Below are 96,925 nucleotides of genomic sequence, written 5' to 3'. Positions count from 1 at the left end.
TCGTCCTGAGCCAGGATCAAACTCTCCAACAAAAACCTATTGGAAAAGCAAACCCCAGCAACAAAATGTTGTTGCCAAAGGAATCCCCACCAACCCGAAAGTTGGCACGGGGCATCATAAAACAATTTGGCACTGGCTTATCAAGCACCCTGTTGAGTTCTCAAAGAACAACCACACACCATCAGAACACCCACACCAGCAGGCACCCCTCCGGGGCCTTACCCGCACCCACCTCGCGGCGGGCACTTTTACTACGTTACCTTACCGTCTGGTCCGTGTCAACCGGTGTGTCCCGGTACGTCACGCTTCTGGCGGTTCGGCATCCGTGATCAGGCGCAGCGGTGACCGCTTCGCTCGATCGTCGGATTTGGCAGGCCGGCCGCTTGCGGTTTCCCGCTAGCTCGCCCGGTTCCCTGCCGGTCGTGAACATTACCCGGTCGTTTCCGCTCCGCCAAATCCGCCCCTCGGCGTCTTCGTCGGGCCCCGCCCGGACCGCGTCCACTGAGGATCACTCCGCACTGAACTCGGTACCGCCTGGTCCGGACCTCGTGGCTTTCGCCCCGTTTGCCCGTTCCGCAGCGGCAGAGAGAAAGTTACGCGTCCGCAGGTTTGATCGTCAAATCCGGGGGAAGCGGTCCCCGTCACACTTCGGTGCCCGTGAACGCTTCGCCGGTCCGAAGTGGCCTGTTCCACCAGGTCAACACGCAGCGACGCCTGGGGAACCGGACCGCAGCACGACCCCCGTAATTCACCCGGGTGCCCAGCTCAGCGGGTACCCCGGCGGGACATCCGCCAGGCGCGTACGCCGAGCAGTCCCACTGTCGTGCCGATCGCCAGCGACGCACCGATCAGCAGCGCGTGCACCCAGAGGAAGCCGGTCGCCGGCCAGTCACCGACCGTGCCGCTGGACCAGGACCGCTCGTCGTTCCAGATCGCCACCGCGAACCTCGGCCAGATCACCCAGGTCCAGACGCCCACACCGGCGAGGAACACGGCCCAGCCACGCGACACCACCATGGTCGGCGAGTATGCCAGCGGGCGGCGGGGACGGTGCCCGGACAGCTCGATCGGTACGGTAGGCCGATGACCCCGCCGCTGAGCCGCACCAATGCGGAGGCGCACCTCTACATGGACCTGCGTCCCTGCTCGTGCGGGGACGTCGGCTTCCCTCGGCAGAGCGCGGTCGTCGCGTTGGCCGACGGCGAGCTGGCGAGTCGGTACACCGGCGCCTGCGCCGGCTGCGGGCGGGAGAGGGAGTTCGTCTTCCGGCTGCCCCCGGGTCTCGGCGCGGCAGGCACCGGGTTCCGCTACGGCGGCGACGAGCCGTCGGAGCTGCTCGACCCGGGCGAATGGCTGCTCGTCGCCGACGCGTACGCCGGACAGGTGTCGGTGAACGCGGACGGCGACTCCCGGCAGCGGGCCCGGGCAGCGTTGACCCGGGCCGTCGCCGCGCTCGACGAGGTCGGCAAGTTCATCCCGGCCGACGGCGACGCGGTCCCCCCGGAGACCTTCGCCAGCGACCGGGGGCGTCACCTGCACCAGCGCGAGCCCGGTCGGTTCCGGCGGGAGCGGCTGCGGGCAGTGCGCGACACGTACGCCGGGATGCTGGCGCAGCTCGACTGAGTCGGACCCGCCGGCGGCGACGCGGTCAGAGGCCGCGGGCCTCGTCCAGGCAGGCGGCGTTGGTGGCCAGCAGCATCGGCAGCGCCGCGAGGAACTCACGCAACACGTGGCGGGGATCGTGCTCCCGCTCGTCGACGAAGTCGACCCGGGCGCCGGCCTCGGCGAACACCTCGCAGACCTCCCACAGGCTGTCGCCGACGCTGCTCCACTGCCAGACGTCGTGCACGAGGGTGGGCACCCGGACTACCGGCTCCATGCCGAACAGGCCGATGCCGTAGTTCAACGGGTCGTCCGGGCTGTTGCCGAGCGACACCATCAGCGGCAACACCCGGTGCGCGCGGGCGAACCCCTCCAGGTCGGGATCGTCGGGACTCACCTCGACCAGCAGCCCGTCCTCCAGGAACCCGTCGACGATCCGCTCCGGGTCGGTGACCCCGACGGCGGTGGCGGACTCCTCCAGGGCGCTCCTGGTCCACGGCCGGGTCGGCGCGTCGGTCGGGGGATGCGCGGCAGCCCAGACGGCGAACGCCTGCGGATCCTCCATCGTCACCACGAGGCGACCGATGCCCAACGAGTAGTAGGCGACCGGCGCGCCCGCCTCGGGATGGAACTCGCCGGTGTATCGGCCGACCGGCAGGATCAACGGCTGGGTCATCGGCGGTGTCCTCGTCTCGGTCACGGCTGCGGCTCCAGATAGACCACGCTGGCCAGCAAGAGCGGGTGCAGTGCCCGGAGGAGCGCGGTGAGCAGCAACTCCGGCTCGGTCAACTCCGTGTCGGTGCCTCCGCTGTCGCGCTCGTCGGCGGCCAGCGACTCGCAGACGTCCCAGAGGCTCTCGCCGGAGCGCCCGCTCTCCCAGAGGTTGTAGATCGTACGGGTGACCTTCACGATCGGCCGTTCGAAGAAGCCGATCGACCACAGCCAGGGCTCGTCGGCGCTGTTGCCCAGCCCCACCATCCGCGAGCCGAGCCGGTGGCGCTGGGCGAAGTCGACCGCCGCCGGGTCGTCGGGCGTCACCTCGACGAGCAGGCCCTCGGTGAGCAGGCCGTCGAGCAGCGGCTCGACGTCCACACCCGGAAGGTGTACGCCCGCCGCCCGCCGCACCGAGGTGAGCGACCAGAGTTGTTCCTCCTCCCGGTCAGCCGTGCTGTGCGCGAGCGCCCACAACGCGAAACGCGGGTCGTCCAGGTCCCACACGTCCGGGCCGAGCCGGACCCGCTGGTAGCGCTCCGAGGCGCCGACCTTGGGGTGGAAGGTGCCGAAGTACTGCCCAAGTGGCAGCAGCAGGGCCTCTGGGGTCGGCGTACTCATGGCTGCCCGTCCTGGTGGTCGCGGGGATCGGTGAAGGTGCTGGGCGGCACCATCTGCACCGGCGGGAGGTGGTCGACCTCCACGGGGGTGAGCCGGCCGAGGAGATAGCCCATGGACCTGGCCACTCCGCGTAGCTTCCTCTCCCGGGCGACGGAAGCAGGTGGACCGGGCGGGCCGACCAGGTCCAGTTCGTGAACGAAGTACACGATCGAGTCGCCCGACTGCGTCGAGACGACCAGCAGGCCGCCGGAGGGGTTCGCGATCACCAGCCAGGCCGGCGACAGCCACGGGTCGCGGTGTCGGCGCTGGGCCTGCACCAGATCGAAGAGCGGATAGTCGGGGTGCACACCGAACAGCGGGCGTTCCGGCGTCAGGGCGAACGGCACTCCGGGTACGTGGTGCGGCACCTCGGGCTGCGCGCCGTTGTTGCGGCGCAACCAATCGCGGTAATCCGCGGGCAGGCGGAGCCCTAGTGCGGACTCGACCGATTGGAGTTGTGCCTCGTCGACCTGGCCGTAGGGTCGCAGCCGAGAGGGTTTCCACAGGCGCCCGGTGGGTGGATCCATCACCTCGTTCGCGTCCACCCGGCGAACCGTGACCTCCCACTGGTCCTCGCTGGCCATGTCCAGGTCGGCGAACCGCCAGGTCTCGTCACCCACCGGGAACGTCTCGCCCAGCCGCATCTCGTGATGCGTGGACTCCTCGGCCCAGTGCGGCATGACCACCACCTCGGCGCGCACCGGCGGCCCCGCGTCGACCCATCGCACCGCTAGTCGGGCGTGCCCGATGTCGACTGGGACGTTGTTCGGTATGGAGGTGATCTCCGTGAAGGAGCGCAACGGCCGTTCTCCCTGTCCTGTCGTCGGCATCGTCAGCCGTTCACCATGTCGTGCAGCACGGACTCCTCAGGGAGCCTGAACCCGAGCACGTCCTGCGCGATCTGTTCGGCCGCCTCCCGACTGACGGGCATCGATCCTCCGACGCCTGGTTGCCCACCGTCGGCGCTCCAGTGGGCCGTGCGCTGCCCATGCTCGGAGGAGACGACCACGAGCAGACCATTCACCGTACCGTCGGCACCGAGCAGGGCGAAGTAGCCGACCGTCGTCGGGTGCTCGTCGAGAAACGTGCGACCGAGCGAATGACGGTGCGAGCGTTCCGGCTCGCTCTGAGCGGGCACCTTCGGTGCCGGACTCGGCGTATCCAGCCGCGCCGCGGCGGCATCGGTCTCGAGCGGGCCGGGCACTGTTGCGGCTGGCCTGGGCGCGACTGCGGGCGCGACGTCCAAGTGGGCATAGGACGTGCTCATCAGGTGCAGGAAGTCCAGGATCGGCATCTCCGCCGGATGATCGAAGTTCCACGGGTTTCGCAACGACACGCGGCCATCAGCGACCGCGACCACTTCGTACGCGTGGCCGGGCACCAGGCCGAACGGGAGTTGATGACGAATCTCCGCCGGGTAGTCCCGTTTCGGCAGCGTGCCGGTGATGATCGGACTGCCGGCGGCCAGCAGCTCGCCGAGTCGCGCCGCGACCGCAGCCTCCTGTCCCGGCCGGACGTCGAACGTCGATGCGCGACTGGGAGCACCCGTGAGCTGGGTCAACAGTTGCGCCTGCATGTCGGGGGTGCTGCCGATGTTCAGCCGCGCGTAGCCCGTCGGCGCCGCCTGGTGCGGATCGTCCGGGCTGTGCCAGGCCAGCCAACTCGACTGCCACTGTTGGCGCTGCTCCACACTCCAGGTCCGGTCGACTGCCGCCAGGGCCTTCTCGAGCAGGGAGGCCCAGGCTGCGCCGTTGACCGACTGGTCGGCGTAGGCCGCCGATCCGGCTGCCACGGATCGCAGAGGTACGTCGGGGGTCACCGTGATGCGCAGTCGACGACCCGTGGGCGCCATCGTCTCACCGAGCAGGGTGCTCTCGTGCAGCAGCACATCGACGGTGCCGTCCGCATTCGTCTGGAAGAGCTGCGCCAGCACGTCTGGTCGGTGACCGGCGACCGCAGCGATGGTGGCCAGTACTCCGCAGTCACCGAGCATGCCCTGTCGTACCTGGTCACGGCGGGGTGGACCGTCGAAGACCGGTGCCGGTCGCCCGGTCCGGGTATCCATCGGGCGCCCGTACTCGACGGCGCGTCGGGGAACAGGGTCGGGCAGGGTGACTCGGTCGGCGGTCGCGGTGACCTCGCCGGTGGTCACCGTCGGAGTGGACTCGATATCGACCTCGGTCTCGGGCGGCATCATCGACCGCAGCGCCTCGGTCAACGCGTTCGGCACCAGCGCCATCCGCCGCGCGTCGGTCTGGTAGTGGAACGCGTGGGTGGTGAGTACGGCCATGGCGGCGCGATTCGTGCCGTAGGCGGCCCGGAAGGCGGCGTCGATGCGGATCCGGTCCTCGGCGAGCAGGGCCTGGCGACCGGCCGGGGTGTTCAGGTCGTACGCGGGCGCCGACGCGGTGAGGGTGAACTCCGGTGCGCCGTCGAGGGTGTACGGGCGCAGGTCGAAGCGGCCGGTCAGGTCGACGTAGACGCCTTCGGCGGCTACCCGGTCGGCCAACCGTGGATCGACCTGACGGATCTGGTTCAACAGGTTCGGCGGCAGGCCGATGAGCTGCCCGGCCAGGGCGGGCATTCGGGGCATCGAGGACTGGCGCTGCTCCCCGTGCACGGCCAACTCGCGCAGCTTCGCGGTCAGCTCGGCAGCCTCCGGCGGCGGTCGGAAGTCCGGGGCCAGATGGTCTCGGTAGTCGATCGCGCGGTACCGCTCGACGAGCGTCGGGTCGGGTCGGTACGCCAGGACGTCGTTCACCGTCTCCGGTGTCATCGCCGGCAGGCTGAGCGTCATCACGTGGTACCAGACGTCAGCGGGCACGACCGCCAGACGTTCCCGTGCGTCCGGCGTACCCGAGCGCAGGCCCAGGTGGTCGACCAGCGTGTCGATCTCGGCGCGCAGGGCCAGCCGGGCGGCCGGGTCGGCCTGCGCGTACCAGGTGGCCATCAGACGCAGCTCGGCCAGCCGTCCCCGGTCGGCGACGGTGAGGCCGGCCGGGTCGATCGGTCCGTCGACGGTGTCCTGGTCGAAGAGGCCGACCTGGGCCACGCCGGTCTCGTGCCGGGCCAGCAGTTCGGCGGTCTCGTGTGCCAGCGCGCGGTCGACCGCGCTGTCGGCCGCCCGGTCGGAGACGGCGAGGGTGAAGGTGCCGTCCAGGTTGCGGGTCGTCTGCGCCACCGTGCCGGTGGGCAGCGCGTCGGCGACGACCCGGACGCGCAACGGGTCCAGGCCGTCGGTCCGCACCTCGAAGGCGTCCGGGCCGACGGCGACGACCTCGGTCGCGCCGATCGATTCGGCGAGGGTGGGCAGCACCAGCCGGGCCCGGTCCCGCACCGCCGTGGAATCGGCGGTCGGTCGGCCGTGACCGTGGAACTGCGAGTCCGGCAGCGCGGCGACCGTGCTGCGGGCCAGTTCGACGTGCGCGTACGTGGGCCTCATCAGGTCGAGGAAGTCGCGGATCGGCATCGGCGCGGGGTGGCTGTCGTTCCACGGGTTGCGCAGCCGCACCTCGCCGTCGGTCACCGACACGACCTCGTAGGCGTGCCCGGCGTAGAGCCCGTGAGGCGGCCTGCCGTGCTCGTACGACTCGTAGCGCGCGGCGGGGTGCGTACCGGTGATCACCGGGCTGCCGGCGTCGAGCAGGGCCGCCAGTCGGGCCTCGGCGTCGGCCTCCCGTCCGGGTGTCGGGTCGAGCTGGTCGACCCTGGTCGGTAGGCCGGTGATCTGGCTGAGCAGTTCCGCCTGCACATAGCGGCTGCTGCCGCTGCCCAGCCGGGCGTAGCCGAGCGGGGCGGCCTGGGCGGCGTCGACGTCGGGTCGGGCGCTCCACTGCCGCTGCCACTGGTCGTGGCGTTGCGGGGTCCAGGTGCGGTCGACCGCCGCGATCGCCTTCTCCAGCAGTGACGCCCAGGACGTACCGACCATCGACTGGTCGGCGTAGGCGCTGCGTCCCTTCGAGGCGGCGTGCACGGGCACATGCGGGAACACGGTGACCCGGAGCAGGCGTCCGGTGGGGGTGACCGCGCTGCCCGGCCCGTCGGTCTCGTGCAGCAGCACGTCCACCGAGCCGTCCGGGTTGGGGTGGAACATCCGGGCGACGGTGTCCGGCAGGTGACCGGCGACCGAGCCGATCACGGCGATCATGCCGCAGTCACCGAGCGCGCCCTGCTGCACGTCCGTCCGCTTCGGCGGGCCGTCGAACAGCGGTGCCGGCTGGCCGGTCCGGGCGTCGAACGCCACCCCGTAGACCGGTCCGCTGCCGGCCGCCTTCTCCGCCGGCAGCGTCACCCGGTCGGCGGTCACCTCGATCTCGCCGGCCGGTCCCTCGGTCGGGGCGGTCTCCGCAGCGGCGGCGGTGTCCGGCGGCGTGGGGGTGATGCCGCGCAGCGTCTCGGTCAGGACGTCGGGCACCAACCCCATCCAGCGGGCCGTGCCCTGGTAGTGGAACTCGTGGTCGGCGAGGAGGGTGGCGGCCTGATCGCCGCGCAGCCCCCGCAGGGCGGCGTGAGCGCGTTGCCGGTCCTCGTGCAGTTGGGCCCGTCGACCGGATTCGGTGGTCAGGTCGAAGACCGGTCGGGCGGCGCCGAGATCGATCGCCGGAACCCCGTCCACCATGTACGGGCGCAGGTCGTATCGGCCGGTCACGTCGACGTAGATGCCGTCACGGCCGAGTCGGTCGGCAAGGTCGGGGGCGACGGCCCGGATCCGGTCGAGCTGTGCCGGGGGCAGGCCGACGATACTTCCCGCGAAGGACGGCATCCGGGGAATCCCGGTCTGCGCCTGCTCGGCCTCGATGGCCAGTTCCCGCAGCCGGTTGGCCAGATCGGCCTGTTGCGGCACCTGGAAGTCCGGCGCCAGCCGGGCCCGGTAGTCGATCAGCCGCACCCGCTCGACCTCGCTGGGGTCCGGTGTGCCCGCCAGTACCTCCGACACTGCGGCCGGAGTGAGGGCGGGCACACTGAGCTGCACCAGGTGGGCCATCACGTCACCAGGGAGCAGTGCCCACCTGCCCCGGACCTCCGGGTCGCCCACCCGCAGGCCGAGGTGGTCGGCGAGGGCGTCGATCTCGGTACGCAGCGCGAGCCGACCGGCCGGGTCGGCGTCGGCGTACGCGGCGGCGAGCAGGCGGATCTCCGCCATCCGGCCCCGGTCGTGGGCGGTGAGCCCGGCCGGGTCGATCCGGCCGTCCACGTTGCCCGGGTCCAGCGGCCCGACGAGTGCCTGCCCCGACTCGTGCAGGGCCGACAACTCGGCCACCTCGTGCGCGAGCGCCCGCGCCACGACCTGGTCGACGGCCCGGTCGGAGACGGTGACGGTGAACGTCCCGTCGGGGTCGCGGGTCGACTGGGCCACCACGCCGTCGGTCAACGGGCCGGTGGTGAGGCGCACCGTCAGCGGGTACTGCCCGGCCACACGGATCTCGAACAGGTCCGGACCGACCTGCACCACGGCGTCCACCTGGGCGTACGGCGCGATCTGCGGCAGGGCGGCCCGTGCCAGTTCGAGTACGGCCGCCGGGTCGGCGGCCGGACGGCCCAGGCCGTGGAACCCGGAGTCCGGCACGGCAGCCGCGGTGATCCGCCCCGAGTCCGGGTCGGTCCCTCCGTCCGGCCGACCGGCGGCCGGGTCCGGCGCGGCGGGGTCGCCAGCGGCCGGGTCCGACGAGTTCGGGTCGACGGCGGTCGGGTCCGCGGAGCGCGGGAAGGCGCCGAAGAGACGCCCGAGTACGCCGTTGCGCTGCTGTGCCCCGGCCAGGCGCTCGGTGAGCCGATCGGCCGCCGACTCGGCCGCGTCGAGCCGGGCCTCCAGGTCGGCCGTCGCCTGTCCGAGCTCCCGGACCGGCTCCTGCAACCGGTCGACGACCTGGTCCACCTTGTCGGCTGCCGCCCGGGCGTCGCTACGGGCGTCGAACCGGGTCCGTACGTCGTCGGCCGCCAGGCTGGCCCGTTTCGCGTACCACTTCGCGGCGCCGATCACCGGGACGGCGGCGAGCGCGGCGACCGGGATGATCGGGGCGAGCGGACTCGACAGGGCGAGCGCGATCGCGGTGCCCCCCGCGCCGGCCAGGCCGGTCGTGGCGAAGCTGGCGCGCAGGTACGTCCGCAGGCTGGGCACGCCCGGCGGACGGCCGACGTCGATGTACCTCTGTCTTCCGCGCAGCGTCCGGAGCCGGACCGACCGACTGGCCCGGTCGCCGCCGTAGTCGACGACCACCTGACGTGCCTCGGGCGACAACTGGGCCACCCGGTCCGCCCGGCCGAACATGCCCTCGCGCAGCCCGAGCCGGTCGATGACCGCGTACAGCTCGCGCAGGGCGGGCTTGAGGGACATCGGGTCGGCGGTGCGGACATGGCTCTCGGCGACCTGCAGTTCCCACGAGTCGGCCCGGCGCAGGACGTCCGGACCCTCCGTCGTGGTGGTGTCGCCGTCGCGGGAGGTCGACGGGGTCGGTGCCGGCGGGCCGGTCTCCGCGCCACGCCCCGCCAACCGGTCGACCGCCGAGGTGACCCGGCCGAGGTTCGCCACCGCCACCCGGAGGCGGCGGGCCGCGTCGGTCACGACGACCTCGGTGGGTACGGCGAGCCGGTCCACGCGTGCCGCCGAGTCCGCCGCCGGGTTCGGATGGTCCAGGTCCCACTTGCGGCGGGCGTCCTTGACGCTGGTCTCCATCCGTTTCAGCGCCAGGTCGCGTACCGAGCCGAGCACGCCGCCGGCCGCCATGTTCAGCGGCCCCGCCCCGGCGGCGACCTGGATCACGCCGGCCAGGCCGACGGTGGTGGCAGCCTGCACCAGCGGCCCGGGGGTCTGTTCCACCGCGTACACACCGGCGTTCGGCACGTTGCTCGGCCGCGCGTCACTGTCCGTGGCGTCGGCGGGCCGGCCGACGAAGATCCGCGCCATCCGGTCCGCCAGCAGCCGACGGCCGTGGCGCTCGGCGACCGGTCGCAGCTCGGCCGGCAGGTGCTCGCGCCGCTGTGCGGCCCCCGGGGTGCCGTCGCGCAGGCCGAGCTGGTTCAGCAACGCCCGCAGGTGACGGGCGTGCCGGATCCGGACCGGACCGCGCGCGGCGTCGTGCCGGGCCGCCAGGTCGGCGAGCTGTCTGAGCGCCGCCGCGTCCCCTGGGTCACGGGTGCCGGTGGACGGATCGGCGGTGGTCGTCCCACCACCCGTCGGGTCGCCGGGGCGGGTCGGGGACGTGGCGTCGGGGGCGGCGAGCCCCGCCCAGGCCGGGTCGCCGAAGAGCAGCCGCCGGAACGCCCCGGCGGCGCTGTTACGGCGGTGCGACTCGGCCAGCCGCCGGTCCAGGTCGACCACCCGCTGCTCCAGATCGGCGGTGCGCCGGACGACGTCGGCGACCCGGTCCGTCACCAGGTCCACCGGGCCGGTCACGGCCTCGTTGATCTGGGTGAGCTGCGCGTCCGCCGGCATCGCCGGGTGGTCCGTGTCCCAGGTGTCGCGGGCGTCCTTGGCCGCCGCCTCCCGACGGGCCATGATCGGGTCGACCACGGACCCACTGGCCATCGCGGTCAGACCGGCGGTGATCGCGAACCAGCCGAGTCGGAGCTGACCGACCAGGTCACCGACGACGGCGATGCTGCCGGCGGCGAGCACGCTGGGCGCGTTCTCCGCAGTGCCCATCCACCAGGGCGCCACCTTGCCGGGCCGGTTCCCTTCGGCCGGTCGCCCGTCGACGGCCGCCGCCAGGCGGTGCCGCACCATCGCCGTACGGGAACCGCCGAAGCGGTCCGCCATCGACCGGAGGTCCTCCGGCAACAGTTCCCGGCGCTGCTCGACACCGGGAGTGTTCTGTCGCAGACCGAGTGCGTCGAGCAGTGCCCGGATCTCGCGGGTCACCCGGGGACGGGCGAAGGTGGAGGCGGCGTCGCGCTGTGCCGCGAGAGCCCGCAACTCGGCCAGCCGCCCCTGCTCGTGCGGGGTGAGGCCGACCGGCTCGGTGGAAGCCGCCGTCGCGGACGGGTCGGACCGGTTGGTCGTCGGCGGGCCGCTCGCCGGCGGGCCGGGATCCGGCGGGGCGAAGCGTCGCGGCCGGCCGATCAGGCGACGACGTCGTTCCCCGGCGTCGAGCCGCTGTCCGAGCGCCTCGACCCGGCTCTCCAGTCGGCCCGTCGCCGAGTCCGCCTCCCGGGTCGGCGGCCCCACGTCGTCGGCCCGGGCGGCGACCTCGCGGCCCGTGGTGACATCGGAGTCGACGGCGGAGCGGGCCTCCTGACGTGCGTCGTGCCGGGCCCGACGGTCCTCGGCGGCCAGACCGGCCCGCTTCGCCAGCCACTTCGCCGGACCGGTGGCGACCGCGCCGATCACCCCACCGACGCCGAGCATCAACGCCAACTCGGGCCGACCGGCGTCCACGGTCAGCTTCACCGCCAACGCGGTGAGCATCGAGTTGGTGGCGATGTGGGTGATCACATAGGTACGCAGCCGGGGCAGTCCGGTCGGACGCGGGTCGCTGGTCGGCGCGGCGGGCAGGCGGTCCAGCGCCCGGCCCCGGCGGTCGGTGTACCAGTCCGGGTACACCTCGGTCAGGGCGGTCCGCGTCGCGGCCGGTACCCCGCTCAGGCGCTGCTCCGCGCCGAGCATGCCGTCCCGCAGGCCCAGGCGGTCGACCACGGCGGCCAGTTCGCGGCGGGCGGCACCCAGCGACCAGCGGTCGGCGACGGCGACCTGGTGCGCGGCGGTCCGCAGCTCGGCGAGGTCGGCGGGGGAGAGCGGGGCGACCGTGGGTGCTGCCGGATCCACCGGCCGCCCGAGCGCCGACAACTCGGCCACCTCGTGGGCCAGTCCCCGCTCGACCACCCGGTCGGCGGCTCGGTCGGAGAGCGTCACCACGGCGACGCCGTCGCTGCCGAACCGGCTGGTCGCCACCGCGCCGTCCGCGACCGGCCCACTGGTCAGACGGAGCGTGAACGTGCTGCCGTCGGCCCGGGTCACCTGGTAGGTGCCGTCCGGGCGGGCGAGCACCTCGGAGACCTCGGCGTGGGTGGCCACCTGCCCGGCCACCGCACGAGCCCGGTCCAGGACGGCGTCCGGGTCGGGTTCCGCACGACCCTGGCCGTGGAAGTCGGTGCCGGGCAGGGCACTCGCGGTGATCACCGTGCCGGCCCGGTCGCCGTTCGTCCGGGTTTCGACGACGTCGGTCCGGTCGGCCGGTCCGGTCAGGTTGTCGGTTCCACCTCGGGCCACACCTGCCGGCCCCTGGTCCGCCCCTCGCGTCGCGCCTGGGCGTACTCCTGCATGACCCGCCGGGGCGGCAGGCTGGGGTGCACGGTGATCACTCCCGAGCGGTCGATGATGTAGCTCCCCTGGCCCACGTGCGTCCCCGAGGCCCGCTCCTGCTCCGAGAGCCTCTCCCGGGCCAGCCAGCCGTACTCGAACTCCCGGAGCACGATCGGATTCCGGGTCGCCAGCAAACTGCTGATCAGTGTCAGCGCCTCGTCCTCGGTCAACTCGCCCCTCTCCGTCAGGCATCATCATCGCCCAGAGGGCATGGGTTTCCCGGATGTCCGCGGCCGGCATGTCCGCCGACGTCGTCCCGCTCTGCGGATCCCACCACACCGGCGCGTCGGCATCGACCGGGAAGACGATCACGAACGCGTGGGCACCGTCGATCTCCGGTTGGCCGTGGGCGTCCAGGATCGGCTGCCCGGCCGCGTCGACGTACAGCCAGTCGGCCACCACCAGCGCCGACGCGCCGGGACCGGCCTCCGCCACCCGCCGGTAGAGGTCGGCGTACTGGTCGGCGACCGCGTCGGTGCGGGCCGACAGGTCGGTGGGCAGGTTGTCCGGCCCGCCGATCCACTCCCCGCCGATCCACGCCTCGGCGCGTTCCAGGCCGCCCCGCTCACCGGAGACCAGGTCGATCGCGCCGTCGTCGGTCCGGTCCGCCCACCGTGGCACCGACACCTGTGGGTCGCCGTGGAAACTGGCCAGGGCCGCCAGCGACGCGTCGAGGCAGTTGTTGGCCCGGCCCGGCTGGTCCGGCCCACCATCGTTGACCAACTGGCCGTACGGGTGGATGGACGGGTCCGCGAAGACCGCGTAGCCCTGCGGCGTGGCCAGACTCGCGGCCAGGTCGTCCTGGTACCGCGGATCCTCCAGGGGGGCCAGCTCACCTGGCCCGTACCGCCGGCTCTCCGGCAGCGACGGCGCGGGACCGACGTCGGTCAGGCCGTCGGGTCCTCCGTCGGCCAGACCTGGCGGCCGGTGATCCGGCCCTCCCGGCGGGCCTGGGTGTACTCCATGATCAACAGTGGCACCGGCAGACTCATCTGTGCCGTGACCACTCCCGTCCGGTCGACTATGTAGCTCCCGTGGCCCAGGTGCCGGCCCTGGGCCCGTTCCGGTGGCGACAGTTGCTCCTTCGCCAGCCACCCGAACTCGAACGGATGCATCTCGATCTCGTTCGGCGTGCCCAGCAGGCGTGTGATCAGTGCCCGCGCCTCGTCCTGTGTCACCCGGACCCCCTTCCACCGACGGCACCATCGACCACAGCGCGTACGTCTGTGCCATGTACGCCGCTGGGGGCTGCGGCCACGTCATCCCCCGTTGTGGATCCCACCAGACCGGTCCGTCGGCACCCTCCGGATGCACCACGACCAGGGAGTGCGAATCCCCGGCCTGCACGTGCCCGCCGTCGAGCACGATGTCCCCGGTGTTCGGATCCGTCCTGCGCCATTCGACCACGACAAGGGCCGCCGTGCCCGGACCCGCCGCCGCGACCCACTGATGCAGCCGCGCGTACTGCTCGGCGACCGCCGCCGCGTTCTCGGTCGGCGTGGTGGGCAGGTCCGCCGAACCGCCGGACCAGTCGACGCCGAGCCACGCCTCGGCCCGGTCGAGACCGCTCGCCTCCCCGGCCAGCGTCTCGATCGACCCGTCCGGACGGACGTCGGGCCAGCGAGGGAGGGAGACCTGCGGGTCACCGTAGAAGCTGGACAGGGCAGCCAGCGACGAGTCGAGGCAGTTGTTGGCCCGGCCCGGCTGATCCGGCCCACCATCGTTGACCAACCTGCCGTAGGCATGTGTCGACGGGTCGGCGAAGAGCGCGTAGCCCTCGGGCGTCCGCAGGCTCTGCTCGACGTCCGACTGATAGCCGGGGTGTTCCAGCGGCGCCAACTCACCCGGGCCGATCCGCCGTGTCTCCGACAACCGGTGATCGGTGTCGGTCGGCGCAGAGTCGGTCTGGTCCGGCGTCGGTACGCCGGGGTCGCTCAGTCCGTCGGGTCCGGTGTCGGCCAGACCTGCCGGCCGGTGATCCGGCCCTCCCGGCGGGCCGTCGTGTACCGCTTCATGACCAACGGTGGAGGCAGGCTGGGATGCGCGGTCACCACTCCCGTCCGGTCGATGATGAAGACCCCCTGGCCCATCTGCCGGCCCTGTGCCCGCTGCTGCGGGGAGAGCGTCTCCTGGGCTGCCCAGCCGAACTCGAACGGGAAGACCGCCACCGGGTTGTCCGTCCCGAGCAGCCGGGTCATCAGCTGCTGGGCTTCCTCCCTGCTCATCGGCATAGCCGGGGTGTACCTCCATCGACCACAGGTTCTGCGTCAGTCCAACATAGTCCCCGGGGAGCGGGTCGGTGGTGGTGCTGGCGTACAGCGGGTCCCACCACACCGGCCCGTCCGCACCCTCCGGATACACCAGCAGGAACGCGTGCTGGGCGGCCGGCTGGGTGTGACCGTCGGCGTCGAGCAGCGGAGCGGCGTTCCCGTCGAACTGCACCCAGTCCACCACCACGACGGCGGCCGTGCCCGGCCCCCCGCCGAGGACACTCTGGTAGAGCTGCGCGTACCGGTCGGCCACGGCCTCGGCCCGTTCGACGGGCGTACCCGGCATCGCCTCGTTGGCACTGTCGCCGACCCAGTCGCCGCCGATCCAGTTCGCGATCCGGTCGACACCGGCCAACTCCCCCAACTCGGTCTCGATGGAGCCGTCGTCGAGCCGATCCGGCCAGCGCGGATGGGACACCTGCGGATCACCGTAGAAGCTGGCCAGCGCGGCCAGCGTGGAGTCGACGCAGTTGTTGCTGCGCCCCGGCTGGTCCGGCCCACCGTCGTTGATCAACCGCCCGTACGGGTGCGTGGACGGGTCGGCGAAGACCGCGTACCCCTCGGGGGTCCACAGGCTGTCCGCCACGTCGTCCTGGTAGCGCGGATCCTCCAACGGCGCCAACTGCTCCGGCCCGTACTGCCGGGTGTCCGGCATCGGCCAGCCCTGCATGTCGGGCCAGATCGCGGCGTTCGGATCGGTGAATCTCGGGTCGACGACCGACGACGGAGCGGTGTTCGGCTCGATCCTCGGCCCCACGTCGGACGCGGTCGAATCCGGCGGCAGGACCGGGTTCGTCGTGCCCTGTGTCTCCACCGGCCGAATCGGGTCACCTTCGGCGTCGAGAACGATGGCCCAGACGTCACCCACCCGTCCGGCGTGCAACGGGTCGGTGTCGGAGATCAGCTGGTTCTGCCCATCGAGCCAGACGATCGTGCCGTCATGGTTGACGGCGTTCCAGGTGTGCGCGCCGGGCTGGTCGGACCAGGTGGTGACGATCAGCACCGCCGAGCCCGGACCTGCCGCGCGAAGCGCGTCGGCAATCGTGTCGAGGGCATTGGTGCCGGCGCCCTGGTGAGCGAAGCTGGACCGGAGCGCCTGCTCCTGGCGCAGGGTACTGCCCGCCTCGACCTGCGCTGACGGCACCGTCGACGCGGCCACCTCCGGCCGCCCGAACCAGGTCGACAGAACCGAGAGCCCGACGTCCGCGCAGTTGTTGTCCCTGCCTGTGACGGTGGGTCCACCGTCGTTGACCAGCCCGGCCCACGGACCACGCGGATCCGGGTGGACTTCGGGTCGCCCTGTGTTCGTATCACGCGGCACGGCCGCCTCGAGCAACTGCTGATCGGCCTGGTCGGGGGGGACCAGACCGTCAGGCCGGCCGTAGGGACGATTGTCGCTCAGCGGCGGCCCGTTACCCACCACGCCGGGCACAGTCGGCTGGTAGGCGTTGACATCGCGGTCCGGGTCCGTGATCGGCTCCACCCCGAACTGCGGCAGGAAGTGTGCGCACGACCGACAAGGCGGCCGGTAATGTCCTAGCTCGTAGGTGACGCCATCAGAAAATGCCGGTTTGACCTGATGAGTGACTATCTTGGAACCTCGGAGTGCATCCAGGGCCCACTGATCGAACTCGCCGGGCCTGCCTTCCGCCTCCCATTGCTGCTCGAGTTGGTAGAGCTGGTCAGAGACCAGAGCCACCTCCGCACACTTGCCATGTCCGCTGCCGGTGCCGTCGGCCAGGGCAGCCGCCGTCCGGTTCAGGGCGGCCTGCGCAAGCCGGTGCACGCGCGGCTCGGTGGCCGGTGTCGTGCCCTTGTTCGCGGCCATGCTGGTATGCGCGGTGATCTCGCCATTGGGCATGAGCAACGCCCCTGCCATACCGGGCTGCTTGCTCTTCGAGACCGTGGCTGCCTTGACCGCTGCGCGAACGGTCTCGGCCAGCGTCCGCGACGCCTCAATCAGAGACCGTTCCGCAGCAGGGCCAGTGGGATCACCGTCCACCGACGTCGGGTCGGTCTGCCAACTATGCGTGCCGCGGCCCGTCGGCCCTTCTGATCGCCTCAGAGTCTGGGGATCGACAGGGCCGCTGGCAGCACGCGGTCCGGTGGGGTCGCTGGTCAGCGTTCCCGAACTGCCCGGCACCGGGACGACGACGGGGACGTCCACAGCGGCCTGCGGGGAGGAATCCGCGCGTCCCCTGATCGAATCGGTCTCGCCGACCGGGATGACGGGAGGCTTGGTGTCAGGGGAGGCGACGGTCGGATCGATGCCCATGGTCTGGGCCGGCACCGTCAGCGGGTCCACGGGTGAGGTGCGACCCTCCGTCCGGCTGGCGGCCGGCACGTTGCCCGGCGCGGATGGAGTACCCGTCGGCGATGAGACACTCTGCTGGCTGGTCGCGCCCTGCTGGGTGGTGGTCCCGGGCTGGTTGGTGGGGCCGGTTTGGGCCGGAACGGTCGATGGCGGCCCGGTGGGCGGCGTCAGCGACACCGACCCGGCTGAGTTCGCCGTCGCAGTGTTGACGAGCGGGCCGCCCGGCGTCGTACGGCCCGACGCCGGTTGCGGGGCGGTGCTGCTGGTGTTCTGGGCCCCCGGCGTGGCCGGGGCGTTCGCACCAGCAGTCGGCGTACCGGTGGTCGGCGTCGGCGCATTGGCGACGTTCGCCGTCGGTGAAGTGGTTGTCGTCAGCGATCCGGCCGTCGAGGTCGGGTGCGTTGGGGTGGGTGTCGCCGGAGCCGCCGTGCCGGGTGGCGGGCCGACAACCGGGGCTACAGGTGGCGTGTTGGGATCCGCCGCTGGAGAGGTCTCCGAAGTATGGGAATCAGCCACGTTGTCGATCGGGCTGATGCCGACGGTGTCGGTGGTGGGCGAATCGGTCCGGGTGGCGGTGGACCCGGTCGCGCCGTCACCGGTCGTGGTGACGGCGCCCTCCACCCGTGGACCTGACACCTGCCCACCGGCAGTGTGTTCCGTCGAACCACTTGCGGGACGATCGTTGCTTGCCGAGTCGGGGCCTGCCGAGTCCTGGGTTGCCGGCGCGATCGGCTGTCCGGCGTCGGTCGGAGCGCTGGTCGCATGGGTGCCGCCGGTCGACGGGTCGGCGGGCGCCGTGATCCCTCCGTCAGCGGGGACGGCAACCGGAGGCCCGTTCGCGCCCTCGGCGAGCGACGCACCGTCGGACGTACCCGCGTCGGCAGTCGAGGAGCCCTCGGTCGGTGCCGCGACGCCCGCGTCGGATGTCGGTGGCGCGAGGCTGATCGAACCCGACCCACTGTCCGGCACCGTGACGGCGCCGTTCTGTGTCACGCCCAGATCGGTGTTTCCGCTGCTCGGGTCGACATTCGGGCCATTGACGCCACCGGCTACGACTGCACCGGACCCTGCCCCGTCGGTGCTGCCGGTACCGGTCGCACCACCGTTGACACCTCCGACGGTGCCGAGGCCGTCGGCGGTGCCGACGTTCAGAGCCGGGTCGATTCCGCCCGCCGGGAGACCGGCGCCGGGGTTGAAGTCGCCGGTCCTGCCGAGGCCCCAGTTGGTGACGTTCGCACCCACGTTGCCCATGCTGCTACCGATCATGGTCAACCCGGTGCGGCCGGCGCCGCTGGTGAATCCGCCGAGGAACGCGTCCGCGCCCGGCATCGCCCACTGTCCGTTGACCGTGCCGTTGGCGAGCACGCTGGCCGCAGGGGAGACGACGGCGTTCTGCATGCCGGAGGCGAGACTCGTGGTGCCCCAGCGGACCATTCCGCTGCCGGGGAAGGAGAGCTGCGAGGGGCGGAACGAGAAGGGCATGTGCGGTGCCACCCGCCGGCCGGCGAAATGCATGCCGGTGCCGAGCACGCCGCCGATCGCGCCGCCCACCCCGGCGGTCAGGGTCCGGTTACCGTCCCACTGCCGCCGCTCGCCGGTGTGCATCTGGTACGCCTGGGCACCCACGTCGATGATCAGCTCTTCGCCGATCTCCTCGACCAGTTCCAGGCCGAGCCGGGTCATCCCCTGGCGAAAACCCTGGCTGCTGACGATCTGCCCGAGCCTGGTGCCGGCGGCGCGCAGGGCCGTCTGCATGCCGGCACGGGTGAGCAGTTGCCGGCCCATCTGGGCGATCAACCGGCGGAAGGCGACCGTCACGGCCTGCCGACCGGCCGCCAGGATGCCCGGGATCGCTCCGGCCGACACACCGCCCAGCCAGGCCATCAGCAGGGCGACGAAGACCGCGATGACGGTGATGAAGACCGCGATCAGCACGGTCAGCTTGGCGTACTCGATCTCCAGAGCGGCCTGGTCGCAGCCGGCGGCGTACGCCGCGGCGACCTCCTGCATGAGCGGCAGGCCGGTGTTCGGGTCGACGGCGATCTGGTTCCAGAGCCCGCCGAACGCCTCGCCGGCACCGCCGCCCCATGCCTGCAGGATCTTCATGACCGCCGGGTCGGCCTCGCCCAACGCCTCGCTGATCGCGTCCGCCATCACCTGCCAGGCGTCGGCGAGCTCCCGCATCTTGTCTTCGTCGCCGCTGGGCCACGCCTCGCCCGCGCTCACCCAGCAGATGGCGTCCCAGACCCACGCGTACTCGCCCAGCGAGTTCCTGGGATTGGGTACCGCCACCCCGCGTGCCCTTCCGTCCGATGTCGAACGACGTACGGTCGCCGGCTACTTCTCTTCGCCGCCGAACAGCGTCCGGGTCATGTCGTCGACGTCGACGGTGCCCTCGACCGCACCCTTGACGGTCGGGCCCAGCAGCTCCACCACCGGCACCAGACCGTGGCCCATGTCGAGGACCTTCTGTGCCGGCTGGTTGTCGCCGCCGAGGTAGTTCTTGTTGAACTCGTTGCCCGGCTCGTCGTCGCCCCACGGCCGACCGCCGTTGAGCGTCTCGATCGTCGTGGCGGCACTCCGGAAACGCATGGCCAGCAGGGCACCGGCGGAGCCCAGTCGGTTGGCACCGTCCAGGGCCGCGTCGGGCTTGACGAAGGTCTCGCGCAGTTCGCTCACCGTTTCTCCTCCCCGGGCAGGTCACTGTCCAGCTGTCGGAAGATCCCGTCGAGATCGTGGTCGATGTAGGCCTGGAACTGGCTGTCCGGCACGTACGGCTGGAGGAGCTGCTCGACCTCGGCCATGGCCTTCTCACTCGCCCGGCGGATCGTCTCGGTGACGGTGGCCGAGAGCTCCTTGGAGTCCGGACGGCGATAGATGCGCGGGTCGAACTCGACCTTCGTCACCTGCCCACGGGGCCCGGCGGTCACGGTGACCAGGCCATCCTCGGAGGTGACCGTGGCCTTCACCGCTTTGATCTTCTGCTGGAGGTCACCCACGCCGGAGCGCATCCGCTCGAACTGAGCCATCAGTTCGTCGGCACGGGCGCGCAGCGCCTGTACGTCCATGGCGTGTCCCTCCCCGCGCACGTCCACGTCTCACCCGCGCCTTGGGCGTGGCGACTCGACCATACTGAATGGGCGCGACATCGGGGTGGCCGGTCTGCGGCCGAGCGTCGTTAGGATGCACCGGCACCGGTCGACGGGGAGGTGAGCAGGCAGTGTTCCGTGACCGTCCGATCGCGGCATTCGCCCTCGTGGGAGCCGTTCTGGCCACGATGGTGACCGCGCCCGCCCCGACCCCGGCCCGGGCCGATCCGACGATTTGCCGGAATCCGAGCGATCCGGGAGAGATGAACATCGAGACCCCGTGGCACCAGCGGTGGTTGGCGCCGCAGCGGGTCTGGCCGTTCAGCACCGGTGCGCGGGTGAAGGTCGCGGTGATCGACTCCGGCACGGACAGCACCCATCCCCAGATGGCCGGACGGGTGGCCGCCGGCTTCGACGCGTTGCGTGACGCACCGGGGGGCGATGTGGACTGTGTCTCCCACGGCACTGCCGTGGCCAGCATCATCGCGGCCGGCCGGATGGAGGGGGTCGGGTTCTACGGCCTTGCTCCGGACGCCACGATCGTGCCGATCCGGGTCAGTGAGCGCAACGCCAACGAGCAGCCGGGAACCGGTGGCGACACCGTCACCAGCGAGGTCTTCGCCCGGGCGATCCGGCGGGCGGTCGACGAGGGCGCCAAGGTGATCAACATGTCGGTGACGCTCTACTACTGGGACAAGGACGTCGAGCAGGCCGTCAGGTACGCGGTGGATCGGGACGTCGTGCTGGTGGCCGCCGCCGGCAACCAGCACCAGGACGGTGCCCGTCCCGACCCGGTGCCGTACCCGGCCGACTTCGACGGGGTGATCGGCGTGGGCGCCGTCGACCAGAACGGGGCCCGGATCAGGCAGTCCCAGATCGGACCGTACGTGGACGTCGTCGCGCCGGGTGGGGCGGTGGTGGCCGCCACCCGCGTGTTCGGACACAGCGTCTGGGACGGCACCAGCTTCGCCGCCCCGATGGTGAGCGCCACCGCCGCGCTGATCCGCGCGGCGGAGCCGAACCTGTCGGCCAAGGAGGTCACCCGGCGGATCCTGGCCACCGCCGACCCGGCCCGTGGCGACGCCGAGGCCGGGTACGGCAGTGGAGTGGTCAATCCGTACCGCGCCGTCACCGAACGTCTGACCAGTGCGGCACCGGTGGCCCAACCTCCGCTGCCCGACGTGCCCTACGACGCCGCTGCAGAGGCCCGTGCCGAGCGGTGGGCGGTCTTCGGCCGGTGGGCACTCTGGATCGGTCTGCCGCTGGCCGTGCTCGCGGTCGGCGTGGCGGTCCTGGCGGCGTTGCTGCCGCGCGGGCGACGCACCCGGTGGCGGCCCACCCGGCCGTCGGCGCCACCCGCCCCGATGCCCGGGATCGACGAGCCCGAGGAGGCGTTCTTCCGGGTACCGACGTCGACGCCGCGCGGCTGACCAGCACGGCGGCACAGGCAGCACTGCCGCACAGGCCTTACGACGACGGCCCGGCACAGGGCCGGGCCGTCCAGGTGTCTCCTGGTGGCGGGATCAGCCGCCGAACTTCTGCCGGTTCGCCGCCTCACGGGCCTGCATCTTGCCCGCCGACTCGCGCAGCGCGCGCTCGATCCGGGTGAGCAGGTCACGCAGGTCGTTGGCGGCCGACTCCCACTCTGCCTGCCGCTGGAAGTACGCCTCACGGGCGTCGCCGTCCCAGGTCGCGAGCAGCGGCGCGATGCCGGACTTGAGCCCGTCCAGCTCGCCGGTCATGTTCCGGACCGCGCCACCACAGCTGTCCGCCGCCGCGTTCAGGCCGGCGAAGTTGTACCGAATCTCCGTCATGACTTATCTCCCCGTCAGAGCTTCAGCGCCGCGGTGATCTGGCCGGCGGTCGCGCCCGCGCCCTCCATGTCCGACCGGATCTCCTCGTCGCTGACGTCGTAGTCCTTACCGGCCGATCCCACGGCCTCGGCGATCGCGCGCAGCGCGACGTTGAGCCGGGCCATGTCCTGGTCGAACCGCTCACGGACCTGGTGGAAGGAACCCGCGCCGGCCCCCTTCCACTGGTCGTACAGCGGAGCGAGCTGGTCCATCAGCGAGTTGAGGTTGCCGGTGAGCCGGTCGGCGACGGCATCGACGTCACCCTCGGTCTTCAGCATCAAGCCGGTGTCGGTATTCATCGACATGGCGGAAGTCACCCCCGTCCTCGTTCGATCGCCCCGCGTCACCGGGGGCGGCGTGTCAGTCGGCGCTCACGCACCATCGTCGTACGAACGGTAACGGGTCGTGTCCAGTCGACGCTAGACCAGGAACCCGGCCCAGCCTTCCATTGTGGCTGGTCGGATCACTCCGGGTCGAGTGCCCGCTTGGCGATCGCCGGGTCGAGGGCGGGACCGGCGGGCAGCCGGACCACCAGGCTGGCCGGCAGTCGTACCGGCTGCACACCGGAGTAGCCGAGCATCGCCGCCACCCCTTCGGACGCCAACGGGTAGCGGTAGCCGATGTCGGTGACCAGGTTGAGGGTGCCGGTCCGCTGGTCCGGGGAGGGCACGGCATCGACAAGCACGCCGTAACCGGGTGCGATCACCACCCGGTCGGCCAGCGGAATGCCGTCGCCGGTCTGCTCACCGGTCCGCACCGGCTCGCGTACCGGTTGCACCTCGGCGTCGAGCAGCACCGTCGGCTCGTCCTGGTCCGGCTGGTAGGCGGCACAGACGGCGGGCTGGTCACCGGTCAGTCGGGCGATCTCGGGCCGCTGCTCCGGGGCACGGTGCCGACCCTGGGCCGGTGCCTCGCCCTTCGGCGCGGCGGCGGCGGTGCCGGCGGCGAGTTCCAGCGCCCGGGGCTCCGAGGAGTCCGGGTACGCCGCGCGGGTCTCCGGGTCGGCCAGCACCACGTCCGCCTGCACCGGAGTCAGCGGTACGAGCCGGTTCCGCTCGGCCTGGTAGTGCTGGCGCGTGCCGTTCTGGCTCTCCACCACGAAGACCTGACCAACCCGGGCGTTCGCCAGCGCGGTCGAGGTCGTCCCCCGGTCGGAGACCCGACGAGGCGCGATCGGTTCTCCGGCGGGCAGGGCGTTCAGCCAGGCACCACCGACCTCCACCACCGGTTCGGCGCTCATGGTGAGCCCCTCCAGCACGATCTTCTCGTTACGGATCTCGTACCGGTGGTCGCGCCAGACTAGGTGCAGTCGCTCGGTCTTGCGGTCGCGTACCAGCAGCGCCGCGTCGCCGGGCTCGCGCCCGCCCTCGGGTGCCCGCCCGACGGTGAGCACGGTGGTGGCGACGATCCCGCCGGCGGCGTTGCGGGCGGGCTGCGTGCACAGCGTCCACGGTCCGTCCAGGATCCGGTTGGCAGCCGGCAGCGCGTCCGGCGCGAACGGGATGCCGATGCGGGGGCCACGGGGAGTACCGACCAACGAGTTGCGGGAGACCGACACGGTCGGCGCAGCGGACTCCATGGCCAGCAGTGCCGAGGCGTAGTTGAGCACCGGGTGCAGGCGGCCCTCCCGATAGAGGTAGCGGGTGCCGGTCTCCTTCTCCAGGATGACCGCGCCGCCTTCCTTCCACTTCGTGGCGCCGCCGGGACGCAGCAGGCCGTAGACCCCGACGGCGCCCAGGAACAGCACCGCCACCATCACGCTGGCGAAACCGGCGCCACCGAGCCGACGGAACGGCGCGGACTCCGGGTCCGGGTCACGCGCCACCAGCGCGGAGGTCATCCGTTGCACGAAGAACTGGTACGACTGGACCTGGTCCCGCCGCGACGGCATGGCACCCCTCCCCCTGGCGTACACCCGGCACGGTCACGTGGGCCGCGCCGCGCGGTGCCTACCATATGCAGGGCGCCGGGCCAGCCGATGCCCGCACCCGGCCCGCCCGGCGAAACCGAACTCGCCAGCCCGAGGAGTCGTTCGATGATCAGTCGCGAGCAGGCCCTGGCCATCGCACGCCAGTGGGCCGGTAGGCACCAGCCGGTGCTCGATGTGACTCTCTTCGAGTTCGACCTGGGCTACGTGGCGTGCCTGGTCGAACCGGTGAGCTCCCCTCCCGACGGGCCACCCGCGCCGCCGCCGTCCACGGGCTACCCGCGCGCGGTCGTCGACCGGGAGACCGGTGAGGTGTCGCAGTGGCCCTCGTTGCCCTGGCAGGTGGTCGCCGACCGGTACGCGCAGCGCCGCAGCGCCGAGGGACGCTTCCCGCCGGACGTACGGCATGTGCTGGAACAGGCGGGATGGTTCCCGGGCCGTGAACTGGGTGCACCGGTGGACCACTGGATGCGACGTTTCGCCGACGAACTCACCGGGCTGGAGTGCTACCCCGCCGCCCGCGCCGCGATGGTCGAGTTCGGCGGCCTCCAGTTGCCTCAGTTCGGCCGTAGCGGTCGGCCCGGCGGCGGCTTCACGAGTTACATCCACCCGACCCGGGGTGGCGTCACCACGGTGGGTGCCCGCGAGTTCATCGAGGAGTTCGACAATCCGGTCTACCCGATCGGCAACAACGAGGACGGACCGTCCGAACTGGTCGTGGACGCCCAGGGACGCGTCTTCATGCTGCACTGGGCCGACGACTTCTTCGTCGGCCCCGACATCGACTCCGCCATCGTCGCACTCATCCGGGGCGGCCCGATGACCGAAGCCAGCGACCTCGACTGGCAGACCTGAGGGTCAGCCGTTGATGGCGCGCATGAAGGCGTACAGGCCCAGCACGCTGCACGCCACCGGCACGATGGCGAGTTGGAGCAGGATGTCGCAGACGTCGCCGAGGCGGGCCAGCCGGGGTGACGGGGGGCGTCGGCTGTAGGCGAGCCCGGCGGCGGCGGCGAGACCGGCCGCGACCAGGGCCACCGGCAGCACCGCCAGCACCCGCGCGGCCGTCGACGCGTCGGCCGCGCCGACCAGGGGCAGCAGGCCCAGGCCCACCAGGCCGGCGGCGAGCATCGGCACCCGGTGCCGGACCGTCGCCACCAGCCGGGCCCGCAGCAGGTAGCCGAGCGAGATCACCCCGGCCAGCAGCAGCGCGGAGACGGTGCCGGTGGCGGTGAGTACGACCAGGCAACTGACGGTGACGACGAAGGCCCCGAAGATCATGCCGGTGAGCACCTCGTCGGCGCGAGCGGTGGCCTGGTAGACGATCTCCCGCTTGGGCTGCGGCTCGTCCCGCAGCAGGTCCTCGGCGGTACGCGGCAGCGCCGGCATCGGCATCTTGCCGAGCCGTACGGAGAGCAGCGGCATGGCCGGCAGCAGGAGGGCCACCGCGCTGACCACGACGGCGGCGCCCTGGGCGGCGTCCATCGTGCCGAAGGCGAGCAGCCCGCCGACCATGCCCCAGAACCCGACGAAGACGGCGGCGACGAAGACCCGGGTCGCGTCACCGACGCCGAGCAGACCGAGCAGGCCGGAGAGCAGCAGCACGGCGGAGCCGAGCAGCACGTGCGGCGCGCCCAGCGCCCAGACCGACTCACCGGAGCCGATCACCAGCACGCCGCCGACGAAGGCGTAGGGCAACCCGGCGGCGGCGACGACCGCTCCGGCCAGCGAGTCGGCCATCGCGCGGGACAGCACGATCCCGCCGGCCAGCAGCACCGCGGCGGTGCCGAGCGCGACCGCGCCACCGAGCCAGCCGGGCTGGGTGGAGGTGACGATCACGACCAGGCCGAGCAGGAGCAGCACACCCGCCACGATCAGGCCGGTCAGTCGGGTCGCGAACGGGGTCCAGGCGACGCCGCGACGCCGGGCGCCGTCGGCGACGGCCTCCATGAGGTCGTCGTACGCCAGCTCCGGCCACTCGGTGCGGCGCGGCACCAGGTGCAGCGTCTCGCCGTCGCGGATGCTCTGGGCGGCGAGCGTACGGGTCAGGTCGACGGCGCTACCGTCGCTGCGGCGCAGCATCCACCCGCCGTGGCCGGTGCCGTCCGACGGTTCCTCGTCGGCCTGGCGCAGCACCGCGGGCATCAGTCCGACGAGCGGCAGATGCTCGGGCAGGGCGAGGTCCAGCCGTCGGTGGGGGGCGACGACGGCGATGCGCGCGAGTCCGGTTCCGGCCTGGGTGACCACTGACGACCCCTCGGTACGCGGAGCGGGCCGATGGGCCCGCGGCTGTCCTGACGGGAGAAGGCTACCTACCATGTGCCGGTGACGCGGGTGCCGGTTCTCCGCGACGGCCGAGCGCACGGGGGTGTCGGGCGTACGCACCATGCCCGCGAGAGGCAACGGAGGTCTGTCACGTGAGCACCGTGGTCGTCAAACGACCCGCCCGGCAGCCGGAACCGGAGTATCCCTCCGGCGAGGTGCTCCTGGAGGCACCGCCCGAGGTGCCGGCGCCGACCGGTAAGGCCTGGGGGCAGATGATGATGATGCTGCCGATGCTCGCCGGTTCGTTCGCGATGGCCCTGATGTTCGCGGGTCGGGGCGGTTCGACTCTCGGGTACGTCACCGGTGGTCTGTTCGGGCTCTCCGCCATCGGCATGCTCGGTTCGCAGTTGAGCAACAACGCGGGCGGGCCGGGAAAGCAGGAGATGCTCCAGCGACGCCGGGAGTACATGACGCACCTGTCGCGGCAGCGTCGTCGGGTGTTGAAGACGATCCGCAAGCAGCGCGAGGCGGCCTTCTATCGGCACCCGGATCCGGACATCCTCTGGTCGCTGCCGTTGGGGCAGCGGTTGTGGGAGCGCCGGCGCGGCGACGTGGACTTCGGTACCGTCCGGATCGGCCTGGGCCCGCAGGAACTGGCCACGCCCCTGGTGCCGCCGCCGGCCACGTCGCTGGAGAAGTTGGAGCCGATGTGCGCGCTGGCGTTGCGCCGGTTCCTCACCACCTACGGTGAGGTGCCCGACCTGCCGGTGACCATGGCGCTGAACGGGTTCGCCCGGGTGCACCTGCGCGGCGACGTCGAGGCGGCGCGCGGCATGGTCCGGGCGGTGCTCGCCCAGGCCGCCGCGTTCCACGCGCCGGACGACATGCTGATCGCGATCTGCGTGGCGCCGGATCGGCGGGCCGGGTGGGAGTGGACGAAGTGGTTGCCGCACGCCCTGCACCCGTCGCGTACCGACGCGTTGGGGCAACTGCGGTTGGTGTCGCCCTCGGTGACCGGCCTGGAGGCGATGCTCGACGACGTACTCGCCAGCCGGCCCCGGTTCAACGCCAGCGGTGGCGGTCAGCAGGTCCCCGGGCCACACGTGCTGGTGGTCGTGGACGGCGGTGACACCGCCGGTTCCGACCATCTGATGACCGAGGGCGGGGTGGAGGGTGTGACCCTGCTCGACCTCTCCACTCCGGCGCCGCGTCTGCTCGACCGGGCGCGGCTGGTGCTGGAGGTGTCGGCGGACCGCCGGCTGGACAGTGTCACGGTGGACGGGCCTGCGGAGATCGGGCGGGCCGACGACTGCCGACCGGCCGAGGTCGAGGCGCTGGCCATGCAGTTGGCTCCGCTGCGTCTGTCGGCCGCCTCGCGCAGCGGCGGCGACACCCCGTTGACCGGCGAGTTGGGCCTGGCCGACCTGCTCGACATCGGCGACCCGTACGAGTTCGACGTCGACCAGGGCTGGCAGCCGCGCCCCAACCGCGACAAGTTGCGGGTGCCGATCGGGATCGGCAGCGACGGCGGGCCGGTGGAGCTGGACCTGAAGGAGTCCGCGCAGGACGGCATGGGGCCGCACGGGCTGCTCATCGGCGCGACCGGGTCCGGCAAGTCCGAGCTGCTGCGGACCCTGGTGCTGGCGCTGGCGGCCACCCACTCGTCGGAGAGCCTCAACTTCGTCCTGGTCGACTTCAAGGGCGGCGCCACCTTCACCCGGCTGGACGGGTTGCCGCACACCAGCGCGGTGATCACCAACCTGGCCGACGAGCTGCCGCTGGTGGACCGGATGACCGACTCCATCAACGGTGAGCTGGTCCGTCGGCAGGAGTTGCTGCGGGCCGCCGGCAACTACGCCTCGCAGCGCGACTACGAGAAGGCCCGGGCGGCGGGTGCGCCGCTGTCGCCGTTGCCGAGCCTGCTGATCATCTGTGACGAGTTCTCCGAGCTGCTCACCGCGAAGCCCGACTTCATCGACATGTTCGTGCAGATCGGCCGGGTCGGCCGGTCGCTCGGCGTGCATCTGCTGCTGGCCAGCCAGCGGTTGGAGGAGGGGCGGTTGCGGGGGCTGGACACCCATCTGTCGTACCGGATCGGTCTGCGGACCTTCTCCGCGATGGAGTCGCGGGTGGTGCTCGGTGCCACCGACGCGTACGAGCTGCCCCGGTCGCCGGGGCACGGCTACCTGCGGTTCGGCACCGAGCCGTTGGTGCGGTTCAAGGCCGCGTACGTCTCCGGCGCGTACCGGAGCAAGATCGCCGCTGCGGTCGCGGCGGGTGACGGCGGGGACCGGGTACGCGAGTACACCACCGCCTACGTCGCGCCGCCGGTGACCCGCACGCCGAAGCCGGAGGAGACACCGGATCCGGTCGACGGGGTCGGCGAGAGCGTGTTGGACATCCTGGTCGGCCGGCTCGCCGGTCGGGGCAAACCGGCCCACCAGGTGTGGCTGCCGCCGCTGGCCGAGCCGCCGACCCTGGACCAGTTGCTGCCGCCGTTGACGGCCGACCCGGCGCGCGGGGTGACCGTGGCGCACGCCGGTCTGCTGGGCGAGTTGCAGGTGGCGGTGGGCATCGTCGACAAGCCGTTCGAGCAACGCCGGGACGTGCTCTGGTTCGACCTGGGCGGGGCGGCCGGACACGCGGTGATCGTCGGAGGTCCGCAGAGCGGCAAGAGCACCCTGCTGCGTACCGTGGTCACCTCGCTGGCCCTGACGCACACCCCTCGGGAAGCCCAGGTGTACTGCCTCGACCTGGGCAGCAGCGCGCTCTCCTCGTTGCGCGAGCTGCCGCACGTCGGCTCGGTGGCGACCCGCCTCGACGCCGGCCTGGTGCGGCGTACCGTGGCCGAGTTGCAGTTGCTGATGGGCGAGCGGGAGCGCCGGTTCGCCGAGCGCGGCGTGGACTCGATGTCCGAGTACCGGCGGGCGCGACGCCACGGGCAGCACGACGACGACCCGTTCGGCGACGTCTTCCTGGTCATCGACGGCTGGGCCACGCTGCGGTCGGAATTCGAGGACCTCGAACCCACCATCAACGACATCGCCAACCGTGGTCTCTCCTTCGGCATCCACCTGATCGTCACCGCCGGACGGTGGATGGACCTGCGTCCGGCCGTCCGGGACGTCTTCGGGACCCGGTTGGAGCTGTGGCTGGCCGACGCGAGCGACTCCAACCTGGATCGCCGGGCGGCGATGAACGTGCCGGACAAGTCACCGGGACGCGGCATCACGCCGGACGGCCAGCAGTTCCTTGCGGCGCTGCCCCGGACCGACAGCTCGCAGGAGGCGGAGACCCTGCCCGAGGGGGCACGCAAGCTGGTCACCGACCTGGCCGCCGCCTGGCAGGGGCCGGGTGCCCCGCCGATTCGGCTGCTTCCGCCGGTGGTCCCCTACGGCAGCCTGCTGGACACCGGCCGCCCGGGGGTGCCGATCGGCATCGCCGAGGTGGACCTGCAGCCGGTGCACCTGGACTTCGCCGCCGACCCGCACTTCATCCTGTTCGGCGACGGCGAGTCGGGTAAGAGCACGTTCCTGCGGGCGCTGGCGCAGACGATCGTCGACCGCAACGAGCTGACCCAGGCGCGGCTGGTCCTCGTGGACTACCGACGCAGTCTGCTCGGTGACATCGACTCGCCGCACCTGATCGGGTACGGCTCGACGGCACAGGTCACCGAGGGCATCGTGACCGAGGTCGCCGCCGTGATGCGGGACCGGCTGCCGCCGCCGGACATCAGCGCGGAACGGTTGCGGGCCCGCGACTGGTGGAAGGGCCCCGACCTGTACGTGCTGGTCGACGACTACGACCTGGTGGCGGGCGCGGGCAGCAACCCGCTGACCCCGCTGCTGGAGTTCCTGCCCCAGGCCCGGGACATCGGTCTGCACCTGGTCATCGCCCGCCGCACCGGTGGCGCGAGCCGGGCGTTGTACGAGCCCGTCCTGATGCGGCTGCGGGAGATCAGCACACCGGGCATCGTGATGTCCGGCAACCGGGACGAGGGGGTGCTGCTCGGCACCGTCCGTCCCGGGCCGCTGCCACCGGGCCGGGGCTGGCTGGTGTCCCGGCGCGGCGGGACCCGGCTGGTGCAGCTGGTGCAGCTTCCACCACGGTCCTGAGCGCGGTACGGGGTTGCCCGGACGGCCTACCGTCGGCCAGAGTGGATTATCGTGCGCGGCTGCGCGACCGCCTCGGTGGTCGACGCCCCACAGGCTGCGACTCCGGCACAAGGCGGGACCCTCGCCGGGGCGCGTGGGCCGGCCGCGCCGGTGCCAGGTGAGTGATCGGGGGAGGGACATGGGCGACGAGTGGCTCGTCGACGAAGAGATCAACGTCGACATCCAGCAGCTCAAGGACTTTGCGCAGGCAATCCAGAAGGAGTTGGACGAGAACTTCCGGCCCAGTTTCGAGGGCGGCCTGCAACCCATGCTCACCGTACAGGCGCCGTTCGGCGGCGGCGGGATGAAGGAGGCCGCGTTCTTCCGGGGCCGCCACGACGAGAGCCGGATGGCGGTCTCCCACCTGATGGGCGACGCGATGAAGGGACTCGTCGCGCTCAGCACCGCCGCCATCTCGATCTCGGCTGAGTACCTGACCGGTGACGCGCTCGCCCAGGCCACCAACGACGACGTCCTCAACGCGTTCCACGGGGTCGACGGTCAGGAGACGCTCAGCGGCGCCTGGCAGGAGGGCAACGCCGACGATCCGGCCGGGACCGTTCCTCAGGAGGCCGCCAACCCCGTGCCGATGAACCCCTACGAGGGTATGGACTCCTGCCCGACCGGCGATCGGCGCGAGGAGACTCCGGCGTGGGCCCAGCGCGAGGTGGTCGGTGAGGGTCCGGGGGCGTACGTGATCGCAGGAGACGCCGAACGTCTGCACGGGGATCACCTCGCGATCGACCAGTCGAACCTGCGGTGACGGTCGGCCGGTCAGCGAAGCGGAGGAGCGGGGATGAGTGACTACTACGGCTGGCAGCCGCCGAGCTACCACATGTATTCCGGGGTGTCGGACGACTACGCGGCCGAGCGGGCCGCCCAGTCCACGCCGTACGAACCCACCTCCTGGGACTCGGTGAACATCGAGCAGATGTGGGAGTACGTCCGCAAGGAGAGCGACGAACGCACGACCGCGCTCGCCGAGATGTGGCGACGCGCCGCCAGTCTGCTCCAGTCGACCCGGGACAACCTCCAGCGCCACGCGGACTCGCTCGACGCCAAGTGGCAGTCGCCGGCCGCCCGCGTCTTCATGGGCCGGGTCGGCGCGACGCTGCACTCGCTGGACGAGTGGAAGACCGTGGCGAGCAACAACGCCACCGGTCTGGAGCAGCTCGCCAGCAAGATCAAGACCACTCAACAGGACATGCTGGCTCTCTGGCAGGAATATCAGGCCGAGCAGCGCAACCAGCAGCGGATCTACGATGAGGACAAGGCCAAGGTCACCTTCAGCGACATCTTCGGCGACAAGCACAAGTCCTACGAAGAGGTCCAGACGGAGTTTCACCAGCGAGCCAAGAACATCGCCAAGCCGCTGGCCGACCTCTACATCGACGTGTACATCACCAACATCTCCCGGGGCGGCAAGTTCAAGGGACCGACCGACGCCGTCATCAACTATGGATCGGCACCTCGGCCCGGTGCACCGGGTCGGCCGGGCGGCGCCCCGGGCGCGCCCTCGCTCAACGGCTCGCGCCCGAACCGGCCGGACATGCCGAACCGGCCGAACACGGGCGATCGGCCCGCCGCACCCGCCGCTCCGCCGCCGGGCACGCCGGACGGCGTCAGCCTCGCCGGCACCACCGCTCCGGTCGCTCCGGCCGGTCCGCCGCCGGCCGCACCACCGCCGGTGAACACGCCGAACACGCCCGTCGCACCCGGCCCGGCCCCGCCGCCGGTGACGGGTCCCGGACTTCGTCCGGCCAACCCGGGCCTGCACCAACCGGGCTCGGGCGGTCGACCGAACGCTCCCCGCACCTCGCTGCCGGGCGCCGGCGGACCCACCACGCCGGGCAGCAGAGGGCCAGCACCGAACCGTCCCACGCTTCCTGGAGCTGGTGGAGCGGGTAACGGCGCCGGGGCGCCTCCGGGCGGCAAGCGCGGGCCCGCACCGAACCGTCCGACCCTGCCGGGCAACACCGGTGCACCGGGGGCGCCCGGCGCGCGTCCGGGCCGACCGGGCGGGCTGCGGCCGACCGGCTCACCCACCCCACCGGCGTCCAGCCCGAAGCTGCCGGGATCCACGGCCCGTCCCGGTCAGCGCGGCGCCGCCCCCGGGCGTCCGGCCGCCTCGCCGCCACCGAGCCTCGGTGGACAGCGCGGCACCACACCGGGAACCCCCAAGGCGGGTGCCGCTCCGGGCGGCCGGGGCGCCACTCCCCCGGCCACGCCGTCCGGCAAGTCCACTCCGGGCACCGGTGCCCGGCCCGGCCTGACCGGTCGCACCGGTGCCGCGCGTCCGGCACCGACGACCGGTCCGGCCCCCTCGCTCGGCGGACGCCGCGTTGGAGGCTCGGTGCCCAAGCCGCGGACCGGTCAGGCGCGCGACGGGGAGCAGGAGACCTGGGAGTACGGCGAGGGCGACGACGAACTCTGGGTCACCGAGTCGTCCGCCGTCGGCGTGGTCGAGGCGCCGGCGGAGCAGCGGCCCCGAGAGCAGGGCAAGGCCCTCGGCCAGGGATGACGTGGGCGGGCCGGTCACCCCAGGCGGGGTCACCGGCCCGTACCATGCGGATGACCAAACGTCCCTCGGCCGTCCGGCCAGAGCCCACAGAGGAGGTTGACGGACATGCGTGTCCGCACCCGACCGGCGCCGGCCCTGGCACTCGCCGCCATGAGTGTGCTGGCGACTCTCGCCCTTCCGGCAGTGCCCGCCCTGGCCGATTCGACCCGGGACGACTCCTGGCATCTCAAGGCGCTGGAGCTTCCGGAGATGCACAAGATCACCCAGGGTGAGGGTGTCGTGGTCGCGGTGGTCGACACCGGGGTGGACGCCCGCCATCAGGACCTGAAGGACAACGTCCTGCCCGGCGTCGACCTCTACGACGACGACAGCAAGGGCGGTGTCGATCGGCAGGGACACGGCACCGGGGTGGCGTCGTTGATCGCCGGTCACGGGCACGGTCCGGGCAACCGAGACGGAGTGCTCGGGATCGCCCCTAAAGCCAAGATCCTTCCGGTGACCGTCAGCAGCGAACGGAGTCCACTGATCCAGCCGACGGCGGTAGCTGCCGGGATCAACTGGGCGGTCGACAACGGCGCGGACATCGTCAACGTCTCGCTGAGCGCCAGCTTCAACGAGGAACTGAACCGAGCGGTCGAACGGGCGTACCAGCGGAACGTGATCGTGGTCGCTGGCGTGGGCAACCGCAAGGACGGCGTCATCGGTTATCCCGCCCGGCATCAGAGCGCCGTGGCAGTGAACGGCACCGACCGCAACGGTGTGATCAGCAAGGAGGCGGCGTTGCCGGCCGAAGAGGTCGACATCGCCGCGCCAGGCGAGGATCTCGTCAGCGCGGCACCGGGTGACAAGTACGTCACCGCGATCGGCACCAGCGGCAGTGCCGCGGTCGTCTCCGGTGCGCTGGCTCTGATCAAGGCGGAGTACCCGGACCTGAACGGGTACGACATGTTCCGGCGCCTGCTGGCGACCACCCGCGACGAGGGCGAGCCCGGCCACGACCTGCACTACGGTTGGGGAGTCCTCGACATCCGGCAGGCACTGACCGGCGAGCCGGACGGCCGCGGCACCGGCTCGGCCACGACCGCGCCGGGCGCAGGGGGCCTGGAGCCATGGCAGGCCAACCCCCGTGAGCGCGAGGACGACATCCTGATCTTCGTCTGGGCAGTGATCATTGCCGTGTTCCTGCTCATTGTCGGCGGGATATTGGGCATCGTCATGCTGAGGCGTGGACGGGCCCGCCGTTACCAGGTCGAGTCGGCCGACGACGATTCACCAGCAGACGACGAAACGCCTTCGGACGCGCAGGAGGGGCTCGATCAGCCCGCAGACGCGGTCTGGCGTCGGCCGCCGGGCTGACCGATGCGTCCCGAGGAGGAACCCGTGACGTCGCCGCCCACCGGTGGATCTCCGCACCCGTCTCCCGGCCCCCCGCCGGTGTCCGGCCCGTACCCGGCGCCGGCCCCTTCCCCGATCCTCGGCCCGGCGCCGACGGTGGCCGGGTCGTCAGCGGCGGCGCCATCCCACGGTGCCCAGGGTGAGCCGCCCGGCCTGCCCGGCCCCGAACGGACGGCGGCGTCACGTCCGCCCGTGGTCACGCTCGCGGTGCTGATGATGGGACCTGCGGTCGTCGTCTGGCTGGTCGCCGGGATCGCCTTCTTCCTGGCCATGCTGCGCACGGAGGGCACCGGGATCGGTCGGCTGCTGGTGGTCGGCATCGGTGGCGCCGTCCTCGCGCTCGCCCTGCTGGTGGTGTTCCTCGCCTCGCTCGGGATGATGATGGCCTGGCAGGGTGACGGTGCGGCCGGGCTGACCGTGCCGGCCGGCTTCACGTTCGGGATCTTCGTCGTCGTCATCGTCACGCTGCTGACACAGGGCAAGCTGACCTTCCAGCCGACGATGGTCACCCCACTGGTGGTGGGCGGCCTCGCGGGCGTCTCGCTCGCCCTGGTGTGCAGCCCGCCGGCCCGCGCCTGGTTCGCCCGTCGCCGGTCCTGATCAGGCCGGGGACCAGCGCCGCGCGGTCGCGTCGTAGCGGGCCAACAGCTCGTCCCGACCGTCCTGGTGCAGGCAGTGCAGGGCGGTGCCGTCCGGCACGACGAGCGACTCCATGCGTGGCCCGCCCTCGCCCCACTCCGGCGGCGTGGTCTCACCCGGCGGCCAGCGCAACACCGCCACCCACTCGTCGGCCTCCTCGAAGGGCGAGCCCTCGCCGAGCAGCCCGAGGCGGCGGTACAGCCGTGCCGGGGTGTCGCGGCCCGGGCCGTGCCAGGCGTGCACCAGCCCGGCCGCCCGGTCGTATCCGTCGTCGAGGTAGGACGGTAGGTACCGGTGCGGGATGACCAGTTGCAACAGCAGCGGTACGTCCGGGTCCGGTCCCTCGGCGACCTCGCTTTCCGGGGCCGTACGCGGCACCGGTACGCCCCGCCGCGACGGCTCCGCGTACGCGGCCGTCTCGCGGCGACGCTGCTCCTCCTCGGCCGCCTCGGTGATCACCTCACGCAGTTCGCCGACCCACTCGCGCAGCTTCAGCAACGCCTCACCGGGCAACGCCGCCGCCAGCGCGGTGTCCGGATTGAGGAGCAACTGCCAGGAGAGGTCCGGCCAGTGGTCGGTGAGCTGGAGGCTGCTGATCACCACCAGGTCGTGGTCACCGAACGCCTGCCGCATCCGGGTCTCCGACGTGAACACCGGCAGGCTCGTCCGGCCCTGCTCGTCGGGCATGCTCCACCAGGGGAACTCCGGGTCGGAGAGGTCCCGGGTGGCCGGGCCGTCCGGGCGCAGCGGCAACACCAGCTCGGCCCGGAACAACGCCGACATCAGCGCGTTCGGGTCCTGCCGGCGGATCGCCTCGCGCAGCGGCCGTTCCGCCTCGACCACCGGTGCGGCGACCGACCGCAGTTCCTCGGCGGTCAGCCGCAGCCCGATCGGCAGCCCGGCGTCGACGGCCAGCATCCACGTGTCGTCGGGCCAGTCGACGGCGAGGTCGGCGAGCCCGAGCACGTGGTAGCCGACCGACCGGCCGGGCAGGCCGGCGGCGATGGCTCCCGCCGAGGTGTAGGCGAGCACGTGGGTGATCCCGTCGTGGGTGCCGGTGGGCCACGCCACCGGTTCCAGACCGGCCGCCGCCGACGGCGACACCGGCAGCAACAGTGGACCCTCGGCGAGTGCGGCGAGGAAGGCCGCCCTGTCGTCGGCCTCGGCGGCGGCCAGCATCGCCCGCTCGGTCGTGGTGGTGGGCTGCCAGTCGGTGGCGGGCTGTCGGTCGACGGCGGGGTGCCGGTCGGTCACCAGCCGCCGTCCCGGTTCACCCGCTGCGGCTGCCGGCCGAGCACCAGACCGGTGATCGCTTCGTCCAGGTCCGCCCCGAGGAACCAGTCCCCGGTGTGGTCCAGCACGAACACCCGACCCTGGGCGTCGACGGCGAGGATGCCGGTGCCGCCGCCCTCCTCGCCGAGCGGGCTCAACGGCGCGCCGATCGCCTCGGCCAGTTCGGCGAGCGTCTCCACCGACTGCCCCACCAGGAACGGGTCCAGGTGGAAGTCGCTCGGCGCGATCTGCTCGCCGTCGCCCCGCGGGATCACCCGCAACCCGCCGAACTCGGCGTACGCGGCGATGGCCGCAGCGGTCATCACGTGCTGACGGCCGCCGGGGCTGGCCTGGGCGGCGATCCGCAGCCCCCACTCGCGGCCCCGGTCGTCGTCGCGGCCGTCGGGCGACCAACCCGCCTCGGCGAGGGCCTCGGCCACCAGGGGTGGGAACCGTCCGGTCACGTCAACGCCTCCATACCGAACCAGTCGAGCAGCGCGGCGCAGGATCGGCAGGGCGGCTGGACCTCGCCGTGGCGCGGGTCGCCCTCCTCGCGTACCCGGGTCACCCGCACCTTCGCGCCCCAGAGCAGCGCCCGGGCCCGCGCCGCCTCGATCGGTGGTCCACCCTGCTCGGCCGCGTACAGGCGGTCGGAGACCAGCACCGCCTCGGCGCACCAGCCGGCGAAGCGTTCGCGCTGGTCGACCGACAACCCGTGCAGGAAGCGCCGGACCACCGGGTGCAGGTCCGGCGGCACGTCCCCGCGTACCGAGGTGTGGGTGTAGACGGTGCCGTCGGCCAGCAGCGCACCCGCCGCCAGCGGCAGCATCCGCGGCTGCGTCATCCGTCCTCCCGGCGTCGACAGCGATCCGGCCCGGTGCGGGCCTGAACTCGCCCGACGAGCCTAACCAGAACGAAGTCCCGACGCGGCCCGACTCTCGCCCGTCGGGCCGCCGTATCCCGGACGCGACAGGCTCACACGGCGTAGTACGGCTGGGATATCGTCGGTTCCGCCCCCCGCATGCTCGCCGCACGAAGCCCCGGAGCCATGACGCGCACCCTTCTCGTCTCGACCGACCAAGCCGGCGCCTACCCGTCCATCGGTGAGGCGCTGGCGGCAGCGGGCGACGACACCGTCGTCGCGGTGAGCCCCGGCACCTACTACGAGGCGCTGTTCGTCAACGACCGTGGCGCCACCGTGGTCGCCGCCGAGGGGCCGGGCACGGTCACCATCGACGCCTCCTCCGGGACGTACCCGACGGTCTCCTGCAACTCCGGGCGCCTGGAGCTGCGTGACCTCGTGCTCAAGGCCGGTGACGCACCGGTCGTGGTGGCGGACCGGGCGAAGCTGACGCTGACCGGTTGCGAGCTGAGCGCCGGCTTCGGCGCCGCCGTCCAGATCGCCGGTCGCTCGGAGTTCAACCTGGCCCGCTGCCGGGTCACCGGGGGACGCTACGGCCTGGTGGTGGAGGACTCCGAGGGCAGCGTCGAGGGTTGCGAGTTCACCGACCTCGCCGAGGACGGCATCATCGTGCGGATCGGTGCCGCGCCGACGATCCGCACCACCACCGTGGCCCGGTGCGGCAACCGGGGCATCTACATCTACCAGTACGGCAAGCCCACCATCGAGGCGTGCGAGATCTCGCAGACCGGCCAGGCCGGGATCGCCGTGGTGCACCAGAGCGCGCCGGTGCTGCGCCGCTGCCGGATCCGGGACACCCGTGGTCCGGCGGTCTCCTTCGGCCGGGGCTGCCAGGGTTCGGTCACCGAGTGCACCACCGAGAACACCGCCGAACCGGCGTTCGAGATCGCCGAGGGAGCCTCCCCGACCATCGTGGAGGGTCGGGTGAACCGGCAGGCGGCCTTCGGTGCGGCAGCCGCCCGTGCCACCACGCCGCAGGACACCGCCCGGGTGGAGAGGCTGCTCGCCGACCTGGAGGCGATGGTGGGCCTGGAGTCGGTGAAGGACGAGGTCCGTGCCCTGATCGACGAGATCCAGGTCAACGAGTGGCGACGCAGCGCCGGGCTGCCGGTCGGTGCGGTGAGCCATCACCTGATCTTCGCCGGTGCGCCGGGCACCGGTAAGACCACGGTGGCGCGCATCTACGGCGAGTTGCTCGCCGCGCTGGGTGCCCTGCCCGGCGGCTCGTTCCGTGAGGTGTCCCGCCGCGACCTGGTCGGACAATATCTCGGCCACACCGCCGAGAAGACCGCTGCGGTGTTCGAGCAGGCGCGCGGCGGCGTGCTCTTCATCGACGAGGCGTACACCCTCTCCCGCTCGTTCGGCAGCGGCGGCGACTTCGGCCAGGAGGCCATCGACACGCTGGTCAAGCTGATGGAGGACCACCGGGACGAGATCGCGGTGATCGCCGCCGGCTACACCGGCGACATGGTGACGTTCCTCGACGCCAACGCCGGTCTGGCCTCCCGGTTCGCGCGGACGATCGAGTTCGGCAACTACTCGCCGGAACAGTTGGTCGTGATCGTGGAGCGGATGGCCGACGGCGACGAGTACCTCCTGGACGACGGGGTGTCCGAGGTGCTCCGGGATCACTTCGGGACGATCGAACGCGACGAGAACTTCGGCAACGCCCGGGAGGCGCGCAAGCTGTTCGAGGGCGTACGCAAGGCTCAGGCACAGCGACTGCGCCAGTCCGGTCAGCGACCCAGCCTCGACGAGTTGCGTACCGTGACGGTCGCCGACGTCCAGGCCGCGATCGGACGCTGACCATGCCGGGCCGGTCAGGGAGGGGCGTGCGGTGACGCATCCGGGTGCGGCACGGCCGGGCGAACCGGGTTGGCAGCAACACCCGGGGGCCACGGCACCGCCACAGCAGCGCACGGCACCACCGCAGCAGGCCGCCGCGCCGGCACCGACACTCGGCGGTGCCGGGCCGGGGCAGGAGTGGGCCGCTCAGCGTTCTCAGGGGCGGGCGACCGTCGGGACCGCGTACATCAGCCAGGCCGCCGCGTCGGCCACGGCCGCTCCGGCCGCCGGGCCGGCGGTGGCGGCGTCGTCGACGCCCACCGCCCAGCCGGACGCGGTGGCCCGACCGGCGGGCCTCGACGACGCAGCGACCGCACCCGACGCGGCAGCGGTCCCGGTGGTACGCCCGCACCGGCGCCCGTTGCGGGTCGGCGGGATCCACGTCGCCCAGCTCGTGGCCTGGCAGGCGGGTGCGGCCGGGGTGCTGGCCGCGAGCGCGCACGGTCTGCCGGTGACCGTCGCGGTGGCCACCGGTGTGGTGCTGCTGCTCTCGCCGACCGTGCTGCGGCACCGGGGCCGGTGGCTCTATCAGTGGCTGGCCGTCTGGTGGGGCTACCGGGGCAGACGTCGGCAGCTCACCGCGACCGGCACGGACGCGGCCTGGCAACTGCTGACCAATCTGGAGGGCAGCGTCGAACTCGACCAGGTCGAGATCGACGACCAGCCGGCCGTGCTGTTGACCCATCGGGGCGGCCTGAGTGCCGTGCTGGAGGTCGACCCGACCGAGGGCGCCCTGCTGATGGGTGCGCCGCAGGCCCTGCCGTCGCCGGTGTCGCTGTTGCCGGCGGCCGACCCGGACACTCCGGCCGTGGCGGTGCAGGTGTTGATCCAGGTCACCCCGGCGCCTCGGGCCCGTTCCGCAGCGGTGGACCGGGCGTACCGCGAGCTGACCGGCGGGGAGGTGCCGGCGAGCCGGCAGGCGTGGGTGGTGCTCCAGGCACCACGTACCCCCGACTTCCACGCCGACCGTGACCTACGCCCGGCCCTCACCGCGGCGATCCGCCGCACCCGACGGCAGTTGCGCCAGGACCGGGTGGCCGCGCGGCTGCTCAACCGGGACGAGGTGCTGGCCGCCGTCGCCGGGCTGACCCATCTCACCGACGGGCCGACCGGCGGTGACCGGCCGCTGGCCCGGGAGGGCTGGCGGCACTGGTCGGCGCAGGGCGTCCCGCAGAGCTGCCACCGGCTGCTCGACTGGCCGCGTCGGTCGTGGGAGGTCGATCCGCTGCTGCGCGGGCTGCCCGCGGTGGCCGGTGTGGTGTCCATCGCGGTGGCCCGGGACGCCACTCGCGCCGGTGCCGCCGACGCCGTGGTGGAGGTGGCGTTCCGGCTGATCGGGGCCGATGCCGACGCACTCGCCGCCGCCGACCGCGCACTGGAGGAGGCGGTCCGTGGTCACGGGGGTCGCCTGCAACGACTCGACGGCGAGCACGCGTACGGCGTGGCCGCCACCCTGCCGCTCGGAGGCTTCCTCAGGTGAACGGCGTCGCCTTTCCCGGCAGCCGGATGGGGCTGCACGTCACCGACGAGGCCGCCGTCGCGGCCCTGCACCTGGTCGCCGGGGGCGGCGGGCTGGTGGTCGGGCGCAACCGGCAGCAGGAGCCGGTGGGGCTGCGGGTGTTCCGGGCCGAGCCGACCCGGCTGATGCTGACCGGCGGGGTACGCGCCGCCGAACTGCTCGCCTTCCGGGCCCTCGCGCTCGGTGCCCGGCTGTTCATCCAGACCGCCCGCGAACAGGAATGGGACGCCTTCCTGCGGCGCTGCGTGATCGGCCGGGAGATCGCCTCGTTCCTTCCTCCGGGAGTGGCTCCGCCGGTGCCCGCCACCCCGACCGAACCGCAGCTCGTGGTGATCGACACCGGTCCGGTCACCGGCCCGGACACCAACCTCAGCGCGCCCTGGCGGGCCACCCTCGTGGTCCGCGACGACCTGGCCGGTTGGGACGTGGAGGTGCTGGTCCGCAGCGACATCGTGGTGCTCCAACGACTCACCGAGGCCGAGGCGGCGACCGCCGCCACCGCCCTCGGTCTGGTCAGCGTGCAGGGCTGGTTCACCCAACTGCATCCGGAGATGGTCGGCCTGATCACCAAGGGCAAGGTGCAGTGGGTGATGCTCAGCATGACCGGCACCGAAGGCCAGCTCATCGGTCCGGTGGCCCGGGGCGGCTGACCGCCGCACCTCGGCCGCCACCGCCCGACGGTCATCCGGCGGCGCTGACCGACGGTTCATCCGGCGGCGCCCTCGCCGGGCAGCGCGGTGGCCCGGACCCGGCCCACCAGGACGATCACGGCCAGCACGAGCACCAGCACCACCACGAAGGCCAGCCGCAGGTCGAGCGCACCGGCGAGCAGACCGATGACGGGCGCGGCCAGCAGCGCGCCGGGCCACTGGCCCATCGCCACCACCGAGACCCCCTCACCGGACGTCAGGCCGGGCTGCTCACCGGCGAAACCGAGCACCGTCGGCGTGACGCAGGCGAGACCGAAGCCGAGCAGGCCGAACCCGGCCATCACCGCGGCGGGGTGCGGGACGGCCAGCGGCAGTGCCAGCCCGGCGGCGGCGACCAGGGCGGAGAGCCGGACGAACCGGATCCGGCCGAAGCGCCCGGCGAGCGAGTCGCCGACCAGCCGGGCACCGGCGGCGGCCAGCGAGAGACAGGTGTACGTCGCGGCGGCCAGCACCGCCCCGGCGGCGGCGACCTCGGTGGCGTACAGGGCGCTCCACTGGGCACCCGCCATCTCCACGAAGGACGCCAGGAACGCGATCGCGGCGAGCAGCAGGAGCTGGGGCGTGAACCGGTCGCGCAGCCGGCGGCGCGCCTCACCCTCCCTGGTCTCCTGGCGGGGCGTGTCGGGCAGCCACCGCTGGGTGCCGATCAGCAGCACACCGAGCAGGGCACTGGTGATCGCCATCTGCACCGACGGGGAGAGGCCGATCGCGGCGGCTCCGGTGCCGCTGAGTCCACCGGCGAGCATGCCGATGCTGAACCCGGCGTGGAACGTGGACAGGATCGGGCGGCCGTACTGCTTCTGCACCTCGACCGACTGCGCGTTCATCGGCGTGGCGAGCAGGTTGGCGGCGAATCCCCAGACCGCCAGACCGCCCGCCAACGCCACCACCGTTGTCGAGGCGGCCAGCAGCGGCGCGTTGACCAGGATCAGGGCGGCACCGGCCAGCGCCAGGCGGCGGGTGTTGATCCGGCTGATCAGCACCGCGACCACTACGAGCGAGATCAGCTCACCGGCGTTGGTGGCGATGTTCGCCAGTCCCCAGCCGGTGTTGCCGAGGCCGACCGCGTCGCGGACGTCCGGCACCCGGGAGGACCATCCGCCGATGGCCAGGCCCATGATGACGAAGAGCAGCACCACCGAGTAGCGGGCCCGGACGGCGCTCCGCAGCACCGGTGGTGTCACCCGATCGGCGGGCTGGTGCGTCGAGGTGTCCGTCATGGTCGTCGTACCTCTCCCGAGTCGGCCTGGATCCTGGTCCCCGCCTCTCCCCGCTCCTTCTACCCCGCCGCGTGATCGAAGAAGCACGCGCCGTCAGGGAGCCGGAGTTGCGCCGGGCAGCGGTCCGGGTCGTCGACGAGGGCGGCGACGACCGCCAGGTAGTCGTCGATCAGCCCGTGGACCAGGTCGTCGTCGAAGAAGCTGCGGTTGCGGATGAAGACCCCGCCGGCCCGGTCGTCGTCCACCACCACGATCGGCGACCCCCGCTTCAACCAGACCGGCAGGCAGTCGGCGGGTACGTCGGCGGCGACCACCGGCGCGGGTGTGCCGGGAGCGGGACGCGCCGTGATGTCGAGCGGTTCGACCCGCAGCCCGGGGCAGTGCAGCACCGGTGAGGCGGAGGCCGCCGACTGGAACCAGGCGTCGAAGAGGTGACTGTCCGGCCAGGGGCGCTGCCGGACGAAGTCGGGGTGCACCGCCTCGGCCACCCGGTGCAACGGTGCCACGTGGGCGATCGCCTCGGTCAGCGAGGCGTGCGCGGCACGGACCACCGCACCGAGTGGTGCGTCCGGTGCGATCTCCACCGGCACGTACACGTTGTTGGTGAACTGGCCGATCAGGCGCTGCGACAGCGGGCTCTCCCGGCCGAGCGTGGTGGTGCCGAGCACGATCCGCTCCCGACCGGCACGCCGCGACAGCATCACCAGGTAGGCGGCGAGCAGCAGGACGTACGGGCTGGTCCGGGCTCGTCGGGCGGCCGGGCGCAGGCGGGCGGCCACCTCGGGTGGGATCGCGAAGCGGGTGGCCACCTCGGCGCTCAGGTCGGCGTCGGGGGCCGGCGGGGTGGCCGGGAAGAGTTGGTACGGCGACACCGGCCGCAGCCGATCCCGCCAGTGGGCGGCCCGGGTGGCGGCGTCGACCCCGCCACCGGCCAGTTCCGTCTCCTGGATCGCGGCGAGCCCGGCGAAGTCGACGCCGAGCGGCGGTTGCGGGCGGACCGCGCCCAGTCGGGCCGCGTACGCGTGACAGAGGTCCTCCACGAACAGCCGGCACGACCAGCCGTCGGAGACCATGTGGAAGAAGCAGAGCGCGAGAACGTGTTCGGTCGCGGAGAGCCGGATCAACGCGGCCCGCCACAGGGGCGCTTCGGTCGGGTCGTACGCGACCGTGCGGTGCTCGTAGGCGATCTGCTCGATCCGGGCCTGCTGGGCGGCGGGCGACTGGCCGGTGAGGTCCACCTGGACCAGGGGTGACCGGACCCGGGGCAGGATCTCGATCTCCGGCTGGACGCCGATCCGGACGAACCGCATCCGCAGCGCGTCGTGCCGGTCGACGACGTCCTGCACGGCCTGCCCGAACGCGTCGACGTCGAGCCGACCGGAGAGTCGACGGAACTCCACCACCACCAGTCGGGCGGCACCCGGGTGGGCCGGGTCGAGGGCGGTCATGAACTCCCACATCATCTGCTGGCTCGGGGCCAGCGGCAGGGTGGTCGGCACGCCGGCTCCTCTCACGCCGCGACCGGTTCCGCCCGCGACGGGGCGACCGGTTGGTAGTCGGCCTCGTCCGGGGCGCGGAATCCGGTGAAGAGCAGGTCGGGGCGGCGCATCCGGAGTGCGGTGACGAAGGCGGCGCCGTCGAAGAGGGTCTCGATCGCGACGCAGGCCACCGACTCGGCGAGGGCGCGCGGGCCACGGTCGTCGCCGAGCCGACCGGGTGTCTTCGCAGCCACCAGCGCCGCCGCGACGGCCGGCACCGCGAGCAGGCTCCGTCCGCCGGTACGCCGTGCCGTGGCCAGCCCGACGGCGGCGGTCACGGCGAGCGCGCTGACGGTGTTCAGGACGAACCGGCGGCGGTGCGGGTGGGCCAGGCAGAGCCACTGTTCGGATCGCCCGTACGTGGTGAACCGGTACGCCACGGCGCCGACGGTCTCGGCGACCGACGTGTCGTGGGTGACGACCGCCTCGGGCTCGGCGAGCAGCGCGTACCCGGCGTCGGTCAGCAGCAGGCCGAGGTGCAGGTCCTCGCCGCCGATCGGCATCGGGGAGTCCTCCGGGAAGCCGCCGACGGCGTCGAACGCGACGCGTTTCACGGCGGTGTTCGCCCCGGCGCCCCAGGACACCCGCTCGTGGTGCAGCGGCCGGGTCAGGTCACCGAGCAGCAGGTAGGAGCGGCTCATCACCCGGAAGAAGGCACCCTCGCCGGGTTCCACCAGGACCGGCCCGGTGACCCCGGCGACCTCGTCACCGCTGGCGCGCAGCCGGGCGGCGTACCGGGTGATCAGGTCCTCCGGCACCCGGCAGTCGGAGTCGGTGAACAGCAGCAGGTCGTGGCGGGCGTGCCGGACGCCCAGGTTGCGTTTGGCCCCGACGTGCCGGGGGCCGCGTACGTATCGGGCGCCGTGCTGGGCGCAGGCGGCCCGGTGGGCGGCTGCGGCCGCCGGTGCGGAGTCGTCGACCACCACCACCTCCACCGGCTCCGGGCAGTTCCGGGCCGCCTGTTGCAGGCTGCGGAGTTGCCGGCGCATCTCGGGCACCCGGTCCTTTACCGGGATGACCACCGAGACACCGCGCTCGACGCCGGGTGGTGCGGTCGGCTCGCTGCGGAATGACTGCGGGGATCGGCTCATGTCCCGAGGGTCGGCCAGGCCGATACAACGCCGATACACGGCATCGACGTCCGCCGGTATCCGACGTGTACGGAGGATGTATCGACCGGCAGCAGTGTCGACGGCATGACGACCTCCATCCGTACCGACCGGCGGCTCGCCGTAGACGGTGGCCGACCGTTCCGACCGCCGGACCGGCCGTGGCCCCGCTGGCCGGTCCCCGCCCCGGACGCCGAGCGCAACCTCGCCGCCGTGCTGCACGGAGGCCGGTGGGCGATCAGCAGCCCGACCTGCGGCGACACCCCTCTGTTCGAGCGCCGGTTCGCCGCCGACTTCGCCCGCTACGTCGGCACCCGCCACTGCGTACCCGTCGACCACGGGTCGAGCGCGCTGGTGGTGGCCCTCGAATCCCTCGGCCTCGACTTCGGCGACACCGTCCTCGTCCCGGCCCTGACCTGGACCGCCTCGGCCACCGCCGCGCTGCGCGCCGGGCTGGTGCCGGTGCTGGTCGACGTGGACGCCGACACCGGTTGCGTCGGGCCGGACGACCTCGACCTGTCGGTGGACCCGCGCGCCGTGGTGGCCGTGCACTGGGCCTCGAACATGGCCGACATCCCGGCACTGGACGCGGTCACCGCGCCCCGGAACATCTCCATCGTGGAGGACTGCGCCCAGGCGCACGGCGCCACCTGGCAGGGCCGTCAGGCCGGCTCCCTGGGCCGGATCGGCTGCTTCAGCTTCCAGCACGGCAAGGTGCTCACCTGCGGTGAGGGCGGTGCCGTGGTCACCGACGACGACACCCTGGCGCCGGTGTTGCAGGAGTTGCGGGCCGACTCCCGCCGCTACCGCGACGGGCGCCCGGCCCCGGGTGAGCTGGACCTGGAGGAGAGCGCCGGGATCCAGGGCGCGAACTTCTGCCTGAGCGAGTTCTCCGCCGCCGTGGCCTGCGCCCAACTCGCCATCCTGGATGAGCAGCACACCGTCCGGAACCGCAACTATGCGCTGCTCACCGAACTGGTGGCCGACCTCGACGGGGTACGCCTGCTGCAACCCGCACCGGCGCAGACCCGGATCTCCATCTATGAGGGCACCATCGTCGTCGACGAGCTACCCGCCGGGATGAGCAACGCCGACGTGGCCACCGCGCTCACCGCCGAGCTGGGCAAGCGCTTCTATGTCACCGACGAGCCGCTGCACCGCAGCCCGCTGCTCCAGCCCTGGACCAAGCCGCTGCTCGCGCCGCTGGCCGAGCGGTTCACCGCGATCCACCGCGACCGCGCGTACCCCAAGACCGAGTGGCTCGCCGCGCACAGCGTGCAGACCCATCACAGCACGTTCCTCGGCACCGAACCCGACATGCACGACATCGCCGGCGCTCTCGGGAAAGTGCTGACCCGCTGATCCGTACCCGCCACCGAACCGCGTGCCACCGACCCGGCGCGCCCAGAGAAGGGACCTTCCGTGACCGTCACGCACAGCGAGACCCCGCAGAGCACGTCCTCGTCACAGAACTCCGACGGGCCGATCGGCCTGTGGCTCAACGGCGCCCGAGGTTCGGTCGCCACCACCGCCGTCACCGGCCTGTTGGCGCTGCGGGCCGGGATGACCCGGTCCACCGGCTGCGTCACCGACACCGACATGCTGCGCGACGTGCCGCTGGCCGGCTGGGCCGACATGGTCGTCGGTGGGCACGACGTGGTGGACACACCACTGGAGAAGAAGGCGGAGGCGCTCGTCGACTCCGGCGTGATCCCGGCCCCGGTCCTGGCCGCTGTCCGGGGCAACCTGCCCGAGGTCGAGGGTGAGCTGCGCACCGGCTACGACGCGCAGTCCCACACCGGCAGTCAGGCCGAGGCGATCGACCGGCTGGCCGCCGACATCGAGGAGTTCCGCAACCGGCACGGGCTGGCCCGGGTGGTGGTGGTCAACGTGTCGTCGACCGAACCGCCCGTCGACTTCCGACCGGAACACGACGACCTGGAGGCACTGACCCGCGCGCTGGGCGACCCGGACGCCCGGGTGCTGCCGCCCAGCTCGGTCGTCGCGTACGCGGCCTTCCAGGCCGGTTGCGGGTTCGTCGACTTCACCCCGTCGACCGGGGCGCGGTTGCCGGCCCTGGAGCTGCTGGCCCGCCGGCAGCAGGTGCCCTTCGCCGGGTCGGACGGCAAGACCGGTGAGACGCTGCTGCGGACCGCACTCGCCCCGATGTTCACGTGCCGCGCGTTGCACGTGCTCTCCTGGGCCGGGGTGAACCTGCTCGGTGGCGGCGACGGGGCGACCCTGGAGGACCCGGCGAACGCCAAGAGCAAGCTGAGCTCCAAGTCGGGCGTGCTGCCGGCGCTGCTGGGCGAGGACGTGACAGCCCCTCTGCACATCGACAACGTGCCGGACCTCGGCGACCACAAGACCGCCTGGGACCACGTCTCGTTCGAGGGCTTCCTCGGCGTCCGGATGTCCATGCAGCTCACCTGGAGCGGCGTCGACTCGACGTTGGCCGCGCCGCTGGTGCTGGACCTGGCCCGGCTGACCGCCGCCGCGCACCGGGCCGGTCACGTCGGCCCGGTCGAGGAGCTCGGCTTCTTCTTCAAGGACCCGATCGGCTCCGACGAGCACGCCCTCGCCGACCAGGCCCGGGCACTCACCGAGTGGGCCAACGGCCTCGACCGCGAGGCCGACAGCTGAGCCGTCCGCGCCGCCGGCGCGGGCGACCGCGCCGGCGGTACCGCCCGCCGTAGCCACGAGGAGCCTCCCATGCCCCCACACACCCAGAGCCGGCCGGACCGGCGGACCGGGGATCCGGCGTGGACGCCGATCCTGACCACGCTCCGCGCCCCCGCACTGGACTGCCTCCAGACGAGCTTCGCGCTGCTGGCCGACCACGCCCACGGCACCGGCAGCCATCTCGCCCTCGGCGCACGCGTCGAGTTCCGCACCCGGGAGCGCGCCGGGCTGCCCACCGTCGAGGCTACGCCGGACGACCGCGCCGCCGAGGCGGTGGGCCTGCTCGGCCTGCGGGTCGAGGGTCGATGGACGCAACTCGACGGGCCACGGGTCCGTCGGCTGTTCGCCACCGGCCAACCGTTGTACGTCATCGCGGACGCCTACGACCTGCCCTGGTGCCCGTACGAGGGTCACGAGCACATGCGGCACAGCTTCCTCGCCACCGGTGACGGCTCGGGTGCGGTGACCGTGGTGGACGCGTACCACAACGACACCGCCTGGGGGCCGGCGCGCCCGGGCGTGTGGCGGCTGCCGGTGGACGAGTTCGACGCGGCGCTGGCGGGCGGTGCCCACACGCTGGCCATCACCGCCGGTCCGGCGCCGGTCCTCGACGTGCCGGAGATGCTGGCCGGCAACGCGGAGCGGGCCCGGCAGTCCCGCCCGGCGGTGGCCGGACATCTCGCGTCGCTCACCGAGACGCTCACCACCGTGGATGGTCTGCACCGGTTCGTCCTCGACGTGTGGCTGCTCGGGCGCGCCCGCCAGTTGCACGAGCACTGGTTGGCGTCGGTCCGCCCGGAGGCCGCCGCCGCGCTGGCCGGGCAGGCGCAACGGTGGCAGCAACTCTCCGCCCGCAGTTACGTGGCGTTGCGCCGCGCCCAGGCGGGACGCCCCGCCTCCCCCGAGCTGGCCGACGCGCTGGGCGCGCTGGTCGACGAGTACCTCTCGGTGGTGGAGACGATCGGGGCCGCGCCGACGGCGGACGGCGACGCACCGCGCGCCGCCGACGCCTCCGGGGACGGCCCGGTGCAGGCGGCGGTACTCGGCGCGCTGCGGGACACGCTGCACCTCGACGAGGCCCGCCTGCGCCCCACCGACGTGCTGCGGGACCTGCCGGGCTTCGACTCGTTCCGGCTGGTCGACGTCATCGACCGGGTCGAGCGGCGGCTGGGCGTCGAGGTCCCGGCCACCGCGCTCTCCGCCGCCGACCTGCGGGACGTCGGCTCGCTGTGCGCGATGTTCGCGGACGCCGGCCCTGCCGGAGGCGACCGATGAGCGCCGACCTGCTGCACGGCCTGCTCGACCGGGCCGCGACACGGTGGCCGGACGCGGACGCGGTCAGCGACGGTACGGCCCGGCTCAGTCACCGGGAGGTGGACGCGCGCAGCCGCCGGCTCGCCGGCTGGCTGCGCCGGCAGGGTGTGCGACGCGGTGACCGGGTGGTGGTCGCGGTGACCGGCGACGCCACCCTGCCCGCCCTGCTGTACGCCGTGGCCCGGGTCGGCGCGGTCTTCGCGGTGATCCGGGTGCCCGCACCGGAGGTCGCCCTCGCCCACGTGCTGGACGACGCCGAGCCGGTGCTCACCGTCACCGACGACCCGCTCCTGCGGGAGTTGGCGCAGGCCCGGAACGTCGCCGTCCGCGACTCGGCCGCACTGACCGAGGCGGCGGGCACCGCACCGGTGACCCTGGCCGGGGCGCCGGAGGGCACGCCGCCGCTGGCCGTGGACCCGGTCTGCCTGATCTACACCTCCGGCAGCACCGGCATGCCGAAGGCGGTGGTCTCCACCCATGCCCAGGTCACCTTCGCGGTACGCGCGATCCAGTCGGAACTGTCGTACCAACCGGAGGACGTGGTGCACGACGTGCTGCCCACCTCCTTCGACTACGGCCTGTACCAGATCTTCCTGAGCACGCTCGCCGGATGTCGGCTGCACCTGGGCGACGCCGGGCAGACCGGGGGACGTCTCCTGGTCGCGCTGCGCGAGTCCGGGGCGACCGTGCTGCCGTGCGTGCCGTCGCTCGCCATCAACCTGCTGCGGCTGCTGCGCCGTCCCGGTGCGGTACGCCCACGGCTGCGCCTGATCACCAACACCGGGGCGACGATGCCGCCCGAGGTGCTCGCCGGTCTGCGCGAGGCGCTACCCGACCTGAAGGTGCAACTCATGTTCGGACTCACCGAGTGCAAGCGTGCCGCCATCATGCCGCCGGACGAGGACCTGCGGCGGCCGGGCGCGAGCGGTCGGGCGCTGCCCGGCACCGAGATCTTCACGGTGGACGACGCCGGCCGGCGGCAGTCCCCCGGCACCCCGGGCGAGCTGGTGGTCCGTGGTCCGCACGTGATGGCCGGCTACTGGCGGCGTCCCGAGCTGACCGCCGAACGCTTCGTCCGCCGCGACGGGCTGTTCCCGCAACTGCACACCGGCGACTACGGCCACGTGGACGCCGACGGCTACGTGCACTACGCCGGGCGGCGCGACGACGTCTACAAGGAGAAGGGGACCCGGGTCAGCGCGACCGAGGTGGAGGCCGCCGCGTACCGGGTGGACGGTGTGGAGGTCGCCGGGGTGCTGCCGCCCGCCGAGGGCCGCGACGGCGCGACTCTCTTCGTGGTCGCCGAGGTGGCGGCCGACGACGTTCTGCACCGGCTGCGCGGTCAACTGGAGGAGATGAAGGTGCCCGCGCGGTGCGTGGTGCTGCCGAGCCTGCCGCTCAACGGCAACGGCAAGGTCGACCGGCGCGCGCTGGCCCGGCTGGCGGGTGAGCGTCGTGGCTGAGCTGCCCTTCGAGACCCCCGCGTACCGCTACGACCTGGCCGACGTACGCGCCAACCATGCCACGTTGCGCGCAGCCCTGCCCACGCCGAGCCGGCTCTACTACTCGCTCAAGGCCAACCCGCACCCGGCGATCGTGGCGGCCCTGCACCGGGCCGGGTGCGGTGCCGAGATCTGCTCCCCCGGCGAACTGGCCACGGCGCTGGCCGCCGGTGTGCCCGGTGACCGGATGCTCTACACCGGCCCCGGCAAGCGCGACGCCGAGGTGGCCGAGGCCGTCGAGGCGGGCGTGCGCTGGTTCTCGGTCGACTCGCCGGGGGCACTCGACCAGGCCGACCGGATCGCCCGTCAGCACGGCACCACGCTGCGCTGCCTGCTGCGGGTCAACGACCGGGTGGCGAATCCCGGCCAGGGGCTGACCATGACCGGCGTCGCCTCGCAGTTCGGCGCCGACGTGGACTGGATCGAGCGCCAACCGGAGGCGTTCCGGTCCCGGCCGGCGGCCGTCGTCTCCGGGTTCCACCTCTACACCGGCAGCAACGTCGAGTCGGTGGACGCGCTGGTGACCCAGTTCGCCTCCGCCGCCGCCACCGCGCACCGGCTGCGCGACCTGCTCGGCATCGAGCTGGAGCTGCTCAACCTGGGCGGTGGCTTCGGCGCGCCGTTCGCCCGCGCCGGGCACAACGCCGACCTGACCGGGCTCGACGCGCAGATTCGTACGACACTGGACGATCTCTTCCCGGGCTGGCCGGACGACGACCCGGTGATCGCGTTCGAGTCCGGTCGCTTCCTCACCGCCACCGCCGGGACCCTGCTGACCCGGGTGCTGGACGTCAAGCACTCGCACGGCACACCCGTGGTGGTGCTGGAGTCCGGCATCAACCACCTCGGCGGGATGTCCGGCCTGCGTCGATTGCCGCCGCTGGTCCCGGCCCTGCACGCGGACGGGTCCACCGAACCGGCCGACGGGCCGGCGTTGACCGGGGCCATCGTCGCCGGTCCGCTCTGCACCCCGCTGGACACCTGGGCCCGCGCCGCGACGCTGCCCGACGTACGCCCCGGTGACGTGCTCAGCGTGCCGAACGTCGGCGCGTACGGGCTCTCCGCGAGCCTGCTGGCCTTCCTCGGCCACCCGGCGCCGCTGGAGGTCGTCTGCGACGGCGAGCAGGTCGTCGAGACGTCCCGGCTGACGCTGACCCGGACGCCGGGCACCGCACCGGGCGACCCGACCGATCCACGAGACGAAAGGTGACCGTCATGAACGCCGAATTCACCGAGATGCTCCGGCCGTTCCTCAAGTTCGCCGGCGACAAGGAGATCACCGAGGAGTCCCGCCTGCGTGACCTGGGCCTGGACTCGATGCGGGAGATCGAGCTGCTCTTCGCCATCGAGGACACCTTCGGCGTCGCCGTTCCCGACGACAAGCTGGTCGACTCGACGTTCGCCACGGCGGGCGGGCTGTGGCACGTGGTCGAGCAGTTGCGGACGCCGGTCGGTGGTGGTGCCCGATGACCGGGTACGCCGAGGCGGTGACCACGGTGACCGAGGTCGCCGCCGCGCACGCCGAGGCCGCCGACGCCACGGCCACGTTCCCCACCGAGGCGCTGGACGCGATGCGCCGCACCCGACTGCTCGGCCTGCTGGTGCCGACCACCGAGGGCGGACCCGGCGGCACGCTCACCGACATGGTCGACGTCACCGAGGCGTTGGGCCGGGTGGACATGTCGGTGGCGATGGTCTTCACGATGCACTGCCAGCAGGTGGCGGCACTTGCCGCGTACGCCGGGGAGAAGCTGCGCGCCGAGGTGCTGCCGGCGGTGGCGCGGGGCGAGGTGTACCTCGGCTCGGTCACCACGGAGCCGGGCAAGGGGGGCCACCTGCTCACCTCCGAGTCGGGGCTGGAGCAGGACGGGGAGATGCTGCGCATCGACCGGCAGGCCCCGATCGTCACCGGCGGCCCGTACGCGGACGCGTTCCTGATCACCACGCTGGCGCCGCAGGCCGAGTCGGCCACGCAGGTCGACCTGGTCTACGCCGCCCGTGACCAGGTGGAGACCGAGGTGACCGGCGGCTGGCAGCCGTTGGGCATGCGGGCCACCCACAGCGTGCCGATGCGCCTGCGCGGTGCGGTGCCGCAGTGGCAGGTGGTGGGCGAGCACGGCGGGTTCCGCGACATCGCCACCCGGGTGTTCGCACCGCTGGCCCACGTCGGCTGGGCTGCGGCGTGGCTGGGGACGGCGGCCGGCGCGTACTCGCGGGTGCTGCGGCACGCCCGCAGCGAGGCGGGACGGCGTCAGTTCGCTCCGTCGTCGGAGTTGGTGCTGCTGCGCCTGGCCGGGATTCGTACCCGGCTCGACGCCGTGAACGCCCTGCTGCGACACACCGTGTCGGTGGTGGACTCGGCATCCGACATGTCCGCCGCGCCGGTGCAGTCGCTGCTCAACACGCTCAAGATCCGGGCGGCCGAGGAGTCCTTCGCCGCCGTGCACGAGCTGGTCGAACTGGTGGGGCTGCGGCACGGCTACCTCACCGGCTCGCCGCTGGCCGTGGAGCGTGCCTTCCGCGACCTGCGGTCGGCGTCGCTGAACTACGGCAACGACCGGCTGCGGCTGGCCAACGGGGCGCTGGCACTGCGCGATCCGGGGGTGCGTCTTGCCTGAGCCGACAGCCGACTTCACCGCCACGCTGCGTACGGCGCTGGCGGGGGCGGACACCGCCGACGCACGGGCCCTCTGGCGGGCACTGGGCGCCGGCGGTGTCCTCGTCGCCCTCTGTCCCGACGGTGGTACCCAACCGGACCCGCGCCGGCTGGCGACGCTGCTGACCGAACTGGACGCACGCTGCCCGCTCGGCGTGACCCTGTCGATCTGCGTCCAGGTGGCCACCGTGCTGCCGCTGCTCTCGGAGGCGGCCACCGGACCGGTCGCCGAGACGGTGGCCGACATGGTGCGCGGCGAGACGACGGTGGCGCTGGCCGTCACCGACGCCGGTGCCTCCGGGTCGGACCTGCTCGACGCCACCACCCGGGCCAAGCTCGGCGACGACGCCGTGACCCTGGACGGCCGCAAGGAATGGATCACCAACGCCACCACCTGCGACGCGGCGCTGGTGCTCGCCCGGCACCGCGAGCCCCGGCACTTCACCAGCTTCTGCTGGCTACTGGTGCCGCGGTCGGCGCCGGGGGTGACGGTCGAGCCCGCCGGGCGGGCCTTCGCCGGGTCCGGAGTGGGACACCTCCGGTTCGACGGCGTGGCCCTGGAACCGAACGCGCTGGTCGGTCGGCCCGGCCGTGCGCTGGCCGGGTTCGCCCGGCAGGTCGGCGTCGAGCGGCTGGCCGGTGCCCTCTGGTCCCGGGCCATCTGCCGCCGGCTGATGACCGGGCTCGGGGACTGGCTGCGGGCCCGGCCCGCCGCCGACGGCACGCTCTGGGAGCACCCGGCGGTCCGCGAGCGGTACGCCCGCTGCCTGGTCGCCCTGCGCCAACTCGACGCGTTGTGCGCGCCCCTGCTGGACGGGCCGCCCGGTCCACCGTCGACCGCCACCGGCATGGTGCTCAAGGTGGCCGCCGCCGAGACGGTCGAGACGATCGCCGCCGAGGCGGTGCACCTGCGAGGCGCGGACGCGTTCCGCGACGGCGGCGAGGCCGCGCTGCGTACCGAGGCGGCCATGTTCGGCATCGCCGGTGGTGCCACCGGGACGATGCTGGCCGGGCTCGCCGACCACGCGGACGACCTGCTCGGGAGCAGGCCATGAGCAGCGGGTACCGCCTATCCGGGATGCCGGGGTCGGTGGCGGTCGCACTGCCCGACGGGGTCTTCACCGCCTACGCGCCGATCGGGGACCCGGGGACGCCGGAGGGCCCGGCCGGGGACACCGGTCGGGGGCTGCCACCGTGGCGGGTCAGCGAACGGGTCGCCGCACGGCGGCTGCTGACCACGCTGATCGCCGCGGTGGCACCGGCCGGCACCGGCCGCCTCGCGGTGGGCAGCCGCCCGGGTGGGCAGCCGTACCTGCCGGGCCGCCCCGACCTCGAAGTCAGCCTGGCGCACTCCGGGGCGGTCGTCGCGGCGGCGGTGCACACCCGGGGCGGTGCGGTCGGGGTGGACGTGCAGGAGCCGTACCCGGTGGGTGACGCCCTGGTGCGGCGCTGCTGTCCGCAGGGCGTCGCCGCGCTGCTGCGACACGACCGGCCCACCCGCGACGCGGCGGTGGCCCGGATCTGGACGGTGCAGGAGTCCTGCGCCAAGGCCACCGGGCGCGGGCTGGGCATCCGGCCGTGGCGGATCCCGGTCGGCCCGGACCAGGAGCACGGCCGGTGGCGGCACCTGCGCTGGCGGACGCTGCCACCGACCGGCGGTACTCCGTGGAGCTGCGCCTGGGAGCCGATCGACGACAGGAAGGGAGCAACGCCGTGAGTTTGTACCAGTGGTTCCAGCGGAGCGTCACGCGGTCGCCGGAGGAGACGGCGCTGGAGGTGGGCGCGGCGGCGGTGACGTACCGGCAGCTCGACGAGATCGTCGCACACCTGGCCGGACGACTCTGCCACCCGACCGGCCGCCGGCCCGCCGCCGTCGGTCTGCTGGCCGCCCGGAGCCTGTCCGCGTACGCCGGCTATCTGGCCGCACTGCGGGTGGGGGCGGTCGTGGTGCCGCTCAACCCCACCTTCCCGACCTCCCGCAACGTGCAGTTGTGCCGGGGCGGCGGAGTCGAGGTCGTGGTGGTCGACGAGGCGGGTGCCACCGTCTCCGCCGACCTGTCGGCCCGGACCGGTGCCGTGCCGGTACGCCTCGACGACTCCCGGGACGCCGCACCGGTGCCGCCGATCGGGAGCGGACCGGACGACGTGGCGTACACCCTGTTCACCTCCGGCTCGACCGGCCGCCCGAAGGGTGTGCCGATCCGGCACCGCAACGTCGACGCCTACCTCGCGTACTGCCTCGACCGTTACCCGATCGGGCCCGGCGACCGGCTGTCGCAGAACTTCGACCTGACCTTCGACCCCTCGGTCTTCGACATGTTCGTCGCGTGGGGCAGTGGGGCGACGCTAGTCGTGCCGCAGCCCGACGAGGTGCTGACCCCGGTGCGCTTCGTCAACGAGCGGGGAATCACCGGCTGGTTCTCGGTGCCGTCGGTCGTCTCGCTGGCCCGTCGGATGCGGATGCTGTCGCCGGGTGCCATGCCGGGCCTGCGGTACAGCCTCTTCGCCGGTGAACCGCTGACGTGCGAGCAGGCGCGGGCGTGGGCCGAGGCCGCCCCGAACAGTGTGCTGGAGAACCTGTACGGCCCCACCGAGCTGACGGTGACCTGCACCGGTCACCGGTTGCCGGCCGACGTCGCCGACTGGCCGGTCACCTCGAACGGGACCGTGCCGATCGGCGAGGTGCACCCGCACCTGGACGCGATCCTGCGGTCCGAGACGGGCGAGATCGTCGGCGACGACGGCGAGCTCTGCGTACGCGGACCGCAGTGCTTCACCGGGTACGTCGACCCGGACGACGACACCGGCCGTTTCGTCGAGCACGACGGGCAGCGGTACTACCGCACCGGTGACCGGGTCCGCCGCGAGGACGGCGTACTGGTCCACCACGGACGCCTCGACGACCAGGTGAAGATGCACGGCTACCGGATCGAGCTGGGCGAGATCGAGATGGTCCTGCGCGGCCACCCGGATGTGCAGGACGCGGTGGTGCTGGCGCTCGGTTCGGGTGAGCGCACCTGCCTGGAGGCCGTCTACACCGGCACCGGGGGGATCGGCGAGGAGCTGCGGCAGCGCTGTGCCGACCGGCTGCCCGGATACATGGTGCCGAGTCGCATCCACCACGTACCCGCGCTGCCGACGAACGCCAACGGCAAGACCGACCGACGCCGGATAGCCGCCCTGGTCGACACGGCGGCCGGCGAGACGAGAGGAGCGCTGTGATGACCGACGTGTCGCGTCGGGTCGACACCGACCGGGGATTCCGGTCGGTCGCCGGCCGCTTCGCCACAGGGGTGGCGGTGGCCACCGCACGAGGTACGGACGGGCCGGTCGGCATGACCGTCAACTCGTTCACCACCGTGTCGTTGGACCCCCGGATGCTGCTGATCTGCCTCAGGCACGACTGCCGGCTGCTCGGGACGGTCCGCCGGACCGGCCGATTCGCGATCACGGTGCTCGCCGACGACCAACGCGACGAGGCGGCCTGGTTCGCCTCCCGGGGCCGTCCGGCGGGGACCGAGGGCTTCGCGGGCATCCCGCACGACCCGGAACGGACCACCGGCTGTCCGCTGCTCACCGACGGGGTCGCGTACTTCGGCTGTGAGGCGGTGCGTACCGACCCGGCCGGTGACCACATGGTGCTGATGGGTGTCGTCCGGTCGTCGGGCCTGTTGCGCCCGAAGCCGCCACTGCTCTTCGTGGACGGCCACTACGCCCGCGTAGCCGACGGAGTGCGGGCATGAGCGAGCGCAGCGAGCGAATCATCAGGCTCGGCACAAATGTCGGCCCGCAGCGCAGCGGAGGGACGACATGAGCGAACGACGTGAGCGAATCATCAGGCTCGGTGGAAATGTCGGCCCGCAGCGCAGCGGAGGGACGACATGAGCGTCGGGGCGGCTCCTACGGATCTGCGGAATCTCAGCGTCCGTGCGGCGCGGGCGGGTGCGGACGCGATCCGCGAGGTGTGCGACCGGGGGGTGCGGTTGTCCTTCAAGGACGGCGCGGCCCAGAACCCGGTCACCAGCGCGGACCACGCCAGCGAGCGGGCGATCCTGGGCCTGATCGCCCGGTCCCGGCCCCAGGACGCGGTACTGGCCGAGGAGTCCGGGTTGACCACCGGATGCTCGGGTCTGCGCTGGATCGTCGACCCGCTCGACGGCACGCTGAACTTCAGCCACGGCCTGAGCCGTTACGCGGTGAGCATCGCCGTGGCGGCGGACCGGGGCGACACCGGTGGGGTCGAGGGGCGTGGCACGGGTGACGGGGGTCGGGTGGTGGCCGCGACGATCCTCCAGCCGGCTACCGGCGCCTGCCTGATACTCGGCGGCGACGAGGTGCGTGACGGTCAGGACGCCCCGGTCACGGTGGACCGTGCCGCGGTGCCGGGGCACGCGCTCGTCGCGTTCGCGGTGCCCAACACGCCCGGTCCGCGCCGTCAGGCGTACCGGCTGTTGAGTCTGGTCGCGCCTCGCGTGGCCGATCTGCGCAACTCGGGCTCGACCGTCTGCGACCTGGCCGCCGTGGCGACCGGCGAGTTGGACGCCTTCGTCAGTTTCGACCCTGCGCCGTGGGACATCGCCGCCGGCACCGCCCTGATCGAGGCGACCGGTGGGACGAGCCGGCGCTGGCACCGGGCGGGCCGTCGCGTCTTCGCCACCGGCGCTCCGGCGGTGGTGGCGGCACTGGCGGACTGGCTGGGCCCGACCGGAGACGACCGTGCCGACGAGGAGGAGTGGCGAGATGACCAGCAGTCCTGATTTCCGACTCGCGTTGGTGGGGGCCGGCCGGATGGGCCGGCACCATCTGCGCGCGCTCACCGGCAACCCGACGGTGGCGGTCACCGCGGTGGTCGACCCGGTGCCGGCGGCCCGCGCCGTGGTCGCCGGCACCGGTCTGCCGGCGTACGCCTCGGTCGAGGATCTGCTCGCCGAGACGACACCCGACGGCCTGCTGGTGACGGCGCCGACCGGCCGACACGGCGCGCTGGTCGCCGCTGCGGCCAAGGCCGGGCTGCCGGTGCTCTGCGAGAAACCGGCCGGGCTGACCGCCGACGACGCGCGGGAGGCGGGCCGGGTGGCGGCCTCGGCCGGTGTTCCGTTCCAGGTGGCCTACTGGCGCCGTTTCGTGCCCGCGCTGCGCGAGTTGCGGGAGCGGATCGCGGCGGGCGAGCTGGGCGAGATCCTGTTCGTGGCGGCGTTGCAGTGGGACGGTGAGCCGCCGGGGGCGGCCTTCCGCACCGGCAGCGGCGGAATCTTCGTCGACATGGGGGTGCACGAGTTCGACCAGGTCCAGTGGTTGACCGGGCAGCGGGTGGTCCGGGTCTGCGGGCAGGCCGCCGGGCCGGTGACCGACCCGGCGGTACGCGGGCACGACGTGGACAGCGCCCAGGCGTTGCTGGGCCTCTCCGGCGGTGCCACCGCGCTCGTCTCGTTGGGACGGCATCACCGGGGCGGCGACATGGCGAGTGTGGAGGTCTTCGGCACCCGTGACCACGTACGCCTGACCTTCCTCGACCCGGCCGACGGTGACGCCACGATGTACGCCGCCCTGGCTCGCCAGGCCGAGGACTTCGTGGACCTGGTACGCACCGGACGCTCCACCGGGGCGGGGACGGCGGATGCGGCGGCGGTGCTCGACGCTGCGTACCAGGCCAGCGCGGCGGTGGCCGTTCGCGGTGGGACAGAGCCCGATCGGTGACTGTTTTCATCATCTGCTGGCCGCGTTAATACTCCCTCCCGGCGGGGACTGCGAAATCGAGGAATTGCTCACCGGCGTTGTCCTGCCGCAGGGAGAGAGAATTTATGCAATTCAATGTGCTCGGCCCATTGACATTAGCGACCAAAGCTGGTCCGCTTCCGATCAACGGGGCGAAACCTCGGTCCCTGCTCTCGATCCTGCTGATGAACCCCGGTCGGACGGTCGCCACCGGTCGCCTCATCGACGGTATCTGGCCGACGTCACCGCCCGCCTCGGCGCTGCACAACGTCCGGACCTACGTCCACCGGCTACGGCAGCTCCTCCAGCAGGTCGGGGACTCGGCCGACCGGCTGGTCCGCGACGGCACCGGCTACCGGTTGCGGGTCGAGGAGGACGAACTCGACCTGCTGCGGTTTCAGCGGTTCGTCGGTCAGGGACACCGGGCGGCCCGGGAGGAGCGCCTGGACATCGCCGTCGACCTGCTCGGCAAGGCCCTCGACCAGTGGCACGGACATCCGTTGGAGGATCTGCCGGATCTCGGCACCGACGTCGCCGCGTGCACCGTGGCACTACAGGAACAACGGCGGGCGGCGGTGACCGAGCTCATCGACGTACGGCTCCGACTGGGACAGCCCGCAGCGGTCATCCCGCAGTTGCGGCGGATGGTGGCCGAGGAGCCGTTCGACGAGCCCCGGCAGGCCCAACTCGTCGTCGCGCTCACGCTCGAAGGCCGGGTCGCGGAGGCGCTCGCCGCCTATCAGGAGGCACGGCGGGTGATCGTCGACGAGTTGGGCGTCGATCCGGGTCCCACCCTCCAGGGTGCCCTACAGGTCGCGCTCGACGCGGACTCGGCCGAGGCCCGGCCGCCCGGCGGTTGGTCGGCGGTGATCGCGGGCGGACCGCCCCCGGTCGCTGTCGATCCACCGGCCGGTCGCCGGGCCCTGCCGATGAAGCCGCCCCGGCTGGTCGGACGGGTCGCCGCCGCCCACCAGTTGCGCGCCATCGCGGACACCCTCGGCGCCGACGAGCACGCGGCCGTCGTGCTCGTCACCGGCGCGCCGGGCGTCGGCAAGTCCAGCTTCGCCGTGGCCAACGGCTACGACCTGGCTGACCTCTTTCCCGACGGGCAACTCTTCGTCAGCTTCGACCACGCCGCCGGTACGCCCCGGAGCACCGCCGACCTGATGCGGGAACTGCTCGTCGAACTCGGCGTCGCCCTGACCGACGTGCCCGAGGACGTCCGGGAGCGGGCTGCGGTGCTGCGGTGCACGCTCGCCGATCGGCGACTGCTCCTGATCATCGACGACGTCGACTGCGCCCAGCAGGTACGGCCCCTGCTCCCGGGCGCCGGCCGGAGCCTGGTGCTGATCACCAGTCGACAGCGCCTGCTCGACCTCGACGTGGGGTGGCGGCTGAGTCTCGGGCCCCTGAGCCGGGTCGACGCGGTGCAACTGCTGGCGACCATCGCCGGTGAGCACCGGGTACGCGAACAGCCGGAGGTGTTCGGTCGGATCGCGGCGGCCTGCGACCAGTTGCCGTTGGCGCTGCGGATCGTGGGCAGCCGCATCGCCGACCAGCCCGGCATCGCCCTGCCCAGCTTCACCGAGCAGTTGGAACGGGAGGAGAACCGCCTGGAGGAACTCGCCGTCGGTGACATCTCGGTCCGCCACAGCCTCTCCGGCAGCTACCAGTCACTGACGCCCCAGGCGCGGGCCGCGCTCAACGCGCTGGCCACCAGCGACCTGTTGATCACGCAGTCCAGCGCCGGGGACATCCTGCACCTGCCCCGACCGCAGGCCAACCGGGTGGTCGAGGACCTCGTGGCGCACAACCTGCTGGTGCCGGTCGACTCGGACGGCACCGGGCAGCGCTTCCACCTGCCCAACCTGCTGCGCATCTTCGCCCGGGAGTGCGCCGCCCCGCCCACTCAGTTCTCCCCGGCCGCCTGACCGGAACCCACCCGGCCGGTGCCGAGCGCATCGGCCAGCACCTCGACGAACCGGGTCAGCACCGCGCCGTCCGGCAGGTGGTCCGGGTTGATCTCGGTGACCGCCAGTCCGGCGAAGCGCGGGCTGCGCACCAGCGTGGCGAGGGTGGTCGACGCCTCGGCCAGCGTGAGTCCGGTCGGTTCCGGCACGTCGGCCAGCGGAGTCTCGACGAAGTCGAGCACGTCGACGTCGAAGTGCACCACGAACGACTCGGCGGCGGCCTCGGCGGCAGCGCACGCCCGTCGTCCCGCCGCGAGCGGATCGGCGTGCACCTCGTCCGCCGGCACGTACGTGATGCCCAGCTCGGCCACCAGGTCGTACTCGTGGTCCCCCGGGGGCAGCGAGTCTCCGTACACGACCACCCGGTCGGGAGTCAGCAGCGGCACGGCACCACCGACGGCGGCGACCTCGGGCCGGGTGCCGGGCAACCCCAGCATGTGTGCCAGACCCATCGCGTCCATGTTCCCGTTCGCCCTGGTCAGCGGTGTGTACAGGTCCGGTCCACCGTCCACGTAGACCAGCGCCGCCGGTGCGCCGGCCCGGGCGTGCCCGGCGACCAGCCCCAGGCTCACCGTGCAGTCACCACCGAGGACGAGCGGCAGTCGGGACCGGCGTACCGCCGCCTCGACCTGCTGCGCGACGTCCGTCGCGACCCGTGCCACCTCGGCCGCGTTCTGGCCGGTACGACGTGCGGGGTCGGGACGCCAGCGGGACGACGGCACGTCACCGAGGTCGTCGACCTCGCAGGTGCGCCGCAGCAGCCGGACCAGACCCGCCTCGCGCAGCGCGGCCGGCGCCTGCTCCACGCCGGGGGTGTGCGCGCCCGCGCTCGACGGTGCACCGATGACGTCCCATGCGGTGGTCATGCCTCATCATCACCCCACCGATGCGTCGCTGCCGAGCACCGGAGTGCCCGCGACGGGTGCGGATCCGGCGATCCGGCAGGCCAGGCCGGTGGTCCGAGCCACCCACTTTCCCGTGCTTTAGTACATCTGGTGGCTCCCGCACGGACACCGACGCCGCTTATCCTCCCGAGGTCTAACCCTCGGAGGCCGCGCACATGCAGCGAAGTAGAAGTACACGACTACTCACAATCCCGGGCGTACTGGCCACCGCCGCCGCGCTCACCCTCTCCAGTGGCACCGCCGCGTTCGCCGACCCGGTGCCCACGACGCCGTTCATCAGTGAGATCCACTACGACAACGTCGGCGCGGACGTCGGCGAGGCGATCGAGATCGAGGCGCCGGTCGGCTACGACCTGAGCGGCTGGCAGATCGTCCTCTACAACGGCGCGAACGGTGCGCCGTACAACACCAGGACGCTCAGCGGTGCCGTTCCGACGGCGGGCGTCGTCGTCGCGTCGTACCCGGTCGACGGCATCCAGAACGGTGCGCCCGACGGCGTCGCCCTGGTCAAGCCCGACGGCGGGGTCGCCGAGTTCCTCACCTACGAGGGCACCTTCACCGCGGTCGGCGGGCCGGCGAACGGCCGGACCGGTGTCGACATCGGCGTGGAGGAGACCGGGTCCACCCCGGTCGGCCACTCCCTCCAGAAGATCGACGGCACCTGGCGGCCCCCGGCGCCCCACAGCTTCGGGGTGCGCAACGGCGAATCCGGCCCCGGTCCGGACCCGGACCCGGACCCGCCGCTGGGCTGCACCGTCACGGTCGACCGCACCATCGCCGAGGTCCAGGGCACGGGCGACGCCACGCCGCTGGCCGGCACCCGGGTCACCGTCGAGGGCATCGTCACCGCCGACCACCGCACCGGCGGCTACAACGGCGTGTACGTGCAGACGGCGGGCAGCGGCGGGGAACGCACCGTCGCCGCCGGGACCGCCTCGGACGCGGTCTTCGTCTATCTGACCACGAACACCGCCAACCACCCGTCGGTCGCGATCGGCGACCGGGTCCGGGTCAGCGGCACGCCGAGCGAGTTCAACGGCCTCACCCAGCTCACCATCGCCGCCAAGAGCGACGTCCAGGTCTGTGAGCAGGGCGCACCGCTGCCCACTCCAGTCCCGATGGAGCTGCCGCTGAGCGACGACGCCCGCGAGTCGGTCGAGTCGATGCTGGTCGCCCCGGTCGGCGCGTACGCCGTCTCCGAGGTCTACAACACCAACCGGTTCGGCGAGGTCGTCCTCACCGCCGGTGACAAGCCCGCCGCCACCCCCACCGACAAGGCCCGGCCCGGCTCGGAGACCGCCCGCCAGATCGCCGCCGACAACAAGGCGCGCCGGCTCCTGGTGGACGACGGCAAGACCACCAACCTGGCCAACGCCGGACTGCTCCCGCCGTACGTCTCCCCGGCCGCCCCGCTGCGGGTCGGCGACTCGGTCGAGGCGTTCGGTCCGTCGGTGCTGTCGTACGCCTTCAACGAGTGGCGTCTGCAGCCGACCCGTCCGGTCGACGCCGACACCCCGCCGGCCGACCGGACCACCTTCAAGTCCACCAACCCGCGTACCGCCGCTCCGGTCAACGTCGGTGGCGACCTGCGGGTGGCCAGCTTCAACGTGCTGAACTACTTCGTCCACTTCGGCGGTGACGCACGCGGTGCCGCGAACGAGGCGGCACTGGTCAAGCAGGAGGCGAAGATCGTCTCGGCGATCAGCGCACTCGACGCCGACGTGGTCGCACTCCAGGAGATCGAGAACTCGGTCCGCTTCAACACCTCCGACCCGCAGCAGGCGCTCAAGCGGCTGGTCGCCGCCCTGAACACCGAGGACGGCGCGGGCACCTGGGACTACGTCCGCACCCCGACCGAGCTGCCGGGCGCCGCACAGCAGGACGTCATCACCACCGCGATCATCTTCAAGCCGGCCAAGGCCCAGCCGAAGGGTCCGTCGCGTTCGGTGAACGACGAGTCGGTCTGGTTCAACGCCCGCGAGCCGCTGGCGCAGACCTTCACCGCCGGTCCGCTCGACTTCACCGTGGTCGTCAACCACTTCAAGTCCAAGAGTGGCGCCGGCAGCGGTGACAACGCCGACGCCGGGGACGGTCAGGGCGGCTGGAACGGCGACCGGATCCGCCAGGCCACGGCGCTGGCCACCTTCGTCGACCAGGTGAAGGCCGACAGCGGCACCGACAACGTGCTGCTGCTGGGTGACTTCAACTCGTACACGCACGAGGACCCGATGCAGGTCCTCTACGCCAAGCAGTACGGCAACCTCAACGACACCGGTAAGACGAGCTACGTCTTCGGTGGCGAGTCCGGTTCGCTGGACCACGCCCTGGCCTCGCCGTCGCTTGCGGACCGGGTGACCGGCGTGGACGTCTGGCAGACCAACGCGGTCGAGTCGTACGCCTTCCAGTACGACGGTCTGGCCTCGTTCTTCGCGCCGGACCCGTACCGCGCCAGCGACCACAACCCGCTGATCGTCGGGCTCAACACCGGGGCCGCCCCGGTGGACCTGCAACTGCTGACCATCAACGACTTCCACGGTCGGCTGGAGTCACCGGCCACCGTGAACGGTCAGCCGGTCGGCGGTGCCGCCCAGCTCGCCGGTCTGGTCAACCAGTTGCGGGCGCAGAACCCGAACACGGCGTTCGTCTCCGCCGGTGACAACATCGGCGCGTCCACCTTCATCTCGGCGATCGACGACGACAACCCGACGATCGACTTCCTCAACCAGGCCGGGCTGACCGCTTCGGCGGTGGGCAACCACGAGTTCGACCAGGGCATGACCGACCTGACCGACCGGGTGATGGAGCGGGCCGACTTCCCGATCCTGGGCGCCAACGTGTACCGGGGCGACACCCGGGCGCTGCCGGCGTACTCGGTCAGCAGCATCGGTGGGATCAAGGTCGGCTTCATCGGCGTGGTCACCGAGCAGACCGCGTCGCTGGTCAGCCCGGACGGCATCGCCGGCCTGACCTTCCGCGACCCGGCTGCCGAGGCGAACCTGGTCGCCGCCCAGCTCAAGGACGGCAACCCGGACAACGGCGAGGCGGACGTGGTGGTGCTGCTCACGCACGAGGGCGCCGCCACGGAGAACATCGACTCCCCCGAGGCCCTGGCGAACGACCCGGTCTTCGGCAAGTTCACCCGAGTCGACGCCACCATCGACGCCATCTTCAGCGGTCACACCCACCAGCCGTACGCCTTCGAGGTCCCGGTCCCGGGCACCGACAAGCTGCGTCCGGTGGTCCAGGCCGAGGACTACGGCAAGCGACTGGGCAAGGTCACGCTGACCTTCGACCCGCAGTCGGGTTCGGTCACCGCCGCCGACGCGTCGCTCGTCGACGTGGTCGGTGCGCCGCAGGACCCGGCGGTGGCCGAGATCGTCGCCGCCGCCAAGGTCAAGGCCCAGGAGCTGGGTCAGCGCAAGCTCGGTGAGATCACCGCCGACATCCGGCGGGCCTACACCGACGGCAACGAGGACCGGGGCAAGGAGTCGGCGCTGGGCAACTTCATCGCCGACGTGCAGCTCGCCGGCACCGCCGACGCCGGCCGGGGCGGGGCGCAGATCGCGTTCATGAACCCGGGCGGTCTGCGGGCCGACCTGCTGTACCGGACCGACGGCACGGTGAGCTACTCCGACGCCTTCTCGGTCCAGCCGTTCTCCAACGACGTGGTCACCAAGTCCTACAACGGTGCCGAGATCAAGCAGGTGCTGGAGCAGCAGTGGCAGCCGGCGGGCGCGTCCCGTCCGGTGCTGTGGCTAGGTGTGTCGAAGGGCTTCAGCTACACCTACGACCCGGCCGCCGCGCAGGGCTCACGGATCACCTCGATACAGCTCGACGGCGCGCCGATCGACCCGACCGGCACCTACCGGGTGACGGTGAACTCGTTCCTCGCCTCCGGCGGGGACAACTTCACCACCCTCGGTGGCGGCACCGACCGGGCCACCACCGGCGACAACGACCTCACCATGCTGGTGAACTACCTCGCCGCCAACTCGCCGGTCACCGCGGACACCACGCCGCGCTCGACCGTCGGGCAGGGCGACCCGGACTGGGACGTCACGGTGCAGGCCCGCAGCCAGTGCGTCGGCACCAACGCGTACGTCTCGGTCAGCGCCCAGAACGCCGACGACGTGGCACTGACCATCGAACTGGTCACCCCGTACGGCTCGCGCACGGTCACCGATGTGGCCCCGGGCAAGACCGCCTACCAGGCGTTCAACACCCGGGCCAAGACGGTGGCGGCCGGTACCTCGACGGTCAAGGTCACCGGTACCGTCAACGGCCAGCCCGTCACCACCCGGGTAGAGGCGCCGTTCCCCGCGCTCACCTGCGGTTAGTTCGTCTCGCGGTGGCGGTGCCTCCGGGTGCCGCCACCGCACCATCCCCCGTTCGACAGACATGAGCACCAAACGGAGCATCGAATGCACACAAGGAACCACAAGCGCCTGATCGCGGCCACTGCCGCCGGTGCGCTGCTGGCCGGGTCGGTGGCGCTGGCGTCGCCGGCCCTCGCCGAGCCGGTCGACAGCACCGACGTCCGCGTCACCGTCGACATCGAAGAGGTCAAGGAACCGGGCGTGCTCGCCCTTTCGGTCGCCGGCAACTCGGTGGCGCTCTCCGAGGACGGCTCGACCCTGCTGGTCCGCCAGTTCGTCGGCACCCTGCCGACGGTCACCGTCACCGACACCCGGACCGCCGACGAGGTGCCCGAGGGCTCCGCCTGGGCGGTGCTGGGCAGCGCCACCAACTTCGTCGGCAGCAGCGGCCAGGACCCGATCAGCGCCGGACACCTGGGCTGGAAGCCGCGCCTGGTGGACGGCGGCGACAGCGGCCTGGTCAGCGAGGGCGAAGAGGTCGTCACCGTGCTGGACGAGCCGACCCAGCCGGGCAACAACGTGGGTCTGGTCGACCAGGAGCTGCTGATCTCGACGTTCGACTCGGGCGCGGTCACCGGTGACGCGTACTCCGTCAACGCCGGGCTGTTCCTGCGGACCCCGGCCGATGTGGCCGCCGGGTCGTACACCTCGACGCTGACCCTCTCCCTGTTCGAGTAGTGCCCTGGTCGGGGAGCCGCCTCGGGCGGCTCCCCCGGCCGCACCCCTACCGCCGAAGGGATCCCGCCATGTTCCGAACCTCGCCACCGCGAGCGCTGTCGCGGCTGCTCGCCGTGCTGGCCGTGGTGCTCGTCGCCACGCCGATCGCGCCGGCCGGTGCGATGGCGGAGCCGACCACCCCGACCGTCACCTGGGCGGTCCAGCCGGCCGACCGCAGCGGTCCGGACGGGCGGCGGTGGATCGAGCACACCCTCGACCCCGGTCAGGTCATGACCGAACACCTGGCGGTCCGCAACTTCAGCGACTCCTCGGTGGTCTTCTCCCTCAAGGCGGCCGACGGCTACCTCACCGACAAGGGCCGCTTCAACATGCTGCCCTCGAACGAGACCTCGGTGGACGGCGGCACCTGGATCGACGTGCAGGAGCAGGTCACCGTCGGCGCCAAGCAGACCAAGGTGGTCCCCTTCACCATCACCGTGCCGGAGAACGCCACCCCGGGCGACCACCCGGCGGGTATCGCGGCGACCGTCACCAGCACCGGCGGCACGGTCGCCGTGGAGAGCCGGGTCGGCTTCCGGGTGATGATGCGCGCCAGCGGCACGATCACCGCCAGCCTGGCCGTCGACGGGCTCAGCGCCACCTACACGCCCTCTTGGAACCCGTTCTCCGGCGGCACGGTCGAGGTCAGCTACACCGCCACCAACAACGGCAACGTCACGGTGACCGGCAGTGGCGACGTGGCCGTCCGCGAACTGTTCGGCCTGACCGGCCGGGAGACCCCGACCGAGGTCGACGAGATCCTGCCGGGCGGCCAGAAGACGTTCGACGCCCGCGTCGACGGCGTGTGGGGGCTGGGCCGGATGCGGACCACCGTCGACCTCACCCCCGCCGTGCAGGGCGGCGACGCCACCGGCGCCGTGATCCGCCCCGCCTCGGCCACCGTCACCACGTGGAGCGTCCCGTGGGCGCAGCTCGTGCTCCTGCTGGTCGTCGGCGTACTCGTCGTCGCCGTTCGGACCGTGCTCCGGCGCCGTCGGCAGCGACTCGCGCAGATGCTCGCCAGCGCCCGGGAAGAGGGCCGGGCCGAGGGCCGCAAGGCCACCGTCGGTTGACCGGCCACCCGGCGCCCGCCTCAGCGGGGTGCCGGGTCAGCCGGTCGGCGGCTGGGCCAGGTCGGTCGGCAGCAACACCCGGAAGACCGTGTTCCCCGGCGTGCTCGTCACCCGGATGTCGCCGTGGTGCTTGTTGACCACGATCCGGTACGAGATGTCCAGCCCCAGCCCGGTGCCCTCGCCGACCGGCTTGGTGGTGAAGAACGGCTCGAAGATGCGCGGTCGGATCTCCGCCGCGATACCCGGTCCGGTGTCCGCGATGTCGACGGCCAACTGGTCGTTGACCAGGGCGGTGCGGACGGTCAGCGTGCCGCTGTCGGGCATCGCGCCGAGAGCGTTGTCGATGAGGTTGCTCCACACCTGGTTCAGCTCGGCCGCGTACGCGGGAATGGCCGGCAGGCTCCGGTCGTACTCCCGGACCACCCGCACCCCGGCCGGGACCTTCGCCTTGAACATCACCAGCGTGGCGTCGAGCAGTTCGTGCACGTCCACCACCTGGTAGGGCGCGCGGTCGAGCTGGGAGTACTGCTTGGCGGCGCCGACCAGCGTGGAGATCCGGATGGCAGCGTCGGCGATCTCCGCCATCAGCAGCTCGGTCTCCACCGCGTAGGTCAGCCAGCGCACCGCCGCCTCGACGTCCTCCGGCCCCACCGCCGCCTGGACCCGCTCCAGCCAGTCGACGTCCAGCCCGGCGCTGACCAGCGTCTCCGCCAACTGCCAGCCGGAGGTGAAGCCCTGGTCGTCGAACCAGTCGGTCAGTGCGTCCTCGGCGTCGCTGGCGGCCAGGGCGGGAAGTGGCGTGGCCTTCGCCGCCCGTTCGGCCGCCTCCTCCTGGAGCGCGACGAGGGCGTGCAGCCGTCGGCCGTCGATCCGGCCGTCGGCGATCAACGCCAGCTTGTGCCGCATCGCGGCGATCCGCTCGCGCAGGCTGGAGGTGGCCCGCACCGCCGCGCTCGCCGGATTGTTCAGCTCGTGGGTCAGCCCGGCCGACAGCGAACCGAGGGCCAGCAGCCGCTCCCGCTCACCGACCAGCGTCTGGGTGTCCCGCATGCCGATGAACATGCCGTCCAGCAGGTGCATCGCCATCGGGAACCAGGACCGCACCGCGTGCGCGAACTGCTCCGCCGGGAGCACGAAGAACTCCGAGTCGGTCAACGCCCACATGCTGTTGCGATACTGCCGGGCGTCGCCCACGTACGCCTGGGTGGCACCGCCGTACGCGCCGCGCTGCGAGGTGCGGCTGATCTCCACCTCGTCGCCGTGCACCGTGCGGCAGAGGCGTACCGTGCCGTCGAGCAGGACGAAGAAGCACTCGGCCGGGTCGCTCTCCCCATAGACAAGCTCACCGCCGGCCCGCCGCTCGACCCGCCCCTGACTGGCCAGGAACGCCAACTGCTCGGCGTCGAGCGACTCGAACAGGAACAGCGTCCGCAGCTCGTCCTCGGTCAGCCGCTGCGGCTCCGCTCCGGCTGTCGGTCCGTCGGTGGTCATTGCGCCTCCAGGTAACGGTGCACCAGGGATACCGCCATCGCGCCCTCGCCGACGGCCGAGGCCACCCGCTTCACCGACGCCGCGCGCACGTCACCGGCGGCGAAGACCCCCGGCACGCTCGCCTCCAGGTGGTACGGGTCGCGCGGCAGCGACCAGCCGGCCGGCCGGCGCCCGGCGGCGACCAGGTCCGGCCCGGTCACCACGAAGCCCCGGTCGTCGCGGACCACCGTGCCGTCCAGCCAGCCGGTACGCGGTTCCGCGCCGATGAAGACGAACAGCCAGGAGGTGTCCACGTCCCGCTGCTCGCCGGTGCGGGTGTCGCGCAACGTCAGTTGTTGCAGGTGTTCGTCGCCGGCGGCGGAGACCACCTCGGTGTGCGGGTGCACGGTCACCTGCTCGATGCGGCCGAGCTGCTCGATCAGGTACTGCGACATCGAGGCGGTCAGGTCGGCGCCCCGGATCAGCAGGTGCACCCGCTGCGCGTACCGGGAGAAGTAGACCGCCGCCTGCCCCGCCGAGTTGGCCCCGCCGACGATGTAGACGTCCGCGCCGACGCAGCTCGGCGCCTCGCTGGCGGCCGACCCGTAGAACACCCCCCGGCCGGTGAACTCGTCCAGGCCGGGTGCCGCCAGCATCCGGTACGACACGCCGGTGGCCAGCACCACCGAGTGCGCGGCCAGGCTCTGACCGTCACTGAACCGCAGCACCCGCGCCGAGCCGGCCTCGTCCAGGCCGACCACCTCACGGGTGCTGAGCAGCTCCGCGCCGAACTTGAGCGCCTGCCGGCGGGCACGGTCGGTGAGCTGCGCGCCGGAGACACCGTCGGGGAAGCCGAGGTAGTTCTCGATCCGGCTGCTCTGCCCGGCCTGTCCACCGGTGGCCAGCCGCTCCACCAGCACGGTCCGCAGCCCCTCGGAGGCGCCGTACACCGCCGCGCCCAGCCCGGCCGGACCGCCACCGACCACGATCAGGTCGTAGAAATCGGCCGTCGGGGTGACGTTCAGACCGATCAGCCCGGCCAGCTCCGCCTCCGCCGGGGCCACCAGCGTCTTGCCGTCGCCGGTGACCACCAGCGGTACGTCGGCCTCGGTCACCCCCGCCGCCGCGAGCAGCCGCACCCCCTCGGGGTCGTCGACCAGCAGCCAGCGGTACGGCACCAGGTTGCGGGCGAGGAAGTCACGGATCGCGAAGGACTCGGCGGACCACCGGTGCCCGACCACGCGGATCTCGGTGGCCGCCGCGATCGGGCTCGCCGACCAGGCGTCCAGGAGCGAGTCGACCACCGGATAGAGCTTCTCCTCCGGCGGGTGCCAGGGCTTGAGCAGGTAGTGGTCGAGGTCGACCAGGTTGATCGCGTCGATCGCCGCACCGGTGTCCGCGTACGCGGTCAGCAGCACCCGACGGGCCGCCGGGAACAGGTCCATCGCCGCTTCCAGGAACTCGATCCCGGTCATCTCCGGCATCCGGTAGTCGGCCAGCAGCAGGGCCACCTGCTCACCGCGCAGTTTGATCTCCCGCAGCGCCTCCAGCGCCTCCGGGCCGGCGTTGGCGCGCACCACCCGGTACCGGTCGCCGTAGCGACGCCGCAGGTCCCGGGCGACGGCCCGGGAGACCGCCGGGTCGTCGTCGACGGAGAGAATCACCGGGTTCGCCATGGGCCAATGAAAGCACGGCGGTGTGCCACCTCGGTTGCCCCCGAAACGCCCGCTGTTGCACATGCCGTAGCGGCATGTGGTGGGGTCGGATCACCACACCACGCGAAAGGCGCTGCCTGCGATGTACCCCACACTCACACCTCCCCGGCAGGTCAAGATCGGTGATGCCGCCGCGTTCGCCGGGACCACCCCACGCGCCATCCGCCACTACCACGAGATCGGTCTGCTGCCGGAGCCCGAGCGCGGCGGGGACGGCCGCCGCCGCTACGGCTATGACGACATGACCCGCCTGCTGTGGATCCGCAAGATGGCTGATGCCGGTATCAGCCTGGACGACATACGGGCCGCCTTCGGCGGTGCCCGGGACGACGCCGGAGACGCTGCCCAGGACCACGCCCCTATCGAGTCGGTCCTGAGCAGGCTGGAGGAGACCTTGGCGGCGCAGGAGGCCGCCATCAAGCGTCGGCGCGCGGCTGTCCAGCGCCTACAGGCGGTGGGCAGCCCACTGGGGCTGCTCTCCGAACTGGTCACGGACCGGCTCAGCCACCTGCCCCCGGGCGCGTTGCGCCCCTCCGATCTCGACGCCCTGCTGATCACAGAACGGATCTTCGGGCCGCTGGGCGCCGCCATCCAGGCCGGCACGTTCATCGTGCTGGCCACCCACCCCGAGCTGCGGGCCGAGGAGGACCGTCTTGAGGCGGCCGAGGCCGCCCTCGACGACGGCGTCGACCCCGACGACCCGCGCGTCGAAGAGCTCGCCGCACAGCGATGCGCTCACCTGATGGCCCTGAATCAGGCCATCGAGGCAGCCGGTCTCGACGCGGCCGAGGAAAAGATCTTCGAGACCTACGAGGCCGACCTGAACGGGGATGAGGGCGCAGAGATGGGTGCCGCCACAGCGATCACCAAGATGCCGTACGACTTCTCTCCTGCCCGGATGCGCTGCGTGGAGCTAGCCGGACGGCTCTTCGGCGAGGCCCTTGCCGACGCCCACTCCGCAGACAACTGATCGCCTGCGCCGTGCACTGACATCCAGCCCGGCGGGTGGGCACCCGGCATCGTCGCAAGTGCCTGCACCAGGTGCCACCCGCATACGGCCGCAGCGTGACGGAATGCGGTCCGCTGCGCCTCTATCCCGTAGACGGTAGGCCGGACCGTCGGCACGCGGGACTTCCTTGCGCCGGGAGCGCTCTGCATTCCGGCTCGGTCGACGTCAGTCCTCGTCGATCGGGCTGGGGCGGTTCTCGGCGATCCAGGCCCGGACATCCTTGCCATCCCAGACGCGGCCCATCTTCAACGTCACGACCGGGTCAGGGAATCCCTTGCGACCCACGATGATCGTGGCGCGCTGCTTGCTGATCCCACCAAGCAGATCACGGATCTCATCCAACCCGAGCAGCTCCACAAACTGACGCTATGGCCTGCAGGAGTTGCACAATGGGAAAGAGGGTTAGACGCTTCCTTTGGGGGTTGTCTTTGTACACCCCCCCGTGATGCCATGGATTCATGACGCGATTCGTCTCGTTCAAGGAGTGTCTGGCCGGCGTTGCTCTGACCCTCACGCGAAGGCACAGACCGGCGTGGAACCACATCCTCAAACGAGTGACCTGTCGGTGCGGACGGGATCTCCCCTGCCGAGTGCGGCACCGGGTGCCGATCAACCGGGGCCACTGGCCCGGGGAAACGTCGTGACTAGCCACGGGCCGGTTTTGCCGATCTGGACCTGCGCGGGGTGTGGTGCCCACTGGCCCTGCCGCACACGCCGCCAGGAGTTGCAGGCCGAGTACGCCAACGCACCGGCATCCCTGGCGCTCTACCTGGGCTCGTGCATGTTGGCGGCCAGTCGGGACATGGGGTGGGCTCCGGCCGGGCTGCTGCACCGAAGGTTCCTCGGGTGGCTGTCGTGACCACACCCCGCGCCGGTGAGCTGCTCCGGGTGGGACGTGAGGCCAGCGTGCAATTCCGACAGCCGATCCTGTTCCGCGTGATCCGGGTCCTGAACCGGACCACGTACGACGGGTGGATCTGGTTGGAGGGCTACCAGCTCAACGGCCGAGGAGATGCGGTCGACCGCCGGGCCATCTTCGTCCAACCGGCCGGACTGCGGACCGCACCGGCACCCGTGGCGGACCGGCGTTCGGGGCGGAAGAGGGTTTCCTCCAAGCCCTGCGGCGCGGCCTTCGTAGGGACAGCGGACCCGGGAACGCCGCCGTAGGCTTCCGCCATGCTGGCGTACCGCTCGATGGACATGGGGTGGGGTCGGCTGGCGTACCGCAGCATCGAGGGCGGGTCGGGCACGGAGGCCGCGCCGCCGATGGTGCTGGTGCACGGCGGCGGGGGCGATGGGACCACCTGGGACGCGCTGGCACCGACGTTCGCACGGCACCGCACCGTCCACGTGCCCGACCTGCGTGGCATGGGAAGCAGCGACCGGGTCGGACCGTATTCCCTCACGGTGCTGCGCGACGACCTGCTGGCACTGCTCGGCCGACTGGCCCTGGAACGGGTGGTCCTGGTCGGGCATTCGCTGGGTGCCGCCGTGGCACTGCTGGCCGCCGAGCGGGCACCGGAGCGGGTGACCGCCCTGGTGCTGGAGGAGTGCCCGCCGCCGGTGCCGCTCGGGATCATCGTTCCCACCGTTCTGCCGGAGAGCGCGCCGTACTACGACCGGGAGATCAGACCCTCGGTGCTGGCGGAGTTGAACGCTCCCGACCCGGCCCGCTGGTCGGCGTTGGCCAGCCTCTCGGTGCCCACGCTGATGCTGGCCGGTGGGCCGGGCAGCCACCTGCCGCAGGAGCCGATGGCCCGGATGGCCGAGAGCCTCCCCGCCGCGCGCCTGGTGACCGTCCCGACCGGCCACCACGTCCACGCGCAGGCACCCGATGTCTTCGTCGCCGCCGTCGAGTCCTTCCTCGCCGACCCGCCGACGGCCCGCGCCGAGCCGTCAGGCGCGTAGTCCTCGGAGCAGGATCTCGACGTACCGGTCCCGGTCGGCGTCGCCGCTCACCGTGACCGCGTGCTGGAGGCCGCAGAACAGCGCCCGGAGGTCGTCGGCGGTGATCTCCGGTCGGATCTCCCCGGCGTCGCGGGCACGGTGCAGAAGTCGGTCCACCGCTACGGTCAGCGCCCGGCCCAGTTCCCTGGTCTCCGGGCGGGCGGCGGCGGGTTCGGCCAGGACGGCGGCGAGCGCCGGGTCACCGAGCTGGTGGTCGAGGGCGGTCCGGAGCAGCCGGGCCATCTCGGCGGCGACGTCCGGCCCGGCGGCGGCCTGTTCGGCCGCGTCGACGAGCTGGGTGAACCGGTCGACGGCCAGCGCCTCCAGCAGGGCCTGCCGGCTGGGGAAGTGCCGATAGACGGTGCCGACGCCGACCCCGGCCGCCTTGGCGATCGTGTTCATCGGCAACTCCGCGTCACCTGCGGCCAGCCGCTCCCGGGCGGCGCGCAGCATCCGGGCGCGCACCCGGGCCGAGTCCGCGCGCAGGGGTTCGGCGTTCGTCGACGGCTCCGTGGACATCGCACGAGGATAATCCACCCGAGCAACAGCGGATAACTTATCCGTTCACGTGGTACGGTCGACACCCACGCAGCGGATAGATTATCCGTTGCGCTCGACCGGAGGTGCCCATGCCTGCCACCTGGACGTTCGACGACATCCCCGACCAGAGCGGCCGGACGGCGATCGTCACCGGCGCCAGCAGCGGACTCGGCCTGATCGCCGCCGGGCAGCTCGCCGCCCGGGGCGCGACCGTGATCATGGCCGTCCGCGACCCGGCCAAGGGCGAGCAGGCCCGCGCCGGCATGGCCGGCGATCTGGTCGTACGCCGGCTCGACCTCGCCGACCTCGACTCGGTGCGCGAGTTCGCCGCCGAGCTACGCGCCGAGGGCCGCCAGGTCGACCTGCTGCTCAACAACGCCGGGATCGCCAAGCAGGGCAACGAACGGTCCGCTCAGGGCTACGAGAGCGTGTTCGCCACCAACCACCTGGGTCACTTCGCCCTGACCGGCCTGCTGCTGGAGATCTTCCGGCCCGATCGGGACCCGAGGGTGGTCACCGTCGGCTCCGGCTTCTATCGACTGCTGCGCGGTGGACCCGACCTGGACGACCTGACCGACAGGGCGGGCATCGATCCGCCCGTGGCGTACATCCGGTCGAAGCAGGCCAACGCCCTCTTCGGCGTCGAACTCGACCGTCGACTGCGCCGCACCGGCAACCCGGTACGCAGCCTCCTCGCCCACCCCGGCATGGCCCGCACCCCGATGAACCGCAGGTACGACAGTGCCGGGGAATGGGCGGTGACCCGGATCGGTGGTCTGCTGCTCGCCCGTAGTTCCGAGAGCGGCACCCTCCCGCTCCTCTACGCCGCCACCGCCCCGACCGCCCAGACCGGCGTCTTCCACGGCCCGCCGCTGTTCCGGTGGGGCAACCGGGTGCACACTCGTCCGGTCGTGGCCCCCGCCGACGACCGGGCCCTGGCCGCACGGCTCTGGCAGGTCTCCGAGGAGGCGACCGGCGTGCGTTACCTCGACGCACCAAAGGTCGCCACTGCGCCGAACTGATCAGCCAGTCTTCTCCAGGGCGGCGCGGAACACCACCGTGACGCTGAACGTGGCGCCGTCGACCTGGTACGCGTAGCACCCCGGCCCGCCGACCGTGGTGGTGGCGGGCAGGTCGTTCTCCGGACGGACCAGCAGGGCGTGGTGCCCGTCGTCGCGCGGCTCCCCGAGGTAGGCGAACTCCGCACCGGCCGGGCCCGACCCGTCGATCCGGGCGGCCCGCACCAGCACCGGCCCGGCATAGCCGGAGCCGATCCACCGGACCTTCTTCGTGTACGTGCCGTCCTGTTTCCGGTCCATGGCCCGCAACTCCAGCACCCCGTCCCGGAAGTAGTCGGCGACCGGATAGAGCGGGCCGGGGCCGAGCACCCGACTCGCCTGGTCCGGGTGGGGCCAGGGCTGCGGCTCGGTGACCGGGCAGGCGTCCCCGGGTGCCACGGTGGGCAGCCGCAGCGGCGGGGCGACGAACTCGGTCGGCGTCGCTGCGGCAGCGGACTGCCCCGACGTAGCGCCCGACGGGTCCGGCGTCGACGTGCCGTCGCAGGCCACCACCGCCGAGAGGAGCGCGCCGACCAGTAACCAGCCGATTCTCACCACCGTCGCATTATCGACCGGCCACGATGGATACGCAGCCCCGCTCAGCCGAGGCGGGCGATCAGCCGCTCCCCTTCGGGCCAGGGGCCGAACCCCGCCGCACTGTCGAGGTGCCCGACCTCCCCCGCGTCGACCAGGTCCGCGCCCCAGTCCTCGGCGTACCCGGTAAACTGGGCGAAGGTGGTGTACGGGTCGGTCCGGCTGGCGACCAGGACCGACGGGAACGGCAGCGGGGTGCGGGGCACGATCCAGGGCAGATCCCCCGGCTCGTCCGGCTCGTACCCGTCGATGACCGGCGGGGTGACCAGCAGTGCGCCGACGACCGGTCCGGTGTGCGCGGCCGCCCACACGACGGTGCTGACGCACCCGGCGCTGTGCGCGACGAGCACGACGGGCTCGGTCGAGGCGTGCACGGCCTCGTGCAGCGCCGCCACCCGGTCCCGCAGGACGAGCGGCGGGCCGGGCGGCTCGGGTGCCCACCGGTAGTCCGGGTGTCGGCCGGCGAGCCAGTTCATCCAGTGCTCGGGTCGCGGCGTTCCTCGTCCCGGCACGAGCAGGTGGCGGGTCACGCGGCCGACGGTAACCCCGCGTACCCGCCGTGTCAGTCCAGTTTCGACGGCGTTGACGGTCGAGACCGTCGGGTCAGGCGGCGAGGGCCGAGACGGCCGCCGCCACGTAGAGGCACCCGCCGAGGCAGACCGCCGCACCGGCGATCGCCGGCATCCAGGCGGCCAGGCCGGCCATCAGCGCGCCCCGACCGGCCCGCCCGGCGATCAACGCCTGACCGCGGATGGTGAGTACGCCGACGCCGGTGAGGGTCAGCGCCATCCCGGCGCCGAACCCGAGCACGATCACCACTGCGCCCACGGAACGGCCGGTCAGTAGTCCGCTGACCAGGATCAGGAAGGCCGACGGCGAGGGCAGCAGCCCACCGGAGAGCCCGAGTGCGATCAGTCCCCGCCGCGACCACGGGTCGACCGGCTGTTCGTGGTGATGGTGGTGTTCCTCGCCGTGGTGGTGATGATGGTGGTGGTGCCCCCGCTTGGCGAGATGACGTCGGATCAGGTGCGCGCCGACACCGATCACCACGAGCCCGGCCAGCACCTGGAGTGCGGCGGTGAGGGTCCTGGTGCCGATCTCGGCGACGCCGCTCAACCCGGTCCAGAGCAGTGCCAGCACCAGGACGGAGAAGGTGTGCATCACCGCGACGATCACACCGAGCCGGAGCGCGTCCCGGTAGCGGCCGTGCGTACCGACCAGGTACGCGGCGGTGATGCTCTTGCCGTGCCCGGGTGCCACCGCGTGCGCGGCGCCGACACCGACCGCCACGACCAGGGCGACCCAGAACAGGGCCGCGTTGTCGAAGAGGGCGACCAGACGCTCGTCGAGCCCGTTGAGGTCGTTCATTGCGTACTCCGGTCACGTCGTCGGGTCAGGGCAACGAGCAGCACACCGAGCCCACCGGCGGCGACCACGCCGACGGCCAGCGCGGCGGCCGGGGCGGATCGGCCGCCCGAACGGGTGAAGTCGACCCGGTGGGTGCCGTCGGTGGCGGTGAACAGCGCCTCGGCCGGTGTCGCCGACTCGGCCCGCAGCACCGTGCGGTACGCCTGGTTGAGGTCGGTCAGCGCGGTCACCGTGATGTCGAGCGCGGTGACCGGGGCCGGACAGTCGAAGCGCAGCCGGGCTCCCTGCGCGAGCAGGGCGTCCAGCGGCTGGAGTTCCGCGCGGCACACCTGGCCCTGCTGGCTGACCGTGATCCGCTCGCGCAGGTAGTCCTGGACGGCGGTGGAGTCGCGGAGCTTCTGCTCGCCGGTCACCTGGGTGGCGACCGGGCCGGTGCTGGGGTCCTCGAACGCGCCGAGCGACTGGCCGAGCGCGACCCAGTCGTCCTCGGCGGGTTGCCAGGACAGGTCGACCCGGGAACCGTCCACGGCGACCTGGGCCGTCGTGGGCGGCCCGAAGGGATGGGCGGCGGCGGGCACGCCGCCGCCGGTGACGACGGCCAGGGTCGCCGTGCCGGCCAGCAGCGCACCCGTGATGCAGCGGTGATTCATGGAACGCTCCGGAACACGCCGGGCCGTGGGGTTCCGCCCGCGCGGCCCCCACGGCCGGCGGCGGTCATTCGAACAGGGACAGGGTCAGAGTCGAGGTGTACGCGCCGGCGGCGACGTCGGCCGGGGTGCGCAGGAACAGGTCGGCGTCGACCGAGTACGCGCCACCGGCGACCGCACCCGAGTCGAACGTGGAGACCAGCAGCTCCTGGTCGGTGAGGCCGACGTTGTTGCCGGGCTGCGTCGGCTCGTCCAGCACAGTGACGACCTCTTCACCCTCGCTGACCAGACCGGTGTCGCCGCCGTCGACCAGGCGCGGCTTCCAGCCCAGGTGCCCGGCGCCGATCGGCTCCTGACCGTCGGCTCCGGTGAAGTCGGTGGCACTACCGAGCACCGCCCACGCCGCACCCGAGGGCACCTCGTCGGCGGTCCGGGTGTCGGTCACCGTCACCGTCGGCAGACCACCCACGAACTGCCGCACCAGCAACGTCGACCCGTCCTCGGTCAACGCCACCGAGTCACCCGCGATCGACATCGCCAGCACACCCGGCTCCACGATCTCCTCGATGTCGACCGTCACCGACACGTCGCCGCTGGTGCCGGGCTCGGCCAGCGCCGGTGACGCCAGCGCCACCGACCCGGCCAGCAGCGCACCGGCGGCGACCGCCGCGAGCAGCCGCTCACGATTCCATGTGTTCATCCGTTACTCCGTCGATCTTCGCTGGGGCGGAACTGATGGCTTCGCCGGACGGATTCGCCCGGCCGGGAGAGGGTGGCGGCGCCGGGGAGGACGCCGCCACCGAGGTCGACTAGTCGCAGCTCGCCGCGTCGAACGGCACCTCGACCCGCATCGTCACCGGGTCGCCGTCGACCGTTCCGGTGACCTTGACCGTGGCGGTACCGGCCGGCACGGACCTGGCCCGGCTGGTGAACGCCTGGCTGGCGGACTTGCCGGGGGCGACGTCGGAGACCTTCCGCGACCCGTACGGCGTCACCAGCTCGACGTCCAGCGGACCGGCGTCGGTGTTGCGGGCGGTGACCGATACGTGCGCGGTGGTGCCGACGCAGTGGGCGCGGGCCTGGACGTCGACCTTCCAGCCGGTCACCGAGATGGCCGGGCTGGTGATCTTCTGGTTCTTGCTGGTCAGGAACACCTCGTACGCGCTGCCCGCGTTGGCGCTGGTCGGCACGGTCAGCGCATAGGTGACCCGACCCAGCTCGTCGGCGGTCACGGTGGCGACGCGGTCCTCGTCCCGGCCGGTGTCACCGGTGCTGCCGGCAGCGCGCAGGTGGACGGCGACCTTCTCGGCCGGGTCGTAGCCGTACGCGGAGACCGCGACCGTGCCCTTCACGTCGACCGTGGTCCTGTCGACCGTGACCTGCTGCCCGACCGTGTTCTGCGGGGTACGCAGCTCGTTGACGGTCCGCTCGCCCTGGTCGTTCTTGCGGATCAGGAACCCGTCGTGGTGCTGCCCGTTGGCGTAGCGCGACTCGTAGCGCAGCGTGCCCTGCTCGACGTCGATGAGCTGGTAGAGCTGGGTGTTCTGGCTGGTGCTGGTCACCTCGGCACCGTTGCCGGTCCAGTTCTGCCCGTTGTTGAGCTGGTACATCTTGCCGCCGGAGACGGACACCGCGTAGACCGTGCCGTCGTGGACGGCGGCGGAGCGACGGTTCGTGGCCACGTTGCCCCGGCCGTACGAGTGGTCGTGGCCCTGGAGCACCAGGTCGACGCCGTACTTCTCGAACAGCGGGCCCCACTGGTTGCGGACCTGGGCGTTGTTGCGGCTGCCGGTGGTCGAGTAGACGGGGTGGTGGAAGGTCACCACCGTCCACTTGTTCGGGTTGTCCTTGAGGACTCCCTCCAGCCAGGCGGTCTGCGCGGCCATCAGGGTGGCGTTGCTCTGGTGGTTGGAGTCCAGGGCGACGAAGCGCACGCCCTGGTAGTCGAGGGAGTAGACGGTCTGCTTGAGCTCCGGGTTGCCCGGCCCGTTGTCCGGGTACGGGAACTGCGGCCGCCAGAACTGCGACAGCCCGCCGCTGTACTCGTGGTTACCCGGGACCGAGATGTTGTTGATCTGGCCGTCGATGAAGCCGCTGGCCTTGTACCACTGGCCCCACTGCTCCTCGCTGTTGGCGTGGTCGATGAGGTCACCGGCGTTGACGATCGCCTTGGCCTTCGGCCGGTCGGCGAACGCCTGCCGGAAGACGCGGGGCACGGCCGAGTCGATGTAGTTCTGGGCGTCGCCGTAGTAGATGAAGGAGAACGGCGCGAAGTCGGCGGCGGCGGTGGTGAAGTCGATCCACTCGCTCCAGTTGCTGCCGTCGCCGACGCGGTAGGTGTACCGGGTGTTCGGCGTGAGGCCGGTGAACTCGACGGTGTGGTAGGTCGAGGCGTACCCGAGCGAGGTGTTGACCGCCGTGCTGGCCAGCGCGGAGAGGCGGGTCACCGCGCCGGTGGGCGGTACGACGTCACCCAGGGCCCGTGGTGCTTCGAGGATCTCGGCGCGGGCCCACTCGGCCGGCGCCTCGGCCCGCCAGGTGACGCGCTGCGAGGTGGACGGTGTGGTGGTCGGGGTCAGGATGATGCGGTCCGGTACGGGGGAGGGCTTATGGATCTCAGCGGCGGGATGCTTGGGCGGCGGGGCGTCGCCGAAGGCGGAGGGGCTGATCGCCACACCACCGGCGATCAGGGCCGCGGCACCGATCGCCACGATCTTCGTCCGGCGCGCTCCGCTGCGCCAGGGAGCCTTCTGGTCGGTCACGACTCTGGTCACCCTTCAATGAGGAGGCGGACGGCGGCGCCGGTCGTCCGTCACCTGCCGGCGCGCCGTGGCCATTCGCGCAGTCGTGCCCGACCGGACGGCAACAAGATCCTTTCGAGCGGGTGAACAGTGGCCGCGAGGCCGCCGTGACCAGCAACTGTTGGCCCGCCCGCCATCCGCCCGACACCGATGTTCCGCCTGCGTTCAGCGTCCCCTTCGTACGCTCGGCCGCGTTATGACCGATCAGCACAGTGCCCCGCCCCACCCCGACCGGACCGGCCGTCGCCTGCGTACCGTCGCTGCCCTGCTCTGCACGGCGGTCCTGCTCGGCGCGCTGGTCGGCAGTTCCGCCCCGGCCGCCGTCGTGGTCAAGGACGAACACTTCATCAGTGCGCAGACCCCGGGGGTACTCGACATCGAGGGTGGCGAGTGCTTCGACGACCCGGTGCACCTGCCGGAGGCCGGCGAGGTGGTCGTCCGCTACCGGCCGTGCGCGTCGACGGCGGACAACCAGACGTACGGGTTCGTGCACGCCGACGGCGACGCGGACTGGGCACCGACCGCGTTGGGTGAGTTCGCCTGGCGCGCCTGCCGGGACCTGTTCACCCGCACCTGGCCCGACGGGCAGGATCGGGACCTGCGCTTCTATCCGGTCCTGCCGACCGGGGAGACCTGGGCCGGCGGCGACCGGGACGTGATGTGCGTGGCCTACCGGCCCGGCGGCAGGCTGCCCGGCTCGTTGCTGCCCAGGTGGTGAGCGGAGACCGAGTCGAGCACCGCGTCCAGCGGGCGTGGCATCCGGTCCAGATCGAGCGCCTGCACCATGAGCCGGGCGTACGCCTCCTTGCGGCCGGACCGGGTGCCGACGAACCGGTGCAGTTGGGCGGTCAACTCCCGTCCCTGCTGCGCGGGCTGTCGCTGGAACAGCCGGAAGGATCGCAGGTCCCCGACGGCGTCCAGGAACTCCTGCACCCCGTCGGTGCCGACGGCCCGGATCAACTCGTCCTCCAGGTCCCGTACGCAGACGTGGAACCCGAGTTCGGCGATCCGGGCGGTGGAGGCGGCGGTGGCGATGCCGGCCCGGTCGAGCCCGCGCTGGACGAAGCCCTCCTCGGCGACGTCGTAGAGGCCGGCCAGCCGTAGTCCGCGTCCCTGCGGGCCGAGCAGGACCAGGTGATGCCCGATGTTGGTGATCCCGCCCATCGGCAGCACCCGTACGCCCTCGGCGGCCAGGTCCCGACCGCGACGGAGGGCGAGCGCCTGCACGGCCGCCTGGTCGCTGGCGCCCTCGACCAGCAGCACGGCGCGGGCGTCACCCAGGGTGTCGATCGGGATCTTCACCCGCACCTCCTGACCCTCGGCACCATCATGCCGACCTGCGCCCGGGTGGCCCAGCGAGTTACCGCGCGGGGCCGGGGGGTCAGGAGGCGAGTCGCCCGGTGGCCGGAGACGGCTCGGCGAGCCGGGTCGCCAGGTCGTCCAGGGAGAGCCCGAGCACCCTGGCCAGGGCGGCGACGGTGAAGTAGGCGGGCGAGGCGATCGCCCCGCGCTCGATCTTGCGCAGCGTGTCCAGCGAGATGCCGGCCTGGAGGGCGACGGCGGCGGCGCTCCGGCCGCCACGTGCCTGCTGGAGCAGGCGCCCCAGTGCCAGGCCGCGGGCCCGCTCGTCCTCGGTCATCGGGGTACGCACCATGTGGCTATAGTAATCCTGGTATTAAAATACCAGGGCCGGGAGCACACCGCCCCGCCCGCACGAACGACGAAGAGGTAGAGATGGTCGAGTTGAAGACCCCGGGCGAGATCGCCGTGATGCGCGAGGCCGGACGGGTGGTGGCGACGGCGCTGGCCGCGACCCAGGCGGCGGCCACGGTCGGGACGTCCCTGCGGGAGTTGGACGAGATCGCCGCCACGGTGATCAGAGAAGCCGGGGCGAAGCCCTCGTTCCTGCACTACCACCCCCGGTCGGCCCCCGACCCCTACCCGGCGGTCGTCTGCACCTCGGTCAACGACGCGGTGGTGCACGGCATCCCCACGTCGTACCGGCTCGCCGAGGGAGACGTGCTGAGCGTCGACTGCGGCGCCTACATCGACGGGCTGCACGGCGACTCGGCGGTGACCTTCATCGTCGGCACCGCCGACCCGGACGACCAGAGGCTCGTCGACGAGACCCGCCGCGCTCTGCACGCCGGCATCGCCGCCGCCACGCCCGGCGCCCGGATGGGCGACATCGCCCACGCCATCGGCACCGTCGGGCGGTCGTGCGGATTCGGCCTGATGGAGAACCACGGCGGCCACGGGATCGGTCGCGCCATGCACGAGGACCCGTTCGTGCCCAACGAGGGCAAGCCCGGCCGGGGCCTGCGGCTTCGGCCGGGACTGGTCCTCGCGCTCGAACCGATGTTCATCGCCGGCGGTAACGACAAGTACCGGGTGGACCGGGACGGCTGGACGCTCCGGTCCGCCGACGGCAGCCGGGCCGCGCACTGGGAGCACACCATCGCGGTCACCGACGACGGGCCGGTGATCCTCACCGCCCTCTGAGAACGGCATCCCACAGACGACGTCAGGCGCTCGCCGCCTCCCCGGCGGCGAGGAACCTGACCCGGTCGGCCTCGGTGTCGATGTCACCGCCGTCGGCCACGTCGCCGACGGGCACGACCCGGATCTGCTCGACTCGTTCGCGCAGGTAGGGACGGGCACCCACGTCACCGACGGCCGAGGCGGCGACGCCCACCCAGTGCGCCCGGCCGAGCAGGACCGGATGACCGCGCCCGGTCTGGTAGCCCGCCATCGCGAGCACCTGCGGGGCGGCGAGACCGACGAGCCGGCGTACCGCCTCGGGGGTGATGCCCGGCATGTCGACCAGGAGCACCAGCGCGGCCACCGCCGGGGTAGGCATCACCGCGGCGAGACCGGCACGCAGGGACGACCCCATCCCGCCGGCCCAGTCCGGATTGACGACCACCGCCGCCCCGGTCAGATCGGCCCGAGCACCCACCGACTCCGCGTCGGCACCGAGCACCACGCTCACCGAGTCGCACCCGCCGGCACGCAGGGTGGCCACCGCACGCTCCACCAGCAGCCGGCCGTGCACCTCCACCAGCGCCTTCGGTCGCCCGTAGCGTCGGCCCGCGCCCGCCGCGAGCACCAGCCCGGCGACCGGGGCACCCGGCCCGGGATGCGTCACGTCCACCCGCCGACGTTAACACCGGTCGGACGTGTTTCCAGCGCCGCCATTGCGCGGTGGACCGATTTCGAATAGCTCCGGGGCAGCTGCCGCAGTACGCGCGGACCACCACGAACCTCAAAGTTTCCTCAAAACGCAGGTCGACACCGATGCACATTAACCAACGCCTTTAGTTTTGCCTCATCCGATCGGCCGGGCCCCTTCGCCGAACGCCTGCCAGCAGGCGATACGTGGCCCACGATGACTGGAAAACGAGGTGAAAGCCGCCCGGAGAACGCCCGGATCGACGCACCGCGCAGCCGAATTCATACAGATGTAGGAGGTCTGATGCATCGTCGCCTTTTGGTGTCGACAACTGTCGCAACAATGTGTGCCGTAACCCTGTTCGCGCCGTCTTCGTCGGCGGAGAACGTGAACGCCAACTGCGGCAATCTCCCCGGTAATCGATCCGACTCCGGTTGGACCGACTACGAGCAGCTCGGCAAGCGCCTCGACCAGATCGAGGCGACCAGCAACGGCCGGGTCGCCGTCGACGTCATCGGCACGTCCCACCGGGGCCGGGACATCTACACCGCGCGGGTCGGCACCGGTGACCGCGTACTCCTGATCACGAGCGAGATCCACGGCAACGAGAAGACCGGCACCGAGGCCCTGCTCCAGATGCTCAAGACCCTCGGGTCCAGTGGGAGCCCGCAGGCCAAGATGATCCGGGACAACCTGACGATCGTCGCCGTTCCGAAGTTCAACCCCGACGGTGCGGAGCTGAACCGTCGGCAGAACGACTTCCCGTGGACCGAGGTGGTCGAGAAGTTCCCGCAGCTTGCCGGCACGAACGCGCCGTACTACTACAGCAACGGCGCGCGGGGCTTCGACGTCAACCGGGACTTCAGCGCGGACCTGACGGCCGAGCCCTCGCCCGCGACGCGGCCCTCCAACGAGACGCTGCCCGGCATGTACCTGACCAACGAGTCCCGTGCCCTGCGTGACCTCTACGTCAACCTGCGCGACGAGTTCGGCAAGGTCCACGCCTACGTCGACCTGCACCACATGGGCCCGTGCAACGAGAACATCGGGACCGACCAGTACGTCACGGTGGCGCTGGACTTCCCGCCGCTCGGTTCGGAGGTCGACGGCAACCCGAGGTACGCCGACTGGCCGCTGCTCGACCAGGACGCCTCCCGTCGGCACACGCTGGCCGCCGCCCTCGGCATGATGCAGCACGCGGGCAACGGCTCCGGTACGGGCTCGCCGTTCTTCGGTGGGGTCAGCCAGTACGTCCACTACCAGGTGTCGGACGGCTACAGCTTCGACCGCGACTACGCCGGGCAGGCCCGGTCGGCGTTCGCCCTCAACGGCAGCGCGAGCGTCCTGTTCGAGGTGCGCGGCCAGTCCCACGCCTGGGGCCAGAAGCAGAAGGGTCAGCTGACCAAAGCCGTCGAGGCCGGCATCGTCGGCATCGCCGAGCGGATGGCGGACCGGTCGGTCGACAGCCTGAACGGCGACGACTTCTACGAGCTGCCGAAGTACTGGTAGGCATCACCACAGATCGGTGACCGAGCGCATCCGGTCACCGAGCGGGCCCCCTTCCCGGTCGGGAAGGGGGCCCGTCGTCGTCACGGCCGGAGCGTCAGCCGATCGCGTACGCCCGGATGATCGTCACGTCGGTGTAGCCGCCGATGGTGTCGGTGACCCGCGCCCGCAGCGAGACCGCGCCGGACGTCGGGTTACCCACCTGGGCGGTCCAGACGCCGTCGATCTTCTTGACCGACACCGAGCGCCAGGTCTTGCCGCCGTCGAAGGACGCCTTGGCGGTGACCGTCTTCACCTTCGGGTTCTTGCCCAGCTTGGCGTCCGGACCGGCCTTGGGGCGGCTCAGCTTCAACTGGACGTTCGTGCTGCCGCCGGCCTTGGCCCGGTTGTGCAGGTCGAGCCCGGTGGGCAGCATGGTGAGCGCGTAGACGGGCGCGGTCACCGAGGTGTTCGGCTTCGCCTTGAACCGGTACGTGACGCTGGTCTTCGGCGACAGCATCCCGGCCGGGAAGGTGATCTCCGGGTAGTACCGGCTCGCGTCGTTGGTGAGCGTGTACCACCCGCTCTTCTTGACCTTGTACTCAAGGCTGGTCATTTCCGACTCCCAGCCCCTGTCCTTCTTGGTCTTGACCGTCTTGCCGCCGAACTTCAGCATCGCGGTCGCCTTGTCACCGCCCTCGACGCTGTCACGCGGGAAGCCCGGGTCGGCGAACATGTCGTTCAGCGAGTACGACAGCCAGCCGTAGTTGATCTGCGGCAGCCGGGTGGACGGCCCCCAGGCGGACCGGAAGAACCGCACGGTCTGCGACTTGCCCGCGCTGACCGTACGTGGGACGAGGTAGCTGCCGACGACCGGTGCGGAACCGTCCTTCGCCTCAGCACGGGCGTGCGCCCTGACGTACCACTTGCCGGCCGACAGGTGAAGCTTCGTCCGGTACGGCTGTTCGGTGTCGAACAGAAGTCCGTACATCTCGTCGCCGCAGGCACGGTCGGCCGGCTGCACCGCCAGGTTGCTGAGAGTTCCCGCCGACGGACCGCGCCGGCTCTCCACGTCGACCGTGCCGAGCGAGGACTGCGCGAAGGTCCGGGTCGGGCTGCTCGGAACGCCGGTCGTGCGGTACTTGACCACGTAGTGGGGTGACGCGCCGCTGTGGTCGACCCAGGACCGCATGGCGGCGAAGGCCAGCCGCTTCGACGAGTTGGGCACGACGTACAGCCCGCCGCCGAGGTCGGCGGCCCCCACGTGCTCGTACGAGGACTTGCCTACGGTGCAGATCCGGGCCATCGTCCGGATCTCCCGCCCGGCCGTGTCGATCGCCGGGCTGAGGCCGAGTGAGACCCGCTTGCCCTTGCGGGCGTCCACCGTGGTCTTGCTGGCCCCGGAGACCTTGACCGTGCGGGCACCGAGGGTCGAGGTCTCCCCGGTGCGGATCGAGGCGAGCACCGCGTAGGTGCCCTTCGGCAGTTTCTTGGCCTTGTTGGACGTGACCGAACGGCGCTCGTTGGTGGCGAGGTTGACCACGGTCGTGGTGACGGTGACCTTCTTGCCGTTGCGGTCCAGCGTGGTGACGGTCAGCGTGTTGGTGGCCGCGACCGCAGGTGCGCCGGCACCGAGCAGCAGCGCCGGCACCAGGGCCGACGCTACGGCGGCCCGGGCCATGACGCGGACACGCGAGGACGATCCGGGGCCGGAGGCGGCCCCGATGAGAGTGGAGAACAATCCAGGAACTCCCGTGAGTGGAAGCCGATCCCGCAGTACGACAACGGCGGGAAAGCTGATGCTAGATCACATTCGCCGACCGCACCGTCCCCCCGACAGCCGTGTCAGGGCAGGCCGATCAGGTCGGCCATCCGGCGCATCTGGTGGTCGAAGTACTCGTCCCGTGCGGTGATCAGGCCGTCGAGCTGGCCGAAGAGTTCGAAGCTGACGGCGCCGAAGCAGTGGATCCAGCCGACGGAGCCCCTGGCCAGCAGGGTTTCGGGCAGCCCGGCGAAGAGTCGATCCCGCACGGCGGCGAAGTCGGCGTGGACCGGAACGGGCAGTTCGTCCGGGCCCGGATCGGCCAGGACGCCGGCCGTGAAGCCGTCGAGCAGGATCCGGATCAGGGTGGTCGGGGTCCGGGACGCCGCCACGATGGTCTCCTGCGGTGCGGCGTACCCGGGGACCGGACTGCCGAACAGCAGGGCGTACTCGGCCGGGTGGGCCAGCGCCCAGCGGCGTACCGCATGACAGACGGCGAGCCATCGGCCGCGCAGGTCGGTGCGGGCGGTGACCTCGGCGTCGGCCCCCTCGGCCGCGTCGCCGAGTGCCTGGTAGCCGTCGAGGATCAGCGCGGTGAGCAGCTCGTCGCGGCTCGGGAAGTAGCGGTAGATCGCCGAGGAGACCATCCCCATGTCCCGGGCGACGGCACGCAGGGACAGGTTCGCCCCCTCTGCGGCGAGGTGGCGGCGGGCGATCGTCTTGATCTCGTTGATCATCTCGGCTCGGGCCCTGGCCCGGATGGTGGCGGCAGGCATGCCAGAGAGTGTCGCACACATTCGAGAGCACTGCTCTTGACGAAAGCCGTCGTCATGGGTGAGCATTGGTCTCGACAGAGAGCACTGCTCTCAAGACGAGGGGAGACTTCGATGGCCGTTCACCTGATCGTCGGCGCCGGCATGGTCGGCTCGACCACCGCGCGACTGCTCGCCACGCGTGGCGAGCAGGTCCGGATCGTCAGCCGGTCCGGGCGGGGCCCGATCCACGCCCGGATCGAGCGGATCGCCGCCGACGCCACGGACGCCGACCGGCTCAGCGAGCTCGCGCAGGGCGCCACCGCCGTCTACAACTGCCTCAATCCGGCCTACCACCGCTGGCTCACCGACTGGCCGCCGATGGCCGACGCGCTGCTCACCGCCGCCGAGCGGTCCGGCGCGCCACTGGTGATCGCCGGCTGCCTCTACGGGTACGGCGAGGTCAGCGGGCCGATGACCGAACAGACTCCGCTCGCCGCCACGCATCCCAAGCTACGGATGCGCGCCGACATGTGGCGCGACGCCCTCGCCGCCCAGCGCGCCGGGCGCCTGCACGCCGTGACCGAGGTACGCGCCAGCGACTACATCCAGGCGCAGTCGATCCTCACCCTCTTCCTCGGTCAGCCGCTGCTCGCCGGACGCCGTGCCGTCGTCCCCGCCCCGCTCGACGTGCCGCACACCTGGACCTCGATCAACGACGTGGCGGCCATGCTGGTCACCGCCGCCACCGACGAGCGGGCCTGGAACCGTCCCTGGCACGTGCCCAGTGCGGCGCCGATGACGATCCGGCAGCTCACCACCCGCCTCACCGAGCTGGCCGGGGTGCCCGCGCCGAAGCTCACCAGCATTCCCGCACCGGTCTTCCGGGCCGCCGGTCTCTTCGCCCCGATGCTGCGCGAGTTCCAGACCACGGCGTACCAGTTCGCGCGGCCGTTCGTGCTTGACTCCTCGGCCGCCACCACCACGTTCGGGCTGCGTCCCCAGCCCATCGACGAGGCGCTGCGCGAGGCGATCACGCTGCTGCGCGAGGCACCGGGTACGAGCGCCGGCACCGCTGCGCCCTTCCCGACCGCCGCCTGACGACGACACCGCATCGGAGGTTCACCATGTCCACCGTCACCATCGCGCCCACCGTCGTCCTCGACAGCGGCACCCGCCGTGCCGCAGGCCAGGTCGACAACCGCCTCGCGTACGCCGGCTTCGCCCTCGCCTATCTGCTCGGACACGGTGCCGCCGCCGTCTCCTCCGGTACCGATCCGCTGGTGGACCTACCCGGCTGGTTACCGATGACCCTGTTGGCCGCCGGCATCGTGGCCGGCTCGGTCGCCGCCACCGTGGCCGCCACGCGGGCCCAGCGGGACGTCTCCGGTGCCGAGGCCCTCACCGGAAAGCTGCTCGGTGCCGCCTGGGCCGTCGGTTTCACCGCTCTCTTCCTCGCCATCACCGGTCTGACGAGCACCGTCGAGCGGCCCGAGTTGCAGACCGTCCTCTGGCCCACCGGTTCGGCGTTCGTGGTGGGCCTGATCTACCTGGCCGAGGGTGCCGCCCGCCGCAACGTCCTGCACTACCTGCTCGGAAGCTGGCTCGCGCTGGTGGGCACGGCGGCGCTGTTCCTCGGTACGCCGGGTCCCTTCTGGGTCCTCACCGTCGCCGGCGGCGGCGCGTACGTCGTCGCCACCGTCCTGGAGGGCCGTCGGCTCGCCGCGTACCGCTGAGCTGCTCCCGCACCACACCGAGACGCGAGAAGCGGTGGTCTGAGGACCACCGCTTCTCGCTGTTCCCGGCGCGGCCGGAGCCCTTCCTACCGTCAGGAGACCGGCAGGGTCTGCCGGGTCTCCGCGTCGCGGTCGACGCGACTACGGGCGCGCACGCTCTCGGTCTTGAACCGCAGGGCGGGACGTTCCACCAGGTGCCAGGAGGGTACGGCGAACGCCAAGGTGCCGAGCAGGCTCAGCACGGTGTAGCCGAACACCCCGAACTCGGCGCCGCCGACCAGGGCGATGACCTGCTGCACCGGGAAGCCGTAGATGTAGAGGCCGTAGGTGTAGTCGTGCCGTCGGCTGATCCTGGACAGCTGCTTCGGCAGCGCCACCGCGGCGTAGAGCACCACGTAGGCGAAGGCCGGCAGGCCGACGGCGAAGAAGCCGCCCTTGAGCAGCGAGCCGGTCAGCACGACGCCGGCCAGTGCGGCCCACACGCCGTTGACCGGGATGCGGTGTGCGTAGAGACGTGCGGCCGTACCGAGCAGGAAGAGGAAGCCGAGCATCAGCGTCCAGTCGGCGGCGAAGGCACCGATCAGCGGGAACGGGCCGATCGCGCCGTGCTGCGGCGGGCGTGCGGTGATGGTCGGTCCGTTCAGGAAGTCCCACAGGACCAGCGCGTAGCAGATGACCGTCAACAGCAGGACGGCACGCGGCGACCGGCGCAGGACCGCGGTCATCATCAGCAGGGCCACCACGCCGTAGAACGCCAGGTCGTACCGGAGGGTCCAGAGCGAGCCGTCGAACGCGCTCGGACCTCCGCCGAGCCGCCCGTACGGGGTGTCGGCGAGCAGGCCGGAGATCGGGAACTGCTCCATCGACGCGAGGACGTTCGTGGTGACGTAGTCGAACGGGCCCTCCGGGTGTCCCCAGAAGCCGTCGAGGCTGCCGTTCTCGTAGATCGCCACCAGCGGCGCGATGACGAAGGCCGTGACCAGCAGGCAGACCCACAGGCCGGGAAGCACCCGCAGCGCGCGGGCGCGGATGTACTGCGGCAGGGACGAGCGCAACGCGCTGTCGGTGATGAGGAACCCGGAGATCAGGAAGAAGCCGTAGAGGGACATCGTGCCGATGTCGCTCTGCCCCGCGAAGAGGCCCGTGCCGAGGTTTCCCACCCCGAACCCGATCGGCCCGGAGTGGGCGATGATCACACCGCACGCCATCGCCAGGCGCAGCGCGCCGAACGCGTTGTGCCGGGCCGAGTATCTGTCTTGCAGCGTCGGCGAGCGCCCTTCGTTGAACCACGCCTGCACGTGAGGACTCCCTTGAGGACCAATCCGGACGGTGGTCGAGTCGTCGTGCCGACCACCGCATGTGACACATGCAGTATCGGCATTCTTAAGCCTTATATTTCGATTTTCATGATTTGTCCACTCTGCACCGTTTCACCGGGTCGTCGGACGACCGGGCTGACGTCGGCGGACGGCCGGGCCGACCGGCGGGCAGCGGGCCTGCGGAGCAGGCCGCACCACGGCCGCCAGCGGCGGTCGTGGTCGACTCGCACCACGACCGCCGCTGGGCAGATGTCCGAGCAGACCGTCGACCACCGTCCACAGTGCCCCGCCGGTCGACGGACCGGCGCAGGCGCGGGTCACCTCCGGGCGGAGCCCGAACGCGGGGTGGCGACCTCGGCGGCGGGTACCCGGATGCTGTCCGGAATCGGCCGGCTCGTGTCGTACTCCTCGGGTCCACGAGGAGACGGCGAGATCAGAGGTCGTCCCGTGCCCACCGGTCGGGTGCCGACCAGGTGCGGGACCGCCCACGACGTTCGACTTCTCGTACGCGGCTCAGCATGGCACCGCCAAATCGGACAAGAAGGACTAAATGCCCCAGGTAGCCCGGAAGGCTGAATCCGCCGTGAGGGTCACGACAGGTGCCGCGCGGTGTGCCTCACCAGGAAGTCGTCCAGTCGTGGCGCGAGACGGCGCGCGTACGTGGCGGTCAGATGGTGCGCGTCTCGATAGACGAGCACCCCGTCGATCACGGCGGGACAGCGCTCGCTCGGACAGATCGCGTCGTTGAGGTCGGCCAGATGCACCTGCGCCACCGCAGCCGCAGCCCGCTCCTGCGGTACGCCCCAGACGAGTGCGGGCTGCCGAGGCTGGGCGCAGGCGCTGAGGCGTTCCCGGTTGGCGGAGACGCACTCGGCCATGTCCACCCTGAACGCCGGGGTGTCCCGGATGACCACCAGCGGTATGCCCGCCCCGGTCAGCTCCGACCAGGTCCGTGTCAGCGCCTCCGTCTGCGCGTCGGCCGTCGACGGCCCGGGTGCCGGCGTACTGCCGGCCACCAGCGGTATCTGGGTCACGCTGGAGACGATCAGCAGCCGGGGCCGCCGCTCACCCGTGAGCGCCGTCCGCAGTTCGCGGTTCCACTCCGTACAGCTCTCGTCGACCCGTCCGCCGACGACCGTCGGGGCGGTCATCAGCGAGCAGGCGGTCTTGATGTAGGTGACCAGGCGCCACCCGCGCTCCGACGCGACCTGCTGCAACGCCGGCACCCAGTGCGCCGCGTGCGAGTCGCCGGCCAGCGCGACCTCGACCCGCGAGTCCTGGTCGCCGTAGACGCACGTGCGCAGGCGCGACTCCTGCGCCTGCGTGACACAGTCGTCCCGATAGACGTCGGGCAGGTCGTCGCGGGCGGCCAGCGGGTCGGGCGTGATCCGGGCGAAGCGGTCCACCAGCGCCGGGTCCCCGCCCGGCGACGCCTGACCCACACCGGCGAACTGCGGCGGACCCGGAGCGGTCGGTGGCCGGACCGCGAGGCTCAGGCCGACGCCGGCCAGGACGGTCAGGCTGGTGGCGGCCAGTCCCATCCGCAGGGTGCGGGCCGGGGAGAACTGTGCGTACCGGAACGGGTTCTCCACCAGGTAGTGGGTCAGCACCGCCGGGAGCGCGGAGCAGACGATCATCGCCAGCCCGGCACCGGTCCCCAACGGACCCCAGCGCGCCTCCGCCACGACGAGCAAGGGCCAGTGCCAGAGATACCAGGAGTACGAGACCACCCCCACCGCTCGCGTCATCCGCATCTCCAGCAGCAGCGCGGGACCGTACCGCCCGGCACCCGGACCGGCCGCGATGACCGCCACCGCGCCGAGCGTGGGCAGCAGCGCGAGGTGTCCCGGATAGGCCGCGTCCGGCCCGATCAGCACGGCACCGAGAGCGATCATGAGCATGCCGGCCCAGCCGAGCGTGACCGCGGTCGGACGGGACAGCCGGGAGAGGTGGCCGCTCAGGATCGCCAGCGCACCACCCAGCGCCAGTTCCCACATCCGGGTGGTGGTGACCAGGTACGCCCGCGCGGGCTCGGCCTGGCTCAGGTACACCGACCAGGCCAGAGACGGTACGCCGACCAGGGCGATCGCCACGAGCACCGGGGTGGACGTCCGGTCGGCGAAGAACCGTCGACGGTGCCGCCCACGGACGTCCACCGGCGACCGCGCCTCGATCGACTGCGTCCGTCGACGCCCGAGCGCCACGGCGGCCAGCAGGAGCAGCGGCCAGAGCAGATAGAACTGTTCCTCCACCGCCAGTGACCAGAAGTGCTGGAGGATGCTCGGCGCCTCCTCCGACCGCAGGTAGTCGGTCGACTGCTCGACCAGCCGCCAGTTCATCGCGTAGACGGCGCTGGCGAGGGCGTCCCGGGCGGTCTCGGACCACCGGATCGGCGGCAGGAAGAGGTACGTGAGCAGCATGCTCGCCACGACGACGACGCTGGCGGCAGGCAGCAGCCGCTTGGCGCGCCGGACGTAGAAGGCGGTGATCGAGATCCCGCCGGTCCGGCGCAGTTCGTCGACGAGCAGCCCGGTGATCAGGAAGCCGGAGATGACGAAGAAGACGTCGACGGCGACGAAGGCGCCCGGCAGCGCGGCCACCCCGGCGTGCCCGACGAGCACCAGGACGAGCGCGAGGCCCCGCAGCCCTTCGATGTCCTCGCGGAACCGGCCCGACAGGATCGGCCCGGCTCGTTCCCCTACTCGTGTCATCTCCACCCCTCTCGGGGCGGAGCATAAAGGCAATAATGGGGCTTTTGACCGTTTTAGCTGGACCAGCTACGGCGCCTGGGGCTCACTGCCGTTCGGTGACGACCTCCTTGGAGCCCGGCACCACGTTGCGGGTGGCACGCAGGCTGGTGATCGTCACGACCGTCAGCACACCGATGATGACCAGCAACGACGCCAGCGTCGGGATCTCCGGCACGCCTTCCCAGACGCCGTGCGCCCAGTGCAGACCGAGTTTGACGCCGATGAACGCCAGGATCACGGCGAGGCCGTAGCTGAGGTGGACCAGGCGGCTCAGCGCGGCGTGCAGCACGAAGTAGAGCGCCCGCAGACCCAGCAGCGCGAAGGCGTTGGTGGCGAAGACGAGGTACGGGTCCTCGGTGATGCCGTAGACCGCCGGGACCGAGTCCACCGCGAAGACCGCATCGGCGGCGAAGACCGCCACCACCACCAGGGCCAGCGGCGTGAGGGCACGCCGACCGTCGACCCGCACGACCATCTTGGTGCCGTGGTACTCGCGCACCACCGGCATGAACCGACGCAGCAGCCGCACCGACCGCATGTTGCCGATGTCCACCGTCTGCTCGTGCCCGGTGAACGCGTCGCGCAGCAGCTTCGCGGCGGTGAACAACAGGATCAACGCGAAGATCAGAAATGCGAAGTCCAGCGTCTGCAACGCCGCCGCGCCCAACGCGATGAAAATGCTCCGCAGCACCAGCGCGCCGGTGATGCCGAAGAGCAGCACCCGCTGCGCCAGCTCGGTCGGCACCGCGAACGCCGCCAACAACAGCATGAAGACGAAGAGGTTGTCCACCGACAGCGACTTCTCGACCAGATAGCCGGTCAGGTAGTGGACGCCCGGCTCGGAGCCGAACTCGGACCACACCCAGGCGCCGAAGGTCAACGGCAGAGCGATGTAGAAGGCCGACCAGCCCAGCGCTTCCTTCAGTGACACGCGGTGCGGGCGGTGGGTGACCGCGAAGTCGAGCACCAGCAGGGCCAGCACCCCGACGATCGTCGCCGTCCAGAGCAGCGGCGTGCCTACGGAGTGGAGTTCACCGGCGGAGTAAGACAATTCGGGCATGGGCCTTCCTCGAACACCGTGCATGTTCGAGGTCTCCTTCACCCACGTTTCGTGGGCAACCACCCGAGGCACACCCGGGGTGCGCCGTACTGACCGGTATGGTTCGTGGGAAGTACTCCCCTCGTACGGCCAAGGTTAGGACAGGCCGCCCCGGGCCGCCAGGCGTCGGCGCGCGGCGCGCCGGTGCGGCGGGGTCCCACCCACTCCGTGCGAGGTGGGCGGCACCGCCCGGGGCACGACCGTGGCGGAGATCACCGAGGACGTCGTCCCACGTCACCGACAGCGATTCGCCTGGACAGGGCGGACAGGAGCGCCGGCACGCCCACCGCCGGGGGCGTGCGGTGGCGACCGGTATGGCCTGGACCACGCCAGGCGGCCTTGTCGGCGTACTCGGCCCGTCCGCCGGGTAGCTACGAAACTTTGCACCGAACCAGCACCACCCACGGAGGTGATCGGATGACCGGGACGTTGCAGCAGCTCGTCGCCCGCAACGACCTCGAGATGATCCGTGGGTGGCTGGACAGCAGACCGCCCTACGAGGTCGCCGACGAACTCGCCCGACTCGACGCGGTCGCCGCCGGGGTGCCGTTCCGGCTTCTCGACAAGGACCCGGCACTCGCCGTCTTCGAGGAACTGGACCCCGTGGACCAGCAGCGCATCCTGGTGGGGCTGCGCGACCAGGCGTTCCACGAGCTGGTCGAGGAGATGGACCCGGACGACCGGGCCCGCATGCTCACCGAGGCGCCGGCCAAGGTGGCCCGCCGCGTCCTGGCCGGGCTGTCGCCGCGCGAGCGGCAGATGACCGCCGAACTGCTCGGTTACCCGCCCGGCTCGGTCGGGCAGATCATGACGCCCGAGGCGGTCGCGCTGCCCCGGCAGGTCACCGCCGCCGAGGCGCTCGACGTGGTGCGGCGCAAGGGCGCCGAGGCCGAGACCGTGTACGTGTTGCCGGTGGTCGACCCGGGCCGCCGCCTGGTCGGCGTCGTGGAGCTGCGGGACCTGGTGCTGAGTGACGCTGACGTACCCGTGGCCGACCTGGTGGACACCCACGTCTTCCGGGCCCGCGCCACCGACCCGGCCGAGGAGGCGGCCCGCCTGATGCGGGAGACCAACACCCTCGCCCTGCCGGTCGTGGACAGCGAGGACCGTCTCGTCGGCCTGCTCACCATCGACGACGCGATGGAGATCATCGAGGCGGCCGACACCGAGGACGTGGCCCGTCAGGCCGGCACGGCACCCTGGCCCGGTCACTACATGGCGGTCAGCGTCTGGCGGTTGGCGCGTTCCCGGGCACCCTGGTTGTTGCTGCTCATCGTCGCCTCGGTGCTCACCGTCAACGTGCTCCAGGCGTTCGAGGCGACGCTGTCGCAGGTCACCGCGCTGGCCCTGTTCATCCCGCTGCTCGTGGGCACCGGCGGGAACGCGGGTGCACAGGCCACCACATCGGCCGTACGCGCTCTCGCGCTCGGTGAGTTGCGCGGCTCGGACCTGCCAGCGGTGATCTGGCGGGAGTCCCGGGTCGGTCTGCTGCTCGGCGCGTTGCTGGCAGCGGTCGGCCTGGTCGTCGGCATCGTCGTGGTCGGCGGTGAGATCGCGTTGGTCGTCGGCATCTCGCTGGTGATCATCTGCGCCTGGGCCGCCACCGTCGGTGCCACCATGCCGGTGCTGGCGAAGCGGCTCCGCATCGATCCGGCGGTCGTCTCCGCACCGATGGTGACCACGCTCGTCGACGCCACCGGGCTGATCATCTACTTCGCCGTCGCCCACGTCGTCCTGACGTTCTGACTGACCCCGCTCGCGCCGGCAACCGTCCTCCGACCGCACCCGGCGGGCCTGTCGTAGGCCCGCCGGGTGTGTGGCGGTGGTTCAGCGCTGCCGGGTGATCAGCGTTGCAGGGTGAGCAGTCCGGGGCGGTAGGGCAGGAGGCCGTAGTCGCCGCCGGAGTTGGGTGAACGGCCCTGGTAGAGGAACTGGAGGTTGCAGGCGTTGACGGTCAT

Annotated in this window: 74 protein-coding genes; 38 read left to right on the top strand and 36 right to left on the bottom strand. The window is 72.0% G+C overall.

Going from position 1 to position 96,925, the window contains the following annotated elements:
- Positions 1–765: 765 nt before the first annotated feature.
- Positions 766–1,017 (bottom strand): SCO4848 family membrane protein, encoded by a 252-nt coding sequence (locus ABZ738_RS28865; RefSeq protein ID WP_176095502.1) that lies wholly within the window; start codon positions 1,015–1,017, stop codon positions 766–768.
- Between the two features lie 66 nt (positions 1,018–1,083).
- Between ABZ738_RS28865 and ABZ738_RS28860 the strand changes: the two genes are divergently transcribed.
- A complete protein-coding gene (locus tag ABZ738_RS28860; protein ID WP_131054390.1) occupies positions 1,084–1,623 on the top strand; it encodes a hypothetical protein in 540 nt (179 codons plus the stop codon).
- 25 nt (positions 1,624–1,648) lie between these two features.
- Here the strand turns inward: ABZ738_RS28860 and ABZ738_RS28855 are convergent, their stop codons facing one another.
- The 6 genes from ABZ738_RS28855 to ABZ738_RS28830 are packed head-to-tail and all read right to left on the bottom strand — an operon-like array spanning position 1,649 to position 19,923.
- A complete protein-coding gene (locus ABZ738_RS28855; RefSeq protein WP_131054391.1) occupies positions 1,649–2,278 on the bottom strand; it encodes a hypothetical protein in 630 nt (209 codons plus the stop codon).
- 20 nt (positions 2,279–2,298) lie between these two features.
- Entirely contained in the window at positions 2,299–2,934 is a 636-nt protein-coding gene (locus ABZ738_RS28850; protein ID WP_254877005.1) for a hypothetical protein, read from the bottom strand.
- On the bottom strand, positions 2,931–3,773 hold the full coding sequence (locus ABZ738_RS28845; RefSeq protein ID WP_357218326.1) for a DUF6406 domain-containing protein: 843 nt from the start codon (positions 3,771–3,773) through the stop codon (positions 2,931–2,933). The genes ABZ738_RS28850 and ABZ738_RS28845 overlap by 4 nt, the downstream gene beginning before the upstream one ends.
- 32 nt (positions 3,774–3,805) lie before the next feature.
- A complete protein-coding gene (locus ABZ738_RS28840) occupies positions 3,806–19,147 on the bottom strand; it encodes a toxin glutamine deamidase domain-containing protein (protein ID WP_357218323.1) in 15,342 nt (5,113 codons plus the stop codon).
- Between the two features lie 45 nt (positions 19,148–19,192).
- Entirely contained in the window at positions 19,193–19,534 is a 342-nt protein-coding gene (locus ABZ738_RS28835; RefSeq protein ID WP_131054304.1) for a hypothetical protein, read from the bottom strand.
- Positions 19,531–19,923, bottom strand: coding sequence for a YbaB/EbfC family nucleoid-associated protein (locus ABZ738_RS28830; protein ID WP_131054305.1), 393 nt, complete (start codon positions 19,921–19,923; stop codon positions 19,531–19,533). Before ABZ738_RS28830 ends, ABZ738_RS28835 begins: the two co-directional genes overlap by 4 nt.
- A 209-nt stretch (positions 19,924–20,132) precedes the next feature.
- Here ABZ738_RS28830 and mycP (ABZ738_RS28825) point away from each other — a divergent pair, with 209 nt between their 5' ends.
- Positions 20,133–21,374, top strand: coding sequence for a type VII secretion-associated serine protease mycosin (gene mycP / locus ABZ738_RS28825; protein ID WP_357218336.1), 1,242 nt, complete (start codon positions 20,133–20,135; stop codon positions 21,372–21,374).
- A 93-nt stretch (positions 21,375–21,467) separates the two neighbouring features.
- On the opposite strand, the gene ABZ738_RS28820 is transcribed toward mycP (ABZ738_RS28825), so the two are convergent.
- The 3 genes from ABZ738_RS28820 to eccB all read right to left on the bottom strand — a co-directional run bounded on the left by ABZ738_RS28820 (position 21,468) and on the right by eccB (position 23,688).
- Positions 21,468–21,758: a WXG100 family type VII secretion target gene (locus ABZ738_RS28820; protein ID WP_131057129.1), complete on the bottom strand. Its 291-nt coding sequence runs from the start codon at positions 21,756–21,758 to the stop codon at positions 21,468–21,470.
- Positions 21,759–21,772: 14 nt separating this feature from the next.
- A complete protein-coding gene (locus ABZ738_RS28815) occupies positions 21,773–22,102 on the bottom strand; it encodes a WXG100 family type VII secretion target (RefSeq protein WP_131057127.1) in 330 nt (109 codons plus the stop codon).
- A gap of 158 nt (positions 22,103–22,260) precedes the next feature.
- Positions 22,261–23,688, bottom strand: coding sequence for a type VII secretion protein EccB (eccB, locus tag ABZ738_RS28810; RefSeq protein ID WP_357218317.1), 1,428 nt, complete (start codon positions 23,686–23,688; stop codon positions 22,261–22,263).
- A 144-nt stretch (positions 23,689–23,832) separates the two neighbouring features.
- Between eccB and ABZ738_RS28805 the strand changes: the two genes are divergently transcribed.
- Positions 23,833–24,579 (top strand): SUKH-3 domain-containing protein, encoded by a 747-nt coding sequence (locus tag ABZ738_RS28805; RefSeq protein ID WP_131057123.1) that lies wholly within the window; start codon positions 23,833–23,835, stop codon positions 24,577–24,579.
- A gap of 3 nt (positions 24,580–24,582) precedes the next feature.
- Here ABZ738_RS28805 and eccD read toward each other — a convergent pair whose 3' ends face one another.
- On the bottom strand, positions 24,583–25,971 hold the full coding sequence (gene eccD, locus ABZ738_RS28800) for a type VII secretion integral membrane protein EccD (RefSeq protein WP_357218313.1): 1,389 nt from the start codon (positions 25,969–25,971) through the stop codon (positions 24,583–24,585).
- Positions 25,972–26,141: 170 nt separating this feature from the next.
- Here eccD and eccCa point away from each other — a divergent pair, with 170 nt between their 5' ends.
- The 5 genes from eccCa (at position 26,142) to ABZ738_RS28775 (ending at position 34,659) form a co-directional block, all read left to right on the top strand.
- Positions 26,142–30,104 carry a type VII secretion protein EccCa gene (gene eccCa / locus ABZ738_RS28795; RefSeq protein WP_131055010.1) on the top strand — a complete coding sequence of 1,321 codons (3,963 nt, stop codon included), beginning with the start codon at positions 26,142–26,144 and terminating at the stop codon, positions 30,102–30,104.
- 178 nt (positions 30,105–30,282) lie between these two features.
- Positions 30,283–30,906 (top strand): hypothetical protein, encoded by a 624-nt coding sequence (locus ABZ738_RS28790; RefSeq protein WP_131055008.1) that lies wholly within the window; start codon positions 30,283–30,285, stop codon positions 30,904–30,906.
- Positions 30,907–30,939: 33 nt separating this feature from the next.
- Complete coding sequence (locus ABZ738_RS28785) at positions 30,940–32,664, top strand: hypothetical protein (RefSeq protein ID WP_357218308.1); 1,725 nt, start codon at positions 30,940–30,942, stop codon at positions 32,662–32,664.
- Positions 32,665–32,769: 105 nt separating this feature from the next.
- Positions 32,770–34,020: a type VII secretion-associated serine protease mycosin gene (gene mycP, locus ABZ738_RS28780; protein WP_131055403.1), complete on the top strand. Its 1,251-nt coding sequence runs from the start codon at positions 32,770–32,772 to the stop codon at positions 34,018–34,020.
- A 231-nt stretch (positions 34,021–34,251) separates the two neighbouring features.
- Positions 34,252–34,659, top strand: coding sequence for a hypothetical protein (locus tag ABZ738_RS28775; RefSeq protein WP_131055401.1), 408 nt, complete (start codon positions 34,252–34,254; stop codon positions 34,657–34,659).
- Here the strand turns inward: ABZ738_RS28775 and ABZ738_RS28770 are convergent, their stop codons facing one another.
- From ABZ738_RS28770 to ABZ738_RS28760, 3 genes are all read right to left on the bottom strand, one after another.
- Complete coding sequence (locus tag ABZ738_RS28770; RefSeq protein WP_357218333.1) at positions 34,660–35,877, bottom strand: SseB family protein; 1,218 nt, start codon at positions 35,875–35,877, stop codon at positions 34,660–34,662.
- Positions 35,878–35,948: 71 nt separating this feature from the next.
- Positions 35,949–36,434 (bottom strand): SUKH-3 domain-containing protein, encoded by a 486-nt coding sequence (locus ABZ738_RS28765; protein ID WP_357218304.1) that lies wholly within the window; start codon positions 36,432–36,434, stop codon positions 35,949–35,951.
- Positions 36,431–36,814 carry a YwqJ-related putative deaminase gene (locus ABZ738_RS28760; protein WP_131055396.1) on the bottom strand — a complete coding sequence of 128 codons (384 nt, stop codon included), beginning with the start codon at positions 36,812–36,814 and terminating at the stop codon, positions 36,431–36,433. Before ABZ738_RS28760 ends, ABZ738_RS28765 begins: the two co-directional genes overlap by 4 nt.
- Before the next feature lie 204 nt (positions 36,815–37,018).
- Here ABZ738_RS28760 and ABZ738_RS28755 point away from each other — a divergent pair, with 204 nt between their 5' ends.
- The 3 genes from ABZ738_RS28755 to ABZ738_RS28745 are packed head-to-tail and all read left to right on the top strand — an operon-like array spanning position 37,019 to position 40,906.
- Positions 37,019–38,698, top strand: coding sequence for a right-handed parallel beta-helix repeat-containing protein (locus ABZ738_RS28755; RefSeq protein WP_131055394.1), 1,680 nt, complete (start codon positions 37,019–37,021; stop codon positions 38,696–38,698).
- A 31-nt stretch (positions 38,699–38,729) separates the two neighbouring features.
- Positions 38,730–40,217 carry a type VII secretion protein EccE gene (eccE, locus tag ABZ738_RS28750; protein WP_357218299.1) on the top strand — a complete coding sequence of 496 codons (1,488 nt, stop codon included), beginning with the start codon at positions 38,730–38,732 and terminating at the stop codon, positions 40,215–40,217.
- Positions 40,214–40,906, top strand: a complete 693-nt coding sequence (locus tag ABZ738_RS28745) for a hypothetical protein (RefSeq protein ID WP_357218296.1) — start codon at positions 40,214–40,216, stop codon at positions 40,904–40,906. Before eccE ends, ABZ738_RS28745 begins: the two co-directional genes overlap by 4 nt.
- A gap of 56 nt (positions 40,907–40,962) precedes the next feature.
- Here ABZ738_RS28745 and ABZ738_RS28740 read toward each other — a convergent pair whose 3' ends face one another.
- Genes ABZ738_RS28740 through ABZ738_RS28730 form a run of 3 tightly spaced genes read right to left on the bottom strand, consistent with a single transcriptional unit; the run spans position 40,963 to position 44,815 of the window.
- Positions 40,963–42,186, bottom strand: a complete 1,224-nt coding sequence (locus ABZ738_RS28740) for an MFS transporter (protein ID WP_357218293.1) — start codon at positions 42,184–42,186, stop codon at positions 40,963–40,965.
- A gap of 59 nt (positions 42,187–42,245) precedes the next feature.
- Positions 42,246–43,685 carry a condensation domain-containing protein gene (locus tag ABZ738_RS28735; protein WP_357218290.1) on the bottom strand — a complete coding sequence of 480 codons (1,440 nt, stop codon included), beginning with the start codon at positions 43,683–43,685 and terminating at the stop codon, positions 42,246–42,248.
- Positions 43,686–43,696: 11 nt separating this feature from the next.
- Positions 43,697–44,815, bottom strand: a complete 1,119-nt coding sequence (locus ABZ738_RS28730; protein ID WP_357218287.1) for a glycosyltransferase — start codon at positions 44,813–44,815, stop codon at positions 43,697–43,699.
- Positions 44,816–44,920: 105 nt separating this feature from the next.
- Here ABZ738_RS28730 and ABZ738_RS28725 point away from each other — a divergent pair, with 105 nt between their 5' ends.
- The 14 genes from ABZ738_RS28725 to ABZ738_RS28660 all read left to right on the top strand — a co-directional run bounded on the left by ABZ738_RS28725 (position 44,921) and on the right by ABZ738_RS28660 (position 60,633).
- Entirely contained in the window at positions 44,921–46,195 is a 1,275-nt protein-coding gene (locus tag ABZ738_RS28725) for a DegT/DnrJ/EryC1/StrS family aminotransferase (protein WP_131054474.1), read from the top strand.
- Between the two features lie 60 nt (positions 46,196–46,255).
- Entirely contained in the window at positions 46,256–47,476 is a 1,221-nt protein-coding gene (locus tag ABZ738_RS28720) for an inositol-3-phosphate synthase (RefSeq protein WP_357218283.1), read from the top strand.
- Positions 47,477–47,545: 69 nt separating this feature from the next.
- Positions 47,546–48,790, top strand: coding sequence for an acyl carrier protein (locus tag ABZ738_RS28715; protein ID WP_176095517.1), 1,245 nt, complete (start codon positions 47,546–47,548; stop codon positions 48,788–48,790).
- Entirely contained in the window at positions 48,787–50,292 is a 1,506-nt protein-coding gene (locus ABZ738_RS28710) for a class I adenylate-forming enzyme family protein (RefSeq protein ID WP_357218279.1), read from the top strand. Before ABZ738_RS28715 ends, ABZ738_RS28710 begins: the two co-directional genes overlap by 4 nt.
- Positions 50,285–51,541, top strand: a complete 1,257-nt coding sequence (locus ABZ738_RS28705; RefSeq protein ID WP_357218276.1) for an alanine racemase — start codon at positions 50,285–50,287, stop codon at positions 51,539–51,541. Before ABZ738_RS28710 ends, ABZ738_RS28705 begins: the two co-directional genes overlap by 8 nt.
- Positions 51,542–51,546: 5 nt before the next feature.
- Positions 51,547–51,801: a phosphopantetheine-binding protein gene (locus ABZ738_RS28700; protein ID WP_131052479.1), complete on the top strand. Its 255-nt coding sequence runs from the start codon at positions 51,547–51,549 to the stop codon at positions 51,799–51,801.
- Positions 51,798–52,949: an acyl-CoA dehydrogenase family protein gene (locus tag ABZ738_RS28695; protein WP_131052480.1), complete on the top strand. Its 1,152-nt coding sequence runs from the start codon at positions 51,798–51,800 to the stop codon at positions 52,947–52,949. The genes ABZ738_RS28700 and ABZ738_RS28695 overlap by 4 nt, the downstream gene beginning before the upstream one ends.
- Positions 52,942–54,042 (top strand): acyl-CoA dehydrogenase, encoded by a 1,101-nt coding sequence (locus ABZ738_RS28690; RefSeq protein ID WP_131052481.1) that lies wholly within the window; start codon positions 52,942–52,944, stop codon positions 54,040–54,042. Before ABZ738_RS28695 ends, ABZ738_RS28690 begins: the two co-directional genes overlap by 8 nt.
- On the top strand, positions 54,039–54,704 hold the full coding sequence (locus ABZ738_RS28685) for a 4'-phosphopantetheinyl transferase superfamily protein (protein WP_131052482.1): 666 nt from the start codon (positions 54,039–54,041) through the stop codon (positions 54,702–54,704). The genes ABZ738_RS28690 and ABZ738_RS28685 overlap by 4 nt, the downstream gene beginning before the upstream one ends.
- Positions 54,701–56,209 (top strand): amino acid adenylation domain-containing protein, encoded by a 1,509-nt coding sequence (locus ABZ738_RS28680; protein ID WP_131052483.1) that lies wholly within the window; start codon positions 54,701–54,703, stop codon positions 56,207–56,209. Before ABZ738_RS28685 ends, ABZ738_RS28680 begins: the two co-directional genes overlap by 4 nt.
- Entirely contained in the window at positions 56,209–56,730 is a 522-nt protein-coding gene (locus ABZ738_RS28675) for a flavin reductase family protein (RefSeq protein WP_131052484.1), read from the top strand. The genes ABZ738_RS28680 and ABZ738_RS28675 overlap by 1 nt, the downstream gene beginning before the upstream one ends.
- A gap of 138 nt (positions 56,731–56,868) precedes the next feature.
- On the top strand, positions 56,869–57,744 hold the full coding sequence (locus tag ABZ738_RS28670) for an inositol monophosphatase family protein (RefSeq protein ID WP_357218268.1): 876 nt from the start codon (positions 56,869–56,871) through the stop codon (positions 57,742–57,744).
- Positions 57,728–58,684: a Gfo/Idh/MocA family oxidoreductase gene (locus ABZ738_RS28665; RefSeq protein ID WP_131052486.1), complete on the top strand. Its 957-nt coding sequence runs from the start codon at positions 57,728–57,730 to the stop codon at positions 58,682–58,684. Before ABZ738_RS28670 ends, ABZ738_RS28665 begins: the two co-directional genes overlap by 17 nt.
- Positions 58,685–58,887: 203 nt before the next feature.
- Positions 58,888–60,633 carry a BTAD domain-containing putative transcriptional regulator gene (locus ABZ738_RS28660; protein ID WP_236145660.1) on the top strand — a complete coding sequence of 582 codons (1,746 nt, stop codon included), beginning with the start codon at positions 58,888–58,890 and terminating at the stop codon, positions 60,631–60,633.
- Here the strand turns inward: ABZ738_RS28660 and ABZ738_RS28655 are convergent.
- Positions 60,612–61,538, bottom strand: coding sequence for an arginase family protein (locus tag ABZ738_RS28655; protein ID WP_131052488.1), 927 nt, complete (start codon positions 61,536–61,538; stop codon positions 60,612–60,614). The genes ABZ738_RS28660 and ABZ738_RS28655 overlap by 22 nt on opposite strands.
- Positions 61,539–61,732: 194 nt before the next feature.
- Here ABZ738_RS28655 and ABZ738_RS28650 point away from each other — a divergent pair, with 194 nt between their 5' ends.
- The 3 genes from ABZ738_RS28650 (at position 61,733) to ABZ738_RS28640 (ending at position 67,743) form a co-directional block, all read left to right on the top strand.
- Complete coding sequence (locus ABZ738_RS28650) at positions 61,733–65,914, top strand: ExeM/NucH family extracellular endonuclease (RefSeq protein WP_357218262.1); 4,182 nt, start codon at positions 61,733–61,735, stop codon at positions 65,912–65,914.
- Between the two features lie 84 nt (positions 65,915–65,998).
- Positions 65,999–66,631, top strand: coding sequence for a hypothetical protein (locus ABZ738_RS28645; protein ID WP_131052490.1), 633 nt, complete (start codon positions 65,999–66,001; stop codon positions 66,629–66,631).
- A gap of 68 nt (positions 66,632–66,699) precedes the next feature.
- Positions 66,700–67,743: a DUF916 domain-containing protein gene (locus tag ABZ738_RS28640; RefSeq protein WP_131052491.1), complete on the top strand. Its 1,044-nt coding sequence runs from the start codon at positions 66,700–66,702 to the stop codon at positions 67,741–67,743.
- A gap of 36 nt (positions 67,744–67,779) precedes the next feature.
- Here the strand turns inward: ABZ738_RS28640 and ABZ738_RS28635 are convergent, their stop codons facing one another.
- Complete coding sequence (locus ABZ738_RS28635; protein WP_131052492.1) at positions 67,780–69,234, bottom strand: ATP-binding protein; 1,455 nt, start codon at positions 69,232–69,234, stop codon at positions 67,780–67,782.
- The gene (locus ABZ738_RS28630; RefSeq protein WP_357218257.1) at positions 69,231–70,889 is read right to left on the bottom strand and encodes an FAD-dependent oxidoreductase; all 1,659 of its coding nucleotides are present in this window, start codon (positions 70,887–70,889) and stop codon (positions 69,231–69,233) included. Before ABZ738_RS28630 ends, ABZ738_RS28635 begins: the two co-directional genes overlap by 4 nt.
- A gap of 79 nt (positions 70,890–70,968) precedes the next feature.
- Between ABZ738_RS28630 and ABZ738_RS28625 the strand changes: the two genes are divergently transcribed.
- Complete coding sequence (locus tag ABZ738_RS28625) at positions 70,969–71,898, top strand: MerR family transcriptional regulator (RefSeq protein WP_236145611.1); 930 nt, start codon at positions 70,969–70,971, stop codon at positions 71,896–71,898.
- Between the two features lie 204 nt (positions 71,899–72,102).
- Here the strand turns inward: ABZ738_RS28625 and ABZ738_RS28620 are convergent, their stop codons facing one another.
- Complete coding sequence (locus ABZ738_RS28620) at positions 72,103–72,294, bottom strand: hypothetical protein (RefSeq protein ID WP_131051935.1); 192 nt, start codon at positions 72,292–72,294, stop codon at positions 72,103–72,105.
- A gap of 498 nt (positions 72,295–72,792) precedes the next feature.
- Between ABZ738_RS28620 and ABZ738_RS28615 the strand changes: the two genes are divergently transcribed.
- Together ABZ738_RS28615 and ABZ738_RS28610 are read left to right on the top strand one after the other, a co-directional pair.
- Entirely contained in the window at positions 72,793–73,104 is a 312-nt protein-coding gene (locus ABZ738_RS28615) for a hypothetical protein (RefSeq protein WP_236145612.1), read from the top strand.
- 9 nt (positions 73,105–73,113) lie between these two features.
- A complete protein-coding gene (locus ABZ738_RS28610) occupies positions 73,114–73,845 on the top strand; it encodes an alpha/beta hydrolase (RefSeq protein ID WP_131051932.1) in 732 nt (243 codons plus the stop codon).
- Here ABZ738_RS28610 and ABZ738_RS28605 read toward each other — a convergent pair.
- The gene (locus ABZ738_RS28605; protein WP_131051931.1) at positions 73,834–74,403 is read right to left on the bottom strand and encodes a TetR/AcrR family transcriptional regulator; all 570 of its coding nucleotides are present in this window, start codon (positions 74,401–74,403) and stop codon (positions 73,834–73,836) included. The two genes, ABZ738_RS28610 and ABZ738_RS28605, sit on opposite strands and share 12 nt — an antisense overlap.
- Positions 74,404–74,513: 110 nt before the next feature.
- Between ABZ738_RS28605 and ABZ738_RS28600 the strand changes: the two genes are divergently transcribed.
- Positions 74,514–75,446, top strand: coding sequence for an SDR family NAD(P)-dependent oxidoreductase (locus tag ABZ738_RS28600; protein ID WP_131051930.1), 933 nt, complete (start codon positions 74,514–74,516; stop codon positions 75,444–75,446).
- Here ABZ738_RS28600 and ABZ738_RS28595 read toward each other — a convergent pair whose 3' ends face one another.
- The 6 genes from ABZ738_RS28595 to ABZ738_RS28570 all read right to left on the bottom strand — a co-directional run bounded on the left by ABZ738_RS28595 (position 75,447) and on the right by ABZ738_RS28570 (position 80,853).
- The gene (locus tag ABZ738_RS28595) at positions 75,447–76,040 is read right to left on the bottom strand and encodes a hypothetical protein (RefSeq protein ID WP_357218250.1); all 594 of its coding nucleotides are present in this window, start codon (positions 76,038–76,040) and stop codon (positions 75,447–75,449) included. It abuts the gene before it with no gap.
- A gap of 41 nt (positions 76,041–76,081) precedes the next feature.
- Positions 76,082–76,606, bottom strand: a complete 525-nt coding sequence (locus tag ABZ738_RS28590; RefSeq protein WP_201272303.1) for an alpha/beta fold hydrolase — start codon at positions 76,604–76,606, stop codon at positions 76,082–76,084.
- A 73-nt stretch (positions 76,607–76,679) separates the two neighbouring features.
- A complete protein-coding gene (locus ABZ738_RS28585; protein WP_131051928.1) occupies positions 76,680–77,444 on the bottom strand; it encodes a sulfite exporter TauE/SafE family protein in 765 nt (254 codons plus the stop codon).
- Positions 77,441–78,094: a hypothetical protein gene (locus ABZ738_RS28580; RefSeq protein WP_131051927.1), complete on the bottom strand. Its 654-nt coding sequence runs from the start codon at positions 78,092–78,094 to the stop codon at positions 77,441–77,443. Before ABZ738_RS28580 ends, ABZ738_RS28585 begins: the two co-directional genes overlap by 4 nt.
- Before the next feature lie 64 nt (positions 78,095–78,158).
- Entirely contained in the window at positions 78,159–78,791 is a 633-nt protein-coding gene (locus ABZ738_RS28575; RefSeq protein ID WP_131051926.1) for a hypothetical protein, read from the bottom strand.
- Between the two features lie 109 nt (positions 78,792–78,900).
- On the bottom strand, positions 78,901–80,853 hold the full coding sequence (locus ABZ738_RS28570; RefSeq protein ID WP_357218244.1) for a metallophosphoesterase family protein: 1,953 nt from the start codon (positions 80,851–80,853) through the stop codon (positions 78,901–78,903).
- Positions 80,854–81,088: 235 nt separating this feature from the next.
- On the opposite strand from ABZ738_RS28570, the gene ABZ738_RS28565 reads away from it, so the two are divergent.
- Entirely contained in the window at positions 81,089–81,610 is a 522-nt protein-coding gene (locus tag ABZ738_RS28565; RefSeq protein WP_357218242.1) for a hypothetical protein, read from the top strand.
- On the opposite strand, the gene ABZ738_RS28560 is transcribed toward ABZ738_RS28565, so the two are convergent.
- Both ABZ738_RS28560 and ABZ738_RS28555 read right to left on the bottom strand, forming a co-directional pair.
- On the bottom strand, positions 81,562–82,194 hold the full coding sequence (locus ABZ738_RS28560; protein WP_236145609.1) for a TOPRIM nucleotidyl transferase/hydrolase domain-containing protein: 633 nt from the start codon (positions 82,192–82,194) through the stop codon (positions 81,562–81,564). The genes ABZ738_RS28565 and ABZ738_RS28560 overlap by 49 nt on opposite strands.
- Before the next feature lie 79 nt (positions 82,195–82,273).
- Positions 82,274–82,546: a helix-turn-helix transcriptional regulator gene (locus ABZ738_RS28555; protein WP_131051923.1), complete on the bottom strand. Its 273-nt coding sequence runs from the start codon at positions 82,544–82,546 to the stop codon at positions 82,274–82,276.
- Between the two features lie 80 nt (positions 82,547–82,626).
- Between ABZ738_RS28555 and map the strand changes: the two genes are divergently transcribed.
- A complete protein-coding gene (gene map, locus ABZ738_RS28550) occupies positions 82,627–83,394 on the top strand; it encodes a type I methionyl aminopeptidase (protein WP_357218237.1) in 768 nt (255 codons plus the stop codon).
- Between the two features lie 22 nt (positions 83,395–83,416).
- Here the strand turns inward: map and ABZ738_RS28545 are convergent, their stop codons facing one another.
- Positions 83,417–84,046: a nucleotidyltransferase family protein gene (locus ABZ738_RS28545; RefSeq protein ID WP_357218234.1), complete on the bottom strand. Its 630-nt coding sequence runs from the start codon at positions 84,044–84,046 to the stop codon at positions 83,417–83,419.
- A 360-nt stretch (positions 84,047–84,406) separates the two neighbouring features.
- Here ABZ738_RS28545 and ABZ738_RS28540 point away from each other — a divergent pair, with 360 nt between their 5' ends.
- Complete coding sequence (locus ABZ738_RS28540; RefSeq protein WP_236145607.1) at positions 84,407–85,573, top strand: M14 family zinc carboxypeptidase; 1,167 nt, start codon at positions 84,407–84,409, stop codon at positions 85,571–85,573.
- A 94-nt stretch (positions 85,574–85,667) separates the two neighbouring features.
- On the opposite strand, the gene ABZ738_RS28535 is transcribed toward ABZ738_RS28540, so the two are convergent.
- Both ABZ738_RS28535 and ABZ738_RS28530 read right to left on the bottom strand, forming a co-directional pair.
- Positions 85,668–87,200, bottom strand: coding sequence for a hypothetical protein (locus ABZ738_RS28535; RefSeq protein WP_357218230.1), 1,533 nt, complete (start codon positions 87,198–87,200; stop codon positions 85,668–85,670).
- A 194-nt stretch (positions 87,201–87,394) separates the two neighbouring features.
- Positions 87,395–88,087: a TetR/AcrR family transcriptional regulator gene (locus tag ABZ738_RS28530; RefSeq protein WP_131051920.1), complete on the bottom strand. Its 693-nt coding sequence runs from the start codon at positions 88,085–88,087 to the stop codon at positions 87,395–87,397.
- Between the two features lie 111 nt (positions 88,088–88,198).
- On the opposite strand from ABZ738_RS28530, the gene ABZ738_RS28525 reads away from it, so the two are divergent.
- Both ABZ738_RS28525 and ABZ738_RS28520 read left to right on the top strand, forming a co-directional pair.
- A complete protein-coding gene (locus ABZ738_RS28525) occupies positions 88,199–89,164 on the top strand; it encodes an NAD-dependent epimerase/dehydratase family protein (RefSeq protein WP_131051919.1) in 966 nt (321 codons plus the stop codon).
- 26 nt (positions 89,165–89,190) lie between these two features.
- Positions 89,191–89,799 carry an ABC transporter permease gene (locus tag ABZ738_RS28520; RefSeq protein ID WP_131051918.1) on the top strand — a complete coding sequence of 203 codons (609 nt, stop codon included), beginning with the start codon at positions 89,191–89,193 and terminating at the stop codon, positions 89,797–89,799.
- A 92-nt stretch (positions 89,800–89,891) separates the two neighbouring features.
- Here ABZ738_RS28520 and ABZ738_RS28515 read toward each other — a convergent pair whose 3' ends face one another.
- The 3 genes from ABZ738_RS28515 to ABZ738_RS28505 all read right to left on the bottom strand — a co-directional run bounded on the left by ABZ738_RS28515 (position 89,892) and on the right by ABZ738_RS28505 (position 94,928).
- On the bottom strand, positions 89,892–91,097 hold the full coding sequence (locus ABZ738_RS28515) for an acyltransferase (protein WP_131051917.1): 1,206 nt from the start codon (positions 91,095–91,097) through the stop codon (positions 89,892–89,894).
- Between the two features lie 611 nt (positions 91,098–91,708).
- The gene (locus tag ABZ738_RS28510; RefSeq protein WP_357218223.1) at positions 91,709–93,829 is read right to left on the bottom strand and encodes an acyltransferase family protein; all 2,121 of its coding nucleotides are present in this window, start codon (positions 93,827–93,829) and stop codon (positions 91,709–91,711) included.
- A gap of 82 nt (positions 93,830–93,911) precedes the next feature.
- Complete coding sequence (locus ABZ738_RS28505; protein ID WP_357218220.1) at positions 93,912–94,928, bottom strand: TerC/Alx family metal homeostasis membrane protein; 1,017 nt, start codon at positions 94,926–94,928, stop codon at positions 93,912–93,914.
- A 456-nt stretch (positions 94,929–95,384) separates the two neighbouring features.
- Here ABZ738_RS28505 and mgtE point away from each other — a divergent pair, with 456 nt between their 5' ends.
- Positions 95,385–96,713, top strand: coding sequence for a magnesium transporter (mgtE, locus tag ABZ738_RS28500; RefSeq protein WP_357218217.1), 1,329 nt, complete (start codon positions 95,385–95,387; stop codon positions 96,711–96,713).
- The last annotated feature ends 212 nt before the right edge of the window (positions 96,714–96,925 follow it).

It is taken from the genome of Micromonospora sp. NPDC047793 (genome assembly GCF_040642635.1).
GTDB lineage: Bacteria > Actinomycetota > Actinomycetes > Mycobacteriales > Micromonosporaceae > Micromonospora.
The sequence above is the reverse complement of the archived record's forward strand: the minus strand, read 5'-3'. Positions and strand labels throughout refer to the sequence as shown.

What these genes read in the sequence shown, in the direction of transcription:
- ABZ738_RS28820 (WP_131057129.1), bottom strand. Translation starts at nt 21,758, where the DNA reads ATGACGGAGATTCGGTACAACTTCGCCGGCCTGAACGCGGCGGCGGAC.
- ABZ738_RS28565 (WP_357218242.1), top strand. Translation starts at nt 81,089, where the DNA reads ATGACCGATCAGCACAGTGCCCCGCCCCACCCCGACCGGACCGGCCGT.
- ABZ738_RS28730 (WP_357218287.1), bottom strand. Translation starts at nt 44,815, where the DNA reads ATGAGCCGATCCCCGCAGTCATTCCGCAGCGAGCCGACCGCACCACCC.
- ABZ738_RS28610 (WP_131051932.1), top strand. Translation starts at nt 73,114, where the DNA reads ATGCTGGCGTACCGCTCGATGGACATGGGGTGGGGTCGGCTGGCGTAC.
- ABZ738_RS28575 (WP_131051926.1), bottom strand. Translation starts at nt 78,791, where the DNA reads ATGAACACATGGAATCGTGAGCGGCTGCTCGCGGCGGTCGCCGCCGGT.
- ABZ738_RS28655 (WP_131052488.1), bottom strand. Translation starts at nt 61,538, where the DNA reads ATGACCACCGCATGGGACGTCATCGGTGCACCGTCGAGCGCGGGCGCG.
- ABZ738_RS28805 (WP_131057123.1), top strand. Translation starts at nt 23,833, where the DNA reads ATGATCAGTCGCGAGCAGGCCCTGGCCATCGCACGCCAGTGGGCCGGT.
- ABZ738_RS28580 (WP_131051927.1), bottom strand. Translation starts at nt 78,094, where the DNA reads ATGAATCACCGCTGCATCACGGGTGCGCTGCTGGCCGGCACGGCGACC.
- ABZ738_RS28725 (WP_131054474.1), top strand. Translation starts at nt 44,921, where the DNA reads ATGACGACCTCCATCCGTACCGACCGGCGGCTCGCCGTAGACGGTGGC.
- ABZ738_RS28635 (WP_131052492.1), bottom strand. Translation starts at nt 69,234, where the DNA reads ATGACCACCGACGGACCGACAGCCGGAGCGGAGCCGCAGCGGCTGACC.
- ABZ738_RS28600 (WP_131051930.1), top strand. Translation starts at nt 74,514, where the DNA reads ATGCCTGCCACCTGGACGTTCGACGACATCCCCGACCAGAGCGGCCGG.
- ABZ738_RS28530 (WP_131051920.1), bottom strand. Translation starts at nt 88,087, where the DNA reads ATGCCTGCCGCCACCATCCGGGCCAGGGCCCGAGCCGAGATGATCAAC.
- ABZ738_RS28685 (WP_131052482.1), top strand. Translation starts at nt 54,039, where the DNA reads ATGAGCAGCGGGTACCGCCTATCCGGGATGCCGGGGTCGGTGGCGGTC.
- ABZ738_RS28850 (WP_254877005.1), bottom strand. Translation starts at nt 2,934, where the DNA reads ATGAGTACGCCGACCCCAGAGGCCCTGCTGCTGCCACTTGGGCAGTAC.
- ABZ738_RS28650 (WP_357218262.1), top strand. Translation starts at nt 61,733, where the DNA reads ATGCAGCGAAGTAGAAGTACACGACTACTCACAATCCCGGGCGTACTG.
- ABZ738_RS28815 (WP_131057127.1), bottom strand. Translation starts at nt 22,102, where the DNA reads ATGTCGATGAATACCGACACCGGCTTGATGCTGAAGACCGAGGGTGAC.
- ABZ738_RS28585 (WP_131051928.1), bottom strand. Translation starts at nt 77,444, where the DNA reads ATGAACGACCTCAACGGGCTCGACGAGCGTCTGGTCGCCCTCTTCGAC.
- ABZ738_RS28505 (WP_357218220.1), bottom strand. Translation starts at nt 94,928, where the DNA reads ATGCCCGAATTGTCTTACTCCGCCGGTGAACTCCACTCCGTAGGCACG.
- ABZ738_RS28830 (WP_131054305.1), bottom strand. Translation starts at nt 19,923, where the DNA reads ATGGACGTACAGGCGCTGCGCGCCCGTGCCGACGAACTGATGGCTCAG.
- mgtE (WP_357218217.1), top strand. Translation starts at nt 95,385, where the DNA reads ATGACCGGGACGTTGCAGCAGCTCGTCGCCCGCAACGACCTCGAGATG.
- ABZ738_RS28525 (WP_131051919.1), top strand. Translation starts at nt 88,199, where the DNA reads ATGGCCGTTCACCTGATCGTCGGCGCCGGCATGGTCGGCTCGACCACC.
- ABZ738_RS28755 (WP_131055394.1), top strand. Translation starts at nt 37,019, where the DNA reads ATGACGCGCACCCTTCTCGTCTCGACCGACCAAGCCGGCGCCTACCCG.
- ABZ738_RS28640 (WP_131052491.1), top strand. Translation starts at nt 66,700, where the DNA reads ATGTTCCGAACCTCGCCACCGCGAGCGCTGTCGCGGCTGCTCGCCGTG.
- ABZ738_RS28660 (WP_236145660.1), top strand. Translation starts at nt 58,888, where the DNA reads ATGAACCCCGGTCGGACGGTCGCCACCGGTCGCCTCATCGACGGTATC.
- map (WP_357218237.1), top strand. Translation starts at nt 82,627, where the DNA reads ATGGTCGAGTTGAAGACCCCGGGCGAGATCGCCGTGATGCGCGAGGCC.
- ABZ738_RS28860 (WP_131054390.1), top strand. Translation starts at nt 1,084, where the DNA reads ATGACCCCGCCGCTGAGCCGCACCAATGCGGAGGCGCACCTCTACATG.
- ABZ738_RS28715 (WP_176095517.1), top strand. Translation starts at nt 47,546, where the DNA reads ATGCCCCCACACACCCAGAGCCGGCCGGACCGGCGGACCGGGGATCCG.
- ABZ738_RS28540 (WP_236145607.1), top strand. Translation starts at nt 84,407, where the DNA reads ATGTGTGCCGTAACCCTGTTCGCGCCGTCTTCGTCGGCGGAGAACGTG.
- ABZ738_RS28710 (WP_357218279.1), top strand. Translation starts at nt 48,787, where the DNA reads ATGAGCGCCGACCTGCTGCACGGCCTGCTCGACCGGGCCGCGACACGG.
- ABZ738_RS28790 (WP_131055008.1), top strand. Translation starts at nt 30,283, where the DNA reads ATGGGCGACGAGTGGCTCGTCGACGAAGAGATCAACGTCGACATCCAG.
- ABZ738_RS28630 (WP_357218257.1), bottom strand. Translation starts at nt 70,889, where the DNA reads ATGGCGAACCCGGTGATTCTCTCCGTCGACGACGACCCGGCGGTCTCC.
- ABZ738_RS28740 (WP_357218293.1), bottom strand. Translation starts at nt 42,186, where the DNA reads ATGACGGACACCTCGACGCACCAGCCCGCCGATCGGGTGACACCACCG.
- ABZ738_RS28675 (WP_131052484.1), top strand. Translation starts at nt 56,209, where the DNA reads ATGACCGACGTGTCGCGTCGGGTCGACACCGACCGGGGATTCCGGTCG.
- eccB (WP_357218317.1), bottom strand. Translation starts at nt 23,688, where the DNA reads ATGCCGTCGCGGCGGGACCAGGTCCAGTCGTACCAGTTCTTCGTGCAA.
- mycP (WP_131055403.1), top strand. Translation starts at nt 32,770, where the DNA reads ATGCGTGTCCGCACCCGACCGGCGCCGGCCCTGGCACTCGCCGCCATG.
- ABZ738_RS28605 (WP_131051931.1), bottom strand. Translation starts at nt 74,403, where the DNA reads ATGTCCACGGAGCCGTCGACGAACGCCGAACCCCTGCGCGCGGACTCG.
- ABZ738_RS28510 (WP_357218223.1), bottom strand. Translation starts at nt 93,829, where the DNA reads ATGACACGAGTAGGGGAACGAGCCGGGCCGATCCTGTCGGGCCGGTTC.
- mycP (WP_357218336.1), top strand. Translation starts at nt 20,133, where the DNA reads ATGGTGACCGCGCCCGCCCCGACCCCGGCCCGGGCCGATCCGACGATT.
- ABZ738_RS28785 (WP_357218308.1), top strand. Translation starts at nt 30,940, where the DNA reads ATGAGTGACTACTACGGCTGGCAGCCGCCGAGCTACCACATGTATTCC.
- ABZ738_RS28760 (WP_131055396.1), bottom strand. Translation starts at nt 36,814, where the DNA reads ATGACGCAGCCGCGGATGCTGCCGCTGGCGGCGGGTGCGCTGCTGGCC.
- ABZ738_RS28555 (WP_131051923.1), bottom strand. Translation starts at nt 82,546, where the DNA reads ATGGTGCGTACCCCGATGACCGAGGACGAGCGGGCCCGCGGCCTGGCA.
- ABZ738_RS28855 (WP_131054391.1), bottom strand. Translation starts at nt 2,278, where the DNA reads ATGACCCAGCCGTTGATCCTGCCGGTCGGCCGATACACCGGCGAGTTC.
- ABZ738_RS28700 (WP_131052479.1), top strand. Translation starts at nt 51,547, where the DNA reads ATGAACGCCGAATTCACCGAGATGCTCCGGCCGTTCCTCAAGTTCGCC.
- ABZ738_RS28695 (WP_131052480.1), top strand. Translation starts at nt 51,798, where the DNA reads ATGACCGGGTACGCCGAGGCGGTGACCACGGTGACCGAGGTCGCCGCC.
- ABZ738_RS28865 (WP_176095502.1), bottom strand. Translation starts at nt 1,017, where the DNA reads ATGGTGGTGTCGCGTGGCTGGGCCGTGTTCCTCGCCGGTGTGGGCGTC.
- ABZ738_RS28770 (WP_357218333.1), bottom strand. Translation starts at nt 35,877, where the DNA reads ATGCTGGCCGCCGCCGAGGCCGACGACAGGGCGGCCTTCCTCGCCGCA.
- ABZ738_RS28670 (WP_357218268.1), top strand. Translation starts at nt 56,869, where the DNA reads ATGAGCGTCGGGGCGGCTCCTACGGATCTGCGGAATCTCAGCGTCCGT.
- ABZ738_RS28645 (WP_131052490.1), top strand. Translation starts at nt 65,999, where the DNA reads ATGCACACAAGGAACCACAAGCGCCTGATCGCGGCCACTGCCGCCGGT.
- ABZ738_RS28665 (WP_131052486.1), top strand. Translation starts at nt 57,728, where the DNA reads ATGACCAGCAGTCCTGATTTCCGACTCGCGTTGGTGGGGGCCGGCCGG.
- ABZ738_RS28520 (WP_131051918.1), top strand. Translation starts at nt 89,191, where the DNA reads ATGTCCACCGTCACCATCGCGCCCACCGTCGTCCTCGACAGCGGCACC.